The sequence below is a fragment of the Flavobacterium gelidilacus DSM 15343 genome (assembly GCF_000422685.1).
GTDB lineage: Bacteria > Bacteroidota > Bacteroidia > Flavobacteriales > Flavobacteriaceae > Flavobacterium > Flavobacterium gelidilacus.
In genome coordinates this window covers 1-115,343 of the sequence record NZ_AUGN01000009.1, presented here as the reverse complement: position 1 = coordinate 115,343, position 115,343 = coordinate 1, and the positions used below count along the sequence as shown (strand labels likewise).

General features: G+C 30.8%; 86 protein-coding genes and 2 tRNA genes. 47 read left to right on the top strand and 41 right to left on the bottom strand.

Annotated features, from left to right (window positions below):
- Positions 1 to 175 precede the first annotated feature (175 nt).
- Both G507_RS0105295 and G507_RS0105290 read right to left on the bottom strand, forming a co-directional pair.
- Entirely contained in the window at positions 176 to 1,093 is a 918-nt protein-coding gene (locus G507_RS0105295) for a bifunctional metallophosphatase/5'-nucleotidase (RefSeq protein ID WP_026716513.1), read from the bottom strand.
- A gap of 68 nt (positions 1,094 to 1,161) precedes the next feature.
- Positions 1,162 to 1,947, bottom strand: a complete 786-nt coding sequence (locus G507_RS0105290) for a 5'-nucleotidase C-terminal domain-containing protein (RefSeq protein WP_026716512.1) — start codon at positions 1,945 to 1,947, stop codon at positions 1,162 to 1,164.
- A 43-nt stretch (positions 1,948 to 1,990) separates the two neighbouring features.
- On the opposite strand from G507_RS0105290, the gene G507_RS0105285 reads away from it, so the two are divergent.
- The 18 genes from G507_RS0105285 (at position 1,991) to G507_RS0105200 (ending at position 34,996) form a co-directional block, all read left to right on the top strand.
- Positions 1,991 to 2,509: a DUF6913 domain-containing protein gene (locus G507_RS0105285; RefSeq protein WP_026716511.1), complete on the top strand. Its 519-nt coding sequence runs from the start codon at positions 1,991 to 1,993 to the stop codon at positions 2,507 to 2,509.
- Position 2,510: 1 nt separating this feature from the next.
- Positions 2,511 to 3,389, top strand: a complete 879-nt coding sequence (dapA, locus tag G507_RS0105280; protein ID WP_026716510.1) for a 4-hydroxy-tetrahydrodipicolinate synthase — start codon at positions 2,511 to 2,513, stop codon at positions 3,387 to 3,389.
- A 93-nt stretch (positions 3,390 to 3,482) separates the two neighbouring features.
- Positions 3,483 to 4,292, top strand: coding sequence for an outer membrane protein assembly factor BamD (locus G507_RS0105275; protein WP_026716509.1), 810 nt, complete (start codon positions 3,483 to 3,485; stop codon positions 4,290 to 4,292).
- A gap of 1 nt (position 4,293) precedes the next feature.
- Positions 4,294 to 4,614 (top strand): DNA-directed RNA polymerase subunit omega, encoded by a 321-nt coding sequence (locus G507_RS0105270; RefSeq protein WP_026716508.1) that lies wholly within the window; start codon positions 4,294 to 4,296, stop codon positions 4,612 to 4,614.
- A 4-nt stretch (positions 4,615 to 4,618) separates the two neighbouring features.
- Positions 4,619 to 5,845 carry a bifunctional phosphopantothenoylcysteine decarboxylase/phosphopantothenate--cysteine ligase CoaBC gene (coaBC, locus tag G507_RS0105265; protein WP_026716507.1) on the top strand — a complete coding sequence of 409 codons (1,227 nt, stop codon included), beginning with the start codon at positions 4,619 to 4,621 and terminating at the stop codon, positions 5,843 to 5,845.
- A complete protein-coding gene (porD, locus tag G507_RS0105260) occupies positions 5,842 to 6,732 on the top strand; it encodes a type IX secretion system protein PorD (protein ID WP_026716506.1) in 891 nt (296 codons plus the stop codon). Before coaBC ends, porD begins: the two co-directional genes overlap by 4 nt.
- Before the next feature lie 53 nt (positions 6,733 to 6,785).
- Positions 6,786 to 8,438, top strand: coding sequence for a DNA repair protein RecN (gene recN / locus G507_RS0105255; RefSeq protein ID WP_026716505.1), 1,653 nt, complete (start codon positions 6,786 to 6,788; stop codon positions 8,436 to 8,438).
- 71 nt (positions 8,439 to 8,509) lie between these two features.
- A complete protein-coding gene (fabV, locus tag G507_RS0105250; RefSeq protein ID WP_026716504.1) occupies positions 8,510 to 9,697 on the top strand; it encodes an enoyl-ACP reductase FabV in 1,188 nt (395 codons plus the stop codon).
- A 189-nt stretch (positions 9,698 to 9,886) separates the two neighbouring features.
- Complete coding sequence (locus G507_RS0105245; RefSeq protein WP_026716503.1) at positions 9,887 to 14,083, top strand: GEVED domain-containing protein; 4,197 nt, start codon at positions 9,887 to 9,889, stop codon at positions 14,081 to 14,083.
- 184 nt (positions 14,084 to 14,267) lie between these two features.
- The gene (locus tag G507_RS0105240; RefSeq protein ID WP_026716502.1) at positions 14,268 to 19,316 is read left to right on the top strand and encodes a fibronectin type III domain-containing protein; all 5,049 of its coding nucleotides are present in this window, start codon (positions 14,268 to 14,270) and stop codon (positions 19,314 to 19,316) included.
- Positions 19,317 to 19,439: 123 nt separating this feature from the next.
- The gene (locus tag G507_RS0105235) at positions 19,440 to 23,075 is read left to right on the top strand and encodes a T9SS-dependent choice-of-anchor J family protein (protein WP_026716501.1); all 3,636 of its coding nucleotides are present in this window, start codon (positions 19,440 to 19,442) and stop codon (positions 23,073 to 23,075) included.
- Between the two features lie 126 nt (positions 23,076 to 23,201).
- A complete protein-coding gene (locus tag G507_RS0105230) occupies positions 23,202 to 26,879 on the top strand; it encodes a GEVED domain-containing protein (protein ID WP_026716500.1) in 3,678 nt (1,225 codons plus the stop codon).
- 96 nt (positions 26,880 to 26,975) lie between these two features.
- The gene (locus tag G507_RS0105225; RefSeq protein ID WP_026716499.1) at positions 26,976 to 29,177 is read left to right on the top strand and encodes a T9SS type A sorting domain-containing protein; all 2,202 of its coding nucleotides are present in this window, start codon (positions 26,976 to 26,978) and stop codon (positions 29,175 to 29,177) included.
- A 58-nt stretch (positions 29,178 to 29,235) separates the two neighbouring features.
- Complete coding sequence (locus G507_RS0105220) at positions 29,236 to 30,228, top strand: glycosyltransferase family 2 protein (protein ID WP_026716498.1); 993 nt, start codon at positions 29,236 to 29,238, stop codon at positions 30,226 to 30,228.
- 7 nt (positions 30,229 to 30,235) lie between these two features.
- Entirely contained in the window at positions 30,236 to 30,811 is a 576-nt protein-coding gene (gene coaE / locus G507_RS0105215) for a dephospho-CoA kinase (protein ID WP_026716497.1), read from the top strand.
- 79 nt (positions 30,812 to 30,890) lie between these two features.
- Positions 30,891 to 32,474: a sensor histidine kinase gene (locus G507_RS0105210; protein ID WP_026716496.1), complete on the top strand. Its 1,584-nt coding sequence runs from the start codon at positions 30,891 to 30,893 to the stop codon at positions 32,472 to 32,474.
- 21 nt (positions 32,475 to 32,495) lie between these two features.
- Entirely contained in the window at positions 32,496 to 33,197 is a 702-nt protein-coding gene (locus tag G507_RS0105205; RefSeq protein ID WP_026716495.1) for a response regulator transcription factor, read from the top strand.
- Positions 33,198 to 33,403: 206 nt separating this feature from the next.
- Positions 33,404 to 34,996: an NADP-dependent glyceraldehyde-3-phosphate dehydrogenase gene (locus G507_RS0105200; protein ID WP_026716494.1), complete on the top strand. Its 1,593-nt coding sequence runs from the start codon at positions 33,404 to 33,406 to the stop codon at positions 34,994 to 34,996.
- Between the two features lie 40 nt (positions 34,997 to 35,036).
- Here G507_RS0105200 and G507_RS0105195 read toward each other — a convergent pair whose 3' ends face one another.
- From G507_RS0105195 to G507_RS0105140, 12 genes are all read right to left on the bottom strand, one after another.
- Complete coding sequence (locus G507_RS0105195) at positions 35,037 to 35,633, bottom strand: copper resistance protein B (RefSeq protein ID WP_026716493.1); 597 nt, start codon at positions 35,631 to 35,633, stop codon at positions 35,037 to 35,039.
- Between the two features lie 10 nt (positions 35,634 to 35,643).
- Positions 35,644 to 36,321, bottom strand: a complete 678-nt coding sequence (locus tag G507_RS0105190; RefSeq protein WP_026716492.1) for a hypothetical protein — start codon at positions 36,319 to 36,321, stop codon at positions 35,644 to 35,646.
- A 65-nt stretch (positions 36,322 to 36,386) separates the two neighbouring features.
- Positions 36,387 to 37,124 (bottom strand): acyl-[acyl-carrier-protein] thioesterase, encoded by a 738-nt coding sequence (locus G507_RS0105185; protein WP_026716491.1) that lies wholly within the window; start codon positions 37,122 to 37,124, stop codon positions 36,387 to 36,389.
- An 18-nt stretch (positions 37,125 to 37,142) separates the two neighbouring features.
- Positions 37,143 to 37,691 carry a hypothetical protein gene (locus tag G507_RS0105180; RefSeq protein WP_157496496.1) on the bottom strand — a complete coding sequence of 183 codons (549 nt, stop codon included), beginning with the start codon at positions 37,689 to 37,691 and terminating at the stop codon, positions 37,143 to 37,145.
- 42 nt (positions 37,692 to 37,733) lie between these two features.
- A complete protein-coding gene (gene miaA, locus G507_RS0105175; protein WP_026716489.1) occupies positions 37,734 to 38,657 on the bottom strand; it encodes a tRNA (adenosine(37)-N6)-dimethylallyltransferase MiaA in 924 nt (307 codons plus the stop codon).
- 1 nt (position 38,658) lies between these two features.
- Entirely contained in the window at positions 38,659 to 39,774 is a 1,116-nt protein-coding gene (locus tag G507_RS0105170) for a serine hydrolase domain-containing protein (protein WP_026716488.1), read from the bottom strand.
- Positions 39,775 to 39,786: 12 nt separating this feature from the next.
- The gene (locus G507_RS0105165; protein ID WP_026716487.1) at positions 39,787 to 40,614 is read right to left on the bottom strand and encodes an ion transporter; all 828 of its coding nucleotides are present in this window, start codon (positions 40,612 to 40,614) and stop codon (positions 39,787 to 39,789) included.
- A 19-nt stretch (positions 40,615 to 40,633) separates the two neighbouring features.
- Positions 40,634 to 41,995, bottom strand: coding sequence for an exonuclease domain-containing protein (locus tag G507_RS0105160; protein WP_026716486.1), 1,362 nt, complete (start codon positions 41,993 to 41,995; stop codon positions 40,634 to 40,636).
- 67 nt (positions 41,996 to 42,062) lie between these two features.
- The gene (locus G507_RS0105155) at positions 42,063 to 42,722 is read right to left on the bottom strand and encodes a YggS family pyridoxal phosphate-dependent enzyme (RefSeq protein WP_026716485.1); all 660 of its coding nucleotides are present in this window, start codon (positions 42,720 to 42,722) and stop codon (positions 42,063 to 42,065) included.
- A gap of 86 nt (positions 42,723 to 42,808) precedes the next feature.
- Positions 42,809 to 44,026, bottom strand: a complete 1,218-nt coding sequence (locus G507_RS0105150) for a DUF1015 domain-containing protein (RefSeq protein WP_026716484.1) — start codon at positions 44,024 to 44,026, stop codon at positions 42,809 to 42,811.
- A 66-nt stretch (positions 44,027 to 44,092) separates the two neighbouring features.
- The gene (locus G507_RS0105145) at positions 44,093 to 44,983 is read right to left on the bottom strand and encodes a 3-hydroxyacyl-CoA dehydrogenase family protein (protein WP_026716483.1); all 891 of its coding nucleotides are present in this window, start codon (positions 44,981 to 44,983) and stop codon (positions 44,093 to 44,095) included.
- A gap of 55 nt (positions 44,984 to 45,038) precedes the next feature.
- Positions 45,039 to 46,007: a Gfo/Idh/MocA family protein gene (locus G507_RS0105140; protein WP_026716482.1), complete on the bottom strand. Its 969-nt coding sequence runs from the start codon at positions 46,005 to 46,007 to the stop codon at positions 45,039 to 45,041.
- 131 nt (positions 46,008 to 46,138) lie between these two features.
- On the opposite strand from G507_RS0105140, the gene G507_RS0105135 reads away from it, so the two are divergent.
- On the top strand, positions 46,139 to 46,780 hold the full coding sequence (locus G507_RS0105135) for a protein-L-isoaspartate(D-aspartate) O-methyltransferase (RefSeq protein ID WP_026716481.1): 642 nt from the start codon (positions 46,139 to 46,141) through the stop codon (positions 46,778 to 46,780).
- A gap of 33 nt (positions 46,781 to 46,813) precedes the next feature.
- Here G507_RS0105135 and G507_RS0105130 read toward each other — a convergent pair whose 3' ends face one another.
- Together G507_RS0105130 and smpB are read right to left on the bottom strand one after the other, a co-directional pair.
- Positions 46,814 to 47,866, bottom strand: a complete 1,053-nt coding sequence (locus G507_RS0105130; RefSeq protein WP_026716480.1) for a Fic family protein — start codon at positions 47,864 to 47,866, stop codon at positions 46,814 to 46,816.
- Positions 47,867 to 47,921: 55 nt separating this feature from the next.
- Positions 47,922 to 48,374 carry an SsrA-binding protein SmpB gene (gene smpB / locus G507_RS0105125; protein WP_026716479.1) on the bottom strand — a complete coding sequence of 151 codons (453 nt, stop codon included), beginning with the start codon at positions 48,372 to 48,374 and terminating at the stop codon, positions 47,922 to 47,924.
- 138 nt (positions 48,375 to 48,512) lie between these two features.
- Here smpB and G507_RS0105120 point away from each other — a divergent pair, with 138 nt between their 5' ends.
- The 5 genes from G507_RS0105120 to G507_RS17620 all read left to right on the top strand — a co-directional run bounded on the left by G507_RS0105120 (position 48,513) and on the right by G507_RS17620 (position 53,995).
- Complete coding sequence (locus tag G507_RS0105120; protein WP_026716478.1) at positions 48,513 to 49,142, top strand: hypothetical protein; 630 nt, start codon at positions 48,513 to 48,515, stop codon at positions 49,140 to 49,142.
- Between the two features lie 152 nt (positions 49,143 to 49,294).
- Positions 49,295 to 50,710, top strand: coding sequence for a choice-of-anchor B family protein (locus G507_RS0105115; protein WP_026716477.1), 1,416 nt, complete (start codon positions 49,295 to 49,297; stop codon positions 50,708 to 50,710).
- On the top strand, positions 50,710 to 52,029 hold the full coding sequence (locus tag G507_RS0105110; RefSeq protein WP_026716476.1) for a hypothetical protein: 1,320 nt from the start codon (positions 50,710 to 50,712) through the stop codon (positions 52,027 to 52,029). The genes G507_RS0105115 and G507_RS0105110 overlap by 1 nt, the downstream gene beginning before the upstream one ends.
- A gap of 122 nt (positions 52,030 to 52,151) precedes the next feature.
- Positions 52,152 to 53,666 (top strand): S8 family peptidase, encoded by a 1,515-nt coding sequence (locus G507_RS0105105; protein WP_026716475.1) that lies wholly within the window; start codon positions 52,152 to 52,154, stop codon positions 53,664 to 53,666.
- Between the two features lie 161 nt (positions 53,667 to 53,827).
- On the top strand, positions 53,828 to 53,995 hold the full coding sequence (locus G507_RS17620) for a hypothetical protein (protein WP_157496495.1): 168 nt from the start codon (positions 53,828 to 53,830) through the stop codon (positions 53,993 to 53,995).
- A gap of 103 nt (positions 53,996 to 54,098) precedes the next feature.
- On the opposite strand, the gene G507_RS0105095 is transcribed toward G507_RS17620, so the two are convergent.
- Complete coding sequence (locus G507_RS0105095) at positions 54,099 to 54,947, bottom strand: aldose 1-epimerase family protein (protein ID WP_026716474.1); 849 nt, start codon at positions 54,945 to 54,947, stop codon at positions 54,099 to 54,101.
- Positions 54,944 to 55,510, bottom strand: a complete 567-nt coding sequence (locus tag G507_RS0105090) for a GNAT family N-acetyltransferase (RefSeq protein ID WP_026716473.1) — start codon at positions 55,508 to 55,510, stop codon at positions 54,944 to 54,946. The genes G507_RS0105095 and G507_RS0105090 overlap by 4 nt, the downstream gene beginning before the upstream one ends.
- A gap of 96 nt (positions 55,511 to 55,606) precedes the next feature.
- Here G507_RS0105090 and G507_RS0105085 point away from each other — a divergent pair, with 96 nt between their 5' ends.
- Positions 55,607 to 57,820: a M1 family metallopeptidase gene (locus G507_RS0105085; RefSeq protein WP_026716472.1), complete on the top strand. Its 2,214-nt coding sequence runs from the start codon at positions 55,607 to 55,609 to the stop codon at positions 57,818 to 57,820.
- Positions 57,821 to 57,973: 153 nt separating this feature from the next.
- On the top strand, positions 57,974 to 58,363 hold the full coding sequence (locus tag G507_RS0105080; RefSeq protein WP_026716471.1) for a YMGG-like glycine zipper-containing protein: 390 nt from the start codon (positions 57,974 to 57,976) through the stop codon (positions 58,361 to 58,363).
- Between the two features lie 274 nt (positions 58,364 to 58,637).
- Here G507_RS0105080 and G507_RS0105075 read toward each other — a convergent pair whose 3' ends face one another.
- Positions 58,638 to 59,054: a hypothetical protein gene (locus tag G507_RS0105075; RefSeq protein WP_026716470.1), complete on the bottom strand. Its 417-nt coding sequence runs from the start codon at positions 59,052 to 59,054 to the stop codon at positions 58,638 to 58,640.
- Positions 59,055 to 59,218: 164 nt separating this feature from the next.
- Here G507_RS0105075 and G507_RS0105070 point away from each other — a divergent pair, with 164 nt between their 5' ends.
- Both G507_RS0105070 and G507_RS16465 read left to right on the top strand, forming a co-directional pair.
- Positions 59,219 to 59,536 carry an HPF/RaiA family ribosome-associated protein gene (locus G507_RS0105070; protein ID WP_026716469.1) on the top strand — a complete coding sequence of 106 codons (318 nt, stop codon included), beginning with the start codon at positions 59,219 to 59,221 and terminating at the stop codon, positions 59,534 to 59,536.
- A gap of 269 nt (positions 59,537 to 59,805) precedes the next feature.
- Complete coding sequence (locus tag G507_RS16465) at positions 59,806 to 60,393, top strand: fasciclin domain-containing protein (RefSeq protein ID WP_026716468.1); 588 nt, start codon at positions 59,806 to 59,808, stop codon at positions 60,391 to 60,393.
- A gap of 123 nt (positions 60,394 to 60,516) precedes the next feature.
- Here G507_RS16465 and G507_RS16460 read toward each other — a convergent pair whose 3' ends face one another.
- From G507_RS16460 to clpB, 3 genes are all read right to left on the bottom strand, one after another.
- The gene (locus G507_RS16460; RefSeq protein ID WP_084518935.1) at positions 60,517 to 61,686 is read right to left on the bottom strand and encodes a sensor histidine kinase; all 1,170 of its coding nucleotides are present in this window, start codon (positions 61,684 to 61,686) and stop codon (positions 60,517 to 60,519) included.
- A 108-nt stretch (positions 61,687 to 61,794) separates the two neighbouring features.
- Positions 61,795 to 62,895 carry a DUF3667 domain-containing protein gene (locus G507_RS0105055; protein ID WP_026716467.1) on the bottom strand — a complete coding sequence of 367 codons (1,101 nt, stop codon included), beginning with the start codon at positions 62,893 to 62,895 and terminating at the stop codon, positions 61,795 to 61,797.
- A 287-nt stretch (positions 62,896 to 63,182) separates the two neighbouring features.
- Positions 63,183 to 65,771, bottom strand: coding sequence for an ATP-dependent chaperone ClpB (gene clpB, locus G507_RS0105050; protein WP_026716466.1), 2,589 nt, complete (start codon positions 65,769 to 65,771; stop codon positions 63,183 to 63,185).
- A gap of 172 nt (positions 65,772 to 65,943) precedes the next feature.
- Between clpB and ytxJ the strand changes: the two genes are divergently transcribed.
- Together ytxJ and G507_RS17280 are read left to right on the top strand one after the other, a co-directional pair.
- The gene (ytxJ, locus tag G507_RS0105045) at positions 65,944 to 66,342 is read left to right on the top strand and encodes a bacillithiol system redox-active protein YtxJ (protein ID WP_026716465.1); all 399 of its coding nucleotides are present in this window, start codon (positions 65,944 to 65,946) and stop codon (positions 66,340 to 66,342) included.
- A 120-nt stretch (positions 66,343 to 66,462) separates the two neighbouring features.
- Positions 66,463 to 68,385 (top strand): BspA family leucine-rich repeat surface protein, encoded by a 1,923-nt coding sequence (locus tag G507_RS17280; protein WP_051191499.1) that lies wholly within the window; start codon positions 66,463 to 66,465, stop codon positions 68,383 to 68,385.
- A 55-nt stretch (positions 68,386 to 68,440) separates the two neighbouring features.
- Here G507_RS17280 and G507_RS0105035 read toward each other — a convergent pair whose 3' ends face one another.
- The gene (locus G507_RS0105035) at positions 68,441 to 69,622 is read right to left on the bottom strand and encodes a hypothetical protein (protein ID WP_026716464.1); all 1,182 of its coding nucleotides are present in this window, start codon (positions 69,620 to 69,622) and stop codon (positions 68,441 to 68,443) included.
- 209 nt (positions 69,623 to 69,831) lie between these two features.
- Complete coding sequence (fahA, locus tag G507_RS0105030; protein ID WP_026716463.1) at positions 69,832 to 71,115, bottom strand: fumarylacetoacetase; 1,284 nt, start codon at positions 71,113 to 71,115, stop codon at positions 69,832 to 69,834.
- Between the two features lie 112 nt (positions 71,116 to 71,227).
- On the opposite strand from fahA, the gene glyA reads away from it, so the two are divergent.
- The 7 genes from glyA (at position 71,228) to G507_RS0104995 (ending at position 82,575) form a co-directional block, all read left to right on the top strand.
- Entirely contained in the window at positions 71,228 to 72,502 is a 1,275-nt protein-coding gene (gene glyA, locus G507_RS0105025) for a serine hydroxymethyltransferase (RefSeq protein WP_026716462.1), read from the top strand.
- Positions 72,503 to 72,676: 174 nt separating this feature from the next.
- A complete protein-coding gene (locus G507_RS0105020; protein WP_026716461.1) occupies positions 72,677 to 75,841 on the top strand; it encodes a cytochrome c biogenesis protein in 3,165 nt (1,054 codons plus the stop codon).
- Between the two features lie 68 nt (positions 75,842 to 75,909).
- Positions 75,910 to 76,284, top strand: coding sequence for a hypothetical protein (locus G507_RS0105015; RefSeq protein ID WP_157496494.1), 375 nt, complete (start codon positions 75,910 to 75,912; stop codon positions 76,282 to 76,284).
- A 94-nt stretch (positions 76,285 to 76,378) separates the two neighbouring features.
- A complete protein-coding gene (locus G507_RS0105010) occupies positions 76,379 to 77,242 on the top strand; it encodes a DUF3347 domain-containing protein (protein ID WP_026716459.1) in 864 nt (287 codons plus the stop codon).
- A gap of 108 nt (positions 77,243 to 77,350) precedes the next feature.
- Positions 77,351 to 77,827, top strand: coding sequence for a DUF305 domain-containing protein (locus G507_RS0105005; RefSeq protein ID WP_026716458.1), 477 nt, complete (start codon positions 77,351 to 77,353; stop codon positions 77,825 to 77,827).
- Between the two features lies 1 nt (position 77,828).
- Positions 77,829 to 80,348, top strand: coding sequence for a heavy metal translocating P-type ATPase (locus tag G507_RS0105000; protein WP_026716457.1), 2,520 nt, complete (start codon positions 77,829 to 77,831; stop codon positions 80,346 to 80,348).
- A gap of 4 nt (positions 80,349 to 80,352) precedes the next feature.
- Positions 80,353 to 82,575: a multicopper oxidase family protein gene (locus G507_RS0104995; RefSeq protein WP_026716456.1), complete on the top strand. Its 2,223-nt coding sequence runs from the start codon at positions 80,353 to 80,355 to the stop codon at positions 82,573 to 82,575.
- Here the strand turns inward: G507_RS0104995 and G507_RS0104990 are convergent.
- A complete protein-coding gene (locus tag G507_RS0104990) occupies positions 82,569 to 82,919 on the bottom strand; it encodes a potassium channel family protein (protein ID WP_026716455.1) in 351 nt (116 codons plus the stop codon). The two genes, G507_RS0104995 and G507_RS0104990, sit on opposite strands and share 7 nt — an antisense overlap.
- 156 nt (positions 82,920 to 83,075) lie before the next feature.
- Between G507_RS0104990 and G507_RS0104985 the strand changes: the two genes are divergently transcribed.
- Positions 83,076 to 84,296 (top strand): cation:proton antiporter, encoded by a 1,221-nt coding sequence (locus G507_RS0104985; protein WP_035665686.1) that lies wholly within the window; start codon positions 83,076 to 83,078, stop codon positions 84,294 to 84,296.
- A gap of 68 nt (positions 84,297 to 84,364) precedes the next feature.
- Here G507_RS0104985 and G507_RS0104980 read toward each other — a convergent pair whose 3' ends face one another.
- The 9 genes from G507_RS0104980 to G507_RS0104940 form a co-directional block, all read right to left on the bottom strand.
- Positions 84,365 to 86,155 carry an acyl-CoA dehydrogenase family protein gene (locus tag G507_RS0104980; protein WP_026716453.1) on the bottom strand — a complete coding sequence of 597 codons (1,791 nt, stop codon included), beginning with the start codon at positions 86,153 to 86,155 and terminating at the stop codon, positions 84,365 to 84,367.
- A gap of 105 nt (positions 86,156 to 86,260) precedes the next feature.
- On the bottom strand, positions 86,261 to 87,448 hold the full coding sequence (locus G507_RS0104975; protein ID WP_026716452.1) for an acetyl-CoA C-acyltransferase: 1,188 nt from the start codon (positions 87,446 to 87,448) through the stop codon (positions 86,261 to 86,263).
- Positions 87,449 to 87,558: 110 nt separating this feature from the next.
- Positions 87,559 to 89,949: a 3-hydroxyacyl-CoA dehydrogenase/enoyl-CoA hydratase family protein gene (locus G507_RS0104970; protein ID WP_026716451.1), complete on the bottom strand. Its 2,391-nt coding sequence runs from the start codon at positions 89,947 to 89,949 to the stop codon at positions 87,559 to 87,561.
- A 104-nt stretch (positions 89,950 to 90,053) separates the two neighbouring features.
- Positions 90,054 to 90,509, bottom strand: a complete 456-nt coding sequence (locus tag G507_RS0104965; protein ID WP_026716450.1) for a MarR family winged helix-turn-helix transcriptional regulator — start codon at positions 90,507 to 90,509, stop codon at positions 90,054 to 90,056.
- Between the two features lie 202 nt (positions 90,510 to 90,711).
- A complete protein-coding gene (locus tag G507_RS0104960; RefSeq protein WP_026716449.1) occupies positions 90,712 to 92,493 on the bottom strand; it encodes an AMP-dependent synthetase/ligase in 1,782 nt (593 codons plus the stop codon).
- Positions 92,494 to 92,661: 168 nt separating this feature from the next.
- Positions 92,662 to 96,321, bottom strand: coding sequence for a phosphoribosylformylglycinamidine synthase (gene purL / locus G507_RS0104955; RefSeq protein ID WP_026716448.1), 3,660 nt, complete (start codon positions 96,319 to 96,321; stop codon positions 92,662 to 92,664).
- 140 nt (positions 96,322 to 96,461) lie between these two features.
- A complete protein-coding gene (locus G507_RS0104950; RefSeq protein ID WP_026716447.1) occupies positions 96,462 to 98,300 on the bottom strand; it encodes an endonuclease in 1,839 nt (612 codons plus the stop codon).
- A gap of 151 nt (positions 98,301 to 98,451) precedes the next feature.
- Positions 98,452 to 99,096 carry a DUF1579 domain-containing protein gene (locus tag G507_RS0104945; protein ID WP_026716446.1) on the bottom strand — a complete coding sequence of 215 codons (645 nt, stop codon included), beginning with the start codon at positions 99,094 to 99,096 and terminating at the stop codon, positions 98,452 to 98,454.
- A 22-nt stretch (positions 99,097 to 99,118) separates the two neighbouring features.
- Positions 99,119 to 100,651: a hypothetical protein gene (locus G507_RS0104940; protein WP_026716445.1), complete on the bottom strand. Its 1,533-nt coding sequence runs from the start codon at positions 100,649 to 100,651 to the stop codon at positions 99,119 to 99,121.
- Between the two features lie 157 nt (positions 100,652 to 100,808).
- Between G507_RS0104940 and G507_RS0104935 the strand changes: the two genes are divergently transcribed.
- From G507_RS0104935 to G507_RS0104920, 4 genes are all read left to right on the top strand, one after another.
- Positions 100,809 to 101,234, top strand: coding sequence for a PaaI family thioesterase (locus tag G507_RS0104935; RefSeq protein ID WP_026716444.1), 426 nt, complete (start codon positions 100,809 to 100,811; stop codon positions 101,232 to 101,234).
- Entirely contained in the window at positions 101,235 to 102,266 is a 1,032-nt protein-coding gene (locus G507_RS0104930) for an isochorismate synthase (protein ID WP_026716443.1), read from the top strand.
- A complete protein-coding gene (gene bshB1 / locus G507_RS0104925) occupies positions 102,263 to 102,979 on the top strand; it encodes a bacillithiol biosynthesis deacetylase BshB1 (RefSeq protein WP_026716442.1) in 717 nt (238 codons plus the stop codon). The genes G507_RS0104930 and bshB1 overlap by 4 nt, the downstream gene beginning before the upstream one ends.
- 63 nt (positions 102,980 to 103,042) lie before the next feature.
- Positions 103,043 to 103,118, top strand: a tRNA-His gene (locus G507_RS0104920).
- Between the two features lie 121 nt (positions 103,119 to 103,239).
- Here the strand turns inward: G507_RS0104920 and G507_RS0104915 are convergent.
- Positions 103,240 to 104,265, bottom strand: a complete 1,026-nt coding sequence (locus tag G507_RS0104915; protein ID WP_026716441.1) for a M28 family metallopeptidase — start codon at positions 104,263 to 104,265, stop codon at positions 103,240 to 103,242.
- A 154-nt stretch (positions 104,266 to 104,419) separates the two neighbouring features.
- Between G507_RS0104915 and G507_RS0104910 the strand changes: the two genes are divergently transcribed.
- Entirely contained in the window at positions 104,420 to 105,001 is a 582-nt protein-coding gene (locus G507_RS0104910; protein ID WP_026716440.1) for a MiaE family protein, read from the top strand.
- Between the two features lies 1 nt (position 105,002).
- Here G507_RS0104910 and G507_RS0104905 read toward each other — a convergent pair whose 3' ends face one another.
- Positions 105,003 to 106,259 (bottom strand): glycosyltransferase family 4 protein, encoded by a 1,257-nt coding sequence (locus G507_RS0104905; protein WP_026716439.1) that lies wholly within the window; start codon positions 106,257 to 106,259, stop codon positions 105,003 to 105,005.
- 175 nt (positions 106,260 to 106,434) lie between these two features.
- On the opposite strand from G507_RS0104905, the gene G507_RS0104900 reads away from it, so the two are divergent.
- The 3 genes from G507_RS0104900 (at position 106,435) to G507_RS16450 (ending at position 108,926) form a co-directional block, all read left to right on the top strand.
- Positions 106,435 to 106,519, top strand: a tRNA-Ser gene (locus G507_RS0104900).
- Positions 106,520 to 106,770: 251 nt separating this feature from the next.
- Positions 106,771 to 108,012, top strand: a complete 1,242-nt coding sequence (locus G507_RS0104895; protein WP_026716438.1) for a site-specific integrase — start codon at positions 106,771 to 106,773, stop codon at positions 108,010 to 108,012.
- 263 nt (positions 108,013 to 108,275) lie between these two features.
- Entirely contained in the window at positions 108,276 to 108,926 is a 651-nt protein-coding gene (locus G507_RS16450) for a hypothetical protein (RefSeq protein ID WP_211218974.1), read from the top strand.
- A 51-nt stretch (positions 108,927 to 108,977) separates the two neighbouring features.
- On the opposite strand, the gene G507_RS17275 is transcribed toward G507_RS16450, so the two are convergent.
- From G507_RS17275 to G507_RS0104875, 3 genes are all read right to left on the bottom strand, one after another.
- The gene (locus G507_RS17275; protein WP_051191497.1) at positions 108,978 to 109,352 is read right to left on the bottom strand and encodes a hypothetical protein; all 375 of its coding nucleotides are present in this window, start codon (positions 109,350 to 109,352) and stop codon (positions 108,978 to 108,980) included.
- A gap of 72 nt (positions 109,353 to 109,424) precedes the next feature.
- On the bottom strand, positions 109,425 to 109,817 hold the full coding sequence (locus tag G507_RS0104880) for a hypothetical protein (RefSeq protein WP_026716437.1): 393 nt from the start codon (positions 109,815 to 109,817) through the stop codon (positions 109,425 to 109,427).
- 19 nt (positions 109,818 to 109,836) lie between these two features.
- Entirely contained in the window at positions 109,837 to 110,673 is an 837-nt protein-coding gene (locus G507_RS0104875; protein WP_026716436.1) for a hypothetical protein, read from the bottom strand.
- A gap of 465 nt (positions 110,674 to 111,138) precedes the next feature.
- Here G507_RS0104875 and G507_RS0104865 point away from each other — a divergent pair, with 465 nt between their 5' ends.
- The gene (locus G507_RS0104865) at positions 111,139 to 113,979 is read left to right on the top strand and encodes a M43 family zinc metalloprotease (protein WP_026716434.1); all 2,841 of its coding nucleotides are present in this window, start codon (positions 111,139 to 111,141) and stop codon (positions 113,977 to 113,979) included.
- 90 nt (positions 113,980 to 114,069) lie between these two features.
- Here G507_RS0104865 and G507_RS16440 read toward each other — a convergent pair whose 3' ends face one another.
- Together G507_RS16440 and G507_RS16435 are read right to left on the bottom strand one after the other, a co-directional pair.
- Positions 114,070 to 114,897 (bottom strand): IS3 family transposase, encoded by an 828-nt coding sequence (locus G507_RS16440; RefSeq protein ID WP_245575597.1) that lies wholly within the window; start codon positions 114,895 to 114,897, stop codon positions 114,070 to 114,072.
- Positions 114,898 to 114,920: 23 nt separating this feature from the next.
- A complete protein-coding gene (locus G507_RS16435) occupies positions 114,921 to 115,304 on the bottom strand; it encodes a helix-turn-helix domain-containing protein (RefSeq protein WP_051191496.1) in 384 nt (127 codons plus the stop codon).
- Between the last annotated feature and the right edge of the window lie 39 nt (positions 115,305 to 115,343).

Here is a 115,343-nt window from a genome sequence, read left to right as displayed (position 1 = left end):
GTTAATACAAATCTTCAAGTTATTATTGTTTGCTTTGTTGTAAGCGATGTTTTCTATGTTTTCTATGTTTTTTATAGTGAAATACATGTGTTGAAATACATGGTTTTTCTGCCACAATTATTAGTTTACTATTTTTTACTTAGTTATGAATTAAATAGAAATAAAATATTTGAAATTAAATAACAATGTTTTTTGTTTGATCTGCATATTTTTCATCTTTTGAGAAATAAAAATCTATTCTTCCAAGATTAATACCATAACAGCCAACTTGATTAATTAAGACATCTTTACCATCAGTATTTTTTTCAATTACGGGTTTGTCTAAAAAAGTATGGGTATGACCACCAATAATTAAATCAATATCTTTTGTTTGTTGGGCTAAAAGGACATCGCAAATTTTATTAGGTTCACTTTTGTATTTAAAACCAAGATGTGAAAGGCAAATAATCAAATCACATTTTTCAACTTCTTTTAATTGACGAACTATATCTTTTGTAATATCTACAGGATTGTTGTAAACCGTTTCTTTGTAAAGTTTTTTATCAACCAATCCTTCTAATTCTACTCCTAAACCAAAAACACCAATTTTTAAACCAGCTTTTTTAAAGGTTTTATAAGGTTTTACAATGCCGTCTAAAATGGTATTTTTAAAATCATAATTAGCCGATACGAAATCAAATTTTGCATGAGGTAGTTGCGAATAAAAACCATCAATTCCATTATCAAAATCATGATTTCCTAAAGTGGCTAAATCATATTGCATCATGCTCATTATTTTGAACTCCAATTCACCACCATAATAGTTAAAATAAGGTGTTCCTTGAAAAATATCACCAGCATCTAGTAGCAATACATTATCTTCTTCTTTTCTAATTTTGTCAATTACCGTAGCTCTTCGGGCAGCACCAGCTTGATTCGGATTTCTTGGGTCATCTGCAGGAAATGGATCAATATGACTATGCGTATCATTAGTATGAAGGATAGTTAGCTTTTTGATGGAATCAACAGAATCAAAACTGGTTAAAGACAATCCTCCAAAAGTCAATAGACTCGAAGTAGCTGCTGTATTTTTTATGAATGCTCTTCTTTTCATTTATGCTGCATTTATATCAGCATCTTATGTTGCTGAAAATTATATAAATAGTATGTTATTTTGTAATTCTAATTGTCTTCAATTAGGATTTTTTCTGAATACATTTCTAGTGTGTCAACTTTGTTAAAATAATCAATAAGTAGATTTCTTATTTTATAATCTAAATCATATTTTTCTTGACTTTCCACAAAAAAAGTCATATTGTCTCCTCCGTTAGCTAAATAATCAGATGTTGCTACATAGTAGATTCTTGAGTTATCAATAGGTTCATTGTTGATTTCAAGTTTTGTGATTTCAAGGTTTTTGTTTACACATATTTTTAAACCATGTAACGGGTGTGGTTTTCTTTCTTTAATGAAATAATCAGCTAATTCCTTTATTTTTAAACCTGACAAACCAACAACAATTACACTATTTTCAAATGGCATAACATTATAAGCAGTCCTTGTGGTTACATTGCCTTTAGGTATAATGGAACGAATTCCACCATGGTTTAAAAGACAAATATCAATAGATTTATCTGTTCTTTTTTCAAAGATTGGATTGGCTAGATTACTTGTAATATTTGCTAAAAATGACCCAATATTTGTTTCCCATTTTCCATTGCTTTTTTCTAAAGTTTCCGGACAATATGCTAAAACACTATCTAAATCTTTTGTGATATGTGTTCTGTAAGGTGCTATAAATTTTTCAATTTTAGCATCTGTATCATTCTTTTCATTTATGTTTATTTTCGAACCTATAACTTCGTAATTATAATAGCTTTTTGATTTACAAGAAACTAGACTTATAAATGTTAATAATATAACAAAATAGGCTGAAAATGCGTTAATCTTTTTTACTTTTACCCTCATAATGTGAGATGAATAATTTAATTTTGTATTTGGTAAAAATACTATGTTTTATAGAACTATTAAAGATTTTTTGGTAAAAAAGAATGTTAATAAATTGTTAGCTTCAGGTTTACCAGCAGTTAACAAAGAACCAGTAAAAACAATTGGTGTTCTTGTTGATGGAATTCATTTTTTGGATAAAGATAAATTGATAAATGAATTTAAAAAATATGCCGACGGACAATTTAAAGTGAACTTATTGGTTTACAGGAAAAAGCCAAAGAAAGACGAAAGTATAGAATATCCTTATTTTACAAAAAATGATGTAGGTTTTACTGGAAGTTTTTCTAAAGGAGAAATTGATAATTTTACAGTTTTTCCTTTTGATTTATTGGTTAGTTATTACGATATGAGTAATGCTGATTTAGAGTTGATTACAGCTTCATCAAAAGCTAAATTTAAGGTAGGATTTGCGTCAGTAAATAAAGATTTAAACCATTTTTTTATTAACACTTTTGTAGAAAAACACATTGATTTTACTCAAGTTTTGTTTGATTATTTAAAAATTTTAAAAAAGATATAATATGCAAATGTTTGTAGGAACTGGTGTTGCATTAGTCACACCATTTAAAAAAGATTTTTCAGTTGATACTGATGCTTTAGCTCAAATTGTGGATTTCGTAATTGATGGTGGAGTTGAATATTTAGTTGTTTTAGGTACAACTGCAGAATCGGCAACATTAAATAAAACAGAAAAAGATTTAGTTATAAAAACTATTAAAGAAGCCAATGCAGGAAGATTACCTTTGGTTTTAGGTGTAGGAGGAAATAATACTTTGGAAGTTGTTGAAGAATTACAAACTAGAGATTTTACTGGTTTTTCAGCAGTTTTGTCAGTTTCACCATACTATAATAAACCAACACAAGAAGGAATATATCAGCATTTTAAAAAGGTTGCAGAAGCATCGCCACTTCCAATAATTTTATATAATGTTCCTGGAAGAACAGGAAGTAATATGTTGCCATCAACAGTTTTAAGATTAGCAAATGATTTTAAAAATGTAATTGCTTTAAAAGAAGCAGCTGGAGACATTGTTCAAGCCATGAAATTAATCCAACACAAACCAAAAGATTTTCTAGTGATTTCTGGAGATGATATGATTACATTACCAATGGTTTTAGCTGGTGGAGCAGGAGTTATTTCTGTAATTGGGCAAGGTTTTCCAAAAGAATTTTCTGAATTGGTTCGATTAGGATTGCAAAGAAAAGTGAATGAAGCATATGAATTGCATTACAAATTAGCCGATTCAATTGATATGATTTTTGAACAAGGCAATCCAGCCGGAATTAAAGAAGTCTTTAAATCTAGAGGTTTGTCAGAAAACACAGTTAGATTACCTTTAGTCAGTGTAGATGATAACTTGGCTAAAAGATTAGATGATTTTACCAAAAACATAAGCTAAAAAAGATTTTTATACTCCATAAATATTCCCTAAATTTGCCGACTGCTTTTTATGGTCTATCAATTTAGAACTTAATAAGTTAAAAAAACATTGATGAATAAAATAATTTACATACTTCTTATTGCATTTGCTTTTGGCTCATGTAGTGAATATCAAAAAGCATTAAAATCTGATGATTTAGCTGTTAAAACAAAATTAGCAGCTGATTATTATGAAAGTGGAAAGTACAAAAAAACGATTGCTTTATTAGAACAAGCTAGTCCTTCTTTAAGAGGAAAGCCTAATGCCGAAAGAATATTTTACATACTTTCAAAATCGTATTACGAAACAGAGCAGTATTATTTAGCTGGTTATGCATTTGAAAGTTTTGCTTCTAATTATCCAAAGAGTGAAAAGAGAGAAGAAGCAGCGTTTTTAGGAGCAAAATGTTTTTATACTAAATCACCAAGATATAGCTTAGATCAAACAGATACATACAAAGCATTAGAGAAATTACAAAGCTTTATTGATACTTATCCAAAATCAGATTATATGCCAATGGCAAATGTCTTGGTTAAAGAATTAACAGATAAATTAGAAAAAAAAGCATTTGAAAATGCTAAACAATATAACTCAATTGCTGAATATTATAGAGATTTTAATGCACCAATAAAAGTATTAGATAATTTTTTAGCTGATTACCCTGGAACAAAGTATAAAGAAGATGCTCTTTATTATAAATTTGATACATTGTATCAATATGCATTAAACAGTATTGATTCAAAAAAACAAGAACGTTTGACTAATGCTAAACTAGCTTATGAAACGCTATTGAAATTTAGAAGTGATACTAAATACAAAGAAACTGCTGATAAACAATTAGTAGAAATTGAAAGAGAATTAACGCTATATTCAAATAATTAAGATGGATTTAAAGAAAACAACTGCTCCAGTAAACACAGTTACTTACAACAAGAATGAAATTGAAGCTCCAACAGGAAATGTGTATGAAGCTATTACAATTATCTCAAAAAGAGCTAATCAAATCAATGCTGACATTAAAAAAGAGTTAATCGAAAAGTTAGAAGAATTTGCAACTTACAATGACAGTTTAGAAGAAATCTTCGAAAACAAAGAACAAATTGAGGTTTCAAAATTTTACGAAAAATTACCAAAAGCACACGCTTTAGCTGTTCAAGAATGGTTAGAAGGTAAAATCTATTACAGAGATTCAAAAAATCAATAAAAATATGTCTGTTTTAAGCGGTAAAAAAATCTTACTAGGTATTTCTGGTGGAATTGCTGCCTATAAAACAGCGTCTTTAGTTAGACTCTTCATAAAAGCAGGTGCTCAAGTGCAAGTTGTAATGACACCTGCTTCTAAAGATTTTGTCACTCCTTTGACATTATCGACTTTATCCAAAAATCCAGTTTATTCTAGTTTTTACAATGAAGAAGACGAAAATGCATTGTGGAACAACCATGTTGATTTAGGTCTCTGGGCAGATTATATGGTCATTGCACCAGCAACTGCCAATACATTATCAAAAATGGCTAATGGAACTTGTGATAATCTATTATTAGCTACATATCTTTCTGCAAAATGTCCTGTTTATTTTGCTCCAGCAATGGATTTAGATATGTATAAACATCCTTCAACTTTAGCTAGTTTTGAAAAATTAGCTAGTTTTAAAAACACAATAATTCCTGCTGAAAGCGGTGAATTAGCTAGTGGATTATCCGGAGAAGGAAGAATGGCTGAGCCTGAAAATATCATTTCATTTTTAGAAAAAGACATTGAAAGCAAATTGCCTTTAAAAGGGAAAATAATACTAATTACAGCCGGTCCAACTTATGAATCCATTGATCCTGTTCGTTTTATAGGAAATCATTCTTCTGGAAAAATGGGTTATGATATTGCTTTCGCAGCAGTTCAATTAGGTGCTAAAGTAATTTTAGTTTCTGGTCCTTCCAATCAAACTATAAACCATCATTTGGTTGAATTGATAAAAGTAACTTCAGCTCAAGAAATGTATGATGCTTGTCATCTTAACTTTTCGAATGTTCACGTAGCTATTGCTGCTGCTGCTGTTGCGGATTATCGTCCAAAAAATGTGGCTTCCCAAAAAATAAAAAAGAACGATTCTACGTTAACTATAGAGTTAGAGAAGACAAAAGATATTTTAGCTTCTTTAGGAGTACAAAAGAAAAATCAATTTTTAATAGGTTTTGCATTAGAAACTGAAAACGAAATTGAAAACGCAAAAGCGAAAATTCAGAAAAAAAACTTAGATTTGATAGTTCTTAATTCATTAAATGATGAAGGAGCAGGTTTTGGAAAACCAACAAATAAAGTTACTTTTATTGATAAAAATTTTTCAATAGAACCAGTAGAATTAAAATCTAAAGAAGAAGTTGCACAAGATATTATCGAAAAGGTAGTGCATTATTTTCAAAAAATAAAATACATAAAATGAAGAAATTAACATTTATAGTTGCCTTTTTAATCCTAGTTTGTAACGCTAATGCGCAAGAGTTAAAAGCTACTGTTACGATTAATTATGATAGAGTAACGAATGTTAATACTCAAATATTTAAAACCCTTCAAACGCAAATGACGGAGTTTTTAAATAACACAAAATTTACCAATCAAGAATATGAGCAAAACGAGAAAATTGAATGTTCTTTTTTCTTAAATATTGCTTCTTATGATTCAAATAATTTTGGAGCGACACTACAATTACAATCTTCAAGACCAATATTTAACTCTAGTTATACTTCGCCAATTGTTAATTTTAACGATAATGATGTGAATTTTAGATATATTGAATATGAGAATTTTATTTACGATCCAAATAGTTATACTTCAAATTTAATTTCAATTTTGGCTTATTATGCTAATGTTGTTATAGGATTAGACAAAGATTCATTTGAAGAAATGGGTGGTACAAAACAATTAGAAATTGCGTCTGGAATCATGAATTTAGCACAATCAAGTGGTTATGGTGGTTGGAGTCAATCAGATGCAAAATACAATAACAGATATTATATTATTTCAGATATATTGTCTAGTACTTATTCTCCTTACAGAAAAGCATTATACGAATACCATTTAAAAGGATTAGATTTAATGGCTGAAGATCAAAAAGCAGCTAAAGAAAAAATACTTGAAGCCATAAAAACCATTTCTCAAATTAATAAGGTAAGACCAAATGCTTTGTTAACTAGAACTTTTTTTGATGCAAAATCAGATGAAATCGTTAGCGTTTTTTCTGGTGGACCAACAATGCCAAACAATGAATTATTAGAAATATTAAATAAAATTTCGCCTCTTAATTCAAGTAAATGGAATAAAATTAGATAAGCGTTTTTAAGTCTTATCTTTTTGCTTAAATTTGAAGCTTATTTACAAACTACATGCTTCAATCGTTATATATTAAAAATTATGCCCTTATAGAATCGTTAGAGATTAATTTCTCTACAAATTTTTCAATTATTACTGGTGAAACGGGTGCAGGAAAATCTATTTTATTAGGTGCTTTAGGATTGGTTTTAGGAAATAGAGCTGACTTAGCTTCACTTAAGGACAAAGAACAGAAATGCATTATTGAAGCCCATTTTTCTGTTTTAAATTATAATTTAAAGGAATTGTTTGAATCTTTGAATTTAGATTATGATGACAATACAATAATTAGAAGAGAAATTCTTCCAACAGGAAAATCAAGAGCATTTGTAAATGATAGTCCAGTTAATTTAAATGAACTTCAAGAATTAGGTAATTATTTAATAGACATTCATTCGCAATTTCAAACAAGAAATATAATTAACGAAGAATATCAAATTGATTTGTTAGATAAAGTAGCTACTAATGAAACCAATATTCAAACATTTCAAACAGAATTAAAAAAACATAAAGCTTTTCAATCCGAATTAAAGAAAATTATAGCCGAAAAAGAAACTTTAGGAAAAGAACAAGAATATAATTTATTTCTATTTGAAGAATTAGAGAAAGCAAAATTAAAAATTGGTGAACAAGAAGAACTTGAAACAGAGTCAGAAAAACTAAATAATATTGAATTTTTAAAGGAGAATATCAGTAAAGTTATAGCTATTTCGAACCAAGAAGAAATTGGCCTTTTAGCTAATTTGAAAGAAGTAAAATCTAGTTTACAGAAAGTAGCTTCAATTTCATCTGAGTTTAATGATTTGCATGAAAGAATTACCGTTTCATTAATCGAAATTGAAGATATTATTGCAGAAAATGAATCTCTAGCCGAAAAACTAATTGATGATCCAAGCAGAACGGAATTAGTGAACAATAAACTGCAAGTCATTTATGATTTACAAAAGAAGCATCAAGCTAATTCTATTGAAGAGTTACTTCAAATTCAAGAAAATCTAGAACAAAAAGTAGTCAAATTTGATGATATTGACTCTTTGATTAAAAAGTTGGAAAGTCAAATTTCAACTTCAAAAGAAACTTTAGACAAACAAGCTTCAATAATAACACAAACAAGACAAAAAGCATCTAAAATATTCATTGCACAAATCACTCAAATTATCACACAATTAGGAATGCCAGATGCACAATTTGAGTTTGAAATTACGCCAACAGAAACGTATAATAAATTTGGAAAAGATCAAATAAACTTATTGTTTTCAGCTAATAAGGGTTCAAAATTAGAACCAATAAAAAAGGTAGCTTCTGGTGGAGAGATGTCGAGAATAATGTTGTCAATCAAAGCTGTTTTAACTGATTATTCAAAATTACCAACTATAATTTTTGACGAAATTGACACAGGAGTTTCAGGTGAAATTGCTTTAAAAATGGCTGAAATTATGAAAATAATGAGCAATAAAATGCAAGTTTTTGCCATTACACATTTACCTCAAATTGCTTCAAAAGGAAATCAGCATTACAAAGTGTTTAAAGTGACACAAAACAACGATACAACTTCAGAGATTAAGCTGTTAACAGATGACGAAAGAGTAGTGGAAATTGCTGAAATGCTGTCAGGTAAAGATATTTCTGAATCAGCAATCAATCACGCAAAAGCATTGTTGAATTAATATATTCATTTATATTTGTCTATCAAATTAAATTTCACAACATATAAACTAAATAACAAAAAAATAAAAAGATGATAATTGAACCAAGAATGAGAGGATTTATTTGTTTAACAGCTCATCCAAAAGGCTGTGAACAAAATGTAAAAAATCAAATTGAATATATAAAATCAAAAGGAAAAATTGATGGTGCAAAAAAAGTATTAGTAATTGGAGCTTCAACCGGATTTGGTTTAGCATCAAGAATCTCAAGTGCTTTTGGTTCAGATGCTGGTACAATTGGAGTTTTCTTTGAAAAACCACCATCAGAAGGTAAAACAGCTTCACCAGGTTGGTATAATTCAGCTGCTTTTGAACGAGAAGCAACTAAAGCAGGTTTGTATGCAAAGAGTATTAATGGAGATGCCTTTTCAGATGAAGTAAAAAGACAAACATTAGACATGATTAAAGCTGATTTAGGTCAAGTTGATTTAGTTATTTATAGTTTAGCTTCACCAGTAAGAATGCATCCTAAAACAGGAGTTTTACACCGTTCAACTCTAAAACCAATTGGACAAAACTTTACCAACAAAACAGTAGATTTTCACACAGGAAATGTAACACAAGTTTCAATTGATCCGGCTAATGAAGAAGATATTGAAAACACAGTAACCGTAATGGGTGGAGAAGATTGGGCAATGTGGATGGAAGCTTTAAAAAGCGAAAATTTATTAGCTGATGGAGCAACAACTATTGCTTATTCATATATTGGCCCATCATTAACAGAACCAGTTTATAGAAAAGGAACCATTGGTCGTGCAAAAGATCATTTAGAAGCTACTGCTTTTGAGATTACAGATAATTTAAAAGACCTTAACGGGAAAGCTTATGTTTCTGTAAATAAAGCATTAGTTACTCAAGCAAGTTCGGCAATTCCAGTTATACCTTTATATATATCGTTATTGTATAAATTAATGAAAGAAGAAGGAATTCATGAAGGTTGTATTGAACAAATCCAACGTTTATATGCCGATAGAGTTTTCTCAGGAAAAGATATTCCTTTAGATGAAGCAGGAAGAATAAGAATTGATGATTGGGAAATGAGAAAAGATATTCAAGATGAAATTGCAGTGTTATGGGAAAAAGCTACAACAGAAAACTTATCTGAAATCGGAGATTTAGCTGGTTATAAACAAGACTTTTTAAATCTATTTGGCTTTGGCTTTGAAGGTGTAGATTATTTAGCTGATGTTAATGAAATGGTACAAGTGCCAAGTATTTAATTTAGTATATTTCATGAAAATATAAAACTCACAACAACTGTTGTGAGTTTTTTTATTTATGTTATTTTAACTATTTAAATCTATTTTGTGATAAAGCTTTAAAAGGCTTATTTTTTTTAAATTCATGATTTGATTAGAGTTTTTTTATGCCTTAATTTGACCTAACTAACAATTAATCATTCACAGAAAATGAAAAAAATTACTTTATTAATTTTAGCATTATTTGCCTTTGTTCAGGTAAATGCGCAATTATGGACTATAAATTCGTGCTCCAATTTAGGCTCAACGACTTATGGGCCAATGAATACGCTTGCAACTGCTAATTCAAATAGTAGAAAAGCAGTTATTTATCCTTCATCTCAATTGACAAATCTTACAGGTCAAGTGTTAAATTCTATGTACTTTCAAAGAAGTACAACTACAGGAACAATAGCAGGAACACCAAATTTTAAAATTTATTTAAAAGAGGTTGCTGCAACAGATTGGGGTGCTTCTGCAATAGATTGGGCAACAACAATTACTGGTGCTACTTTAGTTTATGATTCAAATCCAGCTGCCGCAACGGGTAGTGATGCTGGATGGAAATCATTTCAATTTGCAACTAATTTCACTTACAGCGGAACACAAAATTTAGCTGTATTTATGGAATATTATAATGCTACTGCAAGTACATCAATTTCATGGAATTATGAATATACTGCACCTTGTTCAACAACAACAAATAGCAATACTACTAAATATAATAATAATACAACAGGTACTTTAGCTACTTCACTTGCATCAACAGACTTTAGAAGACCATTAATTGGTTTTGATTTTGTAGTTTCTTGTAATGCTCCTAATAGTTTAGTTACTTCTAATTTAGGAACAACTTTTGTTGATGTTGCTTGGACAGAAAATGCTGTTCAACCTCAAAACGGTTATGAATATTATTATTCAACCTCAAATACAGCTCCATTACCTGCTACAGTTCCTACAGGAACAACAGCTACTGGAGTTACTACAACTTCATTAACTTCATTAACGCCAGCTACAACCTATTATATGTGGGTTAGAGGTAATTGTGGTGCATCTGATAAAAGTATATGGGCAGGTCCAATTTCTTTCACAACATTATGTGTGGATGTTGCAGCCTTTGTAGAAAATTTTGATACATCATCAACAGGTTCAGGTAATTTGCCTGTATGTTGGAGTAAAGCAGGAACATCTGCAAATGTATATAATACTACTGCTTCGGTAGCTCCAATGTCACCAGCTAATAAATTATATATGAATATTAGTGCTACGACTACTGCCTTTGCAATCATGCCTCCAGTATCAAATTTACAAGCCAATACGCATAGACTAAGATTTAAAACATATTGTACTACTGCAAATAAAGTTATAAGTGTTGGTTATTTTACAACACCAGGGGATGCAACTACTTATGTTGAATTAGAACCATTTCAAATGCCAAGTACAGTTGTAGCAAATACACAAGAATTTACAGTAATTCCTACTGGAGTTCCAGCAGGTATTACTCAATTAGTATTTAATTTAGTAGCAGGTGCTACAACAACGGCATATATTGATGATGTAAAATGGGAAGTGAATTCATCTTGTGTTGAACCTTCTGCTTTAACAGCAACAATGATTACTAATTCAAGTGCAACTTTAGGTTGGACAAATGGTGGATCGGAAACTATTTGGGATATTCAATATGGTTTAACTGGTTTTTCATTAGGTTCTGGAACTATCCTTAATGGCGTAACAACTAATCCATATGTTTTAAATGGTTTAATTGGTAGTACTTCATATCAGTTTTATGTTAGAGGAGTTTGTTCAGGGCCAGAGAATAGTTCTTGGTTTGGTCCATTTTTGTTTAAAACACAATGTGATGATGTGACTGATTATTTTGAAAATTTTGAGGCTTATCCATCATCAACTACTAGTTTGCCTGATTGTTGGAGTAGAGGAGGAACATCGACTAGTACTTATATCACAACTGGTGCTGTTGCTCCGATGTCTCCAACCAAAAGACTTTATATGTTTGCTAGTGGGACAACTCCTACTGAAGGTTATGCAGTTTTGCCAGCTGTTTCAAACTTACAGGCAAATACACATAGACTAAAATTTAAAGCTTACGCAACAACATTAAATAGGTTTATGGTTATAGGTTATTTAACCGACCCTACTGATATGAATACTTTTATTCAATTAGAAGAAATTTATTTACCGGGAACAACTGTAGCTACAACTCAAGAATTTACCGTTATTCCTGGAGTATTGCCTGTGGGAGTCAAACATTTATGTATTAAAAACCCTGGTTTCCCAGCATCATCAACTACTTTTTATGTTGACGATGTAGCTTGGGAACCAATTCCTTCTTGTGTAGAACCTAGTTTTTTAGTATCAACTATGATTACAAACAATACAGCAAGTATTGGATGGACTGAAGGGGCTACTGCTACTCAATGGGAAATTGAGTATGGAACAACAGGTTTTGCGCAAGGAACAGGTACTGTTATTGCAGCACCAACAAATCCATTTATATTGACAAGTTTAACATCTAATACTTCTTATGACTTTTATGTAAGAGCAGTATGTTCTTCATCTGATTCAAGTACTTGGACTGGTCCATCTGCATTTAAAACACAATGTGATGATGTTACAGATTATACTGAGAATTTTGATTCTTTCCCTACAGGTTCTGCAAATCCAATAGCAGATTGTTGGTCAAGAGGAGGTACAGGTTCTGCATATTTAACAACAGGTGCTGTTTCTCCAATGTCTCCAGCAAATAGACTATATATGTTTGCAAGTGGAACAGCAAACCCACCAACAGAAGCATATGCAATTTTACCTGCTGTATCTAATTTACAAGCAAATACACATAGACTAAGGTTTAAAGGATATGCAACATTAGCAAATAGAGTTTTACAAGTTGGATATTTAACTGATCCAAGTGATGTTAGTACTTTTGTATTATTACAAGATGTTACTTTAGCATCAACTGTAATTGCAAATACTCAAGAATATGTTGTTGTTCCAACTGGAATTCCAGCTGGTGTTAAACATTTAGCATTAAAGAATCCTGGATTTACAGCGTCTTCGGCTTCAATGTATTTAGATGATTTTGCTTGGGAATTATTACCAGTAATAGCACCATCATGTACAATAAATATTGTTGCTACTCCAGATGCAGCATGTGGAAACTTTGCAACTTCTATTGCATGGGATGCAGCACCATTAACAGATGGGTATAAATTAACAATTGGAACAACTTCAGGAGGTATTGATGTTTTAAATAATGTTGATGTAGGAAATGTGACTTCTTATTCAATTGTAGGAACATTTAATACGACTTATTATTATAAAGTAGTGCCATTTAATTCAGTTGGTGATGCAACAGGATGTGTTGAACAAAGTTTTACAACTTTTGTAACTGGCTGTACTTGTTCTCCAATATATACAACAGGAATTTCAAGTAATGATTTAATTTCCAATGTTGTTATAACAGGTACTACGTTGTCAAATAATTCAGGAACCGCTTCTACTGGTCCATATTATACATATTTTACTGGTCAACCTAATTATACTGCTACTTTACAACCTGGAGTTACTTATGACTTAGTTGTTACTATTGGTTCTTTTGGCAGTCAAAATGTAGCTGTTTGGATCGATTTTAATGATGATTTAACTTTCTCTGCTTCAGAGAGAATGGGCTTTACTACAACATCAATTCTGGCAAATGGGTCAGGAACTATTCAATTACCAATTCCTTGTTCAGCTCAAGCTGGATTACACAAAATGAGAGTAAGAGATGTTTGGAATACAACAGGCTCTTTAATTGATCCATGTGCATCATATGGTTATGGAGAGGCAGAAGATTACGATATTACTATTAATGCTTTAACAACACCTTCTGGTTCTGCTACTCAAAGTATTTCTGTAAGTAATGCTGCTGATGCGACAATTGAAGATTTGGTAGTAACACCAATGACTGTTTCTTGGTACTTGTCACAAGCTGATGCTTTAGCAAATACTAATGTATTAACAGCCGGGACTCAATTAATAGATAATACAACATATTATGCAGTAAATTTCGAAAATGGATGTTCTAGTGCGCCATTTGCTGTTACAGTTGCAGTTGTGTTAGGTGTTAATGGATTTGATGCCACAAGTTTTGTTGCTTATCCAAATCCAGTTAATGATATTTTAAATTTATCTTACACTTCAAATATTAATTCTGTTAAAGTAATTAACTTATTAGGACAAGTGATTTTATCTAAAAATGTTGAAAATACTTCCACACAGTTAGATTTGTCTAGCTTAAATGATGGAGCTTATATTGTTAATGTTACTATTGGTAATATAGTTAAAACAATAAAAGTTATTAAAAACTAAAGATTTATTTTTTAGAATTTATACTAAACAGTTGCAATTTTTTTGCAACTGTTTTTTTTTAACAATAATATGAAAATATGTGATTTCGTTATCTAAAAAGCATTTTTTTACGGTTTTTTTTTGATTTTTTTGATTTTATTTAGTATTTTGGCTATCTACAAATTTTTTAATCAAAACAAACCACATGAAAAAAATTACTATTTGGCTCTTTGCCTTTTTTGCGTTCACACAGGTGAACGCCCAATTATGGACTATTAATTCTTGTTCAAACCTTGGTACAACCACTTATGGACCAATGTATAGCCAATCAACAATTAATTCTAATAACAGAACAGCTGTTATTTATCCTGCATCTCAATTAAGTACACTAAATGGTCAAGTATTGAATTCAATGTATTTTCAAAGAAGTACAGCTACTGGGTCAATGGCAGGAACACCAAATTTTAAGATATACTTAAAAGAGGTTACAGCAACAGATTGGGGAGCAACAGCAATTGATTGGGCTACAGAAACTACAGGTGCAACTTTAGTATATGATTCAAACCCTGCTTCAGCAGTAGGTAGTGATGCTGGATGGAAATCTTTTCCATTTGCAACGAATTTTACATATACTGGTACACAAAATCTTGCTGTCTTTTTTGAATATAGCAATACAACTGCAAGTTCATCAATTTCTTGGAATTATGAATATATTGCTCCTTGTATTGATACAGCAAATAGTAATACTACTAAATATAACAACAATACAACAGGAACACTTTCAGCATCTTTGGCTTCAACAAATTATAGAAGACCATTAATTGGTTTTGATTTTGTAGTTTCTTGTAATGCTCCTAATAGTTTAGTTACTTCTAATTTAGGAACAACTTTTGTTGATGTTGCTTGGACAGAAAATGCAGTTCAACCTCAAAACGGATATGAATATTATTATTCAACTTCAAATACGGCTCCATTACCTGCTACAGTTCCAACTGGAACAACAGGTACTGGAATTGCTACAGTTTCATTAACTTCATTAGCGCCAGCTACAACTTACTATATGTGGGTTAGAGGTAATTGTGGTACATCTGATAAAAGTATATGGGCAGGTCCTATGACATTTACTACATTATGTGTTGATGTTGCTGCTTACGTAGAAAACTTTGATACTACACCAACAGGTACAGGAAATTTACCAGTATGCTGGAGTAAAGTAGGTACTTCTAATAATGTATATGTAAATACTGGTTCTAATTCTCCAATGTCACCTGCAAATAGGCTGTATATGAACATAAGTGCAACAACAACTGCCTATGCAGTAATGCCACCAGTATCTAATTTACAAGCCAATACGCATAGATTAAAATTTAAGACCTATTGTACGACTGCAAATAAAGTGTTGAGTGTTGGTTATTTTACAATACCAGGAAACGAATCAACTTATGTAGAGCTGCAACCATTTCAAATTCCTAGTAATAGTGTTGCAGATACACAAGAATTTACAGTTATACCCACTGGGGTTCCTGCTGGAGTAACTCAACTAGTTTTTAATTTAGTTGCAGGTGCTTTTACAACAGCATACATTGATGATGTAAAATGGGAAGTAAATTCAGCATGTGTTGAACCTTCTGCTTTAACGGCAACAGCGATAACAAACAACAGTGCAACTCTTGGTTGGACAAATGGAGGGTCAGAGACTGTTTGGGATATCCAATATGGTTTAACAGGTTTTTCATTAGGTTCAGGAACGATGGTTAATGGACTTACAAATAACCCATATTCTTTATCAGGCTTAACGGCTAATACTTCATACCAGTTTTATGTTAGAGGCGTTTGTACTGGACCAGTAAACAGTTCTTGGTTTGGACCATTTACATTTAAAACACAATGTGATAATGTAACAAATTATATAGAAAACTTTGAACCTTATGCTACTGGGGCTGCAAATCCATTGCCAGATTGTTGGAGTAGATTAGGAACAGGATTTACATACATTACTACTGGTTCTGTATCTCCAATGTCTCCTGCAAAAAGACTTTACTTGAGTGCAAGTGGAACAACGCCAACGCAAGCATGTGCTGTTTTGCCTGGAGTTTCTAATTTACAAGCAAATACGCATAGGTTAAAGTTTAAAGCCTACGCTACAAGTGCAAATGAATTTATATCTGTAGGATACTTAACAGATCCATCAGATATTACAACTTTTATTCAATTAACAGAAGTATTTCTTCCATCAACAGCGGCAGCGACTGCTCAAGAGTTTACAATTGTTCCAACTGGAGTTCCAGCTGGAGTTAATCACTTAGCAATTTTGAACCCTGGAAGTCCTGCAGGAACTACTGTGGCTTATGTTGATGATGTAATTTGGGAAGCTATTCCAGCTTGTCCAGAACCAACGTCACTAACGAGTTCAAATGTAACATCAAACTCAGCAGTATTAGGTTGGACAGAAATGGGTACATCTACGACTTGGAACATTGAATATGGTCCAGTAGGATTTACTCAAGGAACTGGAGGAACATTAGTTTCTGGAGTAACAACAAACCCATATACACTATCAGCATTAACTCCTTCTACAGTTTATGATTATTATGTTCAAGCTGATTGTGGAGGAACTGCGGGTACAAGTTTTTGGATAGGACCTCACACATTTACAACTCTTTGTACAGCTTTTGTTGCACCATATCTAGAAAACTTTGATGGTTTGGCTTTAGTGTCACCTTATACTGCTTTACCTTTATGTTGGGAAACACAAGTTGGTCCAGATTTTTGGGATGTTACAAATGATGTAACAAACACAGGAAATACTTATTCACCAGATATAGGTGATCATACGACAACTACTGCAAATTATATGTGGATTGATGCCTCAAGCAATATCACTGCAAACGAAATGGTTACTCCTTTAATTGATATTAGTGGATTAACTTCTCCATATGCAGGTTTTTGGTTTTTATCAGAAAACACAACTAATGCAATTAATCATACAATTGCTTTAGATGTATGGGATGGTGCCACATGGTTAAATATTGCGACTGAAACAGGTAATTTTACAGGTTGGGTAGAAGTTGCAGCAGTTGTTCCATCAACAGTGCCTTCTACAACTAAATTTCGTATTTATGCGATTGCAAATCCAGCAGGAACAACTTCAGATTATTACTATAATGATTTAGGTGTTGATGATTTCTTTGTAATGGAAGCTCCTACATGTCTTGCTCCAACATCTTTAATAGCTACTAATATTACTGCAAATTCTGTAGATTTAGGTTGGACTGAAAACGGTTCATCTACAATATGGGACATAGAATGGGGAACAACTGGTTTTACACCAACAGGTACACCAACTATTACAGGAACTACTACTAATCCATACAGTTTAACAGGATTAGTTGCAGATACATCTTATAGCTTTTATGTTAGAGCTGATTGTGGATCAACTAATGGACAAAGTATTTGGTCTGGACCATTTAATTTTACAACTTTAATTTCATGTCCAGCACCAACAGTTTTAACAGCAACTACTATCACATCAACAAGTGCCTTGTTAGGTTGGACAGAAAATGGTTCTGCGACAACTTGGAATGTTGAGTACGGTCCAGTTGGATTTACTCAAGGTTCAGGTGGAACTTTAGTTTCAGGAACAACTACAAATCCATATGCATTAACAGCATTAACCCCAGCAACAGTATATGATTTTTATGTACAAGCTGATTGTGGAGGAACATCAGGAATGAGTACTTGGTCAGGTCCTTTTACTTTTACATCACAATGTGTAACATTTAACGCTCCTTATACAGAAGGTTTTGAAACCGGTGGAAGTATACCCACTTGTTGGACGATGAGTGGTGGAGAAAATTGGCAGTTTTCTAATGCTCCTGGATTTAATCACATTGGTAATAATGGGACAATAACAGGAAATACAGCTACCAATAATTATTTTGCATGGGTAGATGATTCAACTCCTGATTTTTCTGACGTTACTTTATCGTCTCCTCTAATTAATGTTTCTACATTGACTACTCCAAGACTTACTTTTTATGAGTTAAGTGATAATGAAGGACAACAAAATTCTACATTAACTGTTGAAGTTTGGGATGGTGCTGTTTGGAATAATATGGCAGTATATAACTCTAACACTGTTGGTGGTTGGGAAAAGAAAACTATAAGTTTAAGTTCTTTAACAATTACAGGTGATATTCAGGTTAGATTTATTTATGCTGGAAGTACAACTGGTTTTTATGATGATATTGCCATTGATGATGTAACAATTGAAGAATCTCCTTCTACACCACCAGTATGTGCTGCAAATATAGTTGCAACACCAAATGCGACATGTGGAAACGAGGCTACAGTTATTTCTTGGGATGCAACAGCATTAGCAGACGGGTATTATCTTACTATTGGTACTACATCAGGAGGAAATGATGTTTTAGATAATGTAGATATTGGTGCAGCACCAACTTACTCTCATATTGGATTAGTTAATACAACTTATTATTATACGGTTACACCATTTAACGCTTCAGGATCTGCTACAGGTTGTTCAGAATTAAGTTATATTACTGTTGCCACAGGTTGTTATTGTCCTTCAATTCCAACTTCAAATGATAATTCCGGTATAACTAATGTTCAACTAGGTACAACTGACTTTCCTAATGGAGATGTAACTTATTTTGATCATTCAGCGACTTCAGTATCATTTGCTCAAGGTGCTAACTCGAATGTTCAAATTTCATTTGCAACAGGATATACATATAATACATACATTTACATTGATTTTAACGATAATTATATTTTTGAAGCTTCAGAAATCGTTTATTCAGGTGAATCTTTAGCAGCAAATCCTTCAGTACTAGACGCCTCGTTCTTGATGCCAACTGCAGCTGTATTAGGAGCGCATAAAATGCGTCTTGTAACAGCGGATGTTTTAACAACTGCAGATCCTTGTTATTCTGGTTCATATGGAGTAACATTAGACTTCACTGTAAATATTACACCATTGTTATCAGTTAACGGATTTGATTCTGCAAGTTTTGTAGCTTATCCAAACCCAGTTAGAGATGTATTAAATTTATCTTACTCTACAGAAATAGCTTCTGTTAAAGTAATTAATTTATTAGGTCAAGTTGTTTTATCTAAAAAAGTTGAAAATACTTCAACTCAAATTGATATGGCAAGCTTAACTGCTGGTACATATATTATTAATATTACAATTGATGATATAGTTAAATCAATAAAAGTTATTAAGCAATAAGTAGAAAAATAATTTTATATTTTAAACTGCTCCAAATTTGGAGCAGTTTTTTTTTGTTTTATAATGCGTTGTTATTATTTTTTGATTAAATTCGTAAATGTTTAACTTAAAATTAACAAATACATGAAAAAAATTACATCTAAACTAATGTTGCCGTTGATTATCCTTTTAGGGTTCTTCTCGACAACATTTGTATCAATTAATGCACAATGCATACGTCCAGACGCGTTTGGTAATGTTGTGTCTAATAATTCCGGTTTACTCCAAGGAATTACTACTTGTGCTTTTAGTACGGCAGAATATTCAACTGTTACAGGTTTAACTTTGGGTGAAGATTATGTCTTTGCTGGACAAGTGGGTACTACCTATGGAGCAGGAACTCATGTTTATGTAACAATAACGGATCTGTCAAATACCGTTATTCAACATGGGGTGTCTCCTCAAACAGTTACAAATGTAGCTGTAGCTGGAGTTAGAATTCACCTTTCAGATGATGCTGCTTGTGCTGGTTCAGCTGTTTGTCATAATACTTCTGTATTATTGATAACTAGTTGTATTGTGCCTTCAGGGTTAAGTTCAACAAATGTTACAACAACTACAGCCGATATTTCTTGGACTGCACCAGTTAATGTGCCTTCAGGGGGTTATGATTATTATTATTCAACCACTGCTACTGCACCAATTGCAACTACAACTCCAAATGGTACTATTACTACTGGAACAACTGCGAATTTAACAGCATTAAATCCATCTACACAATATTATTATTGGGTAAGATCAAATTGTGGAACAGAAACTTCTTCATGGTCTGCATCAGGTACTTTTTCAACAGCTTGTGTGGCTATAACTGTACCTTCTATTGAAACTTTTGCAACTTTTATACCTGCTTGTTGGTCAAAAGCAAGTGGTGGAGATATTACAGCTGGCCCAGCAACTCCGGATGCAGGAGCTTGGCTTGCAGATGGTTTTGCAAACGTAGGAACAACAGGAGCAGTAAAGTATAATTTTTATACATCAAACACCAATGATTGGTTTATTTCACCTCAATATGTTATTCCTGCTACAGGTTATGAAATAAAATTTGATGCTGCAGCAACTCAATATGCAAGTACAGCAGCACCAACAACACCATGGGAAGCTGATGATGTGGTTGAAGTTTTAATTTCTACAGGAACAGCTAACTGGTCTGTATTATATACATTTGATGCAACTCATGCGCCTTCAAATACAGGTTCTATTAATATTATTGATATAAGTGCTTTTGCTGGTCAAACTGTAAAATTTGCATTCAGAATGGTAGAAGGAATAGACAATGGTAATGCAGATATAGAATTTTTCGTTGATAATTTCCAAGTTAGACTTACGCCAAGTTGTCCAGAACCAAATGGTTTAGCAGTTAGTGCAATTACAACTACTTCAGCACAATTAGCTTGGATGGAAATGGGTACTTCAACTCTTTGGAATGTAGAATATGGACCAGCAGGTTATGTTCAAGGTAGTGGAACAAGTGTAATAGGAGTAACAACTAATCCATATGTTTTAAGTGGATTAACTCCTAATACGCAATATGATTACTATGTTCAAGCAGATTGTACATCTAGTACAAGTTATTGGACTGGACCGTTTTCTTTTGTTACAGCATGTGTTCCTTTTGGTAGTTTTACGGAAAATTTTGATACAACACCAAGTGGGGGTTTAACTAATTGTTGGTATAAAGTTGTTAATTCAACTGATGCTTTTGCTAGGGTTTCAATTCAAGATAATCTAGCTTTTACAGAGCCAAATAGTGCAGAACTTTATAATTCAGGTGATGCTACTGTAACTTTACTTTTAGTAACTCCAAATTTAACGGATTTACCTAATGGAACTCATAGACTAAAATTTAGAGTTAGTGGAGGTACAAATTATACTATGGAAGTTGGAACAATGTCAGATCCAACAGATGCATCAACTTATAATGCAGTAGAGCCATTTCAGGCTCCAAATGGTTTCAATGAATATATTGTAGATTTTTCAACAGTTACCACTACTGATCATTATATTGCATTTAAGCATGGAAGTACTGCAACTTTTCAAACAATAAAAATTGATAATGTAGTTTGGGAACCAGTTCCAGCTTCAGTTCCTTCTTGTGCAGCTAATATAGTTGTGACACCAGATGCTGCTTGTGGTAATTATGCTACTTCTTTTGTTTGGGATCCAACTGTTGGAGCTGATGGTTATAGAATAACTATTGGAACAACTACAGGAGGAAATCAAGTTGTTGATAACCTAGATTTAGGAAATGTTACTTCATATTCATATACAGGAAACTTTAATACTACTTATTATTATACATTAACTCCTTATAATGCTATCGGAAATGCAGTAAGTTGTACAGAACAAAGTTTTACAACTTTTGCAACAGGATGTTACTGTCCGTCAGTTCCAACTTCGAATGATGGTTTAGGTATTACAAATGTGCAATTAGGAACTACAGCTTTTCCTACTACTGATGTAACGTATTTTAGTCATGCAGCAACGACTGTAACTTTACCTCAAGGATTAAATGCAAATGTTCAAATTTCATTTGCAACAGGTTATACATATAACACTTATATCTGGATTGATTTTAACGATAATCTTACATTTGAAGCATCAGAAATTGTTTATACAGGAGAATCGTTATCTACTAATCCAACTGTTTTAAATGCCTCTTTTGTAATGCCTGCAGCAGCTGCATTAGGAACTCATAGAATGCGATTAGTGTCTGCTGACTTTTTACCAGCATCTGATCCATGTTATTCTGGATCATATGGAGTTACCTTAGATTTTTCAGTAAATATAATAGTCTCTACGTGTACACCTGCCAGTGCTACAACTACAATAGTACCAGATTGTACTAATAATCAATATTCTGTAAGCGTAAATGTAACTGACTTAGGAAGTGGTTCTCCAGTTTTAAGTTATGGATCAACTACATTACCTATTACTGCAATAGGAGTAGTAACAGCAGGACCTTTTGCAAGTGGATCTTCAAATGCTTTAACTATTTTACATGGTTCTGACACAACTTGTGATTTACCATTAGGGAATTTCACTTATGCATGTCCTCCTGTAAATGATGAATGTGCAAACCCTACGGTATTAACTCCTGGTGGAATATTCGCAACAAATCAAGTTACAGGAACAAATGTTGCAGCAACTAGTTCAACACAAACTGCTCCTACTTGTGCTTTCTATCAAGGTGGTGATGTTTGGTATTCTGCAGTGGTACCTGCTTCAGGTAGTTTAACATTCGAAGTGAATCCAACTACAGGTGGATTGACAGATACTGCTGGAGCTGTTTATAGTGGAACTTGTAGTTCTTTAACTGAAATAGCTTGTAATGATTCTTCAAGTGCAAGTGGTGATCATCCCTTAATTATTGTTACAGGTCAAACTCCAGGAAGTGTTTTATATTTCAGAGTTTGGGAATATGGAAATGATGTTTTTGGAACATTTTTAGTTTCAGCTTATGATGGTTCCTTATCAGCTTCTAGTTTTGATAATGCTAGTTTTGTAGCGTATCCAAACCCAGTTGTAGATGTTTTAAATTTATCTTACTCTTCAGAAATATCTTCTGTTAAAGTGATTAATTTATTAGGTCAAGAGGTTATTTCAAGAAAAGTTAACAATACAACTTCTCAAATTGATATGTCAAGTTTGACAGCTGGTGCTTATATTGTAAACGTTACCGTTGGTGATGTTGTTAAAACAATAAAAGTGATTAAGCAGTAATTAATTTACTATTTAGTATAAATTAAGTTAAAAGACAGCTGTAAATTTATTTTACAGCTGTTTTTTTTTAATTTAAATTCATTTTTGCTTATATTAGCATATTATTAACAAACAATTATAATATTTATGAAAAAAATTACTTTAATGATTGTGCTTCTAATAGTCTCATGGCAAATGAATGCACAATTCGGTTGTACTTCCGCAGTTGTTTTAACCAATGGTTTTACAGCGACAGGAATTACAACACCAGGAAATGCAGGTCCTGAAGATTGGAATGACAATCCAACAGATACTGCTCCCACTAGCGGTTTTTATTGGGATGACGATGTATATACTTATACATATACTTCTGGTTCAAATCCAGAAGAGATTTCTATGACTATCTTCTCTGTAAACTCATGGAATGGAATTGGAATTTTTGCAAATTGTTCTGGAACAGTTTTATCTGGACACATAACTTCTGTTGGACTAACAGGGGCCAATACTTCAAAAACAGTTACAGCAAACATTGCAGCAAATCAAACTGTTTACATAGCAATTGGTCAATGGGGTACGCCAAATGGATTAAACTTTAATGTAACTAGTTTTACAGCAACTCCATTAGTGAATCCACCAGCATGTGTCGTATTATCTTCACCAGCTAATATGGCTGTTAATGTTTCCTCATCAAATATTTCATGGCCAGCTGCTGCTGGTGCTGCAACAAACTATGCTATATCGGTTGGAACTACTTCAGGAGGTACAGATGTTTTAAACAATGTTTCTGTAGGAAATGTTTTGACTTATAACTTAGGTGTTTTAAGTTCAGCTACTACATATTATGTTACTGTAACACCATCAAATTCAAATGGTTCAGCGACATCTTGTGCCGAGACTTCTTTTACAACTTGTGGAGAAGTTACAGCATTTTTTGAAAATTTTGATTCATATACATCGACTGGAACAACTAGTGCCATGCAAAATTGCTGGTCTAAAGGAGGTAACGGAAATACTTATGTAACAACTGGAGCTTTGGCTCCAATGTCACCATCTAATAGACTTTATATGTTTGCCAGTGGTACTACACCTACAGAGGGTTATGCAATTTTACCTGCTGTTTCAAATTTACAAGCTAATACACATAGATTAAAATTCAAAGCTTTTTCTTCATCAGGAACTAATAGATTTTTAGTTGTTGGATATTTAACTGATCCAGCGGACGTTACAACTTTTGTACAACTAGAAGAAATAACAATTCCTGGAACAGTCGTTGGAAATACTCAAGAAATTGTAGTCATACCTACTGGAATTCCTGTAGGAGTTAAGTACCTATCTATAAAAAACTCTGGCTTTCCTGGGGGTTCTACTACAGCTTATTTAGACGATGTTGCTTGGGAAGCTATTCCCGCTTGTTCAAACCCAACAAATGTTTCTGCAACTGCTGTTACATCAAGTGGAGCAACAATAAATTGGACTGGGAATGCTAGTGATGTTTCTTGGGAGATTGAATATGGTGCTCCAGGTTTTACTATAGGAACAGGAACAACAGTGGCTGCAAGTACAAATCCTTTTACTTTATCGGGTTTAATGCCTCAAACTAGTTATCAATTTTATGTAAGAGCTATTTGTGCAGGTCCTTCAACTAGTACAAATTCTTTATCAGGATCATTTTTAACCTCATGTGTTCCAATATCAACATTTCCTTGGAATGAAAATTTTGATTCTTTAACAGGAACATTAGGAACAACTAACTTTCCACCTTGTTGGTTAAAGGAAAATGGTGATTGGGCATCTGCAAATGCTACAACTTACAATACAGCAAATTCAGGCTCAAATTATTTAAGAGACTCTTGGTCTGCTACAAATGAATTTATCTGGACTGGTGGTTTTAATCTTGTTGCTGGTACTTCTTATGACTTTTCTTCTTTTATTCAAGGGGACGGTTTTACTGGTTGGACTGTAGATTATTTATACAATACTTCTCAATCTTCAACAGGTGCGACTCAGTTAGGATCTACTTACGCTGTTCCAGGAACTGGAACTATAGCAATACAGCCTTATGCTAAAGTAACAAGAACATTTGTTCCTACAACAAGTGGAGTTTATTATTTTGCCTTAAGAGTAAATCAACCTTCTTTTAGTCCTTGGTACGTTGCTTTTGATGATTTTGAATTAAAAATAACTCCAACGGTATTGCCTAGTTGCTCTACAAATTTAGTAGCTACTCCAAATTCATGTGGTAATTTTGCAAATCAATTATCTTGGGACTCTAATGCTTTAGCTTCTGGTTATTTCATTACAATTGGAACAACTTCAGGAGGAACTGATATTGCTAACAATGTTGATATTTCAAATAATTCATATTCTTTTGTTGGGCAGATAAATACTCAATATTTTTGGAAAGTTGTTCCTTATAATGGAACGGGATCTGCTACAGGATGTGTGGAACAAAATTTCACAACATCTTCAACAGGTTGTTATTGTCCTTCTGTACCAACTGTACTTGATAATTCAGGTATAACAAATGTTCAATTAGGGTCAACAGATTTTCCAACAAATGTTGTTACTTATTTTGATCATTCAGCAACTCAAGTGACTTTGCCACAAGGATTAAATACAAATGTTCAAATATCATTTGCAACTGGTTATACATATAACACTTATATCTGGATTGATTTGAATGACAATTATATATTTGATGCTTCTGAATTAGTTTATACAGGAGAATCGTTATCTGCAAACCCAACCGTTTTAAATGCCTCTTTTGTAATGCCAGCAACAGCTGCAATTGGAGTACATAAAATGCGAATTGTTACGGCTGATGCTTTAGCTACAGCTGACCCATGTTATTCAGGATCATATGGAGTTACCTTAGATTTCTCAGTAAATATAATAGTTTCTTCATGTACACCTGCTAGTGCAACAGCTACAATAGTACCAGATTGTACTAATAATCAATATTCAGTAAATGTTGATGTAACTAACTTAGGAAGTGGTTCTCCAGTTTTAAGTTATGGGACAACTACATTACCTATTACTGCAACAGGAGTAGTAACAGCAGGACCTTTTACAAGTGGTTCTTCAAATACGTTAACTATTTTACATGGTTCAGACATAACTTGTGATTTACCATTAGGGAATTTCACTTATGCATGTCCTCCAGTAAATGATGAATGTGCAAACCCTACAGTATTAACTCCTGGTGGAATATTCGCAACAAATCAAGTTACAGGAACAAATGTTGCAGCAACTAGTTCAACACAAACTGCTCCTACTTGTGCTTCCTACCAAGGTGGTGATGTTTGGTATTCTGCAGTGGTTCCTGCTTCAGGTAGTTTAACATTCGAAGTAAATCCTACTACAGGTGGATTAACTGATACAGGTGGATCTGTTTATAGTGGAACTTGTAGTTCTTTAACAGAAATAGCTTGTAATGATTCTTCAAGTGCAAGTGGTGACCATCCCTTAATTATTGTTACAGGTCAAACTCCAGGAAGTGTTTTATATTTTAGAGTTTGGGAATATGGAAATGATGTTTTTGGAACGTTTTTAGTTTCTGCTTATGATGGTTCCTTATCAACTTCAAGTTTTGATAATGCTAGCTTTGTAGCTTATCCAAACCCAGTCGTAGATGTTTTAAACTTATCTTACTCTTCAGAAATCACTTCTGTTAAAGTAATTAATTTACTAGGACAAGAAGTTATTTCAAGAAAAGTAAATAATACTACTTCTCAAATTGATATGACTAGTTTAACTGCAGGAGCTTATATTGTAAACGTTACCGTTGGTGATGTTGTTAAAACAATAAAAGTGATTAAGCAATAAGCATAATTAAAATTTTTAAATTAAACTGCTCCTTAGTTGGAGCAGTTTTTTTTGTATCTAATTTTTTAATACATTTGAACTGTTAAACAACGATCTATGAAAAAAATTACGCTATTTCTATTTTGTCTTATTTCGCTAAATATATATTCTCAGGTTTCAATTTCTGAAGATTTTAATGCTTCAACATCTTTGCCTTCAGGCTGGACAGCAAGCAGATATACTGGTTCTGCTTCGCAAGCATGTAATGGGAATTCTTTTAGAAGTAGTTTGTATTCTGGTACAACTTCATCTACTGGATGGTTGTCAAGTCCTAATTATACATCCGTTTCAAACGGACAAAATGTTATAATAACTTTTGACTATAAAGTAGTGAATTTTTCTGCAGCAACAGTGGCAACTCCGGCAGGATGGGGAAACTTACAAGTACAAACATCTCAAGACAATGGAAGTACTTGGTTAACACAATTCACCATTAATGATTCAAATCATGTTGTTAGTAATAGTTGTGCAAATAAATCATTTGCAATTCCAGCGGCTTCAGTTCCAAATGCTTCAGATTTTAAATTAAGATTTCTTTCAACTTGGACAGCTGGAGATTATTATTTTTATATTGATAACGTTAACGCATCCCAATCTGCTTCCGTACCAAATTGTAATGCCGTAATGACAACACCAACAAATTTAGCTACTAACGTAAGTGAAACTACAAACTTAAATTGGTCAGCAGCATCAGGATTCCCAACTGGTTATATTTTAAAGGTTGGAACAACAACTAGTGGAACTCAAATCGTTAATAATGTAAATGTTGGAAATGTTACTTTTTATGATTTACCAATTTTATCTTATTCAACAACTTATTATGTTACTATAACACCTTATAATGGAAATGGAAATGCAATGGGCTGTACTCAATATTCATTTACAACAAATGCAGCTCCACCTATAGGTAATGTATGTGGAAATCCAATATTAATAACTTCTTTACCTTATAATACAACTGATAACACTGCTAACTACGGTGATGATTATTCTGGAGGGCAAGGATCAAATTGTGGAAGTAATTCTCAATTTTATTTAGATGGTGATGATGTAATTTATAAATATACTGCAACTACTACTGGATTTATTAATATTAATCTAACACCGTCAACAGGTTCAGATGTGTACTCTGGTATTTTTGTTTATGGAAGTTGTGCTGACATTGGTTCTAATTGTTTAGCTGGTGTTGCAAATGGAACAGCTACGGTTAGAACAATTAGTCAATTTCCAGTTACAAATGGACAATCCTATTATATTGTGATTTCTACATTTCCAGCACCTCAATCCGTTGCTTATTCTTTAAATATTCAAGCAGCGACCTGTACTAATCCAATAGCAACTTATACTATTACTCCAGATTGTTCAGGTGGTAATACACAGTTTTTTATAAACACGAATGTGACTAGTTTTGGTTCTGCAACATCTGTTACTGTTTCAGATAATTTAGGAAGTACACCAGTTAGTTTAAATGCAATAGGAAATGTTCAATTAGGTCCATTTCAAAACGCAACATCAGTTTTGGTTTCTGTAACCAATAATCAAGATTCTTCATGTGTTTTAATTAGTCCGTTTCTAACACAATCAAGTTGTCCACCAAATAACGATACTTGTAATGGAGCAATTAATTTGGTTCCAGGAACAACTTTTTCTCAAAACGAAATTACATCAGCTAATTTTGGAGCATTGGCATCGACAGTTCCAAATCCTGGCTGTACTGGTTCTGTATTTTTAGATGTTTGGTACAAAGTAACTATTCCATCAACTGGAAATATTATAGTCGAAACTAAACAAGAACCTGGTGGCTTAACAGATACAGGATTAGCTTTGTATTCGGGAAGTTGTTCTGCTTTAAGTTTATTGCAATGTGATAATGATAGTGGTTCAGACCCTTTTCATGCTAGAATTGCTTTAACAGGAAGAACACCTGGAGAAATAATTTATGTTAGAGTTTGGGATTTTGGAGGAAATGATTTCTCTTTATTTCGAATTTCTGCTTATGATGGAACGTTGAGTTTAAATGATTTTGAGAAAAGTAATTTGACATCATATCCAAATCCAGTAAAAGATTATTTTAAGATAAATTATTCATCAAGAATTTCTTTAATAAAGATTACTAATACTTTGGGTCAAGAAGTTTTTAATCAAAAAATAAATGATAAGGAAGCTACTTTAGATTTATCAAAATTAGCTGCTGGAAATTATATAGTTACATTAGAAATTGATGATTTTACAAAGACTATCAAAATAGTTAAACAATAACAAGCAAGACCACTTTTTTTAAAGTGGTTTTTTTTTAGAATTAAAGTATCTTTGTCAAATGAATTTTTCGTTTATCATACCCGTTTACAACCGTCCTGAAGAAACTAAAGAGCTTTTAGATAGTTTAGCTATTCAGTCTGATTTAGATTTTGAAGTGGTTATTATTGAAGATGGTTCAAAGAACACTTCAGAGGAAGTTGTAAAGATGTTTTCCTCAAAATTAAATATTAAGTATTTATTTAAAGAAAATACTGGACCAGGAGATTCAAGAAATTATGGTATGAAAAGAGCTTCTGGTGCTTATTTTATCATTTTGGATTCTGATTGTATTCTTCCAATTTCCTATTTTGAAAATGTAAAAAAAGGGTTGAAGCAAAATTATGTGGATTGTTTTGGTGGACCAGATAAGGCTTTAGATAGTTTTTCTGATGTACAAAAAGCAATTAATTATGCTATGACATCATTTTTTACTACGGGAGGAATTCGAGGTGGAAGTGAAAAGGTAGAAAAATTTCAACCTAGAAGTTTTAATATGGGTTTATCCAAAAAAGCATTTGATGAATCTAATGGTTTTGGAAACATTCATCCAGGAGAAGATCCAGATTTATCGATTAGACTTTGGAAAAAAGGGTATAAGACTACGTTAATTAAAGAGGCGTTTGTTTATCATAAACGAAGAATAGATTGGAATAAGTTTTTTATTCAAGTCAATAAATTTGGAAAAGCAAGGCCAATCTTAGATTCATGGTATCCTGAATATTCAAAAATAACGTTTTGGTTTCCTTCATTATTTTTGGTTGGAACCTTATTTGCTATTATATTTTCTTTTTTTCAATTTTACTTGCCAATTTCATTACTTTTTGCATACTTTTTGATGCTATTCATTGATAGTACAATCAAAAATAAAAGTGTTAAGGTTGGAATGTTATCAGTTATAGCAACTTTTATTCAGTTTTATGGATATGGAAAAGGATATTTACTTTCATTTGTTAAGGTAAAGTTACTGAAGCAAGAACCCAAAAAAGCTTTTCCAGAATTATTTTTTAAATAATATGACTATGACAAAAATTATAGGTTTAACAGGAGGAATTGGTAGTGGAAAAACTACTGTTGCAAATTATTTAATAGCTAAAGGAATTCCTGTTTACATAGCAGATCTTGAAGCTAGAAAAATTACTGAATCTAAAAAAGTCATAAATCAGATAGAAAAGGTATTTGGAGTTGATGTTATTGAAAATAATAAAGTGAATCGTACCATTTTAGCTACTATTGTTTTTAAGGATAAAGAAAAATTAGCGCAACTCAACGCAATTATTCATCCAGAAGTTAAAAAGCATTTTAAAAAGTGGTTAAAAAGTAAGGTAGACTTCAAGTTTGTGGTAAAAGAATCTGCAATTTTGTTCGAATCAGGTTCTTATAAAGATTGTGAAGTAATTATTTTAGTAACAGCACCATTAGAAACACGAATAGAAAGAACAATGAAACGTGACAATGTAGATAGGGAAAGTGTTTTGCAACGAATTAACAATCAAATGCCTGAAGAAGAAAAAAAAATAAAAAGCGATTATATAATTCAAAATACTTCCCTAAAAGACACTCATATTCAGTTAGATGAACTGTTAAATTATTTATAATAACTTAATTTAGGGTCATTTTGTTAATGTTTGGTTAATATATATTCATTAATTATGTTAAAATACTAAATTTGTATAGATGAACAAAGCAAGATTTAGATTATTGGTTTTTTTTATGAGTGTTTCATTAATAGGGCTAATAGTAATTAAGTTTTATTGGATAAACCTGTTGCTACAAAAAAACAACGAACAGTTTAAGCAACATGTTCAGCAAGTTATTGGAAATGTATCACAAAAAATTAACGATAGAGAGTTTTACACTTTTTATCAAAGTTTTAATAAAATGACTGACATTTTAGGAAAACCACCTAAGCAAAGTGATATCAGAAATTTTTATTATATCTCAAAGAATGACAAAACTAATGAGACAGTATTTTATTCAAATTCAATAATTCCCCAAGATTTTGATATTAAGGGAACGTTCTTTGACAGTAAAGCAGATACTTCATCCATAAAATCATACATTGCAGAACGTAAAATAGAAGTATATAATGCAGATGGAATTGATAATTCTTCTATTGGGTTAAGAAACACTCCAAATGTCACAATTGAAAACAAAGGAAATTTAGATATTCTAGACAGAGCACAATTTGAAATAATATTTAAAGATGTAATCGCTCAAAAATCACTTTATGATCGATTGTCAAAAGATGATTTAGAGCGAATTTTGTTTAATGAACTCAACAAATATGAGGTAAAAACACCTTTTGAGTTTAGTGTTTATAATAATGGATTAGCAACGAAGTTAAAATCAGAGAATTTCAATTACGATAAGAACAATACTTATGGAGTACCTATTTTTCAAGATTTAGATGGCAATAGTCGTTATCAATTATTAGTGACTTTCCCTCAAAAAAATAAGTATGTTTTATCATCAATTTTTTGGGTTGTTGCTTTGTCATTAATGTTGACTTTGATTATTATTATGACTTATGTGAGTGCTTTAAAACAATTAATCACACAAAAGCAAATTTCTGAAATCAAGACAGATTTCATCAATAATATGACTCACGAACTTAAAACACCTATAGCTACTATTAATCTAGCTTTAGATGCAATAAAAAATCCGAAAGTCATTGATGATAAAGAGAAAGTGCAACGTTATTTGCAAATGATTAAAGATGAAAATAAACGCATGCATGCTCAAGTAGAAAATGTATTGCGTATTTCAAAATTAGAGAAGAAAGAATTAGATATTATTAAAGATCCTCATGATATTCATGAAATTATTGAAGATGCAGTAGAACATATTGCTTTAATTATTGAAGATAGAGAAGGAGAGATAACAACAGATTTTCAAGCAACAAGAATAACAGCTTTATTAAATGATTCGCATTTTACAAACGTAATTGTTAACATATTGGATAATGCTATAAAATATTCCGTTGAACGACCAATTATTAATATTCATACCGAAAATCTGCGTGATTTTATTCTAATTAAAATAAAGGATAACGGAATAGGAATGAGTAAATCAGCTCAAAAAAGAGTGTTCGAAAAGTTTTTTAGAGAGCATACAGGAGATGTTCATAATGTAAAAGGACATGGATTAGGATTATCATACGTTAAGCAAATTATAGATGACCACAATGGTTATATTTCGGTAGAAAGTGAAAAAGGAAAGGGAAGTACTTTTACAATTAAATTACCAATTATTAATTAAAAAAGAAAAATAAAAAATACTATGGAAACAGCAAAAAAAATATTACTAGTAGAAGATGATCCAAATTTTGGAGCAATATTAAAAGATTATTTAATGTTAAATGATTTTGAAGTAACGCATGCTAAAAATGGAATGGAAGGTTTTGAAAAATTCAAAAAAGACACATATGATTTATGTATTTTGGATGTAATGATGCCTTATAAAGATGGTTATACTTTAGCTAGAGAAATTCGTGAAAAAAATCAAGATGTGCCGATTGTTTTTTTAACGGCAAAATCTATGAAAGAAGATGTGTTAAAAGGATATAAAGTTGGAGCAGATGATTACTTAAATAAGCCTTTTGATAGTGAAGTTTTATTGATGAAAATAAAAGCAATTATTCAAAGAAAAAGTGCAGAAACTAAACCAGATTCTACTGTTTTTGAATTTACAATTGGTAAATTTCATTTAAACTCTAAATTAAGGCAACTTTCGTTTGATGGTCAAGAACCTTCAAAATTATCTCCAAAAGAATGTGAATTACTTAAAATGCTAGCTTTACATGTTGATGATGTTATGCCAAGAGAATTAGCACTAACAAAAATATGGAGAGACGATAACTACTTCACTTCAAGAAGTATGGATGTTTACATTGCTAAACTCCGTAAATACTTAAAACCAGATGAAAATGTAGAAATACTAAATATTCATGGTGAAGGATTTAGATTGGTTATAAAGAAATAAATGACCCTGTAATATTGAAAGCTCTAAGAAATTAGGGCTTTTTTTATTCAATTATATTTGAACGAAAACGATTTCACGTTATCTATTTTTGGCTTAAATAGTTAATTTGCAATTAAAATGGTATTTCTTTTAAATAGTAATAATTATTTAAGATTTTTTTTTAATAAATTTAAGTAATTTAGCTAATAATACTAAAAATTTGATCTATGAATACTTCATTTGCAGAAATTCCAGAAGAATACAAAATAAAAGAGTTAATACATCAAAAAAGTTATTTGGTATCAGGCGACTTAAAAACTTGGGAAGGAGAAACTACAGAAGTTTTTTCTACCATATCATCTACTTCAGTATATAAACCAACATTATTAGGTAGTATTCCAAATCTAGGTAAAAAGGAAGCTTTGGAAGCATTAGATTCAGCTTGTTTGGCTTATGATAAAGGGCAAGGTTTATGGCCAACAATGAAAGTTATAGACCGAATAAAATGTATGGACACGTTTGTAAAAATGATGAAAACCAAACGTAACGAAATCGTAAAACTTTTAATGTGGGAAATTGGCAAAAATTTACCCGATTCTGAAAAAGAATTTGATAGAACTATCGAATACATTTATGATACTATCGAAGATTATAAAAACATGGACAGGGATAGTGCCAAATTCAGTAAAAGTGACGGTATAAATGCTCATATTAGACGTGGACCGTTAGGAGTTGTACTTTGTTTAGGACCTTATAATTATCCTTTAAATGAAACTTTTTGCTTGCTTATTCCTGCATTAATTATGGGGAACACAGCGATTTTTAAACCTGCAAAACATGGAGTTTTACTAATAACACCATTACTAGAAGCTTTTCAAAAGAGTTTTCCAAAAGGAGTAATTAATATTGTATTTGGTAGAGGTAGAACAGTTGCCTCACCAATCATGGAAACAGGAAAAGTTGATGTTTTAGCTTTAATTGGGAATAGTGTTTCTGCAAATGCATTGCAATCTATTCATCCTAAAAAAAACAGGTTAAGACTGGTATTAGGTTTAGAAGCTAAAAATCCTGCTATTGTTTTGCCTGATGCTGATTTAGACTTAGCTATTGACGAATGTATTGCTGGAACGTTATCTTTTAATGGGCAACGTTGTACTGCTTTAAAAGTGCTTTATGTACACAAAGATATTATAGAAGAATTTAATAAACGTTTTTCAGCTAGGGTAGATGCTTTAAAGTTTGGCAATCCATGGGAAGCAGGTGTTAAATTAACTCCTTTACCTGAAAAAGAAAAACCAGCTTATATTCAAGAATTAATTGATGATGCAATTAATTTAGGAGCAAAAATCATAAATGATAAAGGTGGAAATATTACAGATAATTATATTTTTCCAGCTGTAATGTATCCCGTAAATAAAGAAATGCGTTTGTATAAAGAAGAGCAATTTGGACCAATAATTCCGATTTTGTCTTTTACTGATATTGAAGAACCTTTAGACGATATGGCAGAATCAAATTATGGACAACAAGTCAGCGTATTTGGAAAAAACACAAATACACTTGCACCATTAATTGACACTTTAGTGAATTTAGTCTGTAGAGTTAATTTAAATAGTTCGTGTCAAAGAGGACCAGATGTTTATCCTTTTACAGGAAGAAAAGATTCAGCATACGGAACATTAAGTGTTCATGATGCACTTCGTACGTTTTCAATAAGAACATTTGTCGCTTCCAAGGATAATGAATATAATAATGAAATTTTAAATGAATTATTAGACAAAAAAGCCTCAAACTTTATAAGTACAGATTATATTTTGTAAAATCTAAAGCTCTAAGAAATTAGGGCTTTTTTTATATGAATTATTGAAATTTTATTCCTAAACTTACTTGAAATCTATTTGCTTTTCCAAAATAGTCTTCATATTCTTTGTTAGTATTTATATTTAAATTTGTAAATATATAATTGAAGCCTACAAAAGTAGAAAACGTTTTAGTAAAGTTATAATTCAGCATAGTTCCTAGCCTTATCTCTGTTCCTTCTTGAACGCCAAATTTTCTACCACTGGATTTATAATTATTTCTCACATATCCATAACCGATATTGGGAATTAATTTAAGGTTATTGTAAACAGTAATATCATAATCAATTTCACCATAAATTACCGAGAAATTCATATAATCAATAGCTCCAATATTCGAAAAATTTGTGACTCTATATTGAGAAAATTCATAACCCATATTAAAGCTAAATTCTTCGAATGAAACCAAAGATAAGTTTGCATTTACACCTATATTAGAATTAAAATCATTAGCTAACGAATGATTTCCTGTTTGAAAAGGTAAAACTAAATTAAATCTAAAATAATTTTCAAAACTAACTTTTTTTACTTGGTTGCTTTCTTGGCAATAAAAGCTTTGACTTATTAAAAGCAAAACTAAAAGTATATTATTTTTCATTGATAAGCTTTTAGTAAGTTAAGGTATAATTAATAGGTTGATCTGTTATACTTAGATTGACTATGTTTTCTTCTAAAGTCATTGTTGTATAATTAAAAACAGAATATTTTAAAGTGAAATTTTGATTTTTAAATAATGAAAAATATGTTTGTAAATCATAATAATTTTCAAGATCTAAATCTGGATTTAAATTTTCATTTTGAGTGTAAACTTGACCAATAACTTCAATTTTCCTTAATTCTTTATTTTGAGTTACTTGATTTAATTCAATATCAAAATTAGTGATTTCGTCATATTTAGCTAACTTGATTTCATCTAATACCAGTTTGTAATCAACAAAATTTTCTGGTTTTATATTAAAAATATTTTTACTCAAATAGCCAGTAACATTATTGTTTTCACTGTTTAAAGAAAGAGAAAAATTTTGAACATCTGGTTTTGGAAAAATCATTTTGATAAAACCATTTTTGTCAGAAATTGAACTTGAAATAGTTTCTCCATTACTATTTCCATAGAATAAAGTTTTACTTTCATTAGTACTTACATAAATAGAAAATTCTTCATTTGCAATAGCATTTCCATTAGAATCAACTAGTTTAGTTTCAATAATATATCTTGTTTCCAAATCATATGGAATACTGCAAGAATAGAAAGAGAAGACAAAAAACAAAACAATACAATTTTTCATACAAAAGTTTATTTAATGATAGATGATAAAAAAACTATTTAGTTGCGTTATTGAATAATTTTTTTTTATTTCCACTCAATTTTCAAAGCATAAGCAATTTTGTCTTCTTTTGAAATAGTAAATACACTTTCGTTTTCGATTGATGACTTGCTTATTTCAGCTTCATCATTTAAATTAAGTTCACGCATAAAGTTCATGTCAAAGGCTTTGACTTTACTTAATAATAAATTTTTAGGGTTTTCAAAATCCAAACACCATTCTAAATATTTTACATTGTTAGCATGATTTACAACATCTAAATCTGAGAAAAGTACTTTTTTATTTCCTACAACGTTTAAATCTGAACCAATTGTTATTTTATCAGTATTTTTTTGAGTAGCATCACTTTCAAATTTTTCAAAATGATTGTGTGGTAAGACTAAACTATCTGGTTTCCTTGTTTTGGTATTGATAACAACCCAAAAAGTTTCGCAACCTATAATCTTTTCTTCATTTAAATAAAACTCAACACAACGAATAGAGCGTGAATTTTCTAAAGTTTTTATCCAAGTTTTAACAACAACTTTATCACGCCATTTGGGTAATTTAGCTATTTCTAATCTCATTCTGCTTACAACCCAAGCTTGGTTTTTTGTTTGCATATCAGAATAACTGATTCCACCTAAATCGGCATGATTTCCTGCAACAATTTGGATAAAATTACATAAATCAGTGTATTTTAATAAACCATTTGGATAGCAGTTTAAAAACGATAATTCGAATTCTTGTTCGTATATTGATGTAAAATTAGGGCTAATTGGCATTTTTTATTTTAATGAAATCTATTGAACTATAAAAGTAATAGAATTTTGATTATTATTGCTAAAAGTTGTGTAAATATCAAGTGCGTTATCACCACAATTTAAACCTGTTTCTCTAAAGGTTGAAATTGAAGAAAGAATTATTTTAAAATTACCTGTTTCAAGTAATTTGATTCCAACTCTACTTTTTAAAAAATCTCCATCTTTTTCATAAACAAAAGTATTGCAGTTATTGTTTGATCCAATAGTAACTTCAGACGAAGATTCATCTATACAAAGATAAGTATCTGTGCTGTATAAAGATGATTTATAAAACTGAAAACCTAATGCGTAATCCAATGGATAACTAAGTAAATCTATAGTTTCATTGGGATTTTCAAAAAGTTGATTTTTTTCTAAACTAGAATTTAGCCATATAATATCACCAACAATATAATTAGTTTGAAGGTTTTCTACTGTGATTAAATTTGGCTTTGATTTTTGCTTTATTGCTGGTTCACATGGTTCTCCAGGCTCACATTGAAAAGCCATAAACGGAATAATTAAAAATAAAAGTAGAGCTTTTTTCATGTCAAGTTTTTTTAAAGATTCCATTTTTCGAAAAAGGTTGCTTTAATCAATTGTTTTGTTAATAAATTCTATAATTTTTGAAGTTTCCGTTTGAAAATCAAACCAAATGGTCTTTTCATTACGCTTAAACCAAGTCAATTGACGTTTGGCAAATCTTCGAGTATTCATTTTGATTTGTTCGATGGCAAAGTCTAAAGTTGTTTTACCATCAAAATAATCAAATAATTCTCTATAACCTACAGTTTGTAAGGCATTTAGTTCTTTGTTTGGATAAACATTTTTTGCTTCTTCTAGTAAACCTTCGTTCATCATAATAGCAACTCTTTGATTAATTCTGTTGTACATGATTTCTCGATCAGCTTCTAATCCAATGACAATTGGAATAAAATTACGTTGATTTTTTTTCTGATTTAAAAAGGAAGAATAGGGCAAATTTGAAGCCAAACAAACTTCTACAAAGCGCATCATTCGTTGCGGATTTTGCAAGGTTTGAGGATTTTCTTTTAAAAGAGTAGAGTAGTAGATGTTATCTAATTCTTTAAGTTTTTGTTGAAGAAATTCCAAACCTTTTTCTTCATATTGAATTCTTACGTTTTCACGAATTTCGCTTGGAACTTCAGGAAAATCGTCAAAACCTTGTAAAATAGCATTGACATATAAACCAGAACCACCAACAACAATTTGAACGTTATTTTCTTTGAATAATTCGTCTAATTTGGAAGTAGCTTCTTTTTCAAAATCACCAACAGTATAATTTTCAAAAATTGATTTGTTTTGAATAAAATGATGGTTAGAAGCAGCTAATTCTATCTCATTTGGAACTGCTGTGCCTATTTTCATTTCCTTAAAAAACTGACGACTATCGCACGAAAGAATATCACAACCAAAATGTTGAGCCAATTTAATACTTAAAGCAGTTTTTCCAATTGCTGTCGGACCAACAATCACGATTAGATAGTTTTTCAATTTAGTCTACTTTTGAAATTGTTTTAAAAATTGATTTCCAATTACTTTGTTTTCCGTAATCTTTTCCTAATCTAACAATTATAGTTTCAGTCTTTGGATTTACATAAATGTATTGTCCTAAAATTCCTTGGGCAAAATAACTCATTTCATCTTTGTCAGCAATCCACCATTGATTTTGATAATAAGAAACACCACTTAAATTATTCTCTGATTTTGATGTCTTTTCAACCCATTCTTTTGAAATAATTTGCTTGCCATTCCAGTTACCATTATTTAAAAATAACCTTCCTAATTTTGCATAATCAATCGCAACCGAGTTTAAACAACAAAATGTTTTTTCAACACCTCCTTTTTTATCTAAACTCCAACTCGCATTATATTCCATTCCAAGAGGTTTCCAGATTTTTTCTTCAAGATATTCGCTGATTTTTCTCCCTTTTAAACTAGCCTCCAAAACTAATCCTAAAATTTGAGAATCACCACTGCTATAACTAAATGTATTGATATTACCTTCTTCTAATTTTAATTTAGAAATTTCTTTTTTAAGATTTCTACCATAATAAATACTGGCAGCATTACCAAAAGGATTATAGTAACTTTCATTAAATTTAATTCCAGAAGTCATGTTTAACAAATTACTAATTGTAACTTTTTCAAAACCATTTTTTTTTAATTCTGGTAAGTAATTTGTAATAGGTTCGTCAACGGATTTAATAAATCCATCATCAATAGCACAACCAATTAGCATTGAAATAACTGATTTTGCCATAGAAAAGGAAGGAACTACTTTTTCTTTATCATAACCATCAAAATATTTTTCATAAATAACAGTGTCTTTTCTAATAACTAGAAAAGCAACTGTTTTATTGATTTCTAAATATTCATCAAACGTGTATACTTTTTCTTTTCCTTTTATATTTAAAGTAACTTTTTTTGCAATTTGATCTCTTACTTTATATTCAAAATTAAAAGGTTTTTCTGGTTTTTCAATATCTCTTTTTGGAAATTTTTTGTGATCATTTATATCAGCAAAATTATAAATTACAAAACGACCTAATTTGCAAGATGATATAAAGAATAGGGTCAATAAAAGAAGTAGAATAGATTTTTTAGTCATTTTTTTTCTTTATTAGTTGTCAATTTCATTTCCACAATGATAACAAAACTCAGCATTGTCTCGATGATCTTCGGTTCCGCAGTTACCACAAGGGTTTTTTCGACTTGTGTTTTTAGTTTTATTAGCAAGTTCTGCAGAAACTATTCCTGTTGGAACGGCAATGATTCCATATCCTAAAATCATTACTAATGTGGCAATAATTTGTCCAATTGTCGTAGCCGGTGCAATATCTCCATAACCTACTGTAGTTAGTGTAACGATACACCAATAAATACTCCTTGGGATACTGGTAAAACCATTTTCTGGTCCTTCGATTACATACATTAATGCTCCTAGTAAAACAGATATCACCAGAATAAAATATATAAAAACTATAATTTTTGACTGACTTGCTTTAAGAGCTAATTTTAAATTGGAAGCTTGTCCAGTAAAATGAGCTAAATTTAATATTCTGAATAATCTTAATAATCGTAGAGCTCTAACAATGGATAGAATTTTTGTTTGAGGGAAAAAGAACGACAAATACATTGGTAAAATTGAAATTAAATCTATAATTCCGTAAAAGCTTAATATGTATTTTAATGGTTTATTGATTGAAATTATACGAAGAATATATTCAATCGTAAAAAAAACAGTAATAATCCATTCAGAATAATACAGAAAATCATGATATTTTGCATCTAATTCTTTTACAGATTCTAGCATTACTAAAACCACACTTAAAAGAATTACAGCTAAAAGAATTAAATCAAAAAGTTTTCCTGCAAAAGTATTAGTTCCATAAATAACTACATGAACTCGTTTTTGAAACCTTTCCCAATTTGAATTAGTTGCTTCCATAGTAACAAATATAAGATTTTTAAAATTTCACAATTTTAAGGTTCTTGTTTTTTCGCATATAAGATTGAATAATAGAACGTGTATCTCTATTATTTTGCATTGGAATAATTAGATTTTTTAGAATTTCTATATTGTTAATTTGGTAGTTTAAATCATAAAAACAATAACCTTTATAAACTCCATGTTCAATTAGAATAGCACTTCTTTCAGAATTTGTTCTACCTCTATCTATGATAACCATGTTGTTGCTTTCGAACGAATTATTCTTGATAAAATCATGAACCCTAATGTTATATTCTTCTGGGTTTTCTTTTCCAATACAAGCACCAAAGCATTGTTTTATATCATATTGAAAACAACTTTTTTTAGTATCATAAATGCCATTTACTTTTTGACACAAATTATATTTTTCGGTAATTCTAAACAAAGCGTTTTTTCCTTCTTCTAGCGAAACGAATGATGTAATTTCTTTTTTTCTTCCATCAGTTTTGCTAACTTTTAAAGCTATATAACCTTCTTTTGTTATTTCAGAATACAAAGCCCAATTGAATAAGGTTTTGCGTTGCGCTCTATTATAAATAGGTTTGTTTATTTTGATTTCTTCACTTTCTTTTAATAAAGCAATTAATTCAGAACCTGTTTCTTCATAAGTTACAGCATAAACCTGCTTTTGAATTTTGATTGATTTAGAAATTTTTGAAGTAAAGTGTTGGTTAATTCTGTTCTTAATGTTTTTACTTTTTCCAATATAAATTAAATCACCTTTTTCGTTATGAATGTAATAGATTCCAACTTTGTTAGGTAAACTTTCAACAATATCAAGAAGTTTTGGAGCCATTCCTGGTTTAACTTCTGTTTTGATGTAGCTTTTTACGATTTCTTTTGTGGAATCTTTTGAAAGTAAAAGTTTAAATAATTTTACAGTTGCTAAAGCATCACCGCTTGCACGATGTCTATCAGTAACTGGAATTCCAAGCGAACGAACTAATTTTCCCAAACTATAAGAAGCTTGATCAGGAATTAGTTTTTTAGATAATTCAACTGTACAAATTGTTGGACGAATGAATTTATAACCCAAACGATCAAATTCGGTTCTTAAAATTCTATAATCAAATGATGAATTGTGAGCCACAATAATACATCCTTCAGTAATTTCAATAATTCTTCTGGCTACTTCATGAAATTTTGGAGCAGAACGTAGCATGGCATTGTTAATTCCAGTTAATTTAACTACAAAAGGTTGAATCGCTTTTTCGGGATTAACAAGACTTATGAATTGATCAACTACTTCATGTCCATTGTATTTGTAAATAGCAATTTCTGTAATTCCTTCTTCATTAAATTGTCCACCAGTGGTTTCTATGTCGAGTATGCAATAAATAGTTTAAAAGTTTATTAGGTTATGAGTTTAAAGGGGTAAAGTTAAATCTTTTTCTTTATTCTTTTCTCTATTTTCTACTACCAAAGATACTACTTCCTATTCGAATCATTGTACTTTCACATTCAATTGCTAGTTTATAATCTCCTGACATTCCCATTGAAAGAGTCTTCAGTTGAATTTGATCAGAATTTACTTTATCAAAAATAGATTTTAAATGTAGAAATTCTTTTTTAATCTGAGTTTGATTTTCTGTAAAAGTTGCCATTCCCATTAAACCAACAATTTTGATGTTCTCAAACTTGCTCTTGTTTTGCTGAACTTGTTTCAGTATCTCATCCAATTCATTTTCATCTAAACCAAATTTTGTTTCTTCTTCGGCAATATGCATTTGTAATAAAACATCAATTACCCGATTGTGTTTTTTGGCTTGTTTGTTAATTTCTTTAAATAACTTCAAACTATCTACACCATGAACTAAACTAACATATTCAGCCATATATTTGACTTTATTAGTTTGAACGTGTCCAATCATGTGCCATTGAATATCTTTTGGCATTTCTTCCCATTTTTCGGTCATTTCTTGGATTTTATTTTCTCCAAAAATGCGTTGACCAGCATTGTAAGCTTCCATCAAATCACTCACAGGTTTTGTTTTAGAAACGGCAACAAGTGTTACGTTTGATAGTAATTGAGATTTTATATTGGTAAGGTTGTTTTTTATTGACATTTTGTATTTTTATGGAACACATATTTAAGAAATTTCAAAAATTTTTATAATTTCTTAAATCTGTGTTCCTATTTTGTTTTCTAGATCTAAAGTTCATAAACCATCAAACCACTTCTAAACTTCGGTTCAATATAAGTACTCTTTGGAGGCATAATTAAATTATTGTCTGCAAAGTCTTTAATTTCATTAATGTTTGAAGGATAAAGCATAAAACCAACTTCAAATTCTCCTTCATCGACCACTAATTTTATAGCTGTAATAGATTGTTTACCAGAAATATAATCAATGCGTTCGTCGTTTCTTAAATCTTCAATTCCTAATATAGGATTTAATACTTTATTGTATAATATTTGTGCGTCTAAATTTTCTAAAATACTGGTTTCATTATTATTTATCTTGTAAAATAGAGCATAGAAGTTTCCGTCTAAATACATTCCGAACTCAAACTTATCTTGTGGTTTCCACAATTCTTGTTCTTTGATTTTAATGATAAAATGTTCTTCTAATTTTTTTAAGAATTCATCTTTCGAATTTCCATTTAAATCACGAACAATTCTGTTGTATTCGTAAATTTTAACATTACTTTCTGGAATTAAAAAGCTCATAAAATAACGTAAATTTTTATTTCCTGAATGTTTGTCTTCTTCAAAAAGTAATTCTGCTGAAGCCGAACGATGATGTCCATCAGCAATATATAAATCGGGAATATTTTCGAAATGTTCTTGTAACCAATTTATATCGTGTTCTGTTTCAATTTTCCAAAGGGAATGTTTCTCTTTGTTAGTTGTTGTAAATTGATATAAAGGTTCGCTTTGTTTTTTTAGTAAAATCCATGTGTTTAATTCAACACTATCTGGATAAGTTATTAAAACAGGCTCCGTGTTAAATCCTGTTTGATGTAAATAATCTTTAAACATTTCTACACGATATTGTAAGGTGTCTTCGTGTTTTTTAATGATATCATTTTGATAATCCTCTACTGAAGTTCCTGCGATTATTCCAGTAAATTTGTCATATTTAGTTTTGATTTCATAAACATAAAAAACAGGATTTTCTTCTTGAATTAATGTTTTTTCGGTCTTAAAATCTTGATATTTTAAAGCAACACCTTTAAAACGTTTATCCAAAGTAATTTTTTGAGCATTTACATAAGCGGGATTTATAACATGCAAGAAAGAATACGGATTAAAATTTAATGATGCAGCTAATTCAGCAGCGCTATAATCATCGTAATTTCTACACGAAACCAATCCAACTTTATCAGATGCAGGACGAACGGCTTTGAAAGGGATAATTTTTGACATATTTAAGTGTTCAGTTGGCAGTTTTAAGTGTTCAGTAACTGCCAACTAATTACTGACCACTGACCACTATTTTAAAAATTGTTTTGAAACTTTCTCTGCTTTTCTACTTTCAGCATAATCATAAAAACCTTCACCAGATTTTGCCCCTAATTTTCCAGCCATTACCATATTCACTAATAAAGGACAAGGAGCGTATTTTGGATTTTTAAAACCATCATACATTACATTTAAGATTGAAAGACAAACGTCTAATCCAATAAAATCGGCTAATTGTAACGGTCCCATTGGATGAGCCATTCCTAATTTCATTACAGTATCAATTTCTTCAACACCAGCAACACCGTTGTATAAAGTTTCGATAGCTTCGTTAATCATTGGCATTAAAATTCTATTTGCCACAAAACCAGGATAATCGTTAACTTCTGTTGGAGTTTTACCTAATTTTACTGATAAATCCATAATGATTTTAGTTACTTCATCAGAAGTTGAATAACCACGAATAATTTCGACCAATTTCATAATTGGCACAGGATTCATAAAATGCATTCCAATAACACGTTCTGGATGAACTACTTGTGCAGCAATTTGCGTAATAGAAATTGAAGAAGTGTTTGATGCGAAAATCACATTATGATCACAAGTATCACTTAATTCTTTAAAAATTTTCATTTTTAACCCCACATTTTCTGTGGCAGCTTCAACTACTAAATCACAACCCACAACACCATCTTTAATGTCAGTGTAAGTAATGATGTTTGATATAGTTTTGTGTTTATCGTCTTCAGAGATTGTTCCTTTAGAAACCATTCTGTCAAGGTTGTTAGCAATAGTTGCCATTCCTTTTTCTAACGATTTTTCAGAAATATCGATTAATTTTACAGTAAATCCTGATTGAGCAAAGGTGTGAGCAATTCCGTTTCCCATTGTTCCAGCTCCAATTACAGCTATTTGTTTCATTGTATAAATTTTGTTTTTTTAGTTTTATTTGTTTCAGATAGTTTTCTAAAACTGATTATTTTTCGTTCATCGAGTCGATAATCATGTAAGCTACTCTTAAAGCCTCTGTTCCATCTTCTAATGTAACAATTGGTGTTGTATTATTATTGATTGCATCTGCAAAAGATTCCAATTCATCTAAAATAGCATTGTTTGGAGAAACTTCTGGATTATCAAAATAAATTTGTTTTTTCTCACCTTCAGCATTTTGTAAAATCATATCAAAATCACCAGGAACTTCTGGAGCTTCTTTCATTTTTACAACTTCACATATTTTCTCTAAATAATCAACTGAGATATAAGCATCTTTTTGAAAGAAACGAGATTTTCTCATATTCTTCATCGAAATTCTACTTGAAGTAATGTTGGCAACACAACCATTTTCAAATTCAACTCGAGCATTTGCAATATCTGGAGATTGACTTAAAACAGAAACGCCACTTGCGTGAACTGCTTTTACTTTTGACTTTACTACACTCAAAATGGCATCAATATCGTGAATCATTAAATCTAAAACCACAGGAACGTCTGTGCCTCTTGGATTAAATTCAGCCAAACGATGCGTTTCAATAAACATTGGACTTTCGATTTGATTTTTAACAGCTATAAAAGCTGGATTGAATCGTTCTACGTGTCCAACTTGACCTTTTACATTATATTCTTTGGACAAAGCTATAATTTCTTCTGCTTCTTCAACAGTTGTAGAAATTGGTTTTTCTATAAAAACATGTTTACCACTTTTGATTGAAACTTTAGCACATTTATAATGAGAGAGAGTTGGAGTTACAATATCAACTACATCAACTGCATGAATTAATTTAGCAATAGTATCGAACTGTTTATAACCAAATTCGGCTGCAACTTTTTTTCCGTTTTCTTGATTTTCATCATAAAAACCAACTAATTCATATTTTTCAGATTGTTGTAATAATCGTAAATGTATTTTTCCAAGATGACCAGCACCTAAAACTCCGACTTTTATCATAAAAATTAAATTTTATCAAAAGTACTATTTTAGTTTAAAGATTAAAAGTTTATAGGTTTAAAAGTTTCGTAAATTTCAATTTGAAAATTAATTTTTAAAAGGTATTTTTACCACTCAAATTATAACCCAAGTTGAAAAACACATCCAAACATCAAGGACTTCGAAATCAATTAGCTAAACTACTTGAAGAAAAAGGAATTACAGATAAAAATGTTTTAGAAGCTATAAAAATTATTCCAAGACATTTATTTTTGAATTCAAGTTTTGAGGATTTTGCTTATCAAGATAAAGCCTTTCCAATTGCAGCTGATCAAACGATTTCACAACCTTATACTGTAGCTTTTCAAAGTCAACTTTTAGAAGTAAAAAAGGATGATACTATTCTTGAAATAGGAACAGGAAGTGGTTATCAAACAGCTGTTTTATGTATAATGGGAGCAAAAGTTTATACTATAGAAAGGCAAAATGAATTATTCAAAAAAACATCTCTTTTATTACCTAAATTAGGAATTAGACCAAAAAAAGTAATTTTTGGAGATGGTTATAAAGGTTTGCCTGAATTTGCCCCTTTTGACAGTATAATTGTAACTGCTGGAGCACCTTTTATTCCACAACCATTAATGGCTCAATTGAAAATAGGAGGTAGGTTGGTTATTCCTTTAGGAGAAGAGCACCAAATTATGACCATGCTAATTAGAAAGAATGAAACCCAATTTGAAAAACATGAATTTGGTGAATTTAGATTTGTGCCGCTTTTAGAAGATAAAAATTAAAAAACGAATTCATTTTATTAAATTCGCTTTTAATTATTGTTTGATTATAGAGATATATCTTTCTAAACTTTCTTTTTCGGTTTGAGCTATAAATAGTAGAAAATCTTCCTTATTGTTTGAAGTTTGAGCAATCTCTAAAGTTTTGTAATAACTCATTCTTGTGTCATAATCTCCTTTTATGTTAGCGATAACATAACCGTGTTGTAGAAGAATAAGATTCATTACTAATCTAGAAGTTCTGCCATTTCCATCAATGAAAGGATGAATTGTAACTAATCTTTCGTGCATTTCTGCGGCTAGAATTATTGGATGCATTTTATTTTTATTTTCTAAAAACCAAATAAAATAATCTTCCATAGCTTTTGCAACTAAAAAAGGTTGAGGTGGCATATGGGAACTTCCTTTAATCATCACTTGTACACTTCTATATTTTCCAGCATCTTCTGGAATAATTCCACGAAGGATAAGATTATGAATAGATAATACTTCTCTTTCATTTAAAGAAAAATTTCGTTCTAATAATTGCTTAATATATCCAATAGCTTCTTGATGATTTATAGCTTCAAGATGTTCGCGCATACTTTTTCCTGAAACAGTTAATCCTTCATTTACAACTAAATCTGTTTCTCTTAATGTTAAAGTATTTCCTTCAATTTTATTGCTTTCAAAAGTATATTCTAATTCTAAAGCTTGTGCAATTCTAAAACTATCAAATTGACGAAAATTATCTAATTCTTTTTTTAATATATCAATATCTAGAAGAATAGACTGAAGATTTTTTGAAAGAGGTTTTCTTTTGAAAGCTGCATTATAAATCGCTTCTTCTTCTGCTAATTGTAAAGCTTTTAAGCCAAATTCTGCTTCGTCTTTAATTTCATATAAAATCCTAGCTTTTATCCATTCTATTATAAGAGTTTCATACTCAATTTCTAACACTTCGGATAGTTTTTTTATTTGCTCTTTGGTTGGTTTTCTAGAACCACTTTCGAATTTACTTATTAATGCTTGGTCAATACCAATGAGTTGTGCTAACTCACGAGTTTTTAGATTTTTTTGCTCTCTAGCACTTTTTAATAAAGTATTCATTTTAATGACTTTTTATTTCTTGACAAATTTAGTCATAAATTTTAATAAAAAAAACCTAAAACGATTTTTTTATTCGATCGATATCTCTTTTAGAGTCATTCTCTTTCAAAGTTTCACGTTTGTCGTAGTTTTTCTTTCCTTTAGCTAAAGCAATTTCTAATTTAGCTAACCCTTTTTCGTTAGTATATAGTTTTAATGGAACAATTGTTAAACCCTTATTTTGACTATCTTTTTCTAACTTCTTCAATTCTTTTCTATTCAGTAATAGTTTACGTTCACTTTTAGATTTGTGATTGTAATGTGTTCCGTATTGATATTCTTCAATATGTGAATTGATAATGAAAAGTTCATTGTTATGAAATTCACAAAAACTTTCTGCAATAGATGCTTTTCCCAATCGAATTGATTTTATTTCAGTTCCAGTTAGAACAATACCAGCATTATACTTGTCTAATATTTCATAGTCAAATTTAGCTCTCTTGTTAAATATGTTAATGGTTTTTTGCATGAGAATGCAAATGTAAGGTAAAACATTAAAAATGCAATTTTTTTTGATCTTTAAAATAATTTTTAAACAATGATTTTTATCATTTAATGAGCTCTTTGTTGTTGATAAATTTGTCCTGTAATTTAAAAACATAAAAAAATGAAAAAATTAATTTTAATCGCAGTAGTTTCATTATTCAGTCTTTCTTTATTTGCTCAAGAAGGTTTACAAGGTACTTGGTTTGCAACATCTCAATTTGGTTATACTCAAACGAAAAATGGAGATGCAAAAGCAACTAACTTAACAATTTTGCCAATAGTTGGTAAATTTGTAACTCCATCGGTAGCCGTTGGTTTAGGTATTGGAACAATAAATGTAAAAAATGAAGATGCCTTGGGAACAAATGCAAAAACTAACTTATTTGTTGCACAACCTTTAGTTAGAAAGTATTGGAATATTGTTGGTAATTTTTATTTCTTCGGTCAAGTTGCAGCTCCTATTATTTCTGGAAAAGAAAAAGAAAGTGACTTAAAGATTAGTCAATATGGACTTACTGCTTCTGGTGGATTTGATTTCTTTGTAACAAAAAACTTTTCTGTTGAATTCTCTTATAATTTAGCTAATTTTAGTTTAACAACTTTAGATCCAGCTGTTGGAGAGAAAACTACTATCACAGATTTCTCTTTAGCTCATGTAGCTAATGTTGAGTCAACTTATAATGGGGCTATGGCAGGAAGTAATCCAACATTAACAACACCATTATCTTTTGGATTTAAATTCCTTTTCTAAAGAAATTATATTGTAATTTTATTAAAAAAAAACTCATTAATTTGGGTTTTTTTTATTTAGTTAAAAAACACATATTTTGATTTTAAATTAAAAAAGCATTAATTTCGTAATCCAGAAAATTCCAAACATTTTTTTGGGATAAAAAAAAGTATATGAAATTTAAATTATCAATTAGTTTATTGTTGTTTTTTAATCTTGTAATTTCTCAAACACCTTGTTCTTCTGGTATGGCAGGAATATACCCTTGCAATAATATAGATTTAATGTCTAATATGACTAAAACTCAATTAGGAGGTTTATTAAATTCAGAATTTAATGATATATGGGGTTGGACCGATCCATTAAATAATAATGAATATGCTATTATAGGTTTAACTAGCCATACAGCATTTGTAAATATAACTAATCCAACTTCTCCAATATATTTAGGAAAGTTGCCTACTGCTTCATCAAACAGTATATGGAGAGATATGAAAGTATATAATAATCATGTCTTTATTGTAAGTGAAGCTTCTAATCATGGTATGCAAGTATTTGACTTGACTAGGTTAAGAAATGTAACTACACCTCAAACCTTTACAATGGACGCGCATTATACAGGTTTTGGTAATTGTCATAATATTGCAATTAATGAAGCAACTGGTTTTGCTTATGCTATTGGAACAGGGACTTACAATGGTGGACCACATATTATAAATATACAAAACCCTACATCTCCAGTTTTAGCAGGTGGTTATAGTGCTCAGAATTATTGTCATGATGCTCATATTGTAATCTATAACGGACCAGATACACAACATGTTGGTAAAGAAATATTTTTTGGAGCCAATGAAGATAAAGTAGTGGTTGTTGATGTTTCTAACAAATCCAATCCAATTCTACTCTCAACATTTACTTATTCTAATACATCATATACACATCAAGGATGGTTAACTGATAATCATAAATATTTTATGGTAGGAGATGAGCTTGATGAGTCTAACTTTGGGTTTAATACAAAAACAATTTTAATTGATATGACTGATTTAGATTTGCCGGTTTTAAAATCAAATTACTTTGGTGCAACTCCTGCAATAGATCACAATGGGTATACAAAAGGGAACGAATTTTATTTAGCCAATTATAGAGCTGGTCTTAGATTAATGGATATTACAAATATTAACTCAGGAACTATGACTGAAATAGGATATTTTGATACATATCCAACAAGTAACTCAAATTCATTTAATGGAGCTTGGAGTGTTTATCCCTATTTTGCAAGTGGAAATATAATTATAAGTGATATTGAACGAGGTTTATTTGTAGTAAGAAAAGGAGGTGCATTGTCAAATCAAAGTTTCAATCATCAAACTTTTTCTTTATTTCCAAATCCATCAAAAGAATTTTCAAAAATAACTTCTAATGAGATTATCAATTCTGTAGCCATATTTAATAATTTAGGACAAAAAGTTAAGGCATTTGAAAAAATAAATTCAAATGATTTTGAAATTAACACTGCACAGTTTACTTCTGGTTTGTACCTAATTGTTGTTAACGGAATTATTTCTAAAAAATTAATAATTGAGTAATGAGAAAATTAATACTAGTATTTTCAATCTTATTTATAGTTTCATGTAACAAAGAAGAGAATTTAAGCTTTAATGATGAAACTGTTTTTAGCGGAAAAAAAGTTTGGTCCAAATCTATAGGAGGTTCTAATTTTGAAGAAATTCACGGTGTAATTGCTACAAAAGATGGAGGATTTGTTGTTGTAGGTGATACTAAAAGTAGTGATGGAGATATAACTGACAAAAAATATGCTTTAGAAGATATTTGGTTATCTAAATATAATGCAGAAGGTAATTTATTATGGAGCAAAACTTATGGTGGTTCTGAAGATGATTTAGGGTATAGTGTAATTGAAAATACTGACGGAACTCTTGTGATTGCAGGTTATAGTAAAAGTAGTGATGGGGAAGTGCCAAGTAATTTAGGGATGCATGATTTCTTTATATTTAAAACAGATTCTGAAGGCAATTTAATTTGGGCCAAAAGTCATGGCTTTATGAGTCATGATCACGCACACAAAATAATAAACACATCAGATGGTGGATATTTTGTAGTTGGTTATGTCGATTATGCTGGAATAGGAAAAAGTAATAAAGGAGTTTTACATGGTGTAGGGGAGTTTTATGGAATAAAATTAGATGCAAACGGCAATAAACTTTGGGATAAATATTTTGGAGGTACTCAAAACGATAGAGTTTTTGATGTTGTCCAAGCAAATGATGGTGGATTTGTTATGGTAGGTTACTCAGAAAGTAGTGATTTTGATGTCAATGATAATCATGGAAGTTATGATTATTGGGTTGTTAAAATAAATACAAATGGAGATTTAGTTTGGAAAAAATCATATGGTGGTTCAGAATTAGATCAAGCTTACGGAATTGCAAAAAACTTAAACAACACTTACTTAATTACAGGTACATCTAATAGTATGGATGGAGACATTTCTTCAAACAAAGGAGCTAATGATGTTTGGATAATTAATATAGATGATAATGGTGCATTATTATGGGAAAAATCTTTTGGTGGTTCAGGATTTGATACTTCAAACTCTATTCGAATGATTTCTAATGGAAACTTTTTAATTTCTGGTCACACAAGGAGTATGGATGGTCAAATTACCGAAAATAAAGGAGAAAATGATTTTTGGGCCTTCACAATAAGCCCAAATGGAAAAATGTTATGGCAAAAGACTTTTGGTGGTTCTAATTTTGATTTTGGCTATGATGCTGTAGAACTAAAAGATAAAGGATTTGTAATAGTTGGACAAACTGAAAGCAATGATTTAGATGTTCCAATAAATAAAGGACTTAGCGATTTGTTAATCATCAAAGTTCGTTAATTTAAAAGCCCTTTTTCTAGGGCTTTTTTTTGTTAATAAAAATAGTTATGGAATCATAAATAATTTACTTTTGAATTATAAAAAATATTATATTCGTATTAATTAACCTAATAGATTATAATATGCGTAAAAATTATTTTAAAATTTTAGTTTTTTCATTATTTGTGGTGGCTTCGTGTACTAATGATGCAAATATTGAAGTAGAAAAGTCAACCATCAATTTTGATAAGGATCCTCTTTCTACAAAGCTTATTAACGAATCAATAAATGAATCTGTAAAAGCTACAGGAAAATTTTATTGGAAAAATGCTTCGCTTCAAATGCTTTGGAGTGCGACACAACACGGTAATAAATTAGTTACAATCGGGTTTGGAACAGGTGCAAATGATTTTGACAAAACTAAATCACCAAAATCAAATCAAATTGAAACTGAATTATTAAATCTAATAGCTAATTCAGAAAAAACAGAAATTGAGAAAATTTTAGTTTATAAAGATGAATTTTTAAATTTAATCGATGTAGTTATAAATGAGCCAGAAACATTAGAGTTATTAAGAAGAAACCCTAATACAAGATATATTGAACCTGCGGATTACAAATATTTTCAATTTGAATCAGAAAATAATGCATATCGATCATCAAGTTCTGGAGGTTCGGGTTGTGGATTTGATACTGCTACATTAAGTGTAGCAGATTATACAACCGTTACTCCAAATGCAAAAGCACCTTGGACATTCTATAAACACAATATTCCAAGTGCTTGGAGTTATAGTTCTGGAGCCGGAATTACAGTTGGAGTTATAGATACAGGAATTTCACCAAATCAAACTTTAATGGGAAGTAGCTTTAATAACGGACTTTCTTCGGGAAGAAGTATTCAAAAATATGGAACTTATGTAGATTCTATTTGGCCATGGAGTTCATCTACTGATGGACCAAATGATCAATGTGGTCATGGAACAAGTATGGCTTCAACAGTTGCAGCTCCAAGAAATAATACTGGAATGCCTGTTGGAGTTGCTTACAACGCAAATTTAATTACTTATAGAGCAGCTTCAAATGTTGTTTTAGATGGTTATCATGAACAAAAAGGAGTTCAAAATGCTTTTACAGGTTTAGGAAATAATTCAAATGTAAAAATTATTTCTATGTCAATGGGACACATTTTTTCTGTAGGTAGAATAGAAGATGGTGTTAGGTATGCTTATGCAAGAGGAAAATTGATTTTTTGTGCTGGAGGAACATCTACAAGTTTTACAACATTTGTTGGAGTTATATTTCCAGCTTGGATGTCAGAAACAGTTGCTGTTACAGGTTTAAAAGATACTACCAATTATCAGAAATGTGATGTTTGTCACTCAGGTTCTGAAATCGATTTTACAGTTGTAATGGAACGATCTTCTACAGGAAATACATCACCAGTTTTAAGTTATTATACTAATCAATCAAATTATGTTGGTGGGTCTTCTGTTGCCACAGCAACAACGGCAGGAATTGCAGCTTTAGTTTGGTCAAAACATCCAACTTGGACAAGAGATCAAGTGTTTACAAAAATGAAACAATCTGCTGCTTATTATCCAAATAAAAATTCACAATTTGGCTACGGAAATGTAAATGCTTTATTAGCAGTTCAATAACAATATTTTGTAATTAACAGAATACAAAATCAAAAAAAAAATATTTAAATAGGTATTTTGTCGGTTGAAATTTAACCTTTATCGATTATATTAAAAACAATAAGATTTAGAAGATATTTCTTATTAGATTTAAAATCTATAATCACTCAAAGTTAAAATTAATGATGAAATATATATTTATCTTATTATTTTTAGTACTATTTTTAAAATCGTGTTCTTACAGTAAACAAGTAATTGTAAATAATGAGAAATTAGATACTATTCAGCTAAAAAATCAAATGATAAGTAATGGCGCATTTATTATGCCCGATAAAAGTGAGGATGAATAGATTTAAATAGTAATATAGAGTTACAAAAAAAGGATTGTTTTATACAATCCTTTTTTTCTTTTTCTTTTTTTTGAATGTTTTAGTAAAATAACATCAATCTTTTTTAAGGAATTTCAATACTAAAATTAGCTTTAAATATATCCTTTGGATTTAAAATTTGAACATCTTTTTTGGTATAAATATTCCCATTAGATATTTTTTCGTCAGCGTGACCATACCAAGGCTCAATACATAAAAAAGGAGCATTTTGTTTGGTCCAAATTCCTAAAAAAGGAAAACTTTCAAAATCAATTTTCAAATAAGGATTATTTTCTTTTAAAATAGATACTTCATTTGATTTTAAATGGTTAAAAACCAAAGCATCATTTTCAAATAATGAATAGGATAATGGAATGTTTCCGATACGACTTTCTACAAAAGTTGTTTTACCATTAAATAGTTCATTTTCTAAATGATGTGTTTCAAAATTTTCATCTTTATTGAATTGCAAACTATAATCTTCAAAATTACCAGTTATAGCAAATGCAGGATGAGCACCAATATTAAAAGGCATTGAGTTTTCGGAATGGTTTATTACTTCATATAAAATAGTCAGTTTACTTTCGACTAAAGTATATCTAATTTGTAATTCAAATTCAAAAGGAAACATTTTTAAAGTTTCTTCACTTTCCTTTAATGAAAAAACGACTTCATTTTCTTTTTGGTGAATTACTTCAAAATCATAATTTCTTGCAAAACCATGTCTTGGAAGTTTATATTCTTTTTCATTTAAAGTGTAGGAATCATTTTTTAATCGACCTACAATTGGAAATAGAATAGGAGAAGTCTTGTTCCAAAACTGTTCATCTATTGTCCAAATATAATTGGTTTTGTCTTTTGTGAATTCAAATAACTCAGCACCATTACTATTAATTGATGCACTATAGTTGTTATCTTTAATCGTAATTATCATTGTGTTTTTTTAAAATTTCGTTTTAATAAGGAATAGATAACACTATCAATAAATTGCCCATTATAAAAGAAGTTCTCAATTAAATGTCCTTCTTTAATGAAACCATTTTTTTGCAATACTTTTTCAGAAGCTATGTTTTCTGGATCAATTGTAGCTTCTATAGAATTAAATCCCATTTCATTAAACGCATAATTAAGTAATGTTTTAACTGCTTCCGTAACATATCCTTTATTATGATGTTCCGGTAGAATCATGTAACCTAATTCTGTTCTGTAATTTTCAGGTTGTGATCTAAAGAAACCCATAATTCCTATGCATTTATCGTTGTCTTTTTCGGTAACTGCCCAGTTGATATCTGAGTTTGCATCAATATTATCATTAATCATTTTAATATGTGATAAAGCATCATCAATAGTTTTAGCTAATGGTCTTGGGATGTATTTCATGGTTTCTGGATTACTTCTTAATTCAAAAACTTCATTAACATCACTATCAGTTAATCTTCTAAAACGTAAACGTTCAGATGTCAAAATGGGAAATGGGTTAAAATTTAGTGTAAGCATTAACAAATATTTTAAGGTGTGAATATACAAATTAAGGTAATAGTGTAACAAAAAATTCGTTTATTTGACTAATAAACTAAACAAAAAACTTTTACCATGAAAAACTTTTTCTCAAAAGCTATTACAGTTGTAGCTTTATGTATTGGGTTTTCTAGTATTCAAGCGCAAGAAGCAAAAGAAACTAAAGAAAACAAATACAGTTATGTAGATGCATTTGCACCTAATTTTTACACTAAAAACGGAACAGAGTATCGTTCTGCAAGTGGTCAACCAGGGCCAAAATATTGGCAAAACAGTGCAAATTACAAATTAACAGCTAATTTAAATGAAGCAGCTAAACAAATAGATGGTTCAGTTGAAATGACTTATGTCAATAATAGTCCAGATCAACTGGCTTTTATTTGGATGTATTTAGATCAAAACTTATTTGCTAAAGATTCTCGTGGAAACGCAGTTGTTCCTGTTAGCGGTTCTAGAAATGGAGCTAAAGGGGAAGAATTTGATGGGGGACAAAAAGTTTCTAAAGTAATGGTTGACGGAAAAGCCGTTAAATATGAAATTACAGATACAAGAATGAAAATTTACTTAAATAATGCTTTAAAGCCAAACGGTGGAAAAGCAAAAGTTAGTATGGATTTTTCATTTGTTTCTCCAGAATATGGTTCGGATAGAATGGGATATTTACCTACTAAGAATGGAACAATTTTCACTATTGCACAATGGTACCCAAAAGTAGCAGTTTATGATGATGTGAGAGGATGGAACACGCAACCTTATCTGGGAGCAGGAGAATTCTATTGTGAATATGGAAACTTTGAAATTTCTATTACAGTACCTTCAAATCATTTTGTGGTTTGTTCAGGTGATATTACAAACGCTTCTCAAGTTATGAGTTCTTCAGAACAAGCTAATTGGGCAAAAGCTAAAGAAAGTGAAGCTACAGTTATGGTTCGTTCTTCTGATGATTTAGCTAAACTTTCTGCTAATGGAACAAAAACATGGAAGTTTAAAATGACTAATTCACGTGATGTAGCTTGGGCTTCGTCTAGTGCATTTATTATTGATGCAGCTCGTATCAACTTACCAAGTGGTAAAAAAGCTATGGCAATTTCTGCTTATCCAGTTGAAAGTGAAGGTCAAAAAGCTTGGAGTCGTTCTACGGAATATACTAAAGCAAGTATTGAAGGTTACTCAAAAAGATGGTTCGAATATCCTTATCCAGCAGCTATAAATGTTGCAGGTAATGAAGGTGGAATGGAATATCCTGGAATTGTATTTTGTAAATATACTTCTAAAGGTTCAAGTTTATGGGGTGTTACTGACCACGAATTTGGTCATGCGTGGTTCCCAATGATTGTGGGTTCAAACGAAAGACAATTTGCTTGGATGGATGAAGGGTTTAATACTTTTATCAATGGTGTAAGTGCTGAAGACTTTAATGCGGGTGAATATAAAGATAGAAAATTTAATATGCACAGAATGGCAGAGATGATGACTAGTCCTTCATTAGAGCCTGTTTATACTGCTCCAGATGGATTAAAAGAACGTAATCTTGGTGTTTTAGCTTATATGAAACCCGGAACTGCTTTAGACTTACTTCGTAATGAAGTTTTGGGACAAGAGCGTTTTGATAAAGCTTTTAGAACTTATGTAGAAAGATGGGCTTTTAAACACCCAACACCAGATGATTTCTTTAGAACAATAGAAAACGCTTCAGGAGAAGATTTAGGATGGTTCTGGAGAGGTTGGATTACTAATAACTGGAGATTAGATCAAGGTATAAATGGGGTTAAATACAATAAAAATGATCCTAAAAATGGGGCTGTAATTTCAATTGAGAACTTTGAAAAAATGGCAATGCCTGTTACTTTAGAAATCGAAATGGTTTCTGGTAAAAAAGAAATAGTAAAATTACCTGTTGAAGTATGGCAACGAAATACTTCATGGTCATTTAGTCATGACTCAACTGAAGAGATTGCAAAAATAACGATTGATCCAGAAAATTTATTGCCAGATACAAATGACACTAATAATGTATGGAAATCGGAAGGATTTGTAGCGCCAAAACCTGGTAAATATGCAGCTTATGTTGGGGATTATTCTAGTCAACAAATTCCTGTAAAAGTTGGTATTTCTGAAGATGGAGATAAAATGATCATGACTGGAAATGGTCAAGAAATGGAAGTGGAAGATAAAGGTAATGGAACATTTGTTGAAACTTCTCAAGGATTAGAAATTAAATTTAATGAAGACAAGAAAAGTTTTAAACTAAATGTACAAGGTCAAAGTTTTGACTTTACAAGAGATTAAGTTTTAAAAAACATATTTATAAAAAAGGACTTCTATTTAGAAGTCCTTTTTTTGTAGCACTTAAATTCTATAACTAATTGATGAAATCTTATAAAATGTAATAGAACATGTGATTGTATGTTTGTAGTGTTATTACTAATTAAATATAACATTATGAAAAAGATAAGTTTATTGCTTGTAGGATTGGCTTTTATATCGTGTAAAAATACAGATAAGTCAGATGCGGATTTTGCTAAAGAAGCCACTATAGATTCACTAAAAATTGAATATGCAAAACAAAGAGTAATTGACTCTATGAATAACGTGATGGTTATACAACAAGCACAACAAAAAGAGGTTGTTATTGTAAATCAAACTGCTGCGACTCCAGCAAAGAAAAAATGGAGTGGAGCAGCTAAAGGAGCCGTTATTGGAGCTGGAGTTGGAGCTGTAACTGGAGCAATTGTTAGCAAGAAAAAAGGTACTGGAGCTATTATTGGTGGTTTAGCAGGAGCAGGAGTTGGTGCTGGTACAGGAGCTATAATAGATGGTAAGAAAGAATAAAAAACATATATTTAAGGTTGGTTAGTTAAGATTATTTTTAATAAAAAGTAATTTACTAAAAACCCCTTCAGTGCAAGCTAAAGGGGTTTTGTTTTTATAGTAATTTAAAGATGTTTTACAAAGATTTTTATAATGAAAAGATATTCTTTAATAGCGTGAAATTATGTACATGAAGTTAAATAATTGTCTTTTTACTTTTTAAAATTTAGTATATTTTATTTTTGAAAATAAAATAGATTTTTCATCTTATTTACTAAATAGTCACTTATTTTTTTTATTGCTTCTCTACAAGTAAATATATATCACTTTCTAACAAAATAAAAACAACTTTACCTTCTTTTGATCCTACTTGAATGCCTAAAATTGAATAATTATCTTTAGGTGTTCCAACTTTTATTTGATTTTTTAATGAAATTAACTTCCAATTGGTGTTTTTAAACATTCCAACCATCATTGACATTAATTTAGAAGATTTGGTTGTTGAAAATTTAAAGCTACCATTTTCGTTGAAAACAAAAGTTCCATTAGCAAAGCCATTATAAAGATCTCTAGTTTTATCATGATTAGCCATCTCTGACGGAAGAACTTCAGATACTTTCCAAGTTCCAGTTATAAATTCGTTTGTGATGCTTTGAGCAAAATTGAAAGTTGTAATAAAAAGAAATACAATTATTAATAATTTTTTTTTCATACGATGATTTAAAAAAAGCGAATATATCAAAAAATATTATGTTATGGTTAAGGAATTTTATACCAAAAAATATTTTTCAAAGAATACTAAACTTATCCTAAAGTTTTTTGAAAAGTCTTCAAATAACCTTAATTTTAAGAATTAATAAAAAACAATAAAAATATATGCAAATACAAATTAACACAGACAACCACATTGAAAACAGTGAAAGATTAACTAACTTTTTTTCAAACGAAGTGAGTAATGAATTAGAACGTTTTGATAATTTAATAACTCGAGTAGAAGTACATTTTGGAGATGAAAATAGCGAAAAGTTTGGTAAAAATGATAAACGATGTCTTATTGAAGTTAGAATAGCTAAAAAAGAGCCTATTGCAGTTACAGATCATGCAGATACTATAGAAAAAGCATTTCATAACGCTATTGGTAAAGTTAAAAGAGTCTTAAGTTCTGCTCATGAAAAAATGAGAGAAAATCATTAATTTTTTTAGTCAAGATTTTAACTGATTCTTTCGAAAAAAAATTAGTTTGATTTTAGAAATTAAAAATAATTTTAAACCACTAAAATATAGAAAAGATTTTCGCTTTAAAGCTTAATGAAAGGTTATAGTTTATTGGTTTTTTTGTTTTAAATGTTTAATTTTTCCTGTCAAGAAAAATAATATAATAATTGTTTAACATTTTTTTAATAAAGTTAAACAAAAAAATATTTATATTTGCTTAACATTTATAACTTAAAACACAAAAAAAGATGAATTTAGTAAAAAAAATTAGCATGTTTTCATTTGCAGCATTAGTAATGACTTCATGTGGAGACGGAAAAAAAACAGAAGAAGAAGTTGTTGCAACTGACTCAACAGAAGTAGTGATTGAAGAAGCAGAAATGGTTCAACCAACAACAATTGTTGATGTAGCAGTCGGAAACGAAAATTTCTCAACTTTAGTAGCAGCAGTAAAAGCAGCTGGATTAGTTGAAACATTAAGTAGTGAAGGACCATTTACAGTATTTGCTCCAACAAACGAAGCTTTTAGTAAATTACCAGCTGGAACAGTTGATAACTTATTAAAACCAGAAAATGTAGAAAAATTGAAAAGCGTTTTAACGTATCACGTTGTTGCAGGTAAATTTGAAGCTGCAGCTGTAATTGATGCAATTAACAAAAACAACGGTAAATTTACTGTAACTACTGTACAAGGTGGTAAAATTGATTTAAGCTTAAAAGATGGTAAAGTAGTCTTGACTGATGCAAACGGAAATAGTTCTACTGTTGCAATGGCCGACGTTGCTGCTTCAAATGGAGTTATTCACGCAATTGATACAGTTGTAATGCCAAAATAATTTGAATTAGTAATTTGGTTAATTATTATTCTTAAGAAGCTGCCCACAATTGGGCGGCTTTTTTTATGTTTTGAAGAAATCACTCTTAAAGTTAGTTTTTTAAGGAATGAGTTAGTCTTATTATTAATTGGCGGGAATGTAAATATCAAATTGAGTACCTTTATCAATTTCACTATTTGCTGTGATGATTCCATTATGATTATCTATAATTTTTCTTACAATAGTTAATCCAATTCCTGTTCCTTCATAATCACTCTTTTCATTTAAGCGCTGAAAAACTTCGAAAATTCTATATTTAAATTGAGGATCAAACCCAATACCGTTATCACTAACACTGATATGATAATAATCTTCTTTTAAAATAAATTCATTTGCAGTTAACGCATTATACTTTACAAAAGAACCTTTGATTATAATGTGTGGATTAACATCTGGTTTGCAGAATTTAATAGCGTTACTAATAAGATTTTGTAATAATTGATTAAACTGAGATTTGATAACCTTAAGTTCACAAGTTTGCTGTAGCTCAATAGTAGCTTTCTTTTTTTTTAACTCATTATCAAGTGTAATCATTACCTCACCAACAATCTTGCTAAGTTCGCTGTTTTCGTAATTCATTTCAGTTTTAATTGTTCGAGAATATGCAATTAAATCATTAATAAGAGTTTGCATATGTAATGCCGAAAGTTGTAAACGTTCAAAATAGAACATTCCTTTTAGTGACAAATTATCCTTTTCCTCAGATAGAATTCTACTTGAAAAAGTTTGTATTTTTCTCAAAGGTTCTTGCAAGTCGTGGCTTGATATAAACGTAAACGCCTCTAATTCTTTATTTGCTGTTAATAATTCTGCGGCACGCTTTTCTTTTTCTTTGTTTTGAAATTCTAATTCTTTATTGGCTACAATTAATTCAGCTGCACGTTTTTCCTTTTCTTTGTTTTGATAGGCTAGCTCAATATTAGCAATCAATAATTCAGCTGCACGATTTTCTTTTTCTTGATTTTGATATGCCAACTCTTTATTTGCAATAACCAATTCAGCCGCACGTTTTTCTTTTTCTTGATTTTGATAGGCAAGTTCAATATTAGCAATCAACAATTCTGAAGCACGGTTTTCTTTTTCTTGATTTTGATAAGCAAGTTCTATATTAGCAATTAACAATTCTGAAGCACGTTTTTCTTTTTCACTAAGTTGAAAAGCGAGTTCTTTACTATTAAGTAACAATTCAGCAGCACGTTTTTCCTTTTCAAGAAGTTGAATGGCTAGTTTTTTATTTGCAATAATTAAATTCATAACATAGTTTTATTTGTTTTTCAATCTGAGAAAAAATACTTGAATAGAAATGAATTATTTTTTTTTAAAGTCGTTAAAGATACTGCAAGTAATGATATGTTTTATTTTTTAGTGTAAATTTAAAAAAGTATATAAACTAAACGCAATCATCAAAATGCTAAATAAAATGATATTGATGATATAAACTAAACTACTCTTAAAAAATGAAAGAAAAAATTTATCACCATAAAAGAGGCGATGGGCTGGAAAAAAGTAATAAAACATATAAACAAACCCCAAAACCTTTAAGCCAAAATGTAGCCATCCAATATTTGGATAGATTTCTGCCAGGGGTTTTAGTTTATCAATAAAGAAAAGCACTAATGCCATCAAAAGTAAAAAAGAAAAATAATGCAAAGTAAAGATGCCATGGTCAAAATAAAACCAGCGCTTTTTATCATGAAAAAGATATAAAATAAAAGCAAAAACGGGTAGATATAAGAATAGTACTTTAGGGAAATTCTTACTGAATGATAATTTAAAATCCGTAAAAATCTCTTTTTCTGTTCGTTCTTCTTCAACACTGAGCCATTTCTTTAGAAACCAATATTTAGTTGTGTTCTCTTGTAAGTTTTCTGAACCATTCTTTTGAAGTGAATCTAATTCTGCTAAATTTTTATAGCCTAGTTTAAAAAGACCTTTATCGTTATTCTCTTTAGAGTGAATTTCTTTTGGATATGTCACATCAGACTCTTTTATAATCTTCATGATCGTATCATTATTTTTCTGTGTAATTAGCCCAATTTTGGTTAACCCATTAATACCTTTTTCTTGAATATGTAGGGAATCAATAGAAGGAATATTATTTTCTTTTAGTAGTGTTACTTGCTGTTTATTCTCGTTTTTTGTGCTTGATTTAGCAAACAAGGATAAAGAAATGAAAGTGATAAAACTGATAAAAATATAGAGACGAAAAGGGTCTAAATAACGCAACCGTTTGCCAGAAATATAAGCTTTAGATAAGGCAGCTGGTTTGAAAAACAAATAAAAGATTGTTTTCCAAAATTTGTTATCATAATGGGTAAAATCTTTCAGAAAATGACTAAAAATATGCCTAAAGCTTTTTCGTGTTTCAATATTTTCTTGTCCGCATTTGGGACAAAAACGCTCATGTACTTCACTATCACAATTTTGACAAATCTTATCTTGCCGTGTCGGTTTTATAGCCATGATCTTAATTTACAGTGTTTATTGTTTTAAGTAAAAGTAGACTAATAAACTGAGTTCATAAAGTATGATTAAACCTTATCTTATTTATAGTTTTAAAATACTTAATTCTTTGTTTCCCTATTAAAAAAATTATGTAGTCTAGAAAATAAATTTAAGTTAATTTATATGAACTATACAGATAAAATAAAACACCCTGCATTCAATTTAAATGCAGGGTGTTTTTTAGTTAAATTATGTAAGCAAAATCGATATCATATTAATACTACATACTTATTCTGAAAAATAATTTATTTATTTCTAAAAACTAATTGACCGTCGAAAGCATCTAATAATATTATACTATCAGTTGTAATTTTTCCGGATAAAATATCTTTAGATAATTCATTTAAAACTTCTCTTTGAATAACTCTTTTAACTGGTCTTGCTCCATATTGTGGATCAAATCCTTTTTCAGCTAAGTAATCTATAGCTTCTGGTGTAGCATCAAGAGTTATTTGTTGATGAGCTAACATTTTAGTTACTCCTTTTAACTGAATGCCGACAATTTCTCTAATATTTGCATTAGTTAAAGGTGTGAACAATACAATTTCATCAATACGGTTTATAAATTCAGGTCGAACAGTTTGTTTTAATAAACCAAGAACTTCAACTTTTGCAGATTCTGTTGCTGCTTCAATACTGCCTTTTAAATTATCAAATTTCTCTTGGATAATATCGCTTCCCATATTAGAAGTCATGATGATAATTGTATTTTTAAAATCGGCAGTTCTTCCTTTGTTATCCGTTAAACGACCTTCATCTAATAATTGCAATAAGATATTAAAGGTATCTGGATGTGCTTTTTCAATTTCGTCTAACAAAATCACAGAATAAGGTTTTCTTCGAACAGCTTCTGTCAATTGTCCTCCTTCATCATAGCCTACATATCCTGGAGGTGCACCCACTAAACGACTCACACTATGGCGTTCTTGGTATTCACTCATGTCAATTCGCGTTAAAGCACTTTCATCATCGAATAAATATTCAGCTAAAGCTTTGGCTAACTCGGTTTTTCCGACACCAGTTGTTCCTAAGAATAAGAACGAACCAATTGGTTTTTTCATGTCTTGTAAACCAGCACGACTTCTTCGAACCGCATCACTAACTGCTACAATAGCTTCTTGTTGACCAACAACACGTTTGTGTAATTCGTTTTCTAAATTCAATAGTTTTTCTCGTTCACCTTGAAGCATTTTCATTACTGGAATACCAGTCCATTTGGCTACAACTTCCGCAATATCTTCACGAGTAACTTCTTCTTTTATTAAGGAGTTTTCGGATTGATTTTCGGCTAATTGAACTTGTAAAGCATCTAGATTTTCTTGAGCTTCTTTGATTTTTCCGTAACGAATTTCGGCTACTTTTCCGTAATCACCATTTCGTTCGGCTTGTTCAGCTTCTTGTTTTAAATCTTCAATATCTTGTTTTACACTTTGAATGTTATCTACAACGTCTTTTTCAGCTTTCCATCTGCTGTACATTTCGTTGCGTTCTTCCTTTAAGTTGGCTAAATCTAAACCAAGTCCTTTTAGTTTTGTTTCGTCATTTTCTCTTTTTATGGCTTCAATTTCGATTTCCAACTGCATAATTTTTCTATCCAAAACATCTAATTCTTCTGGTTTTGAATTGATTTCCATACGCAATTTAGAAGCTGCTTCATCCATTAAGTCAATTGCTTTATCAGGAAGAAAACGATTGGTGATGTATCGTTGTGATAATTCGACAGCTGCAATAATTGCATCATCTTGAATTCGGACTTTATGATGCGTTTCGTATTTTTCTTTGATTCCACGTAAAATTGAAATGGCACTTTCAGTATCAGGTTCGTCCACAATTATTTTTTGGAAACGTCTTTCTAAGGCTTTGTCTTTTTCAAAATATTTTTGATATTCATCTAAAGTAGTTGCGCCAATGGCACGAAGTTCTCCACGCGCTAAAGCAGGTTTTAGAATATTGGCTGCATCCATTGCACCTTCACCGCCACCAGCACCTACTAAAGTGTGAATTTCATCAATAAATAAGACAATATCACCTTCAGCAGAAGTTACTTCTTTAACTACGGCTTTTAAACGTTCTTCAAATTCTCCTTTGAATTTTGCACCAGCGATTAAAGCACCCATATCTAAAGAAAAAACGATTTTATCTTTTAGATTTTCAGGCACATCACCATCTACAATTCTGTGTGCTAAACCTTCTGCAATAGCTGTTTTACCAACACCAGGTTCACCCACTAACATTGGGTTGTTTTTAGTTCTTCTTGTTAAGATTTGTAATACTCTACGAATTTCTTCATCACGACCAATTACTGGATCTAGTTTTCCGCTTTTGGCTAATTCGTTTAAGTTTTTTGCATATTTATTTAAGGCATTATACGTTTCTTCAGCAGAAGCTGAGGTAACTCGTTCTCCTTTTCTTAATTCGGCAATAGCACTTTCTAACCCTTTTTCAGTCACACCTTGGTCTTTTAAAATTTGAGCAACTTTACTTTTTGATTTGAAAATAGCTACTATTAAATGTTCGATGGAAACATATTCATCTTTCATTTTTTTAGCAATAGCAATGGCTTCGTTTAGCATATAAGATGCATCACGAGACAATTGAATTTCGCCACCTGTTACTTTTGGAAAACTTTGTAATGTACTGTCTAATACTTTTTTGAAAAGGTCAACATTTACATTTAGTTTTTTTAAAATAAATGGTGTAACATTTTCATCAACTTCTAATAAACCTTTAAAAATGTGTTCATTTTCTATTTGTTGATGGCCTAGACTCTGTGCAATTTGCTGAGCTTGTTGCAAAGCTTCTTGCGATTTAATGGTTAAATTATTTAAGTTCATATATTTTTATTTTTTAATCTGTTAGATTACTTACAAATGAATAAGCTAATTTGTTTTATATTTGCAATGTACAATTCAATAAATGTACCTTAACAAAGGTAGCGACAAAATGACTGATTTTAACTGATAATTATCATGTTGAGCGGTCAAAATGTCTTAAATAACGACAAAAATGGGATTTTTAGATAAAATATTCGGAGGAAGCGCTCCAGAAGAAAAGAATGAAAATAAAGTAGAACCGAAGTTTTATACTTTAGATGATGTAAAATTATTGGATGAAGTGGATGCAATTTCACAAACAAAACCGGTGGTACTTTTTAAACACAGTACACGTTGTAGTATTAGTCGTTTTGCTTTAAAAAGATTTGATGCTGAATTTAATTATGATGAAAATAAAATTGATTGGTATTTATTGGATTTATTAAATCATAGAGATATTTCAAATGAAATGGCTCATCGTTATAATGTGCAACATCAATCTCCACAGATTATTGTAGTTAGAAATGGTAAAGCTGTTTTTACTTCCACTCATGATGGAATAGATGCTCATGATTTGAAGCAGTTTTTATAGTATAATATGTTTATCATTAATATTTTAAGTTTGTTTTGATTTTTAAAAATTAATTAAGTTAAAAAAATAAAAAGATATTAGTTTTCTTAATATATTTGTCATAATTTAATGATTCATTTTATGAAAACAAAACTACTACTAGTTTTTATTTTAGCCTCTTCTGTTCTTACAGCTCAAAATTTTATAACTACTTGGAAAACAGACAACTTAGGTGTTTCTGCTTCAAATGAAGTTACTATTCCCACAATTGGATTGGGTTATAGTTATAATGTGGATTGGGAAAATGATGGTGTTTTTGATGATATGGCAGTCACTGGTAATATAACTCATTCTTATTCTGCACCAGGAACGTATACAATAGCAATTTCTGGAAATTTCCCAAGAATTTACTTTAATAATTCTGGGGATAGACAAAAAATACTATCAGTGGAGCAATGGGGTAGTGTTCAATGGACTTCAATGTTAAATGCTTTTTATGGTTGCTCTAATTTGATTGTGAATGCTGCGGATACACCAGACTTAAGTCTAGTTACTAACATGTCTGGAATGTTTAGAAATGCCTTTTCTTTAAATCAAGATATTGGTTCTTGGAATACTAGTACAGTTACAAATATGAGTAGTATGTTTCTTTCAGCCTTATTATTTAATCAAGATATAAGTTCATGGAATACATCTAATGTTACAAATATGAGTAGTATGTTCCAATCAGCAACATCATTCAATCAAAATATAGGTTCTTGGAATACAGGTAATGTTATAAATATGTCTTCTATGTTTCTTTTGGCTAGCTCTTTTAATCAAGATATTAGTTCATGGAATACTTCTAATGTTACATTTATGAATGGAATGTTTCAATCTGCAACATTATTTGATCAAAATATTAGTTCATGGAATACTTCCAATGTTAAAACGATGAATAGCATGTTTCAATCAGCAACTTTATTCAATCAGAATATTGGTTCTTGGAATACAGGTGAAGTTATAAACATGAGTAATATGTTTCTTTCTGCAATATCCTTTAATCAAGATATTGGTTCATGGAATACTTCAAATGTTACAAATATGTCTACAATGTTCCGTTTAGCGACTTCTTTTAATCAAAATATTGGTTCATGGAATACTGTTAATGTTACAAATATGTCTTCCATGTTTAATACTGCAAGTTCTTTTAATCAGAATATTGGTTCTTGGAATACTGCTAATGTTACAAACATGAGTAGTATGTTCCTATCATCACCATTTAATCAAAATATAGGTTCTTGGAATGTTGGTAATGTTATAAATATGACTTCAATGTTTAATTCGGCAACATCTTTTAATCAGAATATTGGTTCATGGAATACCTCTAATGTAACATTAATGAATAGTATGTTTCAATCTGCTACATCTTTTAATCAGAATATTGCAAATTGGAATGTAGGAAATGTTACAAACATGTCTTCTATGTTTAGATTAGCAAATATTTTTAATCAAAATATTGGTTTATGGAATACTTCTAATGTTACAAACATGAGTAGTATGTTTCTTTCCGCTTCACAATTCAATCAAAATATTGGTTCATGGAATGTTAGTAACGTAGTTAATATGGCATCAATGCTTGCTGGTGTCACACTTTCTACCACTAATTATGATTCATTGTTAATAGGATGGAATTCACTCACTTTAAAACCAGATGTAATTTTTAGCGCTGGAAATAGCAAGTATTGTAATGGAGCTCTTGCAAAACAAAATATAATTAGTACTAATAATTGGACTATTACTGATGGTGGACTTGATTCAACTTGTGTTTTATCTTCTCTAGACTTTTTTAAAAATAAGTTTTCTGTTGTCATAACAAAAAATAATACAATTGAGTTTTTAAGTTCTGATATCGAAATAGATACTATAGAGATTTATGATTTGTCGGGTAGATTATTGTTTGTAAATAGGTTAATTAATAATACCGAATATAGTATTGATAATTCATTTAACGGGATGATTTTATTAATAAGAACAACAATGATTAATGGAAATAGTGAATTAAAAAAACTTTTCAATAATTAGTTCTATAATAAATAAATAATAAACGCTTTCAGATACTGAAAGCGTTTATTATTTATTATTTCCTAAATCTATTTCGACTAATAATATCTTTCAATTTAGCTTTTAAGTCTTCGCCAGAATCAAAAACCATTTGTTCGTTGCTTGGAAATTGAACAGCTCTTTGGTCAAAGAAGTGATAATAATCGGTTTCACAAGCTCGTTTATCGCCATTAAAAGTTGAATAAATGTTTTCAAATACAAATTCGCTTGCTAAAGGAAAAGACTCAATTAACTGATTGTTTCTATAATCAACATAATCCACTTTTGCAGTTACTTGTACTGATTTGAATTGTCTAAATTCGTAAATATTGACTTTAACAGTTTTAAAATTATCTACTTTTATGGGATTGCCTAAACTGTCTTTTACTACGTTTCCGTTATTATCTAAAAGTGTTTTTGTTCCATCTTTAATTTGTTTTTCCTTGATAAATTCTTTCTCTTTAATTTGTTCTGGAGAAATATTTATTTGACGAAAGTTTACTAACATGCCAAAATCATATGTAATATTTTTTTGTTTATTATTGTGATAGACGGTCCATTTATCATTCAAGCCATAAGTCCCAAAATTCAATAAATCATCTTGTAAACGAACAGGAATTACCATATTTGTTTCATTTTTTGTATAAACGTGAACAAAATCGGTTCCTTTAAATTGGGCTTCATCTATTTTTTTTCGAACATCTTTAAAGTTAGGATTCAACTTATCTAAATATATCAAATCATCATAAGCTTGACGAAAATCTATTTTATTTTTAGATTCTAATAATTTTATAGAATTTGCATACAAATAACTTGATAAACCATTTTTACTTGAAATGATATCATCTGTATAATCAGTTCTATTAAAAGTTGCATTTCTTCCTTCTTTAATTAATTTTAGAGGTAATATTTGATTAACTTTATCTTGTCTAGATTGCAACCCTAAATATAAGTTATATACTTTTTCGAAATTTGACGCACTAGCTTCTTTAACTAGTCTATCAATTTGAGTTAAATCGCGATCATTTGCCTTTGCATACACTTCTTGTAACAAATAGACATAATCTTGTTTTCCTTTAGCGTCTTTATTTTTACTTAATTTAGATATGGCTTTATTGATTGCTGTATCATAATTTCCGTTGCTAATTAATTTTTCAATATTTCCAGATCCACAGGCAATTAGTAATAATGTTAATGCTAGTAAAGTAATTTTTTTCATAAGTAGAGGTTTTAGCAAATATATTATATTTTTGTATTTATCCTAAATTAATTTTAGTAGCTATTTCCTGCTGTTCACTATATCTTTTTTTATAGTTTTTGTCAAAACAATCAAAAAAGGATACCGTTTCCATCAGGGCTATTTATATAGTCTATCCAAAAAAAATGCCATTCTTTTAAGAATAGCACTTTAATTGAATTAATTTATTTTTATTTTATTTCAAAAGCTGGTAATATTTTTCCAACACATTCCCCAAAACCGATTCTTACTTCCTTATTTTGGCAATAACCTCTCATAATTACTGTATCATTATCATTGATAAATTTACGTTCAGAACCATCATTTAACTTAATTGGATTTTTTCCGCCCCAAGATAATTCTAACATAGAACCAAAACTATCAGGTGTTGGTCCAGAAATTGTTCCAGAACCCATCATATCACCCGAATTTACTCTACAACCATTCACCGTATGATGTGCCAATTGTTGAGCCATTGTCCAATACATATATTTAAAGTTAGATTTGCTAATAACAGTTTCAGAACTATTTTCAGGTTGTAAAGAAACTTCAAGATTTATATCAAATGTATGTTTGTCTTTTTGTTGAAGATATTTCATTGGAGCTGGAGATTGCTCACAACTTTCAGTTTTAAAGGGTTCTAAAGCATCCATAGTTACAATCCAAGGAGAAATCGTTGAAGCAAAGTTTTTAGCTAGGAAAGGACCTAATGGTACATATTCCCATTTTTGAATATCTCTTGCACTCCAATCATTAAATAAAACCATTCCGAAGATATAGTCTTCAGCTTCATCAATTGGAACAGGTTCTCCTAAAACATTTGCATCTGTAGTAATAAAAGCCATTTCTAACTCAAAATCTACTAACTTAGATGGACCAAAAACTGGTCCTGTTGCATCTGCTGGCATAGTTTGACCATTTGGTCTTCTAATATTTTTTCCACTTGGTACAATTGTGGAACTTCTTCCATGATACCCTACGGGGATATGTAACCAGTTTGGCAACAAAGCGTTTTCAGGATCACGGAACATCTTTCCAACGTTAGTTGCATGTTCTTTTGAACTATAAAAATCCGTATAATCACCAATTTGAACTGGTAATTGCATTTCTATATCATCCATTTTAAAAATAACGACATCTCTTTGTTTTTTGTTGTCTCTTAGCGATGAATTGTTTTCGTCAAAAATTTCAGCTAATCTATTTCTAACAAGCCTCCATGTTTTTTTTCCATCTGAAATAAAATCGTTCAGCGTATCTTGCATAAACATATCGTCTGTTAAGTCGATACCATTAAAGTAACCTAATTGTTGAAGGGCACCCATATCAATGGCACAATCTCCAATTCGGGTTCCTATAGTAATTACATCTTCTTTTGTAATAAAAACTCCAAAAGGAATATTTTGAATAGGGAAGTCGCTATTTTTAGGAACTTCAATCCAAGATTTTCTATTTGGGTCGTTTGCATTATTTGGCATAAGTATATTGTTGATTTGTTGTTGAAAAATTATTAACCAAATATAAACTTTACTATTAATTTAACAAACGAATTTTGTAATTTTGAAGAAACTTTAACGAAAATTCAACCCAATGCAACGCGACGAACAAATTTTTGACCTTATTCTAGAAGAACAAGACAGACAAATACACGGAATTGAATTAATTGCTTCAGAAAACTTTGTCAGTGACCAAGTGATGGAAGCTGCTGGTTCTGTACTTACTAATAAATATGCTGAAGGTTATCCTGGTAAGCGTTATTATGGTGGTTGTGAAGTAGTAGATATAGTTGAACAAATTGCTATTGATAGAGCTAAAGCTTTGTTTGGAGCAGAATACGCAAACGTGCAACCGCATAGTGGTTCTCAAGCGAATACTGCTGTATTTTTTGCTTGTCTAAAACCAGGAGATAAAATATTAGGTTTTGATTTATCTCACGGAGGACATTTAACACACGGTTCACCAGTTAACTTTTCAGGAAGATTATACGACCCTGTTTTTTACGGTGTTGAAAAAGAAACTGGAATTTTAAACTATGATAAAATTCAAGAAATAGCTACAAAAGAGCAACCAAAAATGATAATTGCTGGTGCTTCTGCTTATTCAAGAGATATGGATTTTGCAAGATTTAGAGAAATTGCGGATTCTGTTGGAGCATTATTATTAGCTGATATTTCTCACCCTTCTGGTTTAATTGCAAAAGGTTTACTAAACGATCCTGTTCCTCATTGTCATATAATTACAACAACAACCCATAAAACATTACGTGGACCAAGAGGCGGAATGATTATGATGGGTAAAGATTTTGAAAATCCTTGGGGTTTAAAAACACCAAAAGGAGAAATTAGAATGATGAGTCATCTTTTAGATATGGCTGTTTTTCCAGGAAATCAAGGTGGACCTTTGATGCATATTATTGCAGCCAAAGCGGTTGCCTTTGGAGAAGCTTTAACAGATGAGTTCTTTAGATACTCAATGCAAGTGCAAAAAAATGCTAAAGCAATGGCAGAAGCATTTGTTAAAAGAGATTATGATATTATTTCAGGTGGAACAGATAACCACATGATGTTAATCGATTTAAGAAATAAAAATATTACAGGAAAAGAAGCAGAAAATGCATTAGTAAAAGCTGAAATTACAGTAAACAAAAATATGGTTCCGTTTGATGATAAATCACCATTTGTAACTTCAGGTATTCGCGTTGGAACACCAGCAATTACAACGCGAGGTATGGTCGAAAGTGACATGGAGACGATTGTTGCTTTAATTGATAAAGTATTAACAAATCATACAGATGAAGATATTATTGAGCAAGTTGCAGATGAAGTAAACCAATTAATGGGAGAAAGAGCGATGTTTGTTTTTTAGTATTTTAAACTACAAAAAAAAAGTCACTTTAGTTTTTTTATGAATTAAAGTGATTTTTTTATGCACAAGTCTTAAAACTCTATTAATAAACCAATTTTAACAGCTGAATCTTTTTTCAATTAATTATCTTTGCAGACGAATAAAAAATATCTTTTTTACTGAATACTTCTCGTTATGAACAAATCTATATTTTCAATACTTTTTTCTACTCGATTAATGGCCTTTTTATTTATTGCTTTTGCCGCTTCAATGGCAGCTGGAACATTTATAGAAGATGCATACAACACGGATGTTGCTAGAAAAATCATCTACAATTCTTGGTGGTTTTCTACTATAATGGTGTTTTTTGTCATTAATTTTATTGGAAACATTAAGCGTTATCAATTATATAAAAAAGAAAAATGGGCAACATTGACGCTTCATTTATCTTTTATTTTAATTTTAATAGGTGCTTTTGTAACAAGATATATTAGTTATGAAGGAATGATGCCCATTAGAGAAGGAGAAACTTCTTCAGTATTTTATTCTGACAAAACGTATATAACTGCATTTGTTGATGGTGATTACAAAGGAGAAATGAAGCGAAAAACATTTTCTAAAGATGTTTTGTTGACTCCCATTAATTCAATTTTTGCTAATAATAATTTTTCTATAAGTGATAATTTTAGTGGAGTTCCTTTTGAAATAGAATATAAAGATTTCGTTATGAATACTTTAGAAACCTTTGTAGCCGATGAAAAAGGACAATTCTATATCAAATTAGTCGAATCTAGTTCAGGTTCTCGACACGAACATTATCTAAAAGAAGGAGAAGTTCAAAATATTCATAACATACTTTTTGCATTCAATAAATTTACTGATGGGGCTATAAATTTGACTAAAGTGGATGATGCCTATACAATTCAAGCTCCTTTTGAAGGAGATTTTATGCGAATGGCTGATAAGTTTCAGGGTGCAGTGACAAAGGATTCTGTTCAACCTTTAATGCTTCGTTCATTATATAATCTTGGTGGAAGTCAGTTTGTATTACCAGAACCAGCTATCAAAGGAAATTTGGCAAACAAATCAAATAATGATTACAAAGACAAATCATCTGATGATGCTTTAACGGTTACAATTAAAGCTCAAGGAAAAGAAGAACAAGTTACTTTAGTGGGTTCAAAAGGCAAACAAGGAGTTCCTCAAAATGTAAAAGTAGGAGATTTAGATTTTACTTTATTTTATGGAAGTAAAGTATACGAATTACCATTTTCTATTAAGTTAGATGCTTTTGTTGCTGACAAATATCCAGGAACAGAAAAGAGTTATTCGGCTTTTAAAAGTATATTAGAAATTAAAGATAAACGCGAAAATAAAGTAATTAAAGACAGTGTTTATATGAATAATATATTAGATTATGACGGTCATAGATTTTTTCAAGCCGGATTTGATCCTGACGAAAAAGGAACCAACTTATCAGTAAATCACGATTTTTGGGGAACTTGGATTACTTATATTGGTTATTTCTTATTGTATTTTGGTCTAATGGCAATTTTATTTGACAAAAACACACGTTTTGCAGATGTAAAACGCAAATTAGAAAACATCAAATTAAAGAAATCTAAATTGCTTACTATTGGATTTTTATTGTTTTCGTTTATAGGATTCTCTCAACATGATCACAATGAGAATACAAGTAATACAACACAACCAGATGTTACAAAAACATTAGAGTTTTTAAAAAAATATAATGTTTCTAAAGAACAAGCAAGTGAATTTGGAAAAATTGTGATTCAAGATGCAGGTGGAAGAATGAAACCTATCAATACTTTTTCATCTGAATTGCTTCGTAAAGTTTCAAAAAATGATACTTATGAAGGTATGAATTCTGATCAAGTATTACTTTCTATGACACAGTTTCCTGAATATTGGTATCAAGTTCCGATTATTTATTTAAAAAGAGGAAATGATAGCATTAGAAAAATTGCAGGAATTGATAAAGATGCCCAATATGCAGCATTAATTAACTTTTTTGATGAGAAAGGAAATTATAAATTAGTTCCTCAACTTGAAAAAGCAAATACAAATGCTATTCCCAATCAATTTGAAAAAGATTTTTTAGATATCGACAAAAAAGTAAACCTGTTATATTCAGCAATAGGGGGTCAAATCTTAAAAGTATTTCCTATTCCAAATGATGTTAATAATAAATGGGTTTCCTATTTAGAAATCGATAAACCAACAAGTACTGCTTTAGATACTATAAAAAATGTATTGCCTTTCTATTTAAATTCCATAAATAAATCATCGCAAACTAACGATTATACTTTACCTAATAGTCTTTTAATCGGTTTAAGTAAGTATCAAAAATTATATGGTGCAAAAGTCATGTTATCTGACAAAAAAATTGAATCAGAAATACTCTATAATAAATATGATATCTTTAAAAAGTTGCATTATTGGTATATGTTAGCAGGAATTTTAATGTTGATGTTTACCATAATTGGAATGTTTAAGTCCAAAAAATGGCTAAATTATACCATAAATGGATTTCATGTTTTAATAGGGTTGTTTTTTGTTTTACATACAATTGGATTGATTATTCGTTGGTATATTTCAGGCCATGCACCATGGAGTGATGCATACGAAAGTATGATTTATGTAGCTTGGGCGACCATGTTTTTTGGATTGACTTTTGATATAAAATCTAAATTAACCGTTGCTTCAACAGCATTTGTGGTTTCAATGATTCTGATGGTAGCACATTGGAATTGGATGGATCCATCCATTGGAAACCTACAGCCTGTTTTAAATTCATATTGGTTAATGATTCATGTGGCTGTAATTGTAGCTAGTTATGGACCTTTTACTTTAGCTATGATGCTTGGATTAGTTGCTTTATTCTTAATGATTTTCACAACAGAGAAGAACAAAGAACGAATGAAATTAAGTATTCAGGAAATTACTTATATCAACGAATTAGCTTTAACCGTTGGATTAGTAATGTTGACTATTGGAAACTTTCTTGGTGGCCAATGGGCAAACGAAAGTTGGGGAAGATATTGGGGATGGGATCCAAAAGAAACCTGGGCTTTAATTAGTATTATGATTTATGCTTTTGTGATTCATGCTAGATTTGTGCCTGCTTTAAGAGGATTATGGGTTTATAACTTTATGAGTGTTTTAGCTTTTGCATCAATCTTAATGACTTATTTTGGTGTCAATTTCCATTTAAGTGGAATGCATTCATATGCTTCAGGAGAAAAACAAAACGTGACATATTATTTTTATATTTTAGCAGGAGTATTAGTAATTGCATTTTTTGCCTTAGCTAAATATCGAAAGTTCTATAGGAAATAAGTATTAAAGATTTCTTAAAAAATTCATTAGCTAAGTCTTTTTTTGTAAATTTGACTTATATGATTAAAATGAATTACATACTTTTTATTCTATTTTTCGGTTTTTTATTAAAACCAGTAGATTTTTATGGATGTAATTCTTCAAATCAAACTACAACTAATAAAGCTTGTTGTGGATTAACTAAAGATTCTCAACAAGAAAATAATCAAGCTGAAAAGTCTTGTTGTAAAAAAAACAATTCTAAAAAGAAATCATGTGATGGCAGTTGTAATAATACAAATTGTAGTTTTGCACCAGGATTTTCAAGTATAATGCCTTTCCTTTCATTTAGAATTAACTCTTCAATAGAAAGAATTGTTTCTAAAAAAGTAAATTTTTTCTATTTAGAAAAAAATATTCCTACACACTATTTTAGTATTTGGTGTCCTCCTAAAATAAGCTAAATGTTTTTGTATAGCCAACCTTATGGCTTATTCTCATTGGATTTATAACTAATGAGCGAATAGTTTATTTAAAATAATTTAAAAAAATCACAAAATGAAATCAATAAAAAACATATTGATGCTGACTGTTATGTTAGTGTCATTCACATCAAGTTATGCGCAAATTAAGAACGCTTCAACACAAGAAGTTAAAATTTATGGAAACTGTGGCATGTGCGAAAAAACAATTGAAAAATCAGGAAATCTCAAAAATATTTCTTCAGTTGATTGGGATAAAGAAACAAAAATGGCAACCATAACTTTTGATAAAAAGGCAACTAATAAAGATGATATATTAAAGAGAATAGCTTTATCAGGTTATGATAGTGATTTTTTTTTAGCTCCTGATGCTGCATACAATAAGCTTCCCGGTTGTTGCCAATATGAAAGAGAGGCTAAAACTCCAGTGAAAAAGCAAATGAAAGCTAATATGGAAGAAAAGATGAAAGCAAATCATGATGAAATGAAATCTACTGAAACACAAAATATAAGTCAATTAGAAACAATTTATGAAAACTATTTTGCAGTGAAAGATGCATTAGTAGAAACAGATGGTAAAGAAGCATCTGCAAAAGCTAAGGAATTATTGACTTTATTAGATGTAGTTAAAATGGGTGATTTAGAAATGGATGTTCACATGGTTTGGATGAAAGTCATGAAAGATTTAAAAGAAGATGCAACTAAAATTTCTCAAAGTAATGATATTAAAAAACAAAGAGATGCATTTGATACACTTTCTGAAAATATCTATAAATTAATTAAAGTTTCTAAAGCCGAAACAACAGTTTATTTTCAACATTGTCCAATGGCAAATGATGGAAAAGGTGCTAATTGGTTGAGTAAAGAAAATGAAGTTAAAAACCCTTACTACGGTTCTAAGATGCTAAGCTGTGGAAAAGTGGTTGAAACTATCAAATAGATTTCATTATGAGATTGTTATGTGAATTATATAACAATCTCATTTAATCTTTAAACTAGTTTTTATTTACTTTTTTTATATTTAATCAACTACAAAAACAGAATCAATATGGAAACAAATCACACTAATAAGAATCAAAACCCATATCCAAAATTTGTATTAATAATGGCTGTATCTTTTGTCATTATGTATTTGGTAATGTTTTTAAATGTTGCTGAATTCGATCATGTCCTAAACAGTTTAACTCGTGTTTATATGACAACTTTAATGATAGCTACCATGGCAATTAGTATGTTGTTATTTATGTGGAAAATGTATCCTAGTCGTAAAATTAATTTAGGAATTATTGCTTTTGCTGCTTTTACATTTTTTGGAACGCTTTATTTATTGCGAACACAAACTCCAATTAGTGATGTACAATGGATGAAAGCTATGATTCCACACCATTCTTCAGCAATTATGACAAGTAGTAATGCTGATTTTAAAGATGCTGAAGTTCAGAAATTAGCTGATGATATTATCAATGCTCAAGAAAAGGAAATCAAACAAATGAAAGAAATGATCAATCGTTTAGAAAACAAATAAAATGACACATAAATATACTATCAACGGAATGACTTGTTCAGGTTGTGAAAATAAAGTTCAAACGGATTTGTCTAAAGTTAAAAACATAACAAAAGTTGAAGTTTCTAAAGAAAAAAGTGAAGCTATAATTGAAATGTCAAAACATGTTGAACTTGATGATCTACAAAATGCTTTAGGTGGAAAAGATAGTAAATATCAAATTTCAATACCAAATACTTCAACAGAGATACTACCAAAAACCAGTTGTTGTTCAACTGAGAAAAAAGAACACAAACACGAAGGCCATAAGTACCAAAATAAAGCTGGAAAATACTATTGCCCGATGCATTGCGAAGGCGACAAAGTCTATGACAAAGCTGGTGATTGTCCTGTTTGTGGAATGGATTTGGTAAAAGAACCAACTCATAATATTTCAACTCAATATACTTGTCCAATGCACCCTGAAATAATTCGAGATGAACCAGGAAGTTGCCCTATTTGTGGAATGGACTTAGTACCCATGGAACCAACTGATTCCGAAGAAGATAAAACATATGATAAGCTTTGGCATAAAATGAAAATTGCGATGCTTTTCAGTATTCCAGTTTTTATTATTTCTATGTCTGATATGATTCCAAATAATCCTTTATATCAATTGATGGATTTAGAAAAATGGAATTGGATTCAATTTCTATTAACTATTCCAGTTGTTTTTTATGCTTGTTGGATGTTTTTTCAACGAGCTTGGAAATCCATAATTAATTGGAATTTAAACATGTTCACCTTAATCGGAATTGGAACAGGAGTTGCTTTTGTATTTAGTATTTTCGGAATGCTTTTTCCAAGTATATTTCCAGAACAATTTAAAACTGAAAGCGGAACGGTTCATTTGTATTTTGAAGCAACAGCTGTAGTATTAACGTTGGTTTTATTAGGTCAATTGTTAGAAGCAAAAGCACACAGCAGAACCAGTGGAGCAATCAAAGAATTATTGAAATTAGCACCAACGGAAGCAACTTTAGTGGTTGATGGACAAGAGAAAGTAATTTCCATACATGATATTAAAAAAGGAGATATACTTCGAGTAAAACCTGGTGAAAAAGTGCCTGTTGATGGGAAAATTAAAGAAGGAAATAGTACCATCGATGAATCCATGATTTCGGGTGAACCAATTCCTGTTGATAAAAAAGTAGATGATGAAGTAAGTTCTGGAACTATAAATGGAACCCAATCCTTTTTAATGATTGCTGAAAAAGTAGGTTCAGAAACACTATTATCACAAATCGTTCAAATGGTTAGTGAGGCTAGTCGTTCAAGAGCACCTATTCAGAATTTAGTGGATAAAGTAGCTAAATACTTTGTACCCATTGTTGTTCTTGTTTCTGTTATTACCTTTTTTGCTTGGTGGGTATTTGGACCAGAACCTAAATTGGTTTACGGATTTGTAAATGCTATTGCTGTTCTAATCATTGCTTGTCCTTGTGCATTAGGTTTAGCAACTCCAATGTCAGTTATGGTTGGAGTAGGTAAAGGAGCCAAATTAGGAGTCTTAATCAAAAACGCGGAAGCCATTGAAAAAATGGACAAGATTGATGTGTTAATCACAGATAAAACAGGAACATTAACAGAAGGAAAACCATCAGTAGAGAAAATTGTAGTAAAAAATGAAGATGAAAAAGAAGTTTTAGGAAAAATAGCTTCTTTAAATCAAAATAGTGAACATCCTTTGGCTACAGCGGTTGTGAACTTTGCTAAATCAAAAGAGGTTTCTTTTTCTAAAGTAGAGAACTTTGAATCCGTTACCGGAAAAGGAGTTGTTGGCTTCATTGGAAAGGAGAAAATAAGTTTAGGAAATAAGAAATTATTAGAACAAGAAAAAATTGATATTTCAAGTATTGAGCAAGAGGTAATTTCGGAACAAAAATTGGGTAAAACGGTTTCCTATATTGCTATTGATAATAGAGTAGTAGGTTATATCACGATTACTGATGCTATTAAAAAGACAAGTTTTGAAGCTATTCAAGAATTAAAGCGTCAAGATGTAGAAGTTATCATGTTAACGGGTGATAATGAAAATACAGCCAAAGCCGTTGCTTCTGAATTAAATCTTACGAATTTTAAAGCAAGTTGTTTGCCACAAGACAAATTAGAATACATAAAAAAACTTCAAGCTCAAGGAAAAATTGTAGCTATGGCTGGTGATGGTATAAATGATGCTCCAGCATTAGCTCAATCTGATATAGGAATTGCCATGGGAACAGGAACTGATGTTGCCATTGAAAGTGCAAAAATCACTCTTGTAAAAGGAGATTTACAAGGAATTGTAAAAGCAAAAAATTTAAGTCATGCAGTAATGAAAAACATCAAACAAAATCTGTTTTTCGCATTCATTTACAATTCTATTGGAATTCCAATTGCTGCAGGAGTATTGTTTCCAGTTTTTGGATTGTTACTTTCTCCAATGATTGCAGCTTTAGCCATGAGTTTTAGTTCCGTTTCAGTAATTGCAAATGCCTTGCGATTGCGAACTATAAAAATTTAAAAGAATGAATAAAATATATTATTTACTAGTTACACTATTAATATCGACCACAATTTTTAGTCAAAATGTCGTGCGATATGATTTACATGTTAGAGATTCCATCGTAAATTTTTCAGGTAAAGAAAAAAGAGCGATTGCAGTCAACGGTCAAATTCCAATGCCGACTTTGACATTCACAGAAGGTGATATTGCCGAAATTCATGTGTATAATCATTTGGATGAAGGAACTTCTTTACATTGGCATGGATTGTACTTGCCTAATAAAGAAGACGGAGTTCCATATTTAACTCAAATGCCAATCGAACCCGGAACAGAACATGTGTATCGTTTTCCAATTATTCAATCAGGAACACATTGGTATCATAGTCACAGCGGTTTGCAAGAGCAAATCGGAATGTACGGTTCATTAATTCTAAAGAAAAAAGTTGTTGACCCAGCGTTTCGAAAAGGAATCGATGATGTACCACAAGTTCCTATTATTTTGAGTGAATGGACCGATTACAAACCAGAAAATGTTCATAGAATGTTGCATAACGCTTCAGACTGGTTTGCCATAAAAAAAGGAACTACTCAAAGTTATGCGGAAGCACTAAAAGCAGGACATTTTAAAACAAAATTAACTAATGAATGGAAACGTATGTTAGCTATGGATGTTAGTGATGTTTATTATGATAAGTTTTTAATAAATGGACAGAATGAAAGTCAACTTTCCCAATTTAAAGCTGGAGATAAAGTTCGATTGCGAATTTCAAATGGTGGAGCATCTTCTTATTTTTGGTTAAAATATGCAGGAGGGAAAATGACAGTTGTTGCTAATGATGGAAACGATGTAGAACCTGTTGAAGTTGACCGTTTAATCATTGGAGTTTCAGAAACCTATGATGTAATTGTAACGATTCCAGCAGAGAATACTTCTTATGAATTTTTGGCAACTCCAGAAGATAGAACTAAATCAACTTCAATTTATATTGGTGAAGGAATCAAACAATTGACTACTCCAATGCCAAAATTAAAGTATTTTGAAGGCATGAAGATGATGAACAACATGATGAATATGGACGGAACTATGGACGATATGGGAATGGACATGAGTTTACAAAAAATAGACATGAATACGGTTATGTATCCTGAAATTTCCGGAAGTGCAATGAAAATGGATGAGGATAAAGACATGGATCATTCTAAACACTCAATGTCTTCAACAAAATCAGATATTGTGACTTTGAATTATTCGATGCTAAAATCACCAACAAAAACAACTTTACCAAAAGATGCACCAGTTCGTGAGCTTCGTTTTGAATTAACAGGAAACATGAACCGTTATGTTTGGAGTATGGATAATGTGGTACTTTCTGAAACCGACAAAATTTTGATTAAGAAAGGAGAAAATGTTCGCATTACTTTATACAATAATTCCATGATGCGTCATCCAATGCACTTACACGGTCACGATTTTAGAGTTCTGAATGGACAAGGAGAATTTGCACCATTAAAAAATGTACTAGACATTATGCCAATGGAAATGGATGTAATTGAATTTGAAGCTAATGCTGATGGTGATTGGTTTTTTCATTGTCATATTTTGTATCACATGATGGCTGGAATGAATCGTGTTTTTAGTTATGAAGATTCAAAACCAAACCCATATCTACCTAATAAAGCAGAAGCTTATAAAAAATTACAAGCAGAAAGCAATCAGTTTCATTTAATGGCAGAAAATGATTTTGCAACCAATGGAAATGATGGTAAAGCTATGTTACAAAATACACGATGGAGTTTTGGTACTGAATGGCGTTTGGGATATCATGATGATCATGGTTATGAATCAGAAACACACATTGGTAGGTATATTGGAAGAAATCAATGGTTTATGCCTTTTATCGGTTTTGATGCTCGTTATAGAAAATTAGACCATGGAGAAATAGAAGAAAATTTATTTGGACAAAAAAGTACAAAAGACAAACGTATTCAAGCAAGTTTAGGTTTTGCTTATACATTACCTATGTTAGTTATATTTCAAGCTGAAGCTTATCATGATGGAAATGTAAGACTGCAACTTATGCGTGAAGATATTCCTCTTTCAAAACGATTACGAATGGCTTTTATGGTAAATACAGACAAAGAATATATGGTAGGTTTAAAATATATAATTGGTAAAAACATGGGAATAACAACCCATTATGACAGTGATATGGGATTAGGTTTTGGTATTAATGTCAATTATTGATTCTTCTTTGTTAACCCTTTATTTTTAAGAATTTCTCTTCTTTCTTTATGTTTCATATAAGTATAGTGATGTTGTACGGTGTTTATAAAGCTCAAAATCATTCCAATTCCTGCTACAATATAAAGAATAGTAAATAACTTTCCTTCATCTGTTTTGGGAGCAAAATCACCAAATCCAATGGTAGTTAGTGTTACAACCGAAAAATATAGAGAATCTATATAAGACCAACCTTCAAGATAATGGTATACTAAAGTTCCTGTTATAATAATAAGGATAGTTGTAATAAGTAAATCCCTATACTCATCATCTTTGATAAATGATATTAAAGTTCTTATGAAAAACATAAATATATTTTAATAATTAGTTTTGATAATTGTAAATTTAAGAAATTTTTAACAAACTAAAGAAATAATAGCGGTTGTTAATATTATTTATATAAAAGGACTTTTTTTTTAGCTTAAAATACTAAAATATTTTTATCTTGCTAAAAAGATTTTTTTATGAATTATGTAGTTATAATTACTATTTGTGCTTTACTGCTATTGGCTTATGCCTTTACAGTAACATCAAATAAAACACAAATTCCGTCAGTGATATTATTAATATTAATGGGCTGGCTTGTTAAGCAAGGAACAGGTATTTTAGACATTGTTATTCCTGATTTAAATCCATTATTACCTTTCTTTGGTACTGTTGGACTAATATTGATTGTTTTAGAAGGTTCACTAGAACTCCAATTTAATAAAAAAAAGTTACCCTTTATTGGAAAAACCTTGGTAACAGCTATTGTTCCTTTGTTTGTAACGGCATTTATAGTTGGTCATTTTTTCTATTATTTTTTAGATGCAGATTACAAACAAGGATTGATTAATGCCATTCCATTATGTATTATTAGTAGTGCCATTGCAATTTCAAGTGTTGGTAATTTAAGCTCATTTAATAAAGAATTTGCTATTTATGAAAGTAGTTTGTCTGATATTTTAGGAGTTTTGTTCTTTAATTTTTTAGTTTTAAATGATGTAATTAATTTAGAAACGGTTGGTAATTTTGGATTACAAATTTTAATCATGTTGATCATTTCATTTATTGCAACTGCTTTTTTAGCCTTTTTATTGAGTAGAATTGACCATCATGTAAAATTTGCGCCAATTGTCCTTTTAATTATTCTAATATATGCAGTATCAGAAATTTATCATTTACCAGCTTTAATTTTTATAATGATTTTTGGCCTAATTATGGGTAATTTTGATGAATTAGAACGCTTTAGTTTTATTAAATTTCTAAACCCTAAAGCCTTAGATAAAGAAGTTTTTAAATTTAAGGAGTTAACCATTGAAGCGGCTTTTTTAGTTCGTTCTTTGTTCTTTATATTATTTGGTTTTTTAATTGAAACTGCAGATGTTTTAAATCCAAATACATTCGAATTAGCATTAGGAATAGTTGTACTTATTTACCTAATAAGAGCTATACAGTTAAAAATATATAAAATGGAATTAATGCCATTATTATTTGTAGCGCCAAGAGGTTTGATAACTATTTTGCTTTTTATTGGAATTCCTAGTGCATTAAAAATTGATTTGGTAAATAGAGCCTTAATTATTCAAGTAATTGTATTAACAGCTTTAATAATGATGTTTGGTTTAATGTTCAATAAAAATACCTCAGAATCAAAAAAAGAGAATGATTCTAATTTAAAAATTGATATAGACGTTCCCTTATAAAAGTAAAAACCGTCAAGAAACTTATCTTGACGGTTTATACAAACTAAATTAAATCAAACTTTACTACTTTAGAAAGCGTACTTGTTTTCCGCAATCAATTTAGCAGCAATTTTTTCACGAAGACCAATTACATTTGGCATATTCGCATATTTTGTAAATCGTTTTAGCCCCATCAACATCATACGTTGTTCATCACCTTCAGCAAAAGAAACAATTCCTTCTTTTCCTTTTTGGTTAATGATATCTACTGCATGATATAAATATAATTGAGCCATTGCAATTTGTTCTTGTACTTTGTCAGCACCTTCTTTTTTAGCTAATTTTTCAGTTCTAAGAATAGTACTTTCAGCCATATAAACTTCAATTAAAATATCTGAAGCAGCCATTAATAATTGTTGGTGATCTTCTAATTCTTGTCCGTATTTTTGAACAGCTGCACCAGCAACCATTAAGAATACTTTTTTCAGTTTAGCAATCATTTCTTTTTCTTCAGCAAATAATTCAGAATAATCTGGAACATCAAAAGAAGGAATTCCCATTAATTCTTCACCTACTGCCATAGCTGGTCCTAATAAATCAACATGACCTTTCATTGCTTTTTTAACTAACATTCCAACAGATAACATTCTGTTGATTTCGTTAGTTCCTTCGTATATTCTTGCAATACGAGCATCTCTCCAAGCACTTTCCATTGGTGCATCTTCTGAGAATCCCATTCCACCAAAAATTTGAATTCCTTCATCGGTACAAGATTGTACATCTTCAGAAACGGCAACTTTTAAGATTGAACATTCAATAGCAAATTCTTCAACACCTTTTAATTCAGCCTCTTGATGAGAATTTCCTTCAGTAACTCTAATGTTAATTCTGTTTTCAATATCATGAGCAGCTCTATAAGTTGCACTTTCACCAGCATAAGAATTTGTTGCCATTTCTGCTAATTTAGCTTGAATAGCTCCAAAACTAGAAATAGGAACATTAAATTGAACTCTTTCATTAGCATATTGAACAGCTGTAGAAATTGTTCTACGTTGTGCTTCTAAACAAGCTGCTGCTAATTTAATACGTCCAACGTTTAATGCATTCATAGCAATTTTAAAACCTTCACCTTGTCCTGCTAACATATTTTCAACCGGAACTTTTGTATCGTTAAAATATACTTGTCGAGTAGAAGAAGAGCGTATTCCTAATTTATGTTCTTCATCACCTAATGAAATTCCGTTTGAAGGATCATTTTCAACGATGAATCCTGTAATATTTTTATCATCACCAATTCTAGCAAATACAATAAAAACTTGACAGAAACCTGCGTTTGAAATCCACATTTTACCACCAGTAATGCTATAATATTTTCCATCTTCCGATAAAACAGCTTTTGTTTTTCCTGAATTGGCATCAGAACCTGCACCTGGTTCCGTTAAGCAATAAGCTCCAAACCATTCACCAGTAGCCAATTTAGGGACATATTTTTGTTTTTGTTCTTCTGTTCCATATAAAGTAATTGGCATAGTTCCAATTCCAGTATGAGCCCCAAAAGCTGTTGAAAATGAACCTGTTGCACCAGAAATGTAATCACAAACTAAAACGGTATTTGTAAAACCCATTCCCATTCCACCATAAGCTTCAGGAACAGCTATACTTAAGTAACCTAATTCACCCGCTTTTTTCATTACCTCTTCAGTAAGTGCGTAATCTTTCTTTTCAAAACGCTCTTTATTTGGCCATAATTCTTTGTCTACGAATTCGATAACCGAATCACGCATCATAATTTGCTCTTCTGAAAAATCTTCTGGTGTGAAGATGTCTTCACATTTTGTTTCTTTTACAAGGAATTGTCCTCCTCTGATAATATCTGCCATGACTTATAATTTGTTATATTATATTATTATTTTGAACATAGATTTAAGAAATTAATAAAATTTTAAAAACTTCTCTGATTCCTTAAATCTGTATTCCTTTATTTTTTACTTTAAAAATTCGTAAATTCCTGCTGTACCTTGACCAGTTCCAACACACATAGTTACCATTCCGTATTTCGCATTTCCACGTTTACGCATTTCGTCAAATAACTGAACTGATAATTTTGCACCTGTACAGCCAAGTGGGTGACCTAATGCAATTGCTCCACCATTAACGTTTACGATATCAGGATTTAAACCTAATTCACGAGTAACCGCTAATGATTGCGATGCGAAAGCTTCGTTTAATTCAATTAAATCAATGTCTGATTGTTTTAAACCAGCTTGTTTTAATACTTTTGGAATTGCTTTAACTGGTCCCATTCCCATGATTCTTGGTTCAACACCTGCAGAAGCAAAATTTACTAATCTTGCAATAGGTTCAAGGTTTAATTCTTTAACCATTTCTTCACTCATTACTAATACAAAAGCTGCACCATCACTCATTTGAGAGGAGTTTCCAGCAGTTACACTTCCATCAGCTGCAAATACAGGACGTAATCTAGCTAATGCTTCAACTGAAGTTCCAGCTCTTGGACCTTCATCTTTATTTACAACGTAAGAACGTGTTTCTTTTTTACCGTTTTCATTTACGAAAGTTTCATTCACAGTAATAGGAACAATTTGTTCATCAAATCTACCTTCAGCTTGTGCTTTTAAGGCTTTCATGTGTGATTTAAAAGCAAATTCATCTTGATCTTCACGAGAAACTTTAAATTGGTTGGCAACAGCCTCTGCCGTTAAACCCATTCCCCAATAATAATCTTCGTGACCGTCTTTTGATAATTTATAATCTGGAGTTGGTCTGTATCCACCCATCGGAATAAAACTCATGCTTTCTGCACCACCTGCGATGATACAATTAGCCATTCCTGATTGGATTTTAGCAGTTGCCATTCCGATAGTTTCAATTCCAGATGCACAGTATCTATTTACTGTTACACCAGGTACATCTTCAACTTTTAATCCCATTAAGGAAATTAAACGTGCCATATTTAAACCTTGTTCGGCTTCTGGCATTGCATTACCAACCATGACATCGTCAATACGAGTTTTGTCAAAGTTTGGTAACTCATTCATCATGTGTTCTATTGTTTCAGCAGCCAGTTCATCTGATCTTTTGAAACGAAAAACGCCTTTTGGTGCTTTTCCTACGGCTGTACGATAAGCCTTTACTATATATGCAGTTTTCATATTTTTATTTTTTATTTTGGAACACAGATTTAATAAATTAGAGAAATTTTAAAAATTTTAATTATTTCTTAAATCTGTGTTCCTTTTTAATATTAGAATATTGATTAATATTAATTTCTCAACGGTTTTCCTTTAGTTAACATGTGCTGAATTCTTTCTAACGATTTTCTTTCACCTGTTAGTGATAAAAAGGCTTCTCTTTCTAAATCTAATAAATATTGTTCTGTTACTAGAGTTGGTTCAGATAAATCGCCACCAGCCATAACGTAAGCCAATTTGTTTGCAATTTTTTTATCGTGTTCTGAAATATATTTACCAGCTTCCATACTATCAGTTCCAACTAAGAACATACCTAAAGCTTGTTTTCCTAAAACTTTTATATCTTTTCTTCTTGGCGCTTGAGTGTATCCTTGTTCTGCCATTTGCATTGCTACTTGTTTTGCAGTTGCAATTTGACGGTCTTTATTTACAACCACAATGTCTCTTCCTTTAATAAGAACTCCGTTATCAAAACCTTCGTAAGCAGAAGTTGCAACTTTAGCCATACCAACTGTTAAGAAATATTCTTGTAAAACATTTAATTCAACGTCATTTTTACGGAAAAGATCAGAAGCTCTTAAAGCCATTTCTTTAGAACCACCACCACCAGGAATTACACCTACTCCAAATTCTACTAAACCAATATAAGTTTCAGCAGCGGCAACAGCTCTATCTGCGTGCATTGTAAGTTCACAACCACCACCAAGTGTCATTCCGTGAGGAGCAGCAATAACTGGAATAGCTGAATAACGACAACGCATCATAGTGTCCTGGAACATTTTGATAGCCATGTTTAATTCGTCATATTCTTGCTCAACAGCCATCATGAAAATCATTCCTAAATTAGCTCCAACAGAGAAATTTGAACCTTGATTTCCGATTACTAAACCGTTGTATTCTTTTTCTGCAATGTCAATAGCTTTGTTTATTCCTTGCAAAACTCCAGCTCCTATTGAGTTCATTTTTGAAGTAAATTCTAAATTGATAATTCCATCGCCTAAATCAGTAATGATAGAATCGCTGTTGTTCCATATTTTTTTGCTTTCGCGTATGTTATTTAAGATGATAAAGGCATCTTGACCCGGAATTTTTTCTACTTTTTTATTAGTGATAGAGTAGAAGTAAGTTGCACCTTCTTTTATGGAGTAAAAAGAAGTCACTCCAGAAGCTAACATATCATTAACCCATGCAGCAGGAGTATAACCTTCCGCTTTCATTAATTCGATTCCTTTTTCAACTCCGATTGCGTCCCAAATTTCGAAAGGACCATTTTCCCAACCGAAACCAGCTTTCATAGCATCGTCAATTTTGTAAAAATCTTCTGTGATTTCTGGAATACGGTTAGAACAATATTGGAACATTGAAGCGAAGTTTTTTCTGTAGAATTCACCTGCTTTGTCTTTTCCTTTTACTAAAACTTTGAATCTGTCAATTGGTTTGTCAATTGTTTTTGTTAATTCTAAAGTTGCGAATGAAGCTTTTTTACTAGCTCTATATTCTAAAGTATCTAAATCTAAGGTAAGAATTTCTTTACCTTCTTTTTTATAGAAACCTTGACCCGATTTACTTCCAAGCCATTGGTTTTTCATCATTTTATTTACAAATTCAGGAAGCTTAAACAATTCATGTGATTCGTCGTTTGGACAATTTTCATAAATTCCGTTAGCTACGTGAACTAAAGTATCTAAACCAACTACATCAACTGTTCTAAAAGTAGCTGATTTTGGACGACCGATAACTGGACCAGTCAATTTATCCACTTCTTCAACGGTTAATCCCATTTCTTTTACTTGGTGGAATAAACTTTGGATTCCGAAGATTCCGATTCTATTTCCAATAAAAGCTGGAGTATCTTTGGCTAGAACTGAAGTTTTTCCTAAGAATTTTTCACCATAACCATTCAAGAAATCTAATACATCTTGAGAAGTTTTTGGACCAGGGATTATTTCAAATAATTTTAAGTAACGTGCTGGATTGAAGAAATGCGTTCCACAAAAATGTTTTTGAAAATCTTCACTTCTTCCTTCGCTCATAAAGTGAATTGGAATTCCAGAAGTATTAGAAGTTATTAAAGTTCCAGGTTTTCTGAATTTTTCAACTTGTTCGAAAACTAGTTTTTTGATATCTAGTCTTTCAACTACTACTTCAATGATCCAATCTACATCAGCTATTTTTTTCATATCATCAGTAGTATTACCAGTAGTAATTCTATCAGCAAAACTTGAATGATAAATAGGAGATGGTTTCGATTTTAAAGCGTTCATTAAATGGTCGTTTACTAAACGATTTCTAACAGCTTTACTCTCTAAAGTTAATCCTTTTTTTTGTTCAGCATCTGTTAATTCTCTTGGAACGATGTCTAATAATAAGACTTCGACACCAATATTGGCAAAATGACAAGCAATTCCGCTTCCCATAATTCCTGAACCAATAACAGCTACTTTTTTAATATTACGTTTCATATGTTGTTAATATTTGTTTTTTTACTTGTCATATGTTATCGCTTTTTTATTTGTATTTGCTTTAGCAAATTTTTTATAGTTGCGATTTCATATATGTATAAATGTTATTTTTTTTGTAATTCTTGTTCTAAAAATATTTTTTTATCGGAAATTAAATCGTTAATTATTTCAGCAACTTCCATAAAGTGTTGTAATTTTTCTGGGGAAACAACATCTTTAATTGTTTCATTAAATCTTACAACTGTTGATTTTGATAGATCTCTTTTTTCTTGACCAAAAGGAGTTAGGTGGATGATCACTCCACGTCCGTCGTTTGGGTTTTTCTTTCGAATGATTAACCCCTTTTCTTCCATTGATTTTAATGTTCTTGTAAGACTAGTCGCTTCCATTCCCATTTTTGGACCTAATGCTGTAGAAGAAGTTCCTTTTTCTTTATCAATACTTAAAAGAGCAAATCCTGTAGCCATTGTGGCTTCATACTTTGAAGCTTCTTCATTATACATACGAGCGACAGCTTGCCAAGTTGCACGAAGTGCATAATCTATTGTTTTATCCTTCATAAATATTGAATTGAAACTCAAAGATAAAAAAAAATACTATGCGCGCATAGTATTTTAGAAAAAATTACAATTATTTTTCAATATTAATTATTTTTTAATAAAAAAATAATCATTTCATAATATAATGTCTTATTTTTTGTCATATTGTGGGAAAATTGATTAAAACAACAAAGCTCTTCTAATTTAGAAGAGCTTTGTTTGATTATTTTTCACCATATATTTTAGTGTACAGGTCTTTATATATACCAATGATTATTTTTCTTTTTAGTTTCATTGTTGGTGTTAAATGTCCTCCTTCGATACTCCAAATATCTGGAGTTAATTCAAATCTTTTGATTTTTTCCCAATTTCCAAAGTGTTCATTTACATCATTCACTTCTTCTTGTATTCTTGCGATTACATTTTCGTTGGAAGAGATTTCTTTATTGGTTGATCCAATTGAGAGTTTTTTTCTTACAGCCCATTCCTTGATAAATTCAAAATTAGGTTGTATAAAAGCTGCAGGCATTTTCTCACCATCACCAATAACCATAATTTGCTCAATAAATCTAGACTCTTTAAAGCTGTTTTCAAGAATTTGTGGAGCTACATATTTACCTCCAGATGTTTTGAACATTTCTTTTTTACGATCAGTAATTTTTAAGAAACCATCAGAATCAATTTCACCAATATCACCAGTATGAAAATAACCATCGTTTGTAAGCACTTCTTTTGTTTTTTCTTCTTCTTTGAAATAACCAACCATAACGTTTGGTCCTTTACAAAGAATTTCACCGTCTTCAGCTATTTTTACCTCGACGCCATCTAGAACTTTCCCGACAGATCCAACTCTAAAACCACCATTTCTCATGTCATTAACAGAAATTACAGGTGAGGTTTCGGTCAAACCATATCCTTCCATAACAGGAATATTTGCCGCACAGAAAACTTTTGAAAGTCTCGTCTGTAAAGCAGCACTTCCGCAAACTAATAATTCTAGTTCACCACCAAGACCTTCTTGCCATTTGGAGAAAATTAATTTACGAGCTATTTTTAATTGGAATTCATACCAAGCACCATTTTCGCCATAAGGTTTATAGTTCATACCTAAGTCTAAAGCCCAGAAGAATAATTTTTTCTTGATTCCAGTTAGAGCATCACCTTTAGCATAAATTTTATCATAAACTTTTTCTAACAATCGAGGAACAACTGACATCACATGTGGATGTACTTCTTTTAAATTGTCACTAATCTTTTCAATACTTTCGGCAAAGTAGATTGAAATACCATAGTATTGATATAAATAAGTAAGCATTCTTTCAAAAATGTGACAAATAGGCAAGAAGCTTAAGGCTCTTGTATCTCCAGCTCTTAAAGGTACTCTTGGAGCACTCATTAATACATCTGAAACAATGTTTTGATGCGTTAGCATAACACCTTTTGGTCTTCCGGTAGTTCCAGAGGTATATATTAATGTTGCTAAATCGGTTGTAACAATAGCATCTTTCCTAGCTTCGACTTGGTCTTGATTATCTTTGTTTTCTCCTAAAGTTAAAATTTCTTTCCAGTTTTTACAACCATCTATTTCGTTAAAAGAATAGACTTCTTTTAATTTTGGAACATTTTTTTGAATGGCTTTAACTTTTTGATACACTTCATCATCAGATACAAAGCAGTAAATTGACTCAGAATGATTCAAAATATATTCATAATCTTCTTCTGAAATCGTTGGATAAATAGGTACATTTTGAGCACCAGTTTGTAAAATACCAACATCACAGATATGCCATTCTGTTCTGTTTGAAGAAGAAATAACAGCAATTTTATCATTTACATTTACTCCTAAACGTAATAAACCTCTAGAAATAGCATTCGCTTTATCTAAATATTCTTGTGTTGAAGTTTTTATCCACTCGTCACCATATTTAGTAACTAATGAATCAGATAAACTATATTTTTCTAATTGGTGATAAGGAAAGTCAAACAATCTAGTAATTGTATTCATATTTTTGCATAATTAAGTGAATGCAAATTATGAAAATTTAATTAATTAACCAATTTTTTATGAATATGATAATCTGTTTATTTTATCTTATTGAAAACAAGAATATTATGCATGCATACTAAAATAAAAATACCCTTTAAATTAAGTTTTTAAAGGGTGTAATTTGTATTATTTTTCTTCAATCCATTGTTTTGCATTCACAAAAGCTTCAATCCAAGGCGAAACTTGGTCGTTTCTGTCTTTTGGATAATTTGCCCAATTCCAAGGGAAAGTTGAACGCTCAATATGTGGCATCATTACTAAATGTCTTCCTGTTGTGTCACACATCATTGCTGTGTTGTAATCAGAACCATTAGGATTTGCAGGATAACCTTCGTAAGCATATTTAGCTACAATATTATATTGATCTTCTGTATTTGGTAAATTAAATTTTCCTTCACCATGTGATATCCAAACTCCTAAAGTACTTCCAGCTAGAGTTTTTAGCATTACTGAGTTATTTTCTTGAATGGTTACAGATGTAAATCCACTTTCATGTTTATGTGAATCGTTGTGTTTCATTTTTCCATGAACTTCGTGTTCTGGATTGATGACTTCTAATTCCATAAATAATTGGCAACCGTTACAAATTCCAACAGAAAGTGTGTCTTCTCTTTTGAAGAAGTTTTTTAAAGCTATGTTTGCTTTTTCGTTGTATAAAAATGCTCCAGCCCAACCTTTTGCACTTCCTAAAACATCTGAATTAGAAAAACCACCAACAGCACCAATAAACTGAATGTCTTCTAATGTTTCTCTTCCTGATATTAAATCAGTCATGTGAACATCTTTTACATCAAATCCAGCCAAATACATAGCATTAGCCATTTCTCGTTCAGAATTACTTCCTTTTTCACGTATAATAGCTGCTTTTGGTCTTGGTTTTGTTTCATTTAGTACTGGATTTGTTCCAGTGAAATGAGCTGGGAATGTATATTTTAAAGGTTGATTGGCAAAATTTTCAAAACGTTCTAATGATTTTCCGTTTTTAGTTTGTCTTTGATCTAATAAGAATGAAGTTTCAAACCACATTTCTCTATATTTAGGAATATTTAATGTTGTTTGTTGTCCGTTTTGTGATATATTTAATGAATTACCTTCTATTGTTGTTCCGAGTTTAAAATATTCAATATCAGCTAAAGCTTTTTCAAAAACTAAATCATCATTGGCTTGAAGAACAATACCAATGTTTTCAGAAAATAAAATTTTAACTAAATCTTTTTCTGAAAAACTATCGAATGAAATGTATGCTCCAAGATTTTCATCTGCGAAACACATTTCTAAGAGAGTAGTAATTAATCCACCACTTCCAATATCATGACCAGCAGCAATTTGGTTGTCTTTAATTAAATCTTGAATTGCATTAAAAGCTTTTTTAAAGAAAGAAGCATCTTTGATAGTTGGCACATCATTTCCAATTTTATTCAAAGTTTGTGCGAATGAACTTCCTGCTAATTTGAAGGCATCCTGAGATAAATTAATATAATAAATTGACCCTTTATTTTTTTGAAGAACTGGTTCAACTACTTTTGTGATATCATTACAGTTTCCTGCAGCAGATATGATGACAGTTCCAGGAGCTATTACTTCTTCATTAGCATATTTTTGCTTCATAGAAAGCGAATCTTTTCCTGTTGGAATATTAATTCCTAACTCAATAGCAAAATCAGAACAAGCTTGAACTGCTTCGTATAATCGAGCATCTTCACCTTCATTTTTACATGCCCACATCCAGTTGGCAGAAAGTGAAACACTTTTTAAATTTTCTTTTAAAGGAGCAAAAACAATATTAGATAAAGCTTCAGCAATAGCAGTTCTACTTCCAGCAGTTGGATTAACCAAAGCAGAAATAGGAGAGTGGCCTATTGAAGTTGCAATTCCTTCTTTTCCTTTGTAATCCAGAGCCATGACTCCAACATTGTTTAAAGGCAATTGAATTGGTCCAGCACATTGTTGTTTGGCAACTTTTCCACCAACACAACGATCTACTTTATTTGTTAACCAATCTTTACAAGCAACAGCTTCTAGTTTTAGTAATTCTTCTAAATATTGTGGAATAGCATCTGGAAAATAATGTAAATCTGCATATTTTCTGTCGATAGTTTTATCATCCATGATAGTTTTTGGAGAACTTCCAAACATGTCCTCTAAAGCAAAATCCATTGGTTTAGCACCAGTAGTTTTACTTTCAAAGGTGAATCTATGATTATCCGTCACATCACCAACTTGATACATTGGAGAACGTTCTCTGTCGGCAATTTTTTGTAAAGTATCTATGTCTTTTTGACCGATAACTAATCCCATTCTTTCTTGAGATTCATTACCAATTATTTCTTTAGCAGAAAGCGTTGGGTCTCCAACAGGTAATTTATCTAAATCGATTAAACCTCCAGTTTCTTCTACTAATTCAGACAAACAATTTAAGTGACCACCAGCTCCATGATCATGAATTGATACAATAGGATTTGTTTCACTTTCAATTAAACCACGAATTGCATTTGCTGCACGTTTTTGCATTTCTGGATTAGATCGTTGAATGGCATTTAATTCAATTCCAGAACCGAATGCACCAGTGTCAGCTGAAGAAACAGCGGCACCACCCATACCAATTCTGTAGTTTTCACCACCAAGAATTACTATTTTATCACCAGGAGTTGGTTTTTCTTTTTGGGCTTGAGAAGCTTTTCCATAACCAATTCCACCAGCTTGCATAATTACTTTATCGTACCCTAATTTTCTACCATCTTCTTCATGTTCAAAAGTTAAGATTGAACCTGTAATTAAAGGTTGTCCAAATTTGTTTCCAAAATCAGATGCTCCGTTTGAAGCTTTGACTAAAATATCCATTGGTGTTTGGTACAACCATTTTCTTTCTGGCATACCATTTTCGTATGTTCTGTTGTTTGTTAAACGCGAATATGATGTCATGTAAACAGCAGTACCTGCTAACGGTAAAGAACCTTGACCACCCGCTAATCTATCGCGAATTTCTCCACCAGCACCAGTTGCAGCTCCATTGAAAGGTTCAACTGTGGTTGGGAAATTATGTGTTTCTGCTTTTATAGAAATTACTGATTCAAAATCTGTTTTTTGATAAAAATCTGGTTTGTCAGCACTTTTTGGTGCAAATTGTTCTACAACAGGACCTTTTATAAATGCTACGTTATCTTTATAAGCTGAAACAATATCATTAGGATTTTCAGCAGCAGTCTTTTTAATTAACTTGAATAAAGAGGTGTCTTTTTCAATGCCATCAATAATAAATGTTCCGTTGAAAATTTTATGTCTACAATGTTCTGAATTCACTTGTGAGAATCCAAACACTTCAGAATCGGTTAGTTTTCTATTTAATTTTTCAGCTAAATTTTCAAGATATGTTACTTCTTCATCATTTAATGCTAAACCTTCTTGTTTGTTATATTTTGCAATATCTTCAATTTCAATAATAGATTCAGGCAGAATGTTAACTGTATAAATGTCTTGATTTAGTTCATTATATTTTTGAGATAACATTGGGTCAAATTCAGAGAAATTTTCAGTTGTTTTAAAGAATTCTTCAATTCTAATAATATCTGAAATTCCCATATTTTGAGTAATTTCAACAGCGTTTGTACTCCAAGGTGTAATCATTGCAGCTCTAGGTCCAACAAAAAAATCCGCAAGAACGGATTTATCTATTTTATGAGCGTCACCAAATAACCAATTTAATTTAGAAATAGTTTCTGCTGAAAGGTCGTTTTGCGTTTGTACGGCAAAAACAGTATCACTTTCGTTTCCGAAGAAATGAATCATTTTGTTGTTGTTTGTGTTGTTATTGCAAATTTAGTTTAAAAAGTAGAATTAGCAAAGTCGCATTAAAATACTTTTTAACTATTTTTATTGGAAAGTGTTAAAATAAAAAGGCTTCCTTTTTTGGAGGAAGCCTTTAATAATTAATTGATAATTATTCTTTTTGTTTTAGTATTAGAATCCGTTGTAATTTTTATTAAATAAATTCCGGTTTGTAAGTGGTTTATATTTAATGTTGATTGATAATTATCATTTTTAGAATAAACTATTTTTCCTAAAGTTGAATAAATTTCAATTGAATATTTTTTTACATTTTCCATTTCAATTGAAAAGATTCCATTTGATGGATTTGGATATAATTTAAAATCAAATTCGCTAATTATAGAATTAGTGTCTTTAGTAGAACTTGCTTGTTTATTTCCAATTCCACCACAAGTATCAGAAGCATAAGAAGTCCAATCACTTGATTTATTGAAAGTTGCTTTAGGAACGGCCACATTTGTGTTTCTTCTTAAAGTTTCATTTGCAGCAAAATCAGCTGTTCCACCATTAAAAGTTCCAATGATGTCAATTAAAGTTCCGTTTTTAAATAAACCAACTGCATCATTTCCATTAAAGGTTAATTCTGTTGCAGTTGTTGATATATTAGCAGTTGTTTTTGAATAACAAGTTGAAGCAATTGAACTATTTACTAAGACAAACTTTGCACCATTTGTTAAAGTACCAGTTAAAGAAATTCCTGTACTCCATGAGCCAGCACCATTGGTTTGTTTTTTAACAACATAAGATGATAAACTTATTGAACTACCTGTGTTATTAGCGATTTCTAATGCTTTATTATTTGATGAACCCTCTAAATATTCAGAAAAGTATAAATCTGTTACTAAAGAAGTTGAAGTTGTTGTAGCGTTTATTGTTGAACTATTGCTAGAATAATTTCCTACAGCATCTTTTGCTTTTACATAAAAAGAATAGGTTGTTCCACTAGATAAACCCGTTATAGTTGTAGATGTTGAAGTTACTGTTGCTTTTAAGTTTCCATTCATATAAACATCATAACCAATAACACCAATATTGTCCGTAGAAGCAGACCAATTTAATTGTAAAGAAGAAGTTGTACTATTTGATGCTAAAAGATTTAATGGAGTAGAAGGAGCTGTTGTATCTGCTACAGGACTTGTTCCTCCCCAAATTTGACCAACATATTCTGGGTGATCAATATATGGGTTTCTATTATTTTGACGAGTATAAATAGCATTATTTCTAGCAATTTCTCTTGCACTTACAGGGTCTTGATTATGCCAAGAAATTAACATATTTAAAAATGAAGTTGTAAACACTTGATTACTTGTTCCATTAAACATAGCATAAGGATAATTGGCAATTGTATTTTCATAACGTGTTGCAAAGTAAAAATACATTCTAGCAATATCACCTTTGAATTCATCTATAGGTTCAAAAACAGTTCCATTATAACCAGAAACAGCGCTTAATCCTAATTTACTTCCATTTAAAGAAGTCCATGTCGCAGTAGAAACATCTCCATGAGGATAATTAGAACGCATACCATTTACTTTTCCATCTGTTGGTGGGATATGATGTGCATCTGAAACCATTGGTGCAGCTGAATTAAATACGGATTGAGGAATCATATGTTCTCTATTGTAGCAATTTCCTTCTGTGCTATAATTTCCACATTGATTTGTACTGTAACTATAAGTGTAAGGATCAGATCCATTTGGATTTTCTGAATATACATCCATAATTGAATTGTCATTTTCGTACTGCTTATCTCTGTCAGAAGTGGAGTAGGTTGTCCACAAACCAGCATAACCTTTGTCGGAATGTCCTTTGATTTTGTTGTAAAGTTGGGTTTTTAAAGTGTAACCTGTTCCTGTTGCTGTACTGTAGTAACCAGAAGGAATCTGAGCCATTGCTAAAAAAGGCAAGACAAATGCCAATAGCGTTAATTTAGTTTTCATAAGTTTATTAATTTGGGTTTTATAAATATATAAAAAAATGATTTCACTATTACGTAGATTAGTAAACTTAAATGAAACTTAAACATTTAGTAATAAAACAAAAAAAAACTGCCCGTTTTAGGACAGTTTTAGAATTTAGATTATAGAAAGGTTATCTTTTTTTAGAAAGAATTTCCATGTTTTTGAATTCAGTTCCGTCAGAATTTACTTCAAACATTTCCATTTTTTGATTTTTATCATCAATGTAAGTAATAACTTCTTTTACTTTTTTCTCTTTTCCAGTTACAGGGTCAACCATATTACCAGAAAAAGTGATTGATTTAGAAGCTTCATCATATTGACCACGAGAAACCAGCATTCCTGTTCCCATGTTATCAATCCAAATAGTTATGAATTCTTTTGAAGCATTGTCATAAGCTGTCAGTCCTCTTCCTTCAAAAGACATTCCAAACATTTCTCCTTTAAAAGTTCCTTCTTGGTATTTTCCTTCAAGAATCATTTTGTAAGTGGCTACTGATTTTGCTTTTTGAGGTTCTGGACTATCAGGCATCCAAAAAGTCATTTCAGCATCCCAAGTTCCAGTGTCTTTAGCTAACATTTCGTGAGCTTTTGATGGAGTTGCATAATCAGTCCAGGCTTTTGCTATTGCTGCAGAATCTAAAGGTGTTTCAACAATTGCTTCATCAACAACTACTTCATCTGGTGTTGGAACCGTTTCAGTTTCCTCTACTTCTAGCTTTTTACATGAAGAAATACTTAGTGTAAGTGCCAATATTGATAAAATAATTTTTTTCATACTATATTTGTTATAAGGTTAGTTAGTCAAAGATAATAAAATTATAAGCTCCCATGTCAGTTGAGCCAGTTCTTGGATTGTTTAGGATATCGTTAAAAGTTGAAAATGTATTATTTGCTACAGCTTTAGCAGCAGAATTACTTCCAATTATTAATTCATTATTCGTTGGATCTTTAAAATCAGGTTTGTTTTGTGAAGAATTTGATGCTCTAATACAGTTTTCAAAACGTGTACTTGAAAAATTATAAAGTTCATTTCCTGTAAACTGATTACTTGCATCAATAAATTTAATTAGACAATTGGTATATTTAAAATTGAAAATACTTCCTTTCTTTTTATGAGAAATTCCTAAATTACTTGAACCATATACAATACAATTAATAAAATCTGCTTTTACTAATTCTTCAATTGTATCACCGTTTGAAGTTTCAATATAATCATCTAACAATATACAAGTCTGATTTGGACTAGGCCAATAATTGGAAAATGTACAATGTGTAAATTCATAGCTACCTCCAAAACTTCCTGCAAAAGAAGCTTCACCACAATTATTTAGAACCACATTTTTACCAGTGATGTTTCCAGTTCTAGCTAAAATTCCAACATTGGAACAATTATATATTTGAGTATTTTCTATCGTAAGAGTTGGAGTAGAAGTCCCATCATTTCCTGTAACTAATAACCCAACAGTTGCATTTTTAAGGGTTAAATTTTTAATGGAATTATTTGTACTTCCTTGTGTTAACCAAATTGTTCCCCATTGTCCAGGTACATCAGTGTAAGTTGGTTCAAGTCTATCTCCTTCAAAAATGACTTCGTTTTCTAAGTTTTCTGTTGTAGATGTTGAACCGTTTATATGTAATGAAGCATTATTGGCTACAATTAAACCTGATTCAGCATGAAAATGTATTCTAGCTCCAGCTAAAACGGTTAATGTTTTATTAGAAGGAACAGCAGCATAACCATAGACTACATAAGGTTTTGTGTTGTTCCAAATTAATTCATTGCCATTAACAGGGTCAGTTTCATCTAAAAAGAAGCCATAAATTTCATCTTCCCCAATTGGTAATGTTTCAGTTGTTCCATCACTAAATTTTTTAGGATAAAGAAAATAAGCATCTTGAATTAAGGTAACCAATTCTACTTTTTGCTGACTTGTTCCAATTCCAAATTCGATAAAATCTGTATATAAAAAATCTGTAGGATTTGCAGCAGCAACATCACTTGTAACTTCAATAAAAACGAACATGCTATCTTTTGCCAGCATTTCAATATTTGAGAATTCTTTTCCTGGAATTCCATCCACCATTAAACGATACTTTGAACTTCCCCCTTTGTTTAATCGAATACTCGGAATAGAAATATTTTTGTTACTTTTATTATATACTTTTAAGGTATAAGTACTTGAACCAATATTTGTAAAAACAGTATCCAAATAAACTGTGTCTTTTGAAAATTCTAATCCACCAGAACTTGTTTCAAAATCAAAATCGCTTCTGCAAGAAGTTAACGAAGCTATAAGTACAACAAAAAGTAATCCTATATATTGACGCATAAATAAATTGAATTTCCGTAAAAGTAATTATTAATTTTAAAACGCTATTTATGGAAACGAAAAAAAAGTATTTTTAGTCTCAATTAACAATCTATTATAAAAAGTTTTTAGGCATAAGATTTAAAAAATGAGTAATTTTGTAATAAATAAGTAAACCATGTTTGATAAAGATAAGATGCTTCAATTGTGTAACGATTGGTCAAAAAACACGTTGATGGAAACGTTAGAAATTGAATATATTGATGCTGGAGAAGATTTTTTAACGGCTAAAATGCCAGTAAATAGTAGAGTTCATCAGCCAATGGGATTGTTACATGGTGGTGCAAGTGTAGCTTTAGCAGAAAGCGTAGGAAGTGCAGCTTCATTATTATTTGTAAATCCTGAAAAATCTGAAGTTAGAGGCATTGAGATTTCTGCCAATCATTTGAAAGCTAAACGTGACGGAATGGTTTATGCAACGGCTAAAATTGTTCATAAAGGAAGAAGCATTCATTTATGGGAAATTAGAATTACGGATGAAAGCAATAATTTGGTTAGTTTATGTAAATTAACGAACATGATTTTACCAAGAAAAGTACGTTAAATGGATATTTTTGAAAAAGCAAAAAGTCAGTTTTTAAATAATTTACCTTTTGTTTTATTTGCTAGGCCTAATGAAAATCTACTGAATGCTTTTTTTCAGAGTGATGATGAATTACATAAATTTATTAATCAAAGTGGATTTGTATTTACATCTTTTGATGGTTTAACAAAAATCGTTTTACCTAAAGAGAATTCAGCATATTTTGAAGAAGAAATTAATTTCAATTTAAGTTTTAAATCCGCATCAATCCAGATACCAACATTGAATGAAGATAAAATTCATTTTGAAAATTTAGTAAATAATTCAGTTGAAGCTATTAAATCAGGTAATTTTGAAAAATTAGTAGTTTCAAGAAAAATCGATTTTTCGGCTGGAATTGATGTGTTTGAAACGTATCAAAATTTATTAAAAACTTATCCAACAGCATTTAGATACTTTTTTTTTCATCCAAAAGTTGGAATTTGGATTGGAGCAACACCAGAACAGTTAATTAAAATTAATAACGATAAGTTTGAAACGGTTGCTTTAGCAGGAACGCAATTATACTCGAATGAAGTGCATTGGACATCAAAAGAAATTCAAGAGCAACAATTTGTGACGGACTATATTATTTCCAATTGTGAAGAATTAGCTTCAGCTATTGAAGTTTCTGAATCATTTACAGTACAAGCGGGAAAATTAGCGCACATAAAGACTAAAATTTTCGGAACTATTTCTAAGGAAAATGAAGTAGCCTTAATTTCAAAATTACATCCAACACCTGCTGTTTGTGGTTTGCCCAAAGAAAAAGCGAAAGAATTTATCTTGAAAAATGAAAAGTATGATAGAAAATTTTATGCCGGATATTTAGGAGAATGGAATATAAATGAAACTACCAATTTATTCGTTAACTTGCGATGTATGGAAATTGGTAAAAAGAATTCAATTTATGTAGGTTGTGGTATTACAGAAGATAGTGTAGCCGAAAATGAATTTATTGAAACTCAAAATAAGTCAGAAACCATTAAAAATATAATAATAACTAAAGCATGAAATTAGATATATTAGCATTTGGAGCACATCCAGATGATGTTGAATTAGGAGCAGCAGGAACTATTGCTAAAGAAGTTTCTTTGGGTAAAAAAGTCGGAATTATCGATTTAACTCGAGGTGAATTGGGTTCACGAGGTTCTGCCGAAATTAGAGATGAAGAAGCTAAAAAAGGAGCAGAGATCTTAGGAGTTTCGCTTAGAGAAAATTTACGTTTTAGAGATGGTTTTTTTTTAAATGATGAAAAACATCAACTAGAAATCATCAAAATGATTCGAAAATACAAGCCTGAAATTGTTTTATGTAATGCAATTGATGACCGACATATTGATCACGGAAAAGGAAGTAAACTAGTAAGTGATGCTTGTTTTTTATCAGGATTAATTAAAATAGAAACATCATTAGATGGAGAAAAACAAGAACATTGGCGACCGAAGCAAGTTTACCATTATATGCAGTGGAAAAACCTTGAACCAGATTTTGTAGTTGATGTAACCGGATTTATGGATATTAAAACACAATCTGTTTTAGCGTATAGTTCTCAATTTTATGACCCAAATTCAAATGAACCTATAACTCCGATAACTTCAAAAAACTTCTTAGACTCTATAAAATATCGCGCAGAAGACTTAGGAAGATTAGTTGGTGTTGATTTTGCAGAAGGATTTACAACCGAAAGATATTTGGCAATCAATAGTTTAAGTGATTTGAAATAAAATTCTCTTTTTTTTGTTTGTAAAATAGAAAAACAGTAGTATATTTGCACTCGTTAAATAAATGGTGATTGTAGCTCAGTTGGTTAGAGCATCGGTTTGTGGTACCGAGGGTCGCCGGTTCGAACCCGGTCATTCACCCTTCTTTTAAGCTCCAAAGAAATTTGGAGCTTTTTTTATTTATACAATTTCCTAAATAGAATATTCTTTTTTAAGCAATTAATGCTAATTAAAAAAAAGCACTCAATTGAGTGCTAGATTAATTATTCACCATTTAAATCGGCTATCATTCTTTTATCTCTGTTGGCTATTTCCCAAGCATCAGCAAAAGCAAGTTGAGCTCTTTTTGTCATTAATTCATAATTAATTTTGTCTGGAGTATCACTTGGTTTATGATAATCAGCGTGTACACCATTAAAAAAGAAGATTGCTGGAACACCATTTTTAGCAAAGTTATAATGGTCAGAACGAAAATAAATTCTTTCAGGATCTTTTCTATCATTGTATTTATAGTCAAGATTTAAACCTACATATTTGGTATTCATTTCTTCATTAATTTGATGTAATTCTGTACTTAATCTATCAGAACCAATCACATAAATATAATTAGGATTTTCTTCATGAGCTGGATCAACTCTACCAATCATATCAATATTAATATCAACAACTGTATTTTTTAGTGGAAATAATGGATTTTCAGAATAATATCTTGAACCGTGTAATCCTTTTTCTTCTGCAGTAACGTGTAAGAATAGAATAGAACGTCTTGGACCATATCCTTCTTTTTTTGCTTGAGCAAATGCTTGTGCCATTTCTAACAATGCAACAGTTCCAGAACCATCATCATCAGCTCCATTATATATTTCATCGTTTTTTGTACCAACATGGTCATAATGAGCTGAAATAACTACGATTTCATCTGGAAATTCGCTTCCTGGAATGAATGCCCAAATATTTTCAGAATCAGCACCTTTATTTCCGAATTTCTTAGTCATGAAAGCTGCTGGAACTTTTTGGTAATAACTGCTTGCTCCTTTTGGAAATGTTATACCAAGACTTTTATAATAGTTGATGATATATTCACCTGCCTTTTTTTGTCCAGCAGAACCTGTATCTCTTCCTTCCATTTCTTCACCTGCAACAATATATAAATGTTTACTCAAATCTGTTTTATCGATTAAGTTAATGTATGAGCTAACGTCTACAGCTTTTTTATTGCCTATTGTAGAGCTTGTTCCACAACTCAATAAAATCAGTCCAACTATGCAATACGCAATTATTCTTTTCATTTTTATTATTTTTTACGAGAATTTATTAATTCAAAAATAAGATTTTTAATTTTAAAATATTCAATTATATTATTATTAGTGTCATTTTTATAATTATTGTTTCAAAATTAATTCTTTAAAATTAAAAGTTTAATTTTGTAAAAAAAACAATTCAATGTTTAAATTAAAACTTCCTACTGACCCTAGATGGGCAAGAATTGCGGAATCAAATATAGAAGAAGTCTTAACTGACCATGCTTGGTGCGAACAAAAAGCTGCTTCTAATTGTATTAGTTTGATCACAATGTTGCCAGAACATACCCATATAATTACTGAATTAATAAAAATTGCTCAAGAAGAAATGGATCATTTTGAACAAGTTCATGAAATTATTAAATCAAAAGGTTGGATTTTAGGAAGAGAACGCAAAGACCATTATGTGAATGAATTGTATAAATTCATGCATAAAGGAGGAAGTAGACAAACACATTTAGTCGAACGTTTGTTATTTTCTGCAATGATTGAAGCAAGAAGTTGTGAAAGATTCAAAGTATTATCAGATACAATAGATGATGAAAAAATGGCTAAATTTTACAAAGACTTAATGATTAGTGAAGCCAATCATTATACTGTTTTTATCAACTTTGCAAATGAAATTGGAGAAGGAATGGATGTTAAAAAACGTTGGGAAGAATGGTTAGCTTATGAAGCTGAAATTATTAAAAGTTACGGAAAATCAGAGGCAATTCATGGATAATTTACGAGTTGGAATTTGGAATTTTATTATTTGAATTTTTCTCCTCAATCCATTTACTCATGTACATAGTGCTTTTTAGAGTATGATGATTTAATATTTGTCCCATAAAATTATTAGCACGATGATTTACTATATTTGATAGTAAGTTTTTAATTTTATCCATAAATTCACTTTTAAAATTTTTCTTATTGAAACAATCATTGATTATTGCGATACCATTTAATTGAGATTTTTTCCAAATTATTTCATTTGAATATAGCTCTATTGCTTTTTCTGCAAAATCATCTGGATTATCTTCAATAAAACCATTCCATTCTTTATTGTCTCGCATGGCTTCAGCACCAATGGTTGATGTTATGTTTGGAGTTCCATATAGCATTGATTCTAATAATTTTCCTTTAATTCCGGCACCAAAAGGAATAGGAGCAAGCAATATTTTATTTTTTTTAAATACAGAAGCACTATTTTCTGCTCTTCCTTTTATAATGAAACCTTCTTTTGAATTATGTAATTGTTTGGCTTTTTCAGGAATATAAGCACCATAAATATGTAATTCAGCTTGAGGTAATTGTTTTCTGATTTTGGGCCAAATTGAATTTTTTAATTGCAATACAGTTTCCCAATTTGGTTTATGATGAAAATTTCCGATGGAAAAAAAATGTTCTCTTTCTTCAAATTTTGGATAATCATCTAAAATAGTTTTATTTAATTCATCATACATCATTGGAATATAATGTAATAATTCAGGTGGAATATTAAATGAATCAACTAATAAATCATGTTCATATTTTGAAATAATTAAAGTTAAATCACATCTATATATTGAAGCAATTTCACGTTTAGCGATTTCATTTTGAAGATGTTTTGTTTCACATTTTATATTTTGTTTGAAACATTGTAATCTGGCTTCTCTTAAAAAATGTAAATCTTCTGTATCTAATATTTTTATAGCATTTGGACAACTTTGAGTAACACGCCATCCAAATTGTTCTTCAGTCATAAATCTATCAAATAGAACAAACTTTGGGTTTTGTAGTTTTATAAAATCATCAAAAGAATTATTATTTAATTCAATTGAAACTGTTTCAACGCCTAATTCACTTAAATCAAAAGTAAATTCAGAAGTGGATGATATTGAAGTAAATACAATTTCATATTCAATTTTTTTGAATAGTTCAATTAATTGCATCATTCTTTGTCCAGCAGCAGTAGATTTTGGTTCAGGCCAAACAGAGCCTATAATAACAATTTTTTTCATAAATTATAACTTATGGCAAAGGTATAAAATAAAAAATTGTCTTATAAAAATATGATTTTTAAATAGATAAGTTCAAAGCAAAAAAAATATTTTAAATTATATTAAAAAAGGTTTGTAGAAATAAAAAATGATACTATATTTGCACTCGCAATACGGAAGTAGTGTAAGTCTTATTGGAGAAATGGCAGAGCGGTCGAATGCGGCAGTCTTGAAAACTGTTGACTGTAACAGGTCCGGGGGTTCGAATCCCTCTTTCTCCGCTGGTTAATTCAAGAAACCTATCAAAACCCTTTAAATCTTATGATTTAGAGGGTTTTTTAATTTCCACCCTATCCAAATTATTTATTTTTTCTCATCTTAAAGGTGTACAATTCGGGGTACCTATAAATTTGGATATAACAGGTGCCCCTACCTTTGTGAACCCCTTTAAAAACAGCTAGTTCAGAAAATGAACATCTTGTTTTGTGTTGATAGAATTTTTAATTTTATACTAACATAAAGGTCACCAATTATGATTGAAACAATTTCAGTTCTCTTTTATCTTAAAAGAGCGAAAGCCAATGCACAAGGGCTAGCACCAATTTTTCAAAGAATTACCATTAAAGGAAAAAGGCTTGATAACAGCACCGGAAAGTTTATAGACCCCTCCAAATGGCATCCAGAAACGTCAAAAATGAGGGGTACTTCAGAGGAAGCTCGTTTAATAAATAGTCATCTGGAGCATTTAAAAGTAAAAATATTTACTGCTGAAAAATATTTAATTGCAAGTGACTTAGAAGTTAATGTTGAAAACATCAAAAAAAGCCTGGAAGGCACTACTAAACGAAAGCGATTTCTTGTACCAATTTTCGAAGAACACAATAAAAAGATAAAAGAATTACTCGGTATAGAGTATGCACCTGGAACATATGAACGTTATCAAACATCATTAAAACATACCAAGGATTTCCTAAATTGGAAATACAAAGTTTCAGATTTTGACATCGAAAACATTAATCATGCATTTATTACCGATTATGAATTTTATCTACGTAGTGTAAGGAAATGTGCCAATAACACAGCAGTCAAATACATTAAGAACTTCAATAAAATCATTAAAATATGTTTGGCCAATCATTGGCTGGATAGAAATCCATTTGCAAACTACAAATCAAAAGTTAAAGAAGTGGAAAGAGTCTATTTATCTGAAGATGAAATTCAGAGCATAATTAGCAAAGAATTTAAAACTGAAAGATTGTCGCTAGTTCGTGATATTTTTCTTTTTAGCTGCTTCACTGGTTTGGCTTACATAGATGTCAGAAACCTCACAAAATCTCATATTAGTATTGGTATTGATGGTGATAAATGGATTTTCACGCACAGACAGAAAACAGAATCTGCTTCTAAAATCCCAATTCTCCCAGTAACGCAAATGATTATTGACAAGTATGCAGATCATCCTCAATGTTTAAATGAAGACAAGTTACTTCCAGTTTTAAGTAATCAAAAAATGAATGCCTATTTGAAAGAAATTGCAGCAGTATGCGGAATTGAAAAAGAGCTAACCTTTCACATAGCTCGACACACTTTTGCTACAACTGTCACACTTACGAATGGTGTTCCAATAGAAAGTGTTAGTAAAATGCTTGGACATAAAAATTTGAGAACAACCCAACATTATGCGAAAGTCTTAGATAAGAAAGTTAGCGAAGACATGAAAATATTACGAGATAAATTCTCACTTACACCAATCCAAGAGAAGAAAATAATATAAAAATGGTAAAGCAACCTTATAGTTGCTTTACAAAAGATAATTAGTAATCCTTAAATTTTAAAACTATGAATTATGTTAACCATTTAAACGGCTTTTTTAACAAAGCTTATGCAGACAAACGCATGAAACCAAACCACATTTCGCTTTACTTAATGCTTTTTAACAATTGGAATACGAACCGGTTCAATAATCCTACAAGCATCCCAAAAGAAAAGATAATGATGTCATGTAAAATAAGATCAAATACAACGTATTACAAATGTATGAAAGAACTAGAAGCTTACGGATTTATTGAGCATTTGCCTACAAATAATCCACACATGAATTCTAATGTTACGATGATTGATTTTTCAGAATCGGGTAAAGCTGGTATAAAATTTATACAGGTTAATTTTTCAAAATTTGAACAAGATGACACTAACAACACATCAAAAAATAGCTATGCTACTGAACACGTTGATGAACTTGCAAATATTATATATAATAATAAAACAAAAATAAACAATTTAAACAAAATAGATTGCTATAATGGCACCCAAGCAAATTTTAATTCTGATTTAAATTTAAATTTTAAAAATAAAAATGGCCTAAATGCTGTTCCAAAAAAAGAAGAAAAAAGTTCCGCGAAAAAAGAAGAAAAATACATAAGCAATGCTGAAATACCTGCTCTCGAAGCTGTTGTTTCATATTTCATTTTCAAGCTAAGTACAGAAACCGAAGGCAATAGATTTTTTAATTATTATGCTAGTATTGATTGGTTAATTGGAGGTAAAACCAAGATGCGAGATTGGAAAGCGTTAGCACGTAACTGGATCATGAACCAAGGGAAATACAATTTCAAAAATGCAAATACTCAAAAAGCTTCAGGAAACCCAAGTGTTGAAAATAACAAAAACTATAACGAACCATTATAGAAAAATAAAAAAATAGGACTGCTGTCAGCGGTCCTATTTTAAACTGTTTTGTTAAGAAGCTTTCTTCTCAAGAACAACCTCTTTGCTATAATTAAAGGCAGGTAATTGCTCTATCGATTCTTCATTTAAAACCTGTCGAACCTCATCCAGAAACTCAGCTTCACTATGAGGCATTAATTGTACAGCTAGTTCCAAAATATTAGCAACATCAATCGCTGGATTTTCTACTAACGAAGAAACATAAGGTTCCTCCGATTGGAGCACAGCACTACAGACTTTCATCAAATCGGCAATAGTTCCACACAAACAAGCGTAATTAGCAAAGTTGACCGTTATTTGCCAAGTTGCTTCCTTTTTAGGATGCACTTTCAAAGTAGTCATAAGCCAATCCGACTTCCTACGCAATACATCAATTGTACTTTCCATAATTTTAAATTTATAAATTAATAACACAAATAATTTTGAATACTTCACTAATCACTAATCACTAATCACTAATCAATCCATCAACCCAACCGGCATAGTCAAAAACAAATTCTCCACCATAAAATCATCCTCAGCCTCCACAACATCTGCAGGTTGTAAAACAGCTTCTCTAATTTTATCCAAAAGATCAGCTTCCTCATAAGGCAACAAATCCAAAATGAGACTAAGTACGCCACTAATATTAGTTGCAGGTTCTGGAATTCTATTAGAGCAACCATCAGCCTCTAAAGCTAATAGGCATACTTTAACGATATCGGCAATCAGAAAACACACATCTGAATATCCAGAAAGATTAAGCTGTAATACATCTCTTTTTTTAGCAACATTCGCAGATTCAAGCAAGACAAAATGTTGAGCAGCAAGTTCTCGAAAAGCTGGAGACAAGGGTGGAATTTGATTTTTCATAAGTTAAGTTTTTATAGGTTTATAATTCTAAACGATTAAGTTCAATCATAGCCAAAGTTTCGGCTTCTTTCAAAAACGACTGACAAGAATCTAACAACCAAATAAAGTGTTGCTCATTAGCATGCAAATCTATCCAATGATTAAGCATAGAAGGGGACGCACATAGCATTTTATAACGTTTTTGAGCAAGACTCGTTTCTGTCTTAAACACTTGAGAAGGCAACGCAGTAAAAGAACCACACAAATCCAAAAGATATACAAGACTAAATGTAGTAGGAGTGTAACCCAAAAACACACGGATCAAACCCAAAGCTAGTTGATGCAAAGCACTGTGTAATAAAGCTATTTTACAAAGCTCAACGTCTAACTGATCACTAACTGTAACAGCGTGCATATTAAATTGGGCAACTCTAACACATTTATGCCAAAAAGCAGTAGTAGCCTTGGTATCTCGGGTTCTAGCAACGTGCAATAAATAGGGTGGAGCAGTGGTATCAAGACACAAACGTTGTCCATCACGAAGAACCTGATTAAAAAACCACTGCTGCCCAACTTGCTTTGTCCCCAAATCTTTTACCTTATGAACCAGTACAGTAGCAGTAATAGCGTGTCCAGAGCCAGCAGCAATGGATTGAGCTATATCAGAACCACCATTAGGAAGCAACTGCTGAGAAAACACAACCAAATAATAATGATGCCGAACTAGCCCAACATCAAAAGCATCAAGTAAATAATTACATTCCCTTTTAGTTTGGTGTCGATAACCAAAAACATAAACTGAACAAGGAGAAACTAATTGCTGAATCTGTTCCAAAACAAACTCAGTCTCAAGTGGAGGTAAAGTAAATGATTCCATAAGTCTTAATTTTAAGGCAATTTACTAAGCCTTAAACCCGTACCATACCAAATCCAATAGTAAGAAACCAAAAACCATTGGTTTTTTACCACTACTGGAATATTTACAAATGTTGTTCTTATTCAAAGTGTTAGTAAAATGCCTGGACATAAAAATTTAAGAATTACACAACATTGTGCTAAAGTCCTGTTTAGAAAAGTGTGTGAGGTCATGAAAATAGCAATGAACACTTTTAATAGGGTTGTTATCTTTCATTTCACAAATTTTAAGAAAAATGTTATTTCTTGGTTAAATCTAAGGTTTTTGTGGATATTTTGTCGTTTAAAAGTACAAAACAAAGGACAAAGTGAAAACCGCAAAACATAAAAGGTTAAACCGTAATTAACATTTTATTAATAAGCCTATATTTATAAAAATCTTTTAACTACTTGATTTTATTTTCATTATAACCAAAAACTCTTATTTATGAAAAAAAATACTATCCTTATTTTGTTCTTTTTATTTTCCTTTATTTATGTTTCCGCTCAAGAAAAGATTAAACATAGTTGTGGTTCTGATGTTATACATTTGAAACTATTGAAAGAAGACGATTCTTATAAGGAAAAATTTGAAAAAAATAATTTGGCTTGGTCTAAATTTATAAAGAAAAGAGAATCTAACAACAATAAAAATGCTCAAACTTTATTAAATCATCAAGAGACATTAACTGTTGTTTTTCATGATGTAAAAAATGATCCTAACGAATCTTTTCTAATAGGTAGTACTGGAAGTTATCAGTACATAGTTGATAAATTGAATCTAATTTATGACGGTACTAACCTTGGTGGTAAAGCTCAAACAAATGATACACAAATTCAATTTTGTTTAGCATTACAAGATAAAAATGTTAATCCTTACATTGGCAACATTACACACCATTCTACAAGTTTAGGAAGCATAGACAAAGATAATATAAATCATATTGACCAAATTGTAACTAATTCAGGTGCTACATCAAAATTTCCGACAAAAAACTATATCAATGTATACATTGTGGATGAAATAATTGGTAGTGTAACTGGTTTTGCTTTTCTGCCTTCTGCACATGGTAAGTCTTATGATGGTATATTTATTGAAAGAGAATATTTAGTTAATAATCCTTCATTGGATATTAATATGAATGTATTAGCACATGAAATGGGACATTACTTAGGTCTTTTTCATGTTTTTGGAATTTGTGATCCAGCTACAATTCTTACTTTTCCCCAATGTTCATGTGATAATTCTAATCCAATTTTCAACGGAGATATGGTGGCGGATACCCAACCAATGGAATTAAACTTCACCTGTTCACCAGCTCCTACTTCATGTGGTTCAACGATTCCAGATGATAAGTCAAACTACATGGATTATGGTGATTTCACATGTCAAAATAAATTCACTCCAGGTCAAATAGATCGAATGCATTTTATGATAGATAGTGAATTTGGTGCCAGAAATTCATTATTAGAAACAAAGTCATGTGACATTTGTACTGGTTTGTTTAACTGTAACTTTACAATACAAATTCCAAATGCAATAATTGCAAATGAAGTTGTGGTTAATACTCCTTTAATTTTTAATGTAAACACAAATTGTTCAAACAATCCATCAATTACATACAATTGGGAACTATTTAATTTAGATACAAATACTCTTGTTTTAACAGTTAGTCTGCAAACATTTAATCAAACAATAACAGTCGTTGGCAATTACAAATTAACTTTGAAAGCTAGTCTTACTTCTAATCCAAATTGTGTAGAGGTAGCAAATCCCTTTTATTTTAAAGTTATTCCAGAGCAAGGAAATAGCGGTCCGGGTTCCGGGACAGATTATTGTAAAACTCTACCGGATTTAAATTTTAGTAATTTTGAAAGAGTTCAATATGAAAAAGGATGGAGTTTAGGTACAGGTTCAAGTCTTACAAATTATACATGGCCATCAACAGAAAGATATGTTGAAACTGATGCTGGATTTGAACCAAACAGTTTTGAAATTATTGATCAATCCACTTTTAGTGATGTTAACTTTCCCTCAGCAGCAAATGTGCCTTTTGGAGTCAATAAAATTTTAAGAGTTGGTCGAGTAATCAATCAAACCAACGTATTGCCTGATGGAGCAGCTTATTATGTAAAAGTAAAGTTTAAGCCAACTCCTGACAATTGTAAATTTTTAGTCCATTATTTAGGAATGAAACAAGTTACAACTACTCCTGAAACAGCCAGTTTGGGCCTACTAGTACAGTTATCTTATGAATCGCCCCTGCATCCTGGTTATATTAAACATATTGGTCAATCAGAATGGGGTAATAAATGGGAGGGAACAAGCAATTTAGGGGCAACAACATCACTGTACAATGAATTTAACAAAATATCATCAAATGGAGATTTTACTTCACCAAATATTGTCTATGGTCTCAAGGATTATAAAACTACGGTTCAATGGAAAACAAAATTATTGGATTTCAGTGAATTTGCGATATTAAATCAAGGTACAAATCAAAATTTTGAAGTTACTTTAACCTTTTTTGTAAGGTCAAATGACCAATCAGCAGGAACGCAGCAAGCCTATGCTTATTATGGAATTCAATGTTTGGGAGGTGGCCTGCCTGATAATGTTGATTTCAACGTTTCTAATTTTGATTTACCATGTCAATTTCCTGAGAATTCTCAAGAATGTGTCGATCAAACTTTAACTTACCCAAGTTATTTTCCAAGTGGTAGTCAGGCATATAATACGTTTAATTCTAACAACTATGCATTAGGTAATTATACAAGAGAATACTCCGATGATGATGTTACTTATTTCCCTTATACATCGGTATATTTACCCAGGTTTTGCAAAGGTAATAATTCGTATCCATACAGATATTTCAAGATAACCTATACAACATTAACACAAACGATTGTCAAAAAATTCAGAATTACAAATCAATTTTTTCATAATGAACCTCCTTGTTCACCAGCTGTAGATATTGGAGGTGTTAATAACTCTGCCTCTAATTTAAACACTTATTTTTGCTCAGGGAATGCAAATTTCACAACAGGAATATCGTTTACAAGCCCTTGTTTTTCTTCACTAACGCAACCTGGTGGAGTATATACATTTAGATGGTTAATCAACGGTACTGAAGAGGTTGCTTTAGGTACTGATGCGGTAGTTAATTATACTGCTTTAAATACTTATTTAAATTCTGTATTAAAACAAAATATATGCAATTTTGATTTAAAGCGAGAAGTGCAATATATTGATCCATATTGCGGTAGTAAATGTCTTGTCCTGAAATAGGTTGACCTTTTTTAGTGATTTTTATTGATTCAAATTTAGTTAAAAGTAATTGAACAATTGCTGTTTTTTTTAGTAAAAATACAAACTCTGTTACGCAGCCTTTTTGGCATAGGATTTATAGATTTGTTTGTTGTATTGTGTATGTACAGTTTGTGGTGTTTTTAAGTCTAAAGACCAGTGTAAACGTTCGTTGTTATATGTTTTTACGGCTTGTGCTACCATTTTTTGAGCAATTTGTATGTTTTTAATATTGTGTTTTAAACCAAATTCGTATTTTAATATTCCGTTAATTCTTTCAGCTACTGCATTTTCATAGGGATCATATTTTTGAGTTGTACTTAATATAAAACCTTTGTTTTCAGCGAATTCAGAAAAGTCAGGACAACAATATTGTATTCCTCTGTCGGAATGATGAATGATATTTTTATGGTTATGAATACAATTTTTATAAGCCATTTGTAATGCATCTTTCACAAGAGCCACTTTCATATTGTTGTCTAATTTCCAACCCATTATTTTTTTAGAATAGACATCAGTTACCAAAGCCAAATAGGAGTGACCACCATCAATTTTGATATAAGTAATATCGCTTACAAAGACTTGTTCTGCGTGGATTAACGGTGTTTCTTTAAGTAGGTTAGGGGATTTGTAAAAGAAGTGTTTAGAGTCTGTTGTGATGTGAAAACGTTTTGTTTTCTTAACCAACATACCATAACTTCTCATTAAGTCAAATAACGCATCTCTACCCATTTTGATATTGTTTTTAATTAATTCGTCTTGTATATGTTGATGAAGTTTTTTAATGCCAGTTTGAGGCATTTTAACCCTTATTTTATGAACTAACTCAAAGATTACTTTATGTTGTTGCTCTTTTAAGTAATTTGCTTTAATTCTTTGGTAAAAGGCTTGTTTAGTAATCCCAAAACATTGATAGAGCCATTTTATTTTAAACGGTTTCTTTTTCTTGTTTCTATCTCTTTTGCTAATGTTTTGGGTAACAACTTTTTTGACAATTCTTTTCCTGTAATGTCTTGAAAGTCAATAATTATGTCTTGCTGAAGTTCTTTAATGAATTCTAGTTCTTCAACCTTTTCACGCAGTTTTTTTAGTTCATCGTTTTTGCTCATAACTTTAGATTTAGATTCAAAGTTACTTAATTTTTTTAACCAATAGTCAATAGAACTTCGAGATACATTGTATTTATTGGAAGCGTGATTAACAGATATTTGTCCGTTATTAATTTGGTCAATGATGGAAAGTTTGAGATCAAAGCTTATTTTTTGATACTCTTTTTTTCGGCAGGGTTGTTTTTTCTGTGATGTCATAAGTGTGCTAAAAGTGTTTAATTTTTAGTCAACCTATTT

Bases quoted from the DNA above. Each gene is read 5' to 3' on its own strand.
- G507_RS0105295 (WP_026716513.1), bottom strand. From the start codon at position 1,093: ATGAAAAGAAGAGCATTCATAAAAAATACAGCAGCTACTTCGAGTCTA.
- G507_RS0105290 (WP_026716512.1), bottom strand. From the start codon at position 1,947: ATGAGGGTAAAAGTAAAAAAGATTAACGCATTTTCAGCCTATTTTGTT.
- G507_RS0105285 (WP_026716511.1), top strand. From the start codon at position 1,991: ATGTTTTATAGAACTATTAAAGATTTTTTGGTAAAAAAGAATGTTAAT.
- dapA (WP_026716510.1), top strand. From the start codon at position 2,511: ATGCAAATGTTTGTAGGAACTGGTGTTGCATTAGTCACACCATTTAAA.
- G507_RS0105275 (WP_026716509.1), top strand. From the start codon at position 3,483: ATGAATAAAATAATTTACATACTTCTTATTGCATTTGCTTTTGGCTCA.
- G507_RS0105270 (WP_026716508.1), top strand. From the start codon at position 4,294: ATGGATTTAAAGAAAACAACTGCTCCAGTAAACACAGTTACTTACAAC.
- coaBC (WP_026716507.1), top strand. From the start codon at position 4,619: ATGTCTGTTTTAAGCGGTAAAAAAATCTTACTAGGTATTTCTGGTGGA.
- porD (WP_026716506.1), top strand. From the start codon at position 5,842: ATGAAGAAATTAACATTTATAGTTGCCTTTTTAATCCTAGTTTGTAAC.
- recN (WP_026716505.1), top strand. From the start codon at position 6,786: ATGCTTCAATCGTTATATATTAAAAATTATGCCCTTATAGAATCGTTA.
- fabV (WP_026716504.1), top strand. From the start codon at position 8,510: ATGATAATTGAACCAAGAATGAGAGGATTTATTTGTTTAACAGCTCAT.
- G507_RS0105245 (WP_026716503.1), top strand. From the start codon at position 9,887: ATGAAAAAAATTACTTTATTAATTTTAGCATTATTTGCCTTTGTTCAG.
- G507_RS0105240 (WP_026716502.1), top strand. From the start codon at position 14,268: ATGAAAAAAATTACTATTTGGCTCTTTGCCTTTTTTGCGTTCACACAG.
- G507_RS0105235 (WP_026716501.1), top strand. From the start codon at position 19,440: ATGAAAAAAATTACATCTAAACTAATGTTGCCGTTGATTATCCTTTTA.
- G507_RS0105230 (WP_026716500.1), top strand. From the start codon at position 23,202: ATGAAAAAAATTACTTTAATGATTGTGCTTCTAATAGTCTCATGGCAA.
- G507_RS0105225 (WP_026716499.1), top strand. From the start codon at position 26,976: ATGAAAAAAATTACGCTATTTCTATTTTGTCTTATTTCGCTAAATATA.
- G507_RS0105220 (WP_026716498.1), top strand. From the start codon at position 29,236: ATGAATTTTTCGTTTATCATACCCGTTTACAACCGTCCTGAAGAAACT.
- coaE (WP_026716497.1), top strand. From the start codon at position 30,236: ATGACAAAAATTATAGGTTTAACAGGAGGAATTGGTAGTGGAAAAACT.
- G507_RS0105210 (WP_026716496.1), top strand. From the start codon at position 30,891: ATGAACAAAGCAAGATTTAGATTATTGGTTTTTTTTATGAGTGTTTCA.
- G507_RS0105205 (WP_026716495.1), top strand. From the start codon at position 32,496: ATGGAAACAGCAAAAAAAATATTACTAGTAGAAGATGATCCAAATTTT.
- G507_RS0105200 (WP_026716494.1), top strand. From the start codon at position 33,404: ATGAATACTTCATTTGCAGAAATTCCAGAAGAATACAAAATAAAAGAG.
- G507_RS0105195 (WP_026716493.1), bottom strand. From the start codon at position 35,633: ATGAAAAATAATATACTTTTAGTTTTGCTTTTAATAAGTCAAAGCTTT.
- G507_RS0105190 (WP_026716492.1), bottom strand. From the start codon at position 36,321: ATGAAAAATTGTATTGTTTTGTTTTTTGTCTTCTCTTTCTATTCTTGC.
- G507_RS0105185 (WP_026716491.1), bottom strand. From the start codon at position 37,124: ATGCCAATTAGCCCTAATTTTACATCAATATACGAACAAGAATTCGAA.
- G507_RS0105180 (WP_157496496.1), bottom strand. From the start codon at position 37,691: ATGAAAAAAGCTCTACTTTTATTTTTAATTATTCCGTTTATGGCTTTT.
- G507_RS0105170 (WP_026716488.1), bottom strand. From the start codon at position 39,774: ATGACTAAAAAATCTATTCTACTTCTTTTATTGACCCTATTCTTTATA.
- G507_RS0105165 (WP_026716487.1), bottom strand. From the start codon at position 40,614: ATGGAAGCAACTAATTCAAATTGGGAAAGGTTTCAAAAACGAGTTCAT.
- G507_RS0105155 (WP_026716485.1), bottom strand. From the start codon at position 42,722: ATGTCAATAAAAAACAACCTTACCAATATAAAATCTCAATTACTATCA.
- G507_RS0105150 (WP_026716484.1), bottom strand. From the start codon at position 44,026: ATGTCAAAAATTATCCCTTTCAAAGCCGTTCGTCCTGCATCTGATAAA.
- G507_RS0105145 (WP_026716483.1), bottom strand. From the start codon at position 44,983: ATGAAACAAATAGCTGTAATTGGAGCTGGAACAATGGGAAACGGAATT.
- G507_RS0105140 (WP_026716482.1), bottom strand. From the start codon at position 46,007: ATGATAAAAGTCGGAGTTTTAGGTGCTGGTCATCTTGGAAAAATACAT.
- G507_RS0105130 (WP_026716480.1), bottom strand. From the start codon at position 47,866: ATGAATACTTTATTAAAAAGTGCTAGAGAGCAAAAAAATCTAAAAACT.
- smpB (WP_026716479.1), bottom strand. From the start codon at position 48,374: ATGCAAAAAACCATTAACATATTTAACAAGAGAGCTAAATTTGACTAT.
- G507_RS0105120 (WP_026716478.1), top strand. From the start codon at position 48,513: ATGAAAAAATTAATTTTAATCGCAGTAGTTTCATTATTCAGTCTTTCT.
- G507_RS0105115 (WP_026716477.1), top strand. From the start codon at position 49,295: ATGAAATTTAAATTATCAATTAGTTTATTGTTGTTTTTTAATCTTGTA.
- G507_RS0105110 (WP_026716476.1), top strand. From the start codon at position 50,710: ATGAGAAAATTAATACTAGTATTTTCAATCTTATTTATAGTTTCATGT.
- G507_RS0105105 (WP_026716475.1), top strand. From the start codon at position 52,152: ATGCGTAAAAATTATTTTAAAATTTTAGTTTTTTCATTATTTGTGGTG.
- G507_RS17620 (WP_157496495.1), top strand. From the start codon at position 53,828: ATGATGAAATATATATTTATCTTATTATTTTTAGTACTATTTTTAAAA.
- G507_RS0105095 (WP_026716474.1), bottom strand. From the start codon at position 54,947: ATGATAATTACGATTAAAGATAACAACTATAGTGCATCAATTAATAGT.
- G507_RS0105090 (WP_026716473.1), bottom strand. From the start codon at position 55,510: ATGCTTACACTAAATTTTAACCCATTTCCCATTTTGACATCTGAACGT.
- G507_RS0105085 (WP_026716472.1), top strand. From the start codon at position 55,607: ATGAAAAACTTTTTCTCAAAAGCTATTACAGTTGTAGCTTTATGTATT.
- G507_RS0105080 (WP_026716471.1), top strand. From the start codon at position 57,974: ATGAAAAAGATAAGTTTATTGCTTGTAGGATTGGCTTTTATATCGTGT.
- G507_RS0105075 (WP_026716470.1), bottom strand. From the start codon at position 59,054: ATGAAAAAAAAATTATTAATAATTGTATTTCTTTTTATTACAACTTTC.
- G507_RS0105070 (WP_026716469.1), top strand. From the start codon at position 59,219: ATGCAAATACAAATTAACACAGACAACCACATTGAAAACAGTGAAAGA.
- G507_RS16465 (WP_026716468.1), top strand. From the start codon at position 59,806: ATGAATTTAGTAAAAAAAATTAGCATGTTTTCATTTGCAGCATTAGTA.
- G507_RS16460 (WP_084518935.1), bottom strand. From the start codon at position 61,686: ATGAATTTAATTATTGCAAATAAAAAACTAGCCATTCAACTTCTTGAA.
- G507_RS0105055 (WP_026716467.1), bottom strand. From the start codon at position 62,895: ATGGCTATAAAACCGACACGGCAAGATAAGATTTGTCAAAATTGTGAT.
- clpB (WP_026716466.1), bottom strand. From the start codon at position 65,771: ATGAACTTAAATAATTTAACCATTAAATCGCAAGAAGCTTTGCAACAA.
- ytxJ (WP_026716465.1), top strand. From the start codon at position 65,944: ATGGGATTTTTAGATAAAATATTCGGAGGAAGCGCTCCAGAAGAAAAG.
- G507_RS17280 (WP_051191499.1), top strand. From the start codon at position 66,463: ATGAAAACAAAACTACTACTAGTTTTTATTTTAGCCTCTTCTGTTCTT.
- G507_RS0105035 (WP_026716464.1), bottom strand. From the start codon at position 69,622: ATGAAAAAAATTACTTTACTAGCATTAACATTATTACTAATTGCCTGT.
- fahA (WP_026716463.1), bottom strand. From the start codon at position 71,115: ATGCCAAATAATGCAAACGACCCAAATAGAAAATCTTGGATTGAAGTT.
- glyA (WP_026716462.1), top strand. From the start codon at position 71,228: ATGCAACGCGACGAACAAATTTTTGACCTTATTCTAGAAGAACAAGAC.
- G507_RS0105020 (WP_026716461.1), top strand. From the start codon at position 72,677: ATGAACAAATCTATATTTTCAATACTTTTTTCTACTCGATTAATGGCC.
- G507_RS0105015 (WP_157496494.1), top strand. From the start codon at position 75,910: ATGAATTACATACTTTTTATTCTATTTTTCGGTTTTTTATTAAAACCA.
- G507_RS0105010 (WP_026716459.1), top strand. From the start codon at position 76,379: ATGAAATCAATAAAAAACATATTGATGCTGACTGTTATGTTAGTGTCA.
- G507_RS0105005 (WP_026716458.1), top strand. From the start codon at position 77,351: ATGGAAACAAATCACACTAATAAGAATCAAAACCCATATCCAAAATTT.
- G507_RS0105000 (WP_026716457.1), top strand. From the start codon at position 77,829: ATGACACATAAATATACTATCAACGGAATGACTTGTTCAGGTTGTGAA.
- G507_RS0104995 (WP_026716456.1), top strand. From the start codon at position 80,353: ATGAATAAAATATATTATTTACTAGTTACACTATTAATATCGACCACA.
- G507_RS0104990 (WP_026716455.1), bottom strand. From the start codon at position 82,919: ATGTTTTTCATAAGAACTTTAATATCATTTATCAAAGATGATGAGTAT.
- G507_RS0104985 (WP_035665686.1), top strand. From the start codon at position 83,076: ATGAATTATGTAGTTATAATTACTATTTGTGCTTTACTGCTATTGGCT.
- G507_RS0104980 (WP_026716453.1), bottom strand. From the start codon at position 86,155: ATGGCAGATATTATCAGAGGAGGACAATTCCTTGTAAAAGAAACAAAA.
- G507_RS0104975 (WP_026716452.1), bottom strand. From the start codon at position 87,448: ATGAAAACTGCATATATAGTAAAGGCTTATCGTACAGCCGTAGGAAAA.
- G507_RS0104970 (WP_026716451.1), bottom strand. From the start codon at position 89,949: ATGAAACGTAATATTAAAAAAGTAGCTGTTATTGGTTCAGGAATTATG.
- G507_RS0104965 (WP_026716450.1), bottom strand. From the start codon at position 90,509: ATGAAGGATAAAACAATAGATTATGCACTTCGTGCAACTTGGCAAGCT.
- G507_RS0104960 (WP_026716449.1), bottom strand. From the start codon at position 92,493: ATGAATACAATTACTAGATTGTTTGACTTTCCTTATCACCAATTAGAA.
- purL (WP_026716448.1), bottom strand. From the start codon at position 96,321: ATGATTCATTTCTTCGGAAACGAAAGTGATACTGTTTTTGCCGTACAA.
- G507_RS0104950 (WP_026716447.1), bottom strand. From the start codon at position 98,300: ATGAAAACTAAATTAACGCTATTGGCATTTGTCTTGCCTTTTTTAGCA.
- G507_RS0104945 (WP_026716446.1), bottom strand. From the start codon at position 99,096: ATGAAAAAAATTATTTTATCAATATTGGCACTTACACTAAGTATTTCT.
- G507_RS0104940 (WP_026716445.1), bottom strand. From the start codon at position 100,651: ATGCGTCAATATATAGGATTACTTTTTGTTGTACTTATAGCTTCGTTA.
- G507_RS0104935 (WP_026716444.1), top strand. From the start codon at position 100,809: ATGTTTGATAAAGATAAGATGCTTCAATTGTGTAACGATTGGTCAAAA.
- G507_RS0104930 (WP_026716443.1), top strand. From the start codon at position 101,235: ATGGATATTTTTGAAAAAGCAAAAAGTCAGTTTTTAAATAATTTACCT.
- bshB1 (WP_026716442.1), top strand. From the start codon at position 102,263: ATGAAATTAGATATATTAGCATTTGGAGCACATCCAGATGATGTTGAA.
- G507_RS0104915 (WP_026716441.1), bottom strand. From the start codon at position 104,265: ATGAAAAGAATAATTGCGTATTGCATAGTTGGACTGATTTTATTGAGT.
- G507_RS0104910 (WP_026716440.1), top strand. From the start codon at position 104,420: ATGTTTAAATTAAAACTTCCTACTGACCCTAGATGGGCAAGAATTGCG.
- G507_RS0104905 (WP_026716439.1), bottom strand. From the start codon at position 106,259: ATGAAAAAAATTGTTATTATAGGCTCTGTTTGGCCTGAACCAAAATCT.
- G507_RS0104895 (WP_026716438.1), top strand. From the start codon at position 106,771: ATGATTGAAACAATTTCAGTTCTCTTTTATCTTAAAAGAGCGAAAGCC.
- G507_RS16450 (WP_211218974.1), top strand. From the start codon at position 108,276: ATGAAAGAACTAGAAGCTTACGGATTTATTGAGCATTTGCCTACAAAT.
- G507_RS17275 (WP_051191497.1), bottom strand. From the start codon at position 109,352: ATGGAAAGTACAATTGATGTATTGCGTAGGAAGTCGGATTGGCTTATG.
- G507_RS0104880 (WP_026716437.1), bottom strand. From the start codon at position 109,817: ATGAAAAATCAAATTCCACCCTTGTCTCCAGCTTTTCGAGAACTTGCT.
- G507_RS0104875 (WP_026716436.1), bottom strand. From the start codon at position 110,673: ATGGAATCATTTACTTTACCTCCACTTGAGACTGAGTTTGTTTTGGAA.
- G507_RS0104865 (WP_026716434.1), top strand. From the start codon at position 111,139: ATGAAAAAAAATACTATCCTTATTTTGTTCTTTTTATTTTCCTTTATT.
- G507_RS16435 (WP_051191496.1), bottom strand. From the start codon at position 115,304: ATGACATCACAGAAAAAACAACCCTGCCGAAAAAAAGAGTATCAAAAA.